Here is a 93,473-nt window from a genome sequence, read left to right as displayed (position 1 = left end):
GCACGGTCTGCGGTTTGATGTCGCGGTGCAGCACCCCGGCGGTGTGGGCGGCCTCCAGCGCGTCGAGCACGGCCAGCCCGATCCGGGCCGCTGGAGCCGTCCCGCGCGGCCCGGCGCGCGCCCTCCGACGTCGGTAACCTCCGGGAAGGCAACGAGCGAACGTGAAGCTGCGACGCCGCCAGCGGGAGCGGCTGTCCCTCGGGCTCCAGTACCTGGTCTTCATCGCCATCATCGCCACGGTGCTCGTCGCCGCGGACTGGGACCGGCTGGCCGACGCGTTCTTCCGCGTCGACATCATCAAGTCGATGTTCCCGACGATCATCACCGTCGCGCTGCGCAACACCATCCTCTACACGCTCGGCGCGTTCGCCTTCGGCCTCGTGTTCGGCACCGTCCTGGCGCTGATGCGCCTGTCCCGGGTGGCGCCGTACCGCTGGGTGGCGACGGCGTACATCGAGCTGTTCCGGGGTCTGCCCGCGCTGCTGGTGCTCTTCCTCGTCGGGTACGGCATCCCGATCGCCTTCCCGGAGCGCGAGATTCCGGGCGGGGTGTTCGGTTCGATCGCGATCGGCCTCGGGTTGACCGCCGCCGCGTACATGGCGGAGACGATCCGGGCCGGCATCCAGGCCGTGCCGAAGGGGCAGATGGAGGCGGCGCGAACCCTCGGCATGTCCCACTTCACCGCCATGCGCACGATCGTCATCCCGCAGGCGTTCCGGATCGTGATCCCGCCGCTGACGAACGAGCTGATCCTGCTCACGAAGGACTCGTCGCTGGCCTACGTGCTCGGGGTGACGGCACAGACGATCGAGATCACCAAGTTCGGTCGGGACATGCTCAACGACCGGGTGAACGCGACCCCGCTACTGGTGGCCGGCCTCGCCTACCTGGTGATCACCCTGCCGCTGTCGCAGGTGGTACGACGCCTCGAACTCCGCTACGCCAAGGCTCGGTGACCCCGATGACGATCGTCTCCTCCCGCCCCGCCGTGGAGATCCGCGACCTGCACAAGTCCTTCGGGCCGCTCAAGGTGCTCAAGGGCATCGACTTCGAGGTCGGCCAGGGCGAGGTGGTCTGCGTCATCGGGCCGTCCGGCTCCGGCAAGTCGACACTGCTGCGCTGCGTCGACCTGCTGGAGGAGCCGACCGCCGGCAAGATCTGGGTGAACGGGGTCGAGATGACCGACCCGGACGTCGAGATCGACGCGGTCCGCCGCGGCATCGGCATGGTGTTCCAGTCGTTCAACCTGTTTCCGCACCTGACCGTTCTGAACAACCTCACCATCGCCCAGCGCCGGGTGCTCCGGCGAGGTCGGGTCGAGGCCGAGAGGGTCGCCCGGGACAACCTGGAGCGCGTCGGGCTGACCGACAAGGCCGACGCCTTCCCGGCGCAGCTCTCCGGCGGGCAGCAGCAGCGGGCGGCGATCGCCCGGTCGTTGTCGATGGAGCCGAAGCTGATGCTCTTCGACGAGCCGACCTCCGCGCTCGACCCGGAACTCGTCGGCGATGTGCTCACCGTCATGCGCAAACTGGCCGAGGACGGCATGACGATGATGGTGGTCACCCACGAGATGGCGTTCGCCCGCGACGTTGCCGACCGGGTCGTCTTCATGGACGGTGGCGTGGTGGTCGAGCAGGGGCCGCCGCAGGAGGTGCTGGGCGCGCCGAAGCACGAACGGACCCGCGCGTTCCTCTCCCGGGTCCTCGACCCGACCCATGTCGCACAGCTCGGTGGGCCCGACCGGACGGGCCCGCAGTCGGCCGACTGACCACGGCCACGATCTCTGACCACAGCTTCCGCACGTCTGCCCGCCGGGCTGCCGCATTGACGGCAGCCCGGCGTCTGCTTGTGTGTCAGCTCTATGTCAATCGACGGACGTCGTGATGTCAAGGTAATCTTTTTGCAATCAGAGCTGTACTTTCATCGATGGATTACATAAGTTGCTGTCATCCATAGAAAGCTTTGAGTCTTCCGAGCAAAGATCGCGACGAGCCTCACCCTCAGTCGTGCCACCGCCCCCGTGCTCGGGTCGATGCACCCTGCCCTCGTCGCGTCTTCGCCCGGTTGGGAACGGAGACCCATGGACGATCACGCTGGTGGCCCTCACCGCCACCTGTCCCGCAGATCGCTGATCGCCACCGGCGCGCTGGCCGCCGGGGCGTTGGGCGCGTCCGCCCCAACCATCGGCACCGCGTTCGGCGGCAGCCCCGCCCGGGCCGCCGCCGGTGTCACCAAGAAGATCACCATCTACGCCGAGCAGTTGCCCGGCAACCTGTTCGGGTACGGCCTGGCACCCGGCCAGGCCACCGTTCCGGGCCCGGTCCTGGAGATGTACGAGGGTGACACCCTGGAGATCACCCTGGTCAACACCACCACCCAGCGGCTTTCCATCCATCCGCACGGGGTGGACTACAGCACCGAATCCGACGGCAGCCCGTTCAACGCCTCGTTCAACAACCCGGGCGAGACACGGACGTACGTCTGGCGCTCGCACGAGATGGTGGCGGCGGCGGGCCGACGGTACATGCCGGGCAGCGCCGGCTACTGGCACTACCACGATCACGCGATGGGCACCGACCACGGCACCGGCGGTGTCGCGAAGGGACTGTACGGGGCGCTGATCGTCAGACGGCGTGGCGACATCCTGCCGTCGAAGCAGTTCACCGCGGTGTTCCACGACATGATGATCAACAACAAGATGGCCCCGGCGACCCCGATGTTCGAGGCGAACCTGGGCGAGCGCGTCGAGTGGATCGCCATCGGCCACGGCAACCTGTTCCACACCTTCCACCTGCACGCGCACCGCTGGGCGGACAACCGCACCGGAATGTTGGAGGGGCCGAGCGACCCGAGCCTGGTGGTCGACAACAAGGACCTCAATCCCGGCAGCTCGTTCGGTTTCCAGGTGCTGGCCGGGGAGGGCGTCGGACCGGGCGCGTGGATGTACCACTGCCACGTGCAGACGCACTCCGACGGCGGCATGGCCGGGATCTTCCTGGTGCGCAACGCCGACGGCAGCATGCCGCCGGGCGCCGAGGAGGCGATCCACCGGTTCCAGGGCCACACCCACACGCACGGAAGCTGACCGAACCGAAAGTGGGGACGGGCATGACCAGAAAACTACGACGAACCCTCGCCGCGGTAGCGGCCTTGGCGACACTGCTCCCGGCGACGACGGCCGCCGCTGCCGCACCACGAACGGCGGCCGCCCCGCAGGCGGCGCAGCCGCAGCAGACAGCGGTCCTGGTGTTCCACGGCCCGGTGGCCGAGCAACAGGACCCGGTTTCTCGCGCGGTCGACACCATCAAACAACTCGCTGCCGGTCATGACATCGATGTCACGGCCACCACGGACCCGGGCGCCTTCACGGCGGCCGGGCTGTCCGCGTACCGCAGCGTTGTCTTTCTCTCCGCGACGGGCGCCGCGCTGAACCGCGACCAGGAGTCGGCGCTCCAGAACTACGTCAAGGCCGGCGGCGGTTTCGTCGGCATCGCCGACGCCGCCCGAGCCCAGGTCGACTCCACCTGGTTCACCGGGCTGATCGGCACCCGCCCAGCCGGCGCCATCCCGGTCGCCGAGCCGGTGACCCGGGTGACCGCCAGCGGCGAGAACCCGCCCAACGAGACCAAGGAGAAGCTGACCGACGGCGACGCCAACACGAAGTGGCTGGTCCGCACCCCGACCGGCTGGGTGGCGTACGAGTTGAGCGCACCGAAGAAGATCACCGGGTACGCGCTCACGTCGGCCAACGACTCCTCCGGTCGGGACCCGAAGGACTGGACACTGCAGGGCTCCACCGACGGTCAGAGCTGGACCGACCTGGACCGCCGCACCGGGCAGACCTTCCCGGACCGGTACCAGACCCGGCGGTTCGACATCGCCGCGCCGCAGGAGTTCACGCGCTACCGGCTGAACGTCACAGCGAACAGCGGTGAACCGCTGGTTCAACTCGCCGACCTGCGTCTGTTCACCGGCAGCACCACCACCCCGGAGCCGCCCGCTGTGAGCCGCGCGGTGGTGAACATCCTGGACCGCAAGCACCCGGCCACCGCGTCGCTGCCGCTGACCCTCACCCGGTCCGACCGCTGGGAGAACTGGGACCCGAACCCGATCGGCACCGTGCACACCCTCGCCCAGGTCGAGGAGCGGCACTACAACCCGGGGGCGGCCGCCAACGGCGCCTTCCACCCGGTGTCCTGGTGCCGGGACTACGACGGCGGCCGGTCGTTCTACACCGGCATGGGCCACACCGAGGGCAGCTACGGCGAGGAGGCGTTCCGCACGCACCTCGCCGGCGCTCTCAACTGGACCACCGGTCGGGTACGCGGCGACTGCCAGGCCACCATCGCGTCGAACTACAAGGTGGAGCGACTCACCGCCGCGAACCAGACCGGGCAACTGGACCAGATGGGCGAGCCGCACGGGCTCACCATCGCGCCGGACGGCACTGTCTTCTACGTCGGCAAGGCGGCCTGCCCGAGCGGCCCGATCGCTGACTGGAACAACCCGAAGGTCGGCCTGGGCTGCGGCACGATCCACTCCTGGGACCCGCGTACCAAGCAGGTCAAGCTGCTCACCACCCTGGAGGTGATGGGCAACCGGGGCAGCGGCTCCGAGTTGGTCAAGAACGAGGAGGGCCTCCTCGGCATCGTGCCCGACCCGAAGTTCGCCGAGAACGGCTGGCTCTACGTCTACTGGATGCCGCACGACTCCGTCGACCGGGTGAAGCGGGTCGGTCAGCGGACCGTCTCGCGGTTCACCTACGACCGGCAGGCGCAGACCATCGACCAGGCCACCCGCAAGGACCTGTTGCAGTTCCCGGTGCAGATCCACAGCTGCTGCCACGCCGGTGGCGGCATGGCGTTCGACGCCAAGGGCAACCTCTACGTCGGCTCCGGCGACAACAACTCCTCGGAGGGGTCGCAGGGCTACGCCGGCAACAACTGGACCCAGGAGTACCAGGGCATCTCGTTCCAGGACGCCCGCCGCACGTCGGGTAACACCAACGACCTCGCCGGCAAGATCATCCGGATCCATCCGGAGGCCGACGGGACGTACACCATCCCGGAGGGCAACCTGTTCCCCCCGGGCACCGAGAAGACCCGGCCGGAGATCTACGTGATGGGCGTACGCAACATCGCCCGCCTCCAGATCGACCCGGTGCACCAGTGGCTGACCGCCGGTTGGGTCGGCCCGGACGCCTCGTCGCCCAGCCCCACCCTGGGCCCGGCCAAGTACGAGACGGCCACCATCATCACCTCCGCCGGTAACCAGGGCTGGCCGTACTGCATGGGCAACCGGCAGCCGTACCGCGACCGCAGCAACACCGACGCCACAGTGCTCACCGGCTGGTACGACTGCGACAACCTGAAGAACACCTCGCCGCGCAACACCGGGCTGGAGGACATCCCGGCGGCCCGGGACAACATGATCTGGTATTCGCCGGACGGCGGCGGCCCGGTGTTCCCGAAGCGGACCGACGGCAGCGGCCTGCCCACCTACGTGGCGGCCGACGCCACCTACACGCAGCCGTACCTGCGCGGCGGCGGGCAGGCAATCATGTCCGGCCCGACCTACCACCGCAGCCTCGTCGACACCACCAGTGGCGTGGCGTGGCCGGAGCACTGGGACGGCAAGTGGTTCATCGGCGACCAGTCGAACGCGTCCAACCGGGTCGCTGTCACAGTCGACCCGGCCGGCGTGCCGCAGGCCGCCCCACCGGTGTACGCCGAGTCGCTGCGGGCCATCATCCCCGGTGGCAACGGCGACAACCGGTTGCAGAGCTGGATGGACGCGAAGTTCGGTCCGGACGGCGCGCTCTACCTGCTCGACTACGGCGGCGGGTTCTTCAGCCTGCACGCGAACCAGAAGCTGATCCGGATCACCTACACCGGCGGGGCGCCCACCCCGGCGCCGGCGGCGACATCGGTCGCCGTGCAGAACAAGCCACTGACCATCGCCTTCACCGGTTCCCGCTCGGGCGGCGTCAGCCACCGCTGGGAGTTCGGCGACGGTGCCACGTCGACCGAGGCGGACCCCCGGCACACGTACGCCACTGTCGGCACCTACACCGCGAAGCTCACCGTCACCTACGCCGACGGTCAGACCGCGACGGTGCAGACCACTGTGACGGTGGGCTGCGCGGTGCCCGACGACCGGTCGACGGTGTGGCTCGGCGACACCGACACCGGGGTGCCCAGTCGCACTGTCGGGCAGGGCTGCACGGCCAATGACCTGATCGACGACGAGAGCACCTGGGCCGACCACGACGGTTTCGTCCGGCACGTCAAGGCGGTGGCCCAGGCGTTGCAGGACGACGACCTGCTCAGCGCCCGGGAGGCCGGCACCCTCACCCGCCTGGCCGCCGCGTCGGAGATCGGCCGGGACGGCCACACCGGGTACGAGCCGCTCTTCGACGGCACCGCCGAGTCGCTGCGCGGTTGGCAGCAGGCGCCGACCGGATCGTTCGCGATCCAGCCGGACGGTTCGCTGCGGCCCAGCGGAGGTCTGGGCATGCTCTGGCACACCAGGGAACTCGGCGACTTCTCGCTGCGGCTTCAGTTCAAGGACATCGCACCGGGCACCGGCCGGGCCAACACCGGCGTCTTCACCCGGTTCCCCGACCTGCGAACCCCCCTGGAGCAGCGACCACCGGGCAGTTGCGGAACCGTCGGCTCGGCCCGGACCTCGACCGCGTGGATGGCGATCTACTGCGGACACGAGATCCAGATCTACGACGGTGACACCGGTGAGCCGCAGAAGACCGGCTCGGTCTACAACTTCGACCCGGTGCCGCTGGCCCAGGCCGGCATCACCCCGAAGAACGAGTGGAACGACTACGAGATCCGCGTCGTCGGGCAGCACTACACGATGATCCGCAACGGCGTGGTGATCAACGAGTTCGACAACACACCCGGCAAGCAGTCGTCGCGTGCCGGCGACCCGCCGACCGACCTGCGGCAGTTCCTGCGTGGCTTCATCGGTCTGCAGAACCACGGTGACAACGACCTGGCCGAGTTCCGCAACGTCCGCGTACGGGAACTCTAGGAGAGACGATGACCCGACGACTGAAGGCCGCGCTGGCGGCGCTCCTGCTCACGGTGATCCCGTTGGCCGCAGTGCCCGCCTCCGCCGCCCCACGCGTCGCCGCCGACCAGGTGTTGACCTGGACCGCCGACGACAGCATCACCCGATACAAGTCCGCGCCCACCACGGCGGTGGCCGGAGCGACCACGATCATCTGGGAGAACAGCGCAGCAACCGGAAACACCACCGGGATGCCGCACACCCTGACCTTCGACACCAGCACCGAGGGCTACAACCACGACGTCACACTCAACATCCTGGCCAGCCCGTTCGACGCCAACGACGGCCGCCATCAGGCGACAGTGACGCTGACCCCGGGCCGGTACCGGTACTTCTGCTCGATTCCCGGCCACAGCTCGATGGTCGGTGAGCTGGTGGTCACCGAGGGCGGTGGCGGTGGCGACACCACCGCGCCGACAGTGACCGCCGTGGTCTCCGGTGACCAGGACCAGGACGGCAACTACCTCGGCGCGGCCACTGTGACAGTGACGGCCACCGACGCCGACTCCGGGGTCCAGACCGTCGAGTACCAGGTCGACGACACGAGCTTCCTGGCGTACACCGAGCCGGTGCGGGTGACAGCGATCGGCGACCACGCGGTGCAGTTCCGCGCCACCGACCAGGCCGGCAACACCAGCGCCGTCGGCTCGGTGGCCTTCCGGATCGTCGAGCCGGGGGAGGAGGACACCACCGCGCCGGTGGTCACTGCCGCACTGGCCGGCGACCGCGACGGCGACGGCAACTACATCGGTACGGCCACCGCCACGTTGACCGCCACCGACAGCGGATCCGGCGTCGCCACCATCGAGTACTCGTTGGACGGGGCGGCCTTCACCGCGTACACGAACCCGATCGTGGTCAACGCGGCCGGGATGCACATGCTGCACTACCAGGCCACCGACGTCGCCGGGAACACGTCGGCGGAGCAGATGGAACATTTCACGGTGGTCGAACCGCAGGCCGAGGACACGACTCCACCCACTGTCGCCGCCACCGTGGCCGGTGACCGGAACGACGACGGCGGATACGTAGGCGGCGCGACGGTCACCGTCACGGCCACCGACGCCGAATCCGGCGTGGCGAAGATCGAGTACGCGCTCGACGCCGGGGGCTGGACGGCGTACACCGCTCCGGTCGCCGTCCGCGCACCCGGCGCGCACACAGTGAAGTACCGGGCGACCGACACGGCGGGGAACTCCTCCACCGAGCAGTCGACGTCGTTCACAGTGGTGGTCGACGACGCCGACCGCTGCCCCGACTCGGACACCCGGGCCACCGTGATCATCGACGGCGGTGACACCGGTGTGGCCAACGTTGACACCGGCGACGGCTGCACCATCAACGATCTGATCGACGAACACGCCGACTACCCCGGCCACGCCGAGTTCGTCCGCCACGTCGAAGCGGTCACCGCCGCGCTCGTGACCGGCGGCACGCTCGACCGGCGGCAGCAGGGCGCCATCGTCCGGGCCGCGGCCCGATCGGACGTCGGCGCATGAGTCCTCGAACCTCACCGAAAGGGAGTACCCCGATGCCCGGACGTACCGTCGCCAAGCTCGCCACAGTGAGCGCCTTCATCGCGGCCTCGGTGCTGGCCGTGGCACCCACCGCGCACGCCGACCTGGTCACCCACTGCATCGGCACCGGCGGCGCGGTGACCGTGCCCAACGACCTGCTCGTCCCCGCCGGCGAATCCTGCGCGCTCACCGGCACCACGATCACCGGCAACGTCACCGTCGCAGCCGGGGGCAACCTGGTGGTGACCGGTGGCCGGGTCAGCGGTGAGGTACGCGTCGCCGCCGACGGGTACCTCGACGCCACCGACACGACAGTCGACGGCCAGGTGGTGCTCGCGGCCGGGGGGTACGGCATCTTCCTCTCCGACGCCCGGACCGGCACCGTGACAGTGCGGCCGAAGGGCAGCGCGACGATCGACAGCTTCCTGTTCGCCGAGGGGGCGACCGTCGCCGGGAACGTCACTGTCGGTGCCGGTGAGGTCCGGCTCGACGGGGGCACCCAGGTGGAGCGCAACGTCAGCAGCACCGGCACCTACTACACCGACCTGCACGACTCGTTCGTGGACGGCACGCTGTCGGTGCTCAACAGCGCCACCGGCAGTGTCGTGTGCGGCAGTGCGGTGCGCGGCAAGGCCACGTTCGCCGGCAACCTCGGCGGCGTGCAGGTCGGCCCGAACGGCGGGCTCGACAGCTGCGCCTCCGGTGGCTACTGGGGTGCTGACGTCAGCATCACCAGCACCACCGGTGGTGTCACGGTGGACGACAACATCATCAACGGCCAGTTGACTGTCACCGGCAACGACCCGGTCGCCCAGGTGGCCGCCAACAACCGGATCCGCGGTGGCGTGACCGGTGACCAGGCGGCGTCGACCACCAACCGGGCGGCGCGGGTGGCCGCTCCGGACCGTGAAGAGGCCGGCGACCAGCGGGCCGAGGTCCGCCGTACCTCGGCGGTACAGGAGGCCACCGAGGCGGGCGCCGCCCGGCTTTAGCTGATCGACGCGACGGTGGCCGGTCACCCCTCGGGGTGACCGGCCACCGCCGTCGGATCGGGCCGGACCGTCGCGAGCCGCGCTTGCCTGGCGGTGTGGCCCATCGACGCGGAGGTGGCCAGCCAGACGGCTAGCCGCAGATGTGCGCGGACCGTCTCAGACGGAGCCCCCAGAGCTTGTCGAGCGACCGGTCGCGGTGGCGGCGGTTGACTCGGCGGAGGGATCTACTCGGCGACGAAGACGCCAACGCCGGGAAGTGTTTCGGTCATCCCTTTGATCCGTAGTATCTGCATGGCGCGGTCGATCACTGGCTCGGTGACCCCGTAGTGCTCGATCAACTCTCGCCGGCTGGGCAGCTTGGAGCCGGGCTGAAACTCGCCGGACTTGATGCGTTCGGCGAGGTCGTCGGCGATCTGCTCGTAGCGGTAACGCGGTGGCACGTGGCTCTCCTCGGTTGGCAACACGAGTAGACCACCTACGTCAGCCCCTTGACTACCCAACGGTACCTATGGGAAGTTGCCAAGGAGGTCGATTCCCTCGGTTGGCGCTGTGGGCCGTCCTCGCTGGCGTGGATGTTCGGCGCGTCCCCCGCGTTCGGGCATCCACGCCCCCCAGATTGCTCCGGCACAAGGAGACGGACGTGCTCCCTTCGACATGGGCAGGGCTGGCCCTGGTGCGAGCCGGCGAGGCGAGCCGGTGAAGCGAGTTTCGTACGACGAGTACGTGCTGGCGGTGGCGCTGACTCTGGCTCGCCGGCACCGGCCCGTCTGGTCCTGGCGACACTGGCGGCGCATCTGCCGTTGCGGAGTCGATCTGCCATGCCGAAGCCGCCACCGCATCCCGATCAACCGCGGCCACTGGCCCAGCCAGGAGGGGCCGCAATGACCAGTCACCACCCGATCAAGCCGGCCTGGACGTGCGGTGGCTGCGCGGGGGAGTGGCCATGTCAGACCCGGCGCCAAGAGCTGCGAGCCGAGTACGACCGCGCCCCGGTGTCACTGGCCCTCTACCTGGCCGCCCAGCTCGTCGACGCCACCCAGGACCTGGCCCACTTTCCCGCCGGCCACCTGCACTACCGATTCCTCGGCTGGACCCGATGAGCATCCTGCGGCCTGGTGACGAGAAGTTCCACTACAGCGACGGCTCCCACAAGTGGATCCCACCGGACCCGGACTACGACCAGGAGGTCTGGACCGAGCAGGTCCGCCAACACAAGCAAGGACACCTCAGGAACGAGCGCCCGAGGGTGCGGATCCAGCGCCTCGTCTGACGCCAGGAATACAGCAGCCGGCGACGGACAGGGTCATGAGGGTCTTGGCTGCTCCGTAGCGCTGATCACGGTTCGTGTCCGAGGGCTGGACGGCAGGTGGAGTGGCTGCCGGACGACGTGGGCGCGGCTCGCGGTGGCCGTCCTCATGCCGGCGCCATGCCGGCACCGAGTTGGTATGGGTCAGCCCGACCGGGTCTGACCTGGCGCTACCGATGCGTCGGCGCTACAGCCTCAAGATCGTCGATGCTGCCGGACATGATCGTGCGCATGTGCTCAGTGATGTCCTGACGTGGCCAGTCCCACCAGGCAAGTGCCAGAAGGCGTACGACGTCTTCCTCGCTGTAGCGGCGGCGGATGAGCCTGGCTGGGTTGCCGCCGACGATGCCGTAGTCGGGGACGTCGTCGACGACGACGGACCCGGAAGCGATGACCGCTCCGCTGCCGATCCGGACTCCGGGCATCACCATGGCTCGGTACCCGAACCAGACGTCGTTGCCAACCACGGTGTCACCCCGTCCGGGCAGGTTGGTGATGAGATCGAAGTGTTCGACCCAGGAACCACCCATGATCGGGAAAGGGAAGGTCGACGGGCCGTCCAGGCGGTGGTTGGCCCCGTTCATGATGAACCGCACGCCCTCGCCCAGCGCGCAGAACTTCCCGATGACCAGCTTCTCTGGCCCATAGTGGTACAGCACGTTGCGGGTTTCGAAGGCGGTTGGATCATCCGGGTCGTCATAGTAGGTGAACTCCCCAACCTCGATCAGCGGCGAGGTGACCAGCGGCTTCAGTAGCACCACGCGCGGCTGTTCGGGCATCGGATGCAGCACGCCCGGATCGGCCGGAACACCTGCCATCGTGAATCTCCTCATAGGCCGCGGATGACGTAACCCAAGATCGCTTAGACCCGCCGCACGCTACCACCGCACCCGTCTACACGGACCGTATTGCCTCGATGCCGTATCCGGTCCAAGAGCACTGCGCGGATCCCGGTTTATGAGGACGACTTCAGCCAAATGACGTTGGAGTACTAAGCAGATAGTCAGTCGGCTGGCGCGAGGTCTCCGGCATCGAGTGGCCCGGTCGATGAACCCGTCCACCGGAGACCTCGCTGGGCGTCGTCGCCGAGCGGCGACGACGCGCGGGCCACGTCAGCTCAGAAGTTGCCGGCCGAGTTGCACTTCACGCCCTGGTCGAGGCAGTTGCGTACCCGTGCGGCGAGCGCCTCGTCCTTCCACGCGTTGAAGAAGTCCGCGTGCATCGAGAACGACGTGCCGGACGCGAGGGTGATGCCGTCGGTGTTCGCGCTCAACGGGTACGAGATCACGAAGGACACCGACGGGACGGGCACCGGGTGGCTCCTGGGGCACGCCCCGGTGTGGTCCCCGTTGGCCATGTGCGCCTTGTGGTCGGGGCTGTCCAGGTGCTTGCCGTCCCAGCAGTCCGGGAAGGTGATCTGCCGGACGATGTTCGCGGTCTTGGCGCAGACCGGGAACGTCTTGTCGGCGCTGCGGCCGATCTCGCCGCCGATGCCGGCGCACCAGAAGTGGTTGCCCTGCTTGTCCGGGGTGTCGACCTGGTTCTTGGCGTTACCGGTGATCATTCGCAGGCCGAACGGGAAGGGCTGGGTCCGGCTCGGGTCCTTCAGGCGGGAACCGTAGTAGACGGTCACCTCCTTCGGGTCCACGACCTTGCCGTTCTGGTACATCGTCGGCACCCAGTAGGCGGACTGGTCGTCCGGCGAGTTGCAGGTGGTCGCCTTGGACGCCCGCAGCGATTCGGCTGTCGAGTTGGCGTCGGTCGACCTGTTGCCCCAGAACGTGTGGTTGTGTGAGCCGCCCACCAGCTTCGGCAGCACGATCGGATCGTCGCTGTTGTGGTGGCTGGTCGTACAGCCGACGTTGAATTCGGGCACCTTGACGGGGTTGCCGGTCACCGGCTTGGGCTTGCGCGCGAAGAACGCCTTCGTCGCGGCGGCCTGCGCGGCGGCGTCGATGGTGATCCAGCCGCCGGCCGAGGTGGGCGGGGCGGCGCTGGACGCCGGGCTTGGCTTGCCCGGCTGGGACGGGGTGGCCGAGATGCCCGGGGCGCTCGGCGTGGCCGACGGGTCGCCCGGGGCGGTAGCCGTCGGCGGCTGCGGGTCGGACGAGCCGATGCCGGTGTCGCTGGACGGGCCGGACGCGCCGGGCGTGCCCGGCGCCTCCTTGCATCCGCCGGCGAGCGCCACGCTCAGCAGCAGCAGGGCGCTGACGGAACGACGGTGTCGAGGGGTGGATCGGAGATTTATCAACGGGGGCGCACCTTTCTTCCGAGCACGCAGAATACGAGTCGGCCCCCTGCTCGTTTCCAGGTGAAACGATTAATTCTCCCTTAAATAGCGCTCAGCGATTGCCTGGTCAGCTCTGCGGAGCCGCCGTGATGTCGACTCAATCTCAATTCCTTGATTTATCTCCAAAAACCGTAATCGGCGGCTGCGGCACCACTCTGCTTACTTGAGTGGTCGGCCGTGTCGGCTCAGCAGCGGTCGCGTGCCTTGCGCAGGAAGGTCTCCCGCGACACGACCTTCGTCGAGTTGCTTCCGCGCGGCACCAACACCTGGTCCGGGCCGATCCGTGGCAGGTCCGCGAGGGTGAAGTCCACCGAGAGGGCCTCGCGGCGGCTTGACCCGTCGAGGGTGTAGGTGACCCCGGCCCGAAATTCGGTGAGCAGCTCGACGTCCACCTCGGTCCCAGGGCTGTCGACAGTGTCGGCGACCTCCCAGCCCTCCGGCGGCTGGCCCAACAGGGTGACCTCCACGACCTCGCTCGCGGGCGGGCCGCCGATGCTCCACCTGATCAGAGACCGTTTGCCCGGGTCATCCTGATGGCCGTTCTCGAACACGCGGATATTGGCGTCACGGTCGTAGCAGGTCAGCAGCACGCCGACCGGCCGGCCGTCCTGCACGGCGAGAGCGACAATCGGCTGCTCCGCTGGCGAGCAGGCGGTCAGGAGGAGGAGGGGCAGCGGTAGCAGAATCCATTGACGTCGTCTTCTGCGCATGTCGGCCAGCATTCCACGGCGGCATCACGCTTCGATGCCCCGAGGATCACGAAAGGGAAGCGCAATCGACGGACCCCGACCGCGTGCTGCGCCCGAACGTTCCCACCTTCGTTGCGTGATTTCCGGAAACAGCGCAGGGTGCCGTCGACGCGGAGAGAATTGCCGCCACGGAACACGCGGAAGCCGGGGGGCGTTCGATGGGTTTACGAAGGCGTATGGCGCTCGTGGCGGTGACCGTCGCGGCGACACCGCTGGTCCTCGGTGGGTGCACCACCGAGCGGAAGGCCGCCGTGCGTCCCGCCGAGCGGGTGGTGCCATCGCCCGAACTGACCCTCACGCCCGCCGATCTCTCCCGGAACGTGCCGCTCAGCGCCGAGGTGGTTCCGCTCGTCACGGGCGGAAAGATCACCGCCGTGCGCATCGTCGACGACACTGGCACGCTGGTCCGGGCGGAGCCGCGCGAGGACGGCTCGGCCTGGGTGCCGACCGCTCCGTTGCGGCCGCAGCGCACCTACACCGCGGCGGTGACCGCCACCGCCGACTCCGGGCGCACCACCACCCGCACCACCACCTTCACCACCGCGGCCGCGTCGACGAAGCCGCAGGTGACCAGCACCCTGTACTTCGCCGACGAGCAGACGTACGGCACTGCCATGCCGGTGACCATCGGTTTCGATCCGCCCATCGCCAGGGCAGCCCGCGCCGACGTGCAGCGTCGGTTGTTCGTCACCACGACGCCGGCCCAACCGGGCGCCTGGTCCTGGGTGGACGACGGCAGCCAGGTCTACTACCGGGCTCCCGACTTCTGGCGGCCCGGCACGACCATCAGTGTCCGGGCCGGCCTGGAGGGCCTGCCGATCGGCGAGGACCAGGTCGGCGACGCCGACCGCACCGCGACGTCCCGGATCGGACGGCAGGTGGCGCTCGAAGTCGACAACGCCAGCAAGCAGATGCGCGTGCTGCGCGACGGCAGGCTGATCCGCAGGATCCCGGTCAGCCTCGGCAAGCGCAGCACGCCCACGTCCAGCGGCAAGATGGTGATCATGGAGAAGCACCAGAACACCACGTTCGACACGCGGGGCGAGCCGAATGGCGGCTACGTGGTGAACGTCAAGGACGCGCAACGGCTCACCTGGGGCGGCGAGTTCATCCACGGGGCACCCTGGTCGGTGTCGGATCAGGGACACCGCAACGTCTCGCACGGCTGCACGAACATCTCGGCGGCCAACGCCGACTGGTTGATGGGCGTCACCCAGGTCGGTGACCTGGTCACCGTCACCGGCACCGAGGTCCGGCTCCAGTCGGGCAACGGCTGGACGGCCTGGAACACCAGTTGGGGCCAGTTCGTCAAGGGCAGCGCACTGCCCGTACCCGCGGATCTGCGACCGGCCCCGGCCCCGGCGCCGCCCGCGCGTGCGGTCGCCGGTGGCGTGCCGGTGCCGGGGCCGTCCGCCTCCGGAGGGTGAACCACCGGGCACCCGGCGGGCTCCCGCCGCTTGCCCGGCAGCCCTACCCTCCGGGCCATGACGTACGAGCCGATGATGGTTCCCGATCCGAGGCCCAACCGGACGCTACGTACGGTCCTGATCGTCGTCGGCGTCCTACTGGCGGTGTGCTGCGTCATCGGCACCTGCGTCGGCCTCTGGCTCTACCGCTCGATCAAGGACTCCGTCGAGCCGGCCGGGGCGGCCGCGACGGCGTTCGTCGACGACGTGCAGGCCGGCAACTACCCGGGCGCGTACGGGCGGCTGTGCGACCGGGTGCGCGACGGTATGACGCAGGAGGAGTTCGCCCGGGTTCAGGCCGCCCAGTTGAAGATCAGCAGTTACGAGATCACCAACGTGAACGTCAACAACGTCAACGGGCGGCTGACCGCGACCGCCACCGTCGAGGCGGTCCAGGAGGCCACCGGTGCGAGGCTCACCCAGGGGCTGGCGCTGGTCAAGGAGGACGGCGAGTGGCGGGTCTGCCGCTGAGTCACCGCGCCGTCGCCGCAGCGGGTTCCAGTCGAATGCCGCTGGTCAGGCTCTCCGCGTTCCACCAGTTGTCCGGCGAAGTGTCGGCCGATGCCGCGGTTGGTGCCGGTGACTGGAGCGGTGGAACCGGAGATCGCATGATTGCCTCCGGGCAGGTTCGGGAACGAGCGGTACGCGAGCTACGCTAAAACCTGACGTGCACGTGAGGGAAAGGCTGTGTGGCTGGCGTCACCGGCCGGGGGAGGGGTCCATGCGGATCGGGGAACTCGCCGCAGAAACCGGGGTGTCGGTACGAGCCCTGCGCTACTACGAGGAGCAGGGCCTGCTGACTGCCGCACGAAGCGGTGGCGGCCAGCGCCACTACCTCGACGACGCGATCGACCGGGTGCACCTGATCCAGATGCTGTACGCCGCCGGCCTGTCCAGCCGAACCATCCTGGACCTGCTGCCCTGCGTCGACGCGAAGGTCAACACACCGCAGTCGCGGGCCATGCTCCGCGCCGAACGCGACCGCATCGATCGGCAGATCACTCAACTCCGGCAGGCGCGCAAGCGGCTCGACGAGGTCATCGCGCTCAGCGAGAGCCCGGCCAGCGGTTGCACCCGAACGGACACCGCCGCCCCGGTGGCGTAGCGACTCGGCCGGTCGGGGATCAGATCGGGGCCAGCTCCGGGATGCCGTAGTGCTGGTCGAGGACCTGCATGGCGGCACCCGCGGCGATCACGTCCGCGCCGAGGCTGGACAGGGCCACCCTGGTGCTCAGCCAGTCCGCGCGCCGGGCGTCCGCCCCCACCGCCTCGGTGACCGCCGCGAGATAGGTCTGCGGGTGTCGGAGGAGGTCCGCGCCCGCCAGCACCACGTGGGCGAGGTCGAGGGTCTGGAGCAGGTTGACGACGCCGACGGCCAGCACGCGGGCAGCGTGTGCGACGTCTCCGGCCTCGGCGGCGTGCTGGTGCACGATCTCCAGGCATCCGTGCCGGCCACAGACGCAGCGGGGTCCGGTCAGGTCGACAACAGTGTGGCCGAACTCGCCCGCGTTGGTGTGCGCCCCCCGGTGGGCCGCGCCGCCCAGCCAGAAGCCACCGCCGATGCCGGACTCGACCATGATGAGGGCGGCGTCGCCGAACGTCGCGCCGTGCCGCCAGGCCTCGGCCGTGATCCCCGCTGTGACGTCCTTGTCCAGGTGGACGGGGAGGCAGAGGCGTTTCTCGGCGATCTCGCGCAGCGGTACGTCGTGCCAGTGCCGCAGGCCGTGGGCGTCTCGGACCAGGCCGTTGGCGTGGTCGAGTGGGCCGATCATGCCGATGCCCAGCCCGGTGAGCCGGCTCCGCAGGTCGCCGATGCCGGCCAGCGTGTCGATGCCGGCCAGCGTGTCGATGCCGGTGCTCAGGGCGTCGAGGAGCTGCTCCGGGGTGAAGTCGCGGGGCAGCGGGCTGACCGCCGAGTGGTGCACAGTGCCGGCCAGGTCGACCAGGACGAGCCGCAGCGTGCGTCGGGCCACGTGGGCGCCGATCGCGTACCGGCTGTCCGGGACGAGTTCGTAGACGACGGCGGGCTTGCCGATGCCGGGACGCCGGCGGCCGGCGGGACGGATCAGGCCGTCAGCGGTCAGCCGGGCGATGACCTTGGAGACCGCCTGTGGTGTCAGGCCGGTGGCCTCGACCACTGTCGAGCGCTCGAACGTGCGAGCCGTGCGCCCCACCGCCATGACCAGTGCCTGGTTGTAGTCGCGTAGGAAGGTGACGTCGGCAGTGACGCGAGTCATCTCACCACCCTATTACGCAACGCTGTTGCTAAATTTTTTCGGTGATCGAGTTGAGTAGAGGTCGGCGGTTGGCGGCGCTGGGCGCTCTGGCACTGGGCGGCGTCGCTGTCGGCCTGACCGAGTTCGTGGCGATGGGGCTGCTGCCCGACATCGCCCGCGGTCTGCTTCCGCACGAGTACGCGCAGTCGTCGTCGGACGCGGTCGCCCGAGCAGGCTGGATGATCACCGCGTACGCGCTCGGAGTGGTCGTCGGCGCGCCACTGATCGCCGCGTTGAGCGCGCGCCTGCCCCGCAAGAAGCTCGTCCTCGGGCTGCTCGTGCTGTTCGCCGTCGGCACTGTCGCGTCCGCGCTCGCCCCCACCTTCGACCTGGTGCTGGTGGCCCGGTTCGCGGCGGCGCTGCCGCACGGCGCGTACTTCGGTGCGGCCGGTCTGCTCGCGGCGACCCTGATGGGCCCCGGTAACGAGGCCCGTGGTTTCGCCACGGTGCTCGGCGGTCTGACAGTGAGCAACCTGGTCGGCGTACCCCTCATCACGCGGCTCGGGCAGGCGGCCGACTGGCGGGTCGCGTACCTGGTCATCGCCGGTTTCTTCGTACTCACCCTGCTGGCGGTGCTGGCGGTCGTGCCGGAGGTCGCGGCCGCGGTCGACGGCTCGCCGGCCGCCGAGTTGCGGGCGCTGCGGACCTCGCAGGTCTGGCTGGTCGCCGCGACCGGCGCGGTCGGCTTCGCCGGCTTCTTCGCTGTGAACACATACATCGCGCCGGTCACCACCGACGTCACCGGCCTCTCCGCCGCGACGGTGCCGTGGACGTTGGTCGCGGTGGGTCTGGGGATGACCGTCGGCAACGCCCTGGGCGGCTGGCTGGCGGACCGCGACCTCCAGCGGAGCATGGTCATCGGGTTCGTGGCGATGATCGTGAGCATCGCCGTGTTCAGCCTCGTGGCGTCGACCCGCGTCGGTCTGTTCGTGGGCGCGTTCCTGGTCGGTGCGACAAGCCTGTATCTCGGTCCGGTCCTGCAGGCGCGCCTGATCACCGTCGCCCCGGGAGCGCAACTGATGGGCGCGGCGGTCAACCAGTCGGCAATGAACATCGCGAACAGCCTGGGCGCCGCGCTGGGCAGCGTCGCCATCGCCGCCGGGTTCGGTTACCTCGCGCCGGCCCGGGTGGGCGTCGTCCTGGCGGTCGCCGGGTTGATCCTGGGGCTGGTCAGCTTCGCCGTCGGGCGACGCGTGCGCGAGCGGGTCCCGGCCACCGTCTGACGAGAGCGGGTCCCGGCCACCGTCTCGACCTGAGGTGGCCGGGCCGTCCGCGGGACGCGGTCAGAAGTCGTCCACGCTGACCGTCACCCGGTCGGTGCTCGATCTCCAGTTGGGCACGTTGATCACGTCGTGTCCGCCGCCGCGTTGGCCCACTGTGATCTGGACCAGGCCGAAGTGTGCCGGCGTCGCCGGGATGAAGACGTCCATGCCGGTGATGAAGGTCTGGCTGAAGAACGCCGGCAACGGGGCCGTCAGGTCGGTGACGCCGTCGCTGCCGTCGTCGAAGGCGAAGATGCCGATCGTCCGCTTGGCGCGCGGCGTGTTCGTCGCGTTCAGGACATCCCTGCCGTTGATCCAGAGGCGGTCGCCGGCGTCGCCCTGGTCGCCCCACCACTCCTTCTGCCGTTGGATCGTGAGCGCCGTGTGCCGGTCGCTGGTCTCGACCAGGCCGCTGAGGCCCTCGCCCGGCTCGCTGGTCGCCAGGCGCAGGAACGAATCCGAGCGGAGGAACGGCTGGAAGTAGAAGTGGTGCGTCGCGGCGCCCGGGCGCACGATGGCGAACTCGTAGCGGGCCGTGGCCAGCACGGGGAGAGGGCCGAACGAGCCGTCGCCGCCGAGTGACAGCCGATGTGCGGGCCGGTGTGACAGCCGGCCGCCGGTCAGCGGGCTGACCGGGTAGACCTCGAGGGTCGCGCCGGTGACACCGACGTTGCTCGGAAAGAGCACGGCGCGGCCGGAGACCCGGGCGGTGCCGAAGAGTTGCGGCACGATCCGCGTCGTGTGCGGCGCGCGGCCCCGGAGGAAGCCGAAGATCTCGGTGAACGACTCCGCCGACGACACGGTCTGGGTGTGCGACTGGTCCGGCAGGTGCACGTTTGTCGCGCCGACGACGGCGCGGGCCGGGTCACCCTCGCCCCAGATGGCGAGTGTGGGCACACCACCGGGCGGGGAGGTCGCGGTGCGCCCGTCCAGGTTGACGTAGTGCGCGACCCGGGCGGCACGCTCCGGCGAGCTGTTGAGATAGCCCTGCGAGACGAAGGTGCCCAGCGAGTGCGCGACGAGGTCGACCCGGTCCGCGCCGGTGGCCGCCAGCAGGCGGGAGATCCGTGCGTCGAGTCCCGCGTACACCTGGGGCAGGATCGTCGCGACGTTCGGGGAGTCGTACTCGTGGGCTTCGACGATGTCGATCGGGTACCCGTTGCTGGCCAGCCGTTTGGCCTGGGTCTCGAACTGCGCCGCAGATCCGGCGCTGCCGTGCACGAAGATCACTGGACGGTACGTCGGTGTGGCGGCGGCTTCGGCGGCGCGTGGAACGGCGACTGCGGACAGGCTGGCCGCGAGGGCGACCCCGGCCACCACGGAGAGCAGGCTCCGGCGAGATGTGTGCATCGATCCTCCACCAGGACGGACGAAGTATTTGCACTACTAGCGCAAGTATCGTGTCAGGGTGGGGCGCGATGGTCCACACCTTCCAGTCAGTTGACCTTCGTGGCGAGCAGGTCGCCGACGGCGGCGCGGACCGGGTCGGGGTTCGACCAGCTCCAGTTGGGGTGCGCCCGGTTGGTGAGCAGCGCCAGGACGAGTTTGCGGTCGGGCGCGACCAGGAGCGAAGGGCCGGCGAATCCGGTGTGGCCGAAGGTCCGGGCCGAGGCGAGCTTCCCCATGAACCAGCTCTGGTCGAGGACGACGCCGAGGCCGTGCGCCGAGGTCCGGTTGGGGCGCTCGGGGTCGATGGCGGGTTTGCCGGCGTTGTGGTTGGTGAGCATCCGGCGCACCGTCGCCGCGGCGAGGATCCGCTTGCCCTGGTGGGTGCCCTCGTTGAGGAGCAGCTGACCAATGGCCGCGAGATCGGTCGCGGAGGCGAAGATGCCGGCGTGACCGGCGATGCCGCCAAGGTGGTTGGCGACGTCGTCGTGGACGACGCCACGGAGCAGCCCTCTGGACGAGCGGGCGTCGGTGGCGACCAGTCGGCTGGCCTTCGCGGCGGCTGACAGCCAGCTGTTCGGGTTGAAGCCGGTGTCGCGCAGGCCGAGCGGGCCGGTCAGGTTGGTCTTGAGCGCCTGGTCGAGCCGCTGGCCGGTGACCTTCTCGACGATCTTGCCGGCGACCATGAGCCCGACGCTGGAATAACGGAACGTCTTCCCCGGCACGGCGCCGGAGACCAGCGGCGTGCCGAGCACGGCGTTCCAGCGGGCCGCGTTGTCGGGCAGGCCGGTGACTGTGGCGCCGACGGGAAGACCGCTGGTGTGGGTGAGCAGCATCTCGACGGTGATCCGCTCCTTGCCCGCGCCGGTGAAGGCGGGCAGGTAGTCGCGCACCGGAGCGCCGAGGTCGACACGGCCCTTGTCGACCTGCTGCAACAGCAGAATGGCCGTGTACACCTTGGTCACCGAGGCGAGGTCGAAGATGGAGTCCCGGCGCATCGCGACGCGGTGGTTCGCCGCGAGCAGCTTCGGGCCCGCCGCATAACGCAGCGCCTCACCGACCGCTGTGTGCACGGTCACCTTTCCGCCCACCACGACGAGAGCGACCGCACCGGGAAAACCCTTGTGTTGCACGGTCTGCGGGGTCGCGGGCAGGTGTCGGCGGAGCAGGGCGGTCACGTCCTGCGCGTAGCCGGCCTGACGGACTGGTGGGTTGCCGCCGACCGGTGCGTCCGGTGCCCTGAGCGGCGGCCCGGCGTCTCCCGCCGTACCAAATCCGGCCCGGCTGCCGGTGGCGCCCGTCCCGGTCGTCGCGTCGCCAGGGCCGGCCGAACCGGGGTTCGGCGTGCCGGTAGCACCGCAACCGGTGAAGGCGGTGGTCGCGGCGGCCAGGCCGGCCCCGAGCAGAGTTCGACGTGCAACGGGCATGCCGGAGATCGTGACAGCCGGCCAGAGGACGCGCCACCTGACCGGTCCGAACGTCGGACGCGTCCGGCCCATCGGTCAACAGGTGGTCATCTGGCAGACACAGCAGGTTGCCATTCAGATGATTGTGCGACGATCGGCGGGCAAAACGTCGAACCACCGTCCACCGGTCTGTCCGCGCACGGTCGCGCACAGTGACCGGGGAGGGCACACACCCCGTTACCCCCTTGGAGAGCACGATGTCCCTCTCCCCGTCCCGGGTCTTCGCAGAGCTGAATGCGGCTCGACCCCCTGACCAGCCGTCCCCGACGATGGGCACAGCCGTCGTGGTGGGCGGCAGTGTCGCCGGTCTCCTGGCCGCCCGGGTGCTGTCCGACCATGCCGACACCGTCGTCATCATCGACCGGGACGACCCGCAGGTCACCGGCGCGCGGCCCGGCGTACCCCAGGGGACGCAGCTGCACGCGCTGCTGCCCGGCGGCCTCTTCCAGCTGGAGCGCCTGTTTCCCGGATTCCGCGACGAGGCACTGAAACGCGGAGCGGTCGAGGCGCCGCCCACGGCCCGGCGCAACTACCTCGACGGGCGTCTGAAGGTCGTCGTCCCCGACGACGCCGACAGTCTGGCGGGCAGTCGGCCGCTGCTGGAAGGCCTGATCCGCCAGCAGGTGCTCCGACTGCCCAACGTCAAGACGATCACCGCCCGCGCCACCGGCCTCGTGTTCGACGGCACCGCTGTCACCGGGGTCCGCTGTGAGGTCGGTGGGGTGCCCGGTGTCGAACGCGCTGACCTCGTGGTGGACGCCATGGGGCGGTCCAGCCGACTCTCGGACTGGCTGGAGCAGGCCGACTGGGACCGACCGGTCACCCGGCGGATGACAGTGCACCTCAACTACGCGACCGCCCTGTTCCGCCGCCCGGAGGTCACCCCGGCCTCGACCGTCGTACTGGCCCTGAACACGCCGAGGACGGCGATGGACGTGGCCGGCGCCGCGTTCTTCGCCATCGAGGACGGTCGGTGGATGGCGATGATGGCCGGTTACGGCAACGACCGTCCGGGGCGAACCGCTGATGACTTCGTCCGCCGCCTGCGCGAGCAGTTCCCGCCGGAGTTCGGCGAGGTCGCCGACCAGGAGATGATCGGCGACGTCCAGACCTACCACCATGCCGACAGTCGACGACGGGACTTCCACGCGCTCAAGCGCTTCCCGGCCGGCCTGATCAGCGTCGGTGACGCCGTCGCGTCGTTCAACCCGGTGTACGGGCAGGGCATGACGGCGTCGGCCCTGCACGCGGCCTGCCTGTCGACGTACCTCCGGTCCGGCCCGGACCTGCGGGCGCCCGCGCGCCACTACCTGGCGCTCCAGAAGGTGGTGGTCGACGCCGCCTGGTCGCTCTCCACCTCGGCGGACCTGGCGTTGCCCCACGTCGACGGGCCCTACCCACGCGGCTACCGGTTCTCCCGCTGGGCCAGCAGCCAGGTCATCGCCGCGACCATCACGGACGTGGCGACCGCGCGGCGGTTCAACGACGTCGTCTCCATGCGCGAGCACCCGCACTCGCTGGCCCGCCCCGGCGTGCTCCTGGGCGCCCTGCGCGCCAACCGGCGCGCACGCTGAGCGAGTGACCCGGCGGCCTCGCCTGCGGGGCCGCCGGGAACGCTCTATCGGGAAAGCTTGCGGAGGATGTCGACCACGAAATGGTGATCGTCCAGCTGCGGCAGCCCGGAGACACCGACCCAGCCCACCACACCGGTGCCGCGAACCCGCAGGGGTACCGCGCCCCCGGCCGCCGCGTACCGCGAGGCCGGCAGGCCGAACCGCTCGGCCAGCGTCACCTGCTTGTCCTGGCACAGCCGGGCCATGTAGAGCGAGGAGTGCTCGAACCGCATCACCACACGCCCCTTGCGGCGCAGCCACGCGTCGTTGTCCGCCGTCGACCCCGGCAGGCCACAGTGGAACAGCTGCCGCCCGGCCCGCCACACACCCACCGAGACCGGCAGCCGCTGCTCGGTCGCGGCGGTGACGGCGAGCATCCCCAGCTCGTACGCGTCGGTCTCGGACAGGCCCGCGAGCTCCAGCTCGTTCTCCTCGCGCAGCAGCTCGTCCAGCGTCGGCCACGACTCACGGTCAGCTGACATGTCTCTTCTCCTCATCGTGCAAAGGCGACCATCGGTGCGATCACCAGGCGCAGGGCGCGTAGTCCTTCAGGAAACAGCCGTACAGATCCTCGCCCTGCTCGCCCCGGACGATCGGGTCGTACACGCGGGCCGCGCCGTCGACCAGGTCCAGCGGGGCGTGGAAGCCCTCGTCGGCCAGCCGCATCTTCGTCGGGTGGGGACGTTCGTCGGTGATCCAGCCGGTGTCGACGCTGGTCATCAGGATGCCGTCGGTCAACATCTCCTCGGCACTGGTGCGGGTCAGCATGTTCAGTGCCGCCTTCGCCATGTTGGTGTGCGGGTGCCCCGGCCCCTTGTACCCCCGGCCGAACTGGCCTTCCATCGCCGACACGTTCACCACGTACTTGCGGCGGGCCGACGCGGCGGCCATCACCGGGCGCAGCCGGCTGACCAGGACAAACGGCGCTGTGACGTTGCACAGCTGCACTTCGAGCAGCTCGACCGGGTCCACCTCCTGGACCCGTTGGACCCAGCTGTTCACCGAGTCGAGGTCGGGCACGAGCCCGCCGGCGTCGATGGCGGTGGACGCCGCGATCCGTTGCGGCGAGGCCGACCCGCTGGTCAGTGCCAGCGCGGTGAGCGCGTGCGGGGTGAGCGCTGTCGACTGTGGCCCGGCGGTCAGGCTGCCCACCGGGCCGCCCTGCCCGTCCGGCTTGGCGAACGTGATCAGCTCCGGTAGCGGGCCGTCCGGCAGGGCCGCGGCCTCCGCGGCGATGAGCTGCGCGTACGCCCCGGGGGACCGGCGGACGGTCTGCGCCGCGTTGTTGATCAGGATGTCGAGGGGGCCCTGGCTGCTGACGTCGTCAGCCAGAGCGATCACCTGGGCGGGGTCGCGCAGGTCGATCCCGACGATGCGCAGCCGGTGCAGCCAGTCCGCGCTGTCGGGCATCGCGGCGAAGCGGCGGATCGCGTCGTGCGGGAACCGGGTCGTCACCGTCGTGTGCGCGCCGTCGCGCAGCAGCCGCAGCGCGATGTACATGCCGATCTTGGCCCGGCCGCCGGTGAGCAGCGCACGCCGGCCGGTCAGGTCGGTGCGGGCGTCGCGGCGCTCCCGGTTCAACGCGGCGCAGGACGGGCAGAGCTGGTGGTAGAAGGCGTCCACCTCGCGGTAGCGCTGCTTGCAGACGTAGCAGCCGCGGGGATTGTGCAGGAAGCCGGCAGTCTCGCCGGCGACGGAGGACGCGAGCGGAATACCCTGCGTCTCGTCGTCGATCCGCCCCGGAGCGCCGGTGGCGGTGGCCTCCGTCACCGCGCGGTCGGCGGCGAGGATGGCATCCCGTCGCTCCTCCCGCCGCCGCTGCTTGATCACCTTGTAGAGCCGGGCGGTGGCCCGCTGCACCTGCACCACGTCGGGATGGTCGGAGGGCAGCGCCTCCAACGCCTCGAAGACGCTGAGGCAGGCCTCCAGCCGGCTTCGGTCAATGCCCTCTTGACCGTTTTCGGTAATGTTGTCCACCGTCATGCGTCGTTGTCTCGTCCCGTATCCCGTGCCGGCTCCAGCCGGTCCGCCCCAAGTCCGACCCGAAACGGTACGCGCCTCACCGCCTCCGACGCACCTCACGGCCGTCCGGCGTGGTGCGCCTCGCGGCGCTGTCAGTCGGCGTCGGCGCGACCGAGACGCCAGTAGCCCATGAAGGCCACCGCCCGCCGGTCCAGGCCCCGCTCGGCGACCAGGTGCCGGCGCAGGGTACGGATGACGCCGGCCTCCCCGGCCAGCCACGCGGAGAGCGGTGCCGAGGCCGCCTGCTCGGGCACCTCCCACAGGAGTTCGGTGTCCACGTCGACGTCCGGCACTGGCTGGGCGGCCGTCGACGTGCCGGGGGCCAGCAGTTCCCCGGCGGCCGCGACGACGGCGGGCACCAGCCTGCTGCCGTACCCGTCGGCGCCCCGGGCCAGCCAGCGGACCTCGACGCCGGGCGGCGCGAGCAGCGGCAGCACGTCGGCGGCGTCGGGCACCTCCAGCACGACAGTGCCCCGGGCGTCGAGGGGGAGCCGCTCGCAGATGCTGCTGATCGCCGGCACGGCGGTCTCGTCCCCGGCCAGCAACAACGCGCCGCCGGTGGACTGTCGAAACTCGACCCCGCCGTGGTTGCCGTCGAAGCCGGCATCCGGCCCGACCAGCGCGATCTCGTCACCGACGCTGGCCCGCCGAGCCCAGCGCGTCGCCGGACCACTGTCGCCGTGCAACACCAGGTCGACGTCCACCTCGGCCAGGTGCGGGCGGACCGCCCGCACGGTGTAGGTGCGGATCGGGTTACGCAGGTGCGCGGGCAGGGCCCGCCACGTCGCGTACCAGTCCGGGCCGTCCGGCAGGGTCGCCCGGTCCTGACCGGGCAGCGGCAGCGCCAGCTTGATCCGCTGGTCGTAGCCGTTGTCGGCGAAGCGGTCCAGGTTCGCCCCGGTGAAGGTCACCCGGGTGAAGGACGGGCTCAGGCGGCGTACCGCGCGGACGGTGACGGCGAACACGCGCCACGGGGCGATGGGCAGGGTCTCGGTCATGGTGCCTCTCTCGACTCGGACGGCTCTACCGGGTGGTGCTCGCCACGGCGCGGGAGCGCCACAGCAGCCAGACGAAGTACGGGGTGCCGATCATGGCGGTGACCAGGCCGGCGGGGATCTGGGCCGGCGCGATGATCGTCCGGCCGAAGGTGTCGGCGATGCTGACCAGCGCCGCGCCGAGCAGGGCGGCCACCGGGAGCACCCGGGAGTGCCGGCCGCCGACGAGCGCCCGCGCGGCGTGCGGGGCGACCAGACCGACGAACCCGATGACCCCGACGGCCGAGACGGCGGTGGAGGTGAGCAGCGCCGCCGCGCCGAGCGCGATCAACCGGGTGCGTTCCAGCCGGACACCCAGCACGCGGGGGGTGTCGTCGTCCAGCGCCATCAGGTCGAGCTCCCGGCGGGCGGCGACAACGGCCGGGGTGAGCACCAGCAGGGCGATCAGCACCGGCAGCACCTGGGTGGGCGTCCGACCGTAGGTGGAGCCGGACAGCCAGGTCAACGCCTTCCCGGTGTTCCACGGGTCGAAGGCCACCACCAGGTAGGTGATGACCGCCATGCCGCCCTGCCAGGCCCCGAAACCGATCAGTACCAGTCGGTCGGAGCTCAGTCCGCCGCGCCAGGCCAGGCCGTAGACCAGGGCGAACGCCAGCATCGCGCCGAGTCCGGCGACGCCGGAGACGGCCCACACTCCGGCGAGCGGCACGAAGGTGAGCAGGGAGACCGCCCCGAGCCCGGCGCCCGCTGTGATGCCGAGGATGCCGGGTTCGGCCAGCGGATTGCGGCAGACCGCCTGCACTGTGGTGCCGGCGACCGCGAGCGCCGCGCCGGCCAGGACCGCCGCGGCGACGCGCGGCCACCGCTGGTCCAGCACAAAGGTGTACGCGGGCCCGGTGGTGCCGTTGACCCAGTTGACGACGTCACCGAGCAGCACCCAGGTGTCACCGGCGAGCATGCCGACAGTCACGGCGCAGACGGTCAGGACGGCGGTGACGGCGACGACGACGCGGTGGAAGGCTGCGGAACGGACGGCCGCGTGCCCGCCCGGCGGACGGCGGGTGGGGCCGGCGTCGCGGTGCCGGCGGGCCAGCCAGATGAGGATCGCCGCGCCGAACACGGTGGTGACCACGCCGGTGGGGATGTCGACCCCGGCCTGCCCGCCCATCACGGCTCGCAGCAGCACGTCGGAGCCGAGCACGATGATGACCCCGGCGATGCCGGACAACGGCAGCAGGACGCGGTGCCGGTGCACCCCCGGCACCACCGGGGCGAGCAGCCGGACGATCACCGGTGCGCACAGGCCGACGAAGCCGACCGGGCCGGTGAGGGTGACTGCCGCGGCGGAGAGCAGCACGGCCAGCACCATGACGGTGAGCCGGGTGCGCCGCACGTCGAGGCCGAGCACTGTGGCGGTGTCGTCGCCGAGGGCGAGGATGTCGAGGCGGTGCCCGAGCAGCACGAGCACGACGACGGCGCCGACGATCACCGGGGCGAGTTGGGTGAGCGCGGTCAGGTCGCTCTGCACCAGCGAGCCGTTCCCCCAGGCGAACAGCCCGATGGTGGCCTGCTCGAACAGGAGCAGCAGCAGGGTGGTCACCGACCCGAGCGCCAGCGCGGTCGCCGAGCCGGCGAGGATCAGCCGGGTGGTGCCGGCCTGCCCACCCGAGGACATCGCCATCACCAGGCCGGCGGCGGCCAGCCCGCCGCAGAAGGCCAGGCCGCCGGCGGGCAGCGCGGGCAGTGCGAGGCCGAACGCGGCGACGGCGACGATCGCCAGGTGGGCGCCCGCGTTGACCGCGAGGGTGTCGGGGGACGCGAGCGGGTTGCGGGCGATCGACTGCAACGCCGCCCCTGCGAACCCGAGCGCCACGCCGATGGTGAGCCCGGCGAGCAGCCGGGGCAGCCGGGACGCGATCAGGACGCGGGCCGCCTCGTCGTCGGCGCCGGTCGTGAGGCGCAGCAGGTCGAGGGCGCCGACGTTCGAGGTGCCCTGGGTGAGGTGGACCGTGCCGACCACCAGCAGCAGCAGGATCGCGGCGACGAAGACGACGGCGACGCCGGGCACGGCCGGGCGTCCGCCCGGAGCCGGCCGGGTGGCCGGCTCCGGACGCGGGGGCGCGTTCAGCACGCTCACACCGTGTACGTCTTGACGAGTTCGTCGATGTACTGCTTGCCGGAGAGCGGACCGCCGAAGGTCCAGATGCCGTTGGGCATCTTGTGCAGGTTGCCCTTCCGCACGAAGGGCAGCGACGTCCAGATGGCGTTGCCGGCGAGGCCGTCGGCGAACACGTCGTCGCCGTCGGAGGCGTTGTAGAAGAGGTGCATGTTCGGGTCCTTCAGGACCGTCATGCCCTCGACGTCGGTCTGACCCAGGCCCCACACCTCGTCTGTCTTGCCGGTCCAGGCGTTGGTGAGGCCGAGTTGGATGCCGATCTGGGAGACCAGTGCGCCAGCGCCGAACATCCGGATGCTGACGGTGCTGCCCTCCTTCCAGCCGTCGGCGATGGCGAACGGACGGCCGGCGGCACCCGCGTCGGTGATCTTCTTCTTGCCGTCGGCGATGGCCGCGTCGAAGTCGGCGAGTAGCTTCTCCGCCTCGGTCGTCTTGCCGACCGCCTTCGCGATCATGTTGAGGTCGGTGCGCATCCGTCCGAGGTTGTCGGTGGCGTCACTGCCCTTGGCGACCACCACTGGCACGAACTTCTCCAGTTGACTGACGATGGCGCCGCCCCGGTCGTCCTCCATCACGACGAGATCGGGCTGGAGGGCGACGATCGCGTCGACGCTGGGCTCCCCGCGGACCCCGACGTCCTTGACGCCCGGATCGAGCTTCGCGGAGGTGACCCAGGTGCCGTAGCCCTTGGGATCGGCGACACCGACGGGCATGACGCCGAGGCTGACCAGCAGTTCGACCTCGCCCCACTCAAGCCCGACCACCTTGGTCGCCGGCGTCTTGAGGGTGATCTCCTTGCCCCGGCTGTCGGTGACGGTGACCGGACCGCCGGACGCCGAGGCGGAGGTGTCGGGGGCCGCGGCGTTCTCGGTGGTGCCGCAGGCGCCGAGCGTCAGCGCGGCCACGACGGCGATGAGGGCTGTGAAACGGGTACGGGTCATGACGGTCTTTCTCTGCTGTGGATGGGGGTGTTCAGACCAGGGCGCGGATCTGGTGCCGCCCGACCGGGCGGGTGGTGACCAGTCCGTTGACCGGATCGGTGGTCACCTCGATGCGGATCCCGTAGGTCTCGGTGAGGGCGTTCTCGGTGAACACCGTCGCCGGGGTGCCGGTGGCGCGGACCCGGCCCTGCTGCAACAGGACCACCTCGTCCGCCACGGCGGCTGCCTGGTTGAGGTCGTGCAGCACGACGCCGACGGCGACGCCGTGATCGTCCGCGAGGTCACGGACCAGGTCGAGGATCTCCACCTGGTAGCGCAGGTCGAGAAACGTGGTGGGTTCGTCGAGGAGCAGAACCGGGGTGTCCTGGGCGAGGCAGGTGGCCAACCAGACCCGCTGCAACTCGCCTCCGGAGAGTTCGTCCACGGGACGGTCGGCCATCGCGGCGACGCCGGTGACGTCCATGGCGCGTGCGATGGCGGCGGGACCGTCCGGGTCCTCGGTGCGCCAGCGCCCGCGGTAGGGGTGGCGGCCGTAGCCGACGACGTCGCGAACTGTGACGCCGCTGGGCACCGGCCGGCTCTGGGCGAGCAGGGTGACCCGCCGGGCGAACTCCCGGGCCGCGAGGCTGGCGGCCGTGACGCCGTCGGCGAGGTGCACGATTCCGGCCTCGATCGGGTGCAGCCGGGCCAGGGCCCGCAGCAGGGTGGACTTGCCGCTGCCGTTGGGCCCCACCAGTGCGGTGACGGCACCCGCGCGCAGGTTGATCACTGCACCGTGCACCACCGGCACACCGTGATAGCCCAGATGGAGGTCGACGCCGGACAGGCTGCGCTCCCCGTTGACCGACGCCAACTCGTTCTGCATGAGGTTAGGCTAACCTAACTGAATGCCGGCTTGTCAAGCCGGTCGCAGGGCCGTGACAGGCCTGGCGTACCGGTGGTCGTCAGGTCCGTGCGCGCGTGGGGGATGCTGGGTCCGTGCACATCGCGACCCTCGGCCCCCTAGCCGTCGACGGCCAGCCCGTTCGGGGTGAACGGCTCGCGGCGGTGCTCCGCGCGCTCGTCGACGCGCGCGGGCGGGCGGTCTCCGTGAGCCTGCTCGTGGACGCCGTCTGGGACGGCGCGCCACCGGACGACGCGACCGGCGCCGTCCAGGCGCTCGTGTCCCGGGTGCGCCGTCTCGGGCTGCCAGTGGTCGCGGTGCCGGGCGGATACCGCCTGCCCACCGAGCAGATCACCGTCGACGCGGTCGAGGCGCGCACGCTCGTCGATCAGGCCGGCACCATGCTCCGGTGCGGTGACGTCAGTGCCGCCCGCGGCCTGGCCGACCAGGCGCGGGCCCTGTTCCCCGAGGTGCCGGAGTTGGTCAGCGCCGAGGACACCCGTCTGTTCGCGGAGGTCGCCGCGCTGCGCGCGCAGGCGGCACTCGCCGGCGTGGGCCCGTTCGACGAGGTCGACCTGGGCCGACTCGTCGCGCGGACACCGCCGGACGAGCCGTCCGCCGCCCTGCTCGTCCGGGTGCTTGCCGCGCAGGGACGGGAGGCCGAGGCGTTGGAGGTCGTCGAGCGGCTGCGCGCCGACCTGGCCGACCGCTACGGCACCGACCCGTCGCCCGTGATCACGAGCGTCCACCTGGCGTTGCTGCGCGGTGAACTCACCGCACCACCCGTCGCGGCGCCGCCCCGGCAACAGGCGCGGATCACGCTGCCCGCCGCGTGGCGCCGCCCCATGGCCGCCCTCGTGGGGCGGGAGCGGGACGTCAAGGCCGTCACCGACGCGCTCGCCGAGACACCCGTCGTGACGGTCGTGGCGACCGGCGGGGCGGGCAAGACCCGGCTCGCCGCCGAGGTGGCCAGGCGTACGGCGGCGGGTGGTCAGGCGGTCCGCGTGATCGAATTCGCCGGCCTGCGCTCGCCCGACGAGGTGCTGCCCACTGTGCTCGCCGCGCTCGGCGGTGCGGACACCACGGCGACCGGCGGCAACCTGGGCCTGGAGCGGCGGGTCCTCAGCCCCGAGGAGCGGCTGCGCGCCGTGGCGCCGGACCTCGACGGGCTTGTGGTGCTGGACAACTGCGAGCACGTGCTCGACGCGGTGGCAGTCGTCGTCGCGGACCTGGTCGCGGCGGCCTCGCCGGAGGTCGCGGTGCTCGCGACGAGCCGTGCCCCACTGGGCCTGGTCGGCGAGCTGGTGCACCGGCTGACCGCGTTGCCGGACGCCGACGCGCTCGCGCTGGTCGAGTCCCGGGCGCGGGCCGGTGGCGCCGTGCCGACCTGGGACACCGAGCGGGCGCTCGCCCTGTGCCACCGGCTCGACAACCTGCCGTTGGCCCTCGAACTGGCTGCCGCGCGACTGCGGCACATGCCGATCGACGACGTGCTGGCCGGGCTGACCGACCGGTTCGCGCTGCTCGACGACGCACTGCGCGGCCTGCCCGAGCGGCACGCGAGCCTGTGGGCGCTCGTCGACTGGAGCAGGGAACTGCTCGCCGAAGCCGACCGTGACCTGCTCCAGCGGGTCGCTGTCATCCCCGCGCCGTTCACAGCGGACCTCGCCGCCGCCGTCGCGCAGGCCCCGGACGTCCGTCGCGGCCTGGCGACCCTCGTCGAACAGTCCCTGTTGACCCTGGTGGAGGGGGACGGTCCGCCGCGCTACCGGATGCTCGAAACGGTCCGCGAGTACGGCGAGGCCCGGCTGGAGGCGGCGGGTAACCGGGATCAGGCCATGGCCGGCCTCGTCAGGTGGGCGCGGGAACAGGCCGTCGCGCTGGCCGGCCGCTTCATCGGCCCCGGCCAGGTCGAGGCGCTGCACCGCTGCGCCGCCGAGCAGGACAACCTGGTCGCCGGCCTGCGGTGGGCAATGGGAGCGGACGACGAGCCCGCCGCCGTCGACGTCGCCACAGCGCTGTTCCACCTCTGGTCGGTGCGGGGCCTGCACCTGGAGGTCCTCGCCTGGGCGCGCGGGCTGCTGCAGATCGACGACCCGCAGCGGCGGCTGCGGTCGGCGATCCTGCGCGGCGCGGCCAGCGGCCGGCCACTGCCCAACGCCGACCGGCTGGCCTGGATGTGCGTGGTGATCAGCGTGAACGCCGGCGTCAGCGCCGATCTGCGACCCGCCGTGCTCGCCCGGCGGGCGCTGCGGACGCTCCAGACCGAACGCCCCGGCGAGGTGTCGTCCCGGATGACCGCCCTCGCGTCGGCGCTGCCCGGCTTCGACGCGTCCGACCTGGAGCAGAGCCTGAAGAGCGCCACCGAGATGGTCGTGCACCCGGACCCGTACGTGCAGGGGCTGGGGCTGTTCGCGCGCGCGGCGGTACGGGAGAACGGTGGCCTGCCGGAAGCGTCGATCAGCGACGCCGAGGAGGCTTACCACCGCTTCGAGGCCGCCGGCGACCACTGGGGTATGGCGATGGCGGCGGGTGCGGTCGGGCAGTTCCTGGTCCCGGGCGGGGATGCCCGGTCGGCCGAATGGCTGACCCGCAGCGTCCGGCACATGGAGCTGGTCGGCGCCACGCAGGACGCGCGGTCGATCCGGGTACGGCTGGACGTGCAGCTCGCCCTGACCGGCGACGCGGAGGCGGAGCGGCGGCTGGGCGAGACGGCCGCGCTGGGCCAGGCCGAGCAGATCGACGCCGCGCAGGCGCTGCTCGGCCTGGCGCACCTCGCCTGGCAGCGTGAGCGCTACGACGAGGCGCTCGCCCACGCTGACGAGGTGACGCGTGTCCTTGCCGGCTGGGTCGGGCCGCAGCCACAGCCGCGCGTGATGCTCCGCGCCACGGCGGCGATCATCTACCTGCGGGTGGCCCAGGTTGGGCGGGTGTCGGGCAACGATGCCACCGTCCAGGCGGCCGCGATGCTGTCACTCGCCCGCGACGACGCGCTGACCTCACGGGACCTGCCGGTGATCGGGGCGTGGGCGTCGGGCGGCGCGGAGTTCGCGGCGTACCGCGGCGACGTCGACGCCGCCCGCGAACTGGCGGTGCTCGCGAAGCGGATCGGCACCCAGATCGAGATGTTCTTCCCCTTTGAGAACGGCGAACGGCTCAACGCCATCCTCGGGAGCGAGGAGCAGCGTGAGCCGTTGCTGGCCGCGTGGCGCGAGCGGCCACCCGCCGCGGCCGTCAGCCGGGTCCGCGAGCTGATGGACGACCTGCTCGCGTAGGTCAGATCTTCTTGCGGTACGCCCGCAGGGCCAGCGGCATGAACACCGCGACGAAGCCGGCGCACCAGGCGAGCGTCCACCACACGTGGTTGCCCAGTGGGGTGCCGAGGAACAGTCCGCGGACCGAGGCCACCAGGTGGGTCATCGGGTTGACGTCCACAAATGCCTGCATCCAGCCCGGCAGGGTGTCGGCGCCGACGAACACGTTGGACGCGAAGCTCAGCGGCATGATCAACGCGAACATCACACCCTGCACGGCACCCGCGGTCCGCACCTTCATCGACACCAGCACCGGCAGCCAGCTCAGGCAGAGCGCGAACAGCACCGCCAGCAGACACCCGGCGATCGCCCGGAACGGGTCGGTGTCGATTCGGAAACCCATCACGTAGCCGATCACGAGGGTCGACACGGTGACGATGACGTACCTGACGACGTCGCCGAGGACCGCGCCGACAAGTGGTGCGGAGCGGGGGATCGGCAACGATCGGAACCGGTCGAAGATGCCCTTGGCGATGTCGGTGTTGAGGTTGACGCCGATCGCGATGGCACCGGTCGCGATCGTCTGCGCCAGGATGCCAGGCAGCAGGAACTGCAGGTAGTCGTGGGTGGAGCCGGCGACGGCGCCGCCGAAGACGTACACGAAGATGATGAGGAACAGCACCGGTTGCAGTGTGACGTCGATGAGCGCCTCGGGCGTACGCCAGGTCTTGATGAGGCTGCGCTTGGCGAGCGCCAACGAGTGCCGGACCAGTCGGAACGGCCGAGGGTTCGGCGTGGTTGTCGAGAGTGCGCGGCTTCGCGTGGGCGCGGTGTCGGTCAGAGTGCTCATGCCGCGACCTCCGTGGGGCGGATGGTGGTGTCGTCTTCGGACGCCGTACGCCCGGTGAGGGTGAAGAACACCTCGTCGAGGCTCGGCAGGTGCAGGGAGAGTTCGGTGACCGCGATGCCGGCCGTGGCGAACCGCGCGACGCTCTCGGTGAGGGCCGCGTCGTCGGTGACCGGCACCGCGAGCACGCCCTTGCGGATCTCGTCGGCCTGCGCCCCGGACCCGACCTGGGTCAGGATCTCCGCGGTGCGGGGCAGCTGAGCCGGATCCGACGGCCGGACCTCCAGAGTCTGCCCGCCGACCACCCGCTTGAGCCCTTCGGGCGTGTCGTGCGCGATGACCCGGCCATGGTCGATCACCGTGATCGCGTCGGCGAGCGCGTCGGCCTCCTCCAGGTACTGGGTGGTGAGCAGCACCGTCGAACCGTTGTTGACAAGCGAACGGACGACGTCCCACATGTCCTCGCGCTTGGCCGGGTCGAGCCCGGTCGTCGGCTCGTCCAGGAAGATCACGTCGGGCGAGCCGACGAGGCTGGCGGCCAGGTCCAGCCGTCGCCGCATGCCGCCGGAGTAGGTCTTGGCCGGACGGTTCGCGGCATCGGTCAGGTCGAACCAGTCGAGCAGTTCGGCGGCCCGCCGCCGGGCACCGGCGCGCCCCAGCTCCAGCAGGGTGCCGAACAGCTCCAGGTTCTGCCGCCCGGTCAGGTCCTCGTCGACCGAGGCGTACTGGCCGGTGAGGCCGATGCTCTGCCGAACGCGCTCGGCGTCCCGTACCACGTCGTAACCGCTGATTCGGGCGGTCCCGCCGTCCGGGGTGAGCAGGGTGGAGAGGATGCGCACGGCGGTGGTCTTGCCGGCGCCGTTGGGCCCGAGCACCCCGAGCACCGTCCCACGGGGTACGGCGAGGTCCACGCCCTGCAGCGCCCTCGTCTTCCCAAACGTCTTCACGAGGCCCTCGGCCTCGATCACCAGGTCAGCTGTCATGCGCCGAGTCTGCGCGGGCCCGCTGACACCACCCTGACACGCCACCGACACGGGCTGACACGGGCTGACACCGGGGCCGAGAGTCAGGGCGGTCAGATGCACACCGACGGTCGGCGTCACGATATGCTGGCCACGGCAGAGCGCCTGCCAGCGCCCGATGTGGTGGCCCACGCCTGACCGCATGCCTGGGGCCAAGAGTCTCCGACTCCGCGCCGATGTGTCGACTTCCGGCGTGCCGGTCACGTCGCCCGTTCGGTGGAGTGCGTGGGGCTGCACCGGAGGCGTCATGTCTGATTCCATCCCCCGACGGACCCCGGCCCCGGGACGCGCCCGCAAGCGTGCCATCCGGGAGCATGCAGCGCGGGCCGGCGTTGCCTACTCGGAGGCGGCCCGGCAACTCGAGTCGGTCGGCCTCCGACCCGGCGAAACCCTTTCCCGGTACGGGCGGACGATCTATCCGATCGGGTTCGACCCGCATCGCCAACTGCTCGTCGAACGCCGTGAGCGGCGGTCGTTCGAGGAGCGGGTGTCGGACACCAGGCGGGCCGCTGCCCTGCCTCATGGCCGCGCCCAGCACCTCGTCGAGCGGTTCCCGCCCAGCCGTGGGCGTACCGGCAGCGGGGTGGGCCCGCTGTATCACGGCCAGGGCCGCGAGGAACTGCTCGCGATGTTGTACATCGTGATCGTGGCCGATTCGCCAGGGTTGCTGCCCGAGGTGGGGGACCTCGCCTGGATCGCGGAACTCGGCGAGGACACAGCGCTCGACACGGCCTGCGCCGAAGTCGACCGCGAGGCCCGCCGCCTGCTCGACCAGGAGCCACTGGCCCTCTGGTCGAGCATCCAGAAGGCGCTGACCGTGGCCGAACGCAGCGTGGACGGGCAGGTTCGCCAGGAGGCGATCCGGCAGACCGCGCTGCTGAGCACGATGATGACGCCGCGTCTGGGATACGCGGGCGAGCCGTGGGTTCCGGGGTTGCCCGTCGCCGGGGTCCGGCAGATCCTCGACGCGCTGCTCATCGTCGCCGACGACGGACACGCGCCAGGCACCCGGGTACGCCTGCTCACGCAGCCGCACGACGCGCGGTCGGCCACGATCGTCGGTGCCCGGTGGGGTTCCTCCGGTCCGCCGGTGGGCTATCTCGTGTGGCTCGACGGAGCGTCAGCGCCGCTGTCGGCCCGCCCGGACGACCTGATTGTCCTGGCCGACCAGGAGACCATTCCGCGCTGAGCCACGATCCTCGACCATCGGTCCGAACCAGCACCCCCCTCATCGATCATGAAGTTGTGGTGGGCAACAAAAGCCGTTAAAGGTGCTAATTCAGGCACCACAAATCCATGATCCACGAGTCCAGCCCGCCCACGAGCCGCGATCTTGCGCTTTCTGTCCCGACATAGGGACCATTCCACGCGTATCGGCGACCGAAAGTGCAAGATCGGCGGGCGCGGGCGCGGGCGCGGGCGCGGGCGCGGGCGCGGGCGCGGACATGGGCGCGGACATGGGCCGGCCGGGCTCCCTCGCGAGGGAGCCCGGCCGGTGCGATCGACGCCGTCGTAGAGCTGTCCGGAGCGCAGCGGGGGGGAGGTGCTGCGGCGGGAGAGGTACGGGCGGCGTGACCGCGCTCCGCGCGGTGGTCCACCTGCTCAGCTCGGTAGGCGGCCCCGCGTGGAGACGAAGTGGTACGACATGACGGCGAATCCGGGGTCACCGAGCAGCCGCCGGAAGGCGTGCAGTTGCTGGGACGACAGCCCGGCCGCCAGCAGGTCCGGCTCCAACTGGCGGGAGTTGGTCTCGTAGAGCGACGTTCCGGTGGACCCGCCGGCCCAGCTCTGCGAGTGCGTGATGGTGTCCAGGTCGGTCAGACCGGCGAGAGCCATCTCGGTGTGTACGTCCTGCGCCCAGCCCAGGTCGGCGCCGTGGTCCTCCAGGACACCCATCATGGCGTCCATGACCTGCGCGAAGAGCTTCGCGGCGTCGTCGCTGGGCGCGGTCAGCACCCGCTGCGGCGCTGTGCAGTCGAACTCCTCGACCACCAGCCACCCGCCGGGCCTGAGCGCGCCGGTGAGCGTGCGCAGGACCCGTCGTCGATCGGGGAGGTGCAACAGCACCAGCCGGGCGTGGATCAGGTCGAACGCGTCCCCGGGTGGTGGTTCGGTGCGCACGTCGTGCTGGCGTACGTGCAGGTTGCCCTCGGCCACGAGGTGGGTGGGGTCGATGTCGGTGGCCAGCACGTGGCCGTCGTCGCCGACAGCGCGGGCCATCCGCCGGGCCATCGAGCCGCCACCGGCCCCGACCTCCCAGCAGGTGGCGCCCGGTTGCAGCACCGGGCGGGCCAGCCGACGCGTCGTGATCGGATCCAGGAAGGACTCCAGCGCGTGCATCTGGGGCACGGCGTCGGGTGCGCCGTTGTCGAACGTGTACGTGTCATCGCTCGTAGCGGTTGTCATCGGTGTCTACCTCTCCGTGAAGGGTCGGGTGACTACGGGGTGTCGGCCCAGAGCCGAGGGGTCGGTCGGTTGGCCGGGGGCGCAACGGCGGCGACGCTCAACATCGCCGCCAGTGGGGCCGGATCGCGGCGGGCCTCCGCTGTCGGCCGGTCGTACACCACCCGGCCGTACTCCAGCACCGCCACCCGGTCCGCGAGCTCGATGGCGTGCTGGAGTTGCTGCTCCACGAGCAGCACGGTCAGGCCGTCGGCGGCGAGACCGTTGACGAGTTCGCGGACCCGCGCCGCCAGATCGGGCGAGAGGCCCTCACATGGTTCGTCGAGCAGCAGCACCCGGGGTTGGCCGAGCAGCGCACGGGCTATCGCCAGCATCTGCTGCTCACCGCCGGAGAGTTCGCAGCCGCGGTGTCGCAGCCGCACCGCCAGCCTCGGCAGCAGTTCCAGGGTCCGGGCCACCGTCCAGCCCTCGCCGCCGGAGGTGGGGGCCCGCCACGGCGCGGCCGCCAGGTGCAGGTGCTCGGCCACCGTCAACCGGGAGAAGACCCGTCGGCCCTGCGGGACGAGACCGACGCCGGACTGGGCGATGCGATGCGGTTGCCGGCCGGCGACGTGCACACCGCCGATCTCGACGCGACCGCTGGACGCCCGCACCAGCCCGGCGATGGTGTGCACGAGTGTGCTCTTGCCCGCCCCGTTGCGGCCCACCACGGCCTGGATGCTGCCCGGGCGTACCCGCAGGCTGACCTCGTGCAGGACGATTCCCCCGCCGTAGCCGGCGCAGAGACGATCCACAGTGAGCATCAGGCCACCCCGTCGGCGTAGGCCTGCCGCACCAGCGGCGAGGTACGGATCTCGTCAGGTGTGCCGGCGGCCAACGTCTGACCGTCGCGCAGCACGGTGACGGTGTCGGAGAGGGCGTACACCAGGTCCAGTCGGTGTTCGACCAGTAACACGGCGACGGCCCGGGGCAGCGCCTGGAGCAACTCGACCAGCCGGCCGACCTCGACGGCGGACAGCCCGGCCGCCGGTTCGTCGAGGAGCAGTAGGCGGGGGCGACCGGCAAGGGCCATCGCGATCTCCAACTGGCGTCGTTGCCCGTGCGCGAGGTGCCCGGCGGGCACCGCCGCGACGGCGGTGAGCCCCATCTGATCCAGCAGCGGACCGGCCAGGCGTTGTGCGGCGCGTCGGCGTCCGCCCGGCCACCACCGGCGGCGCGGGATGATCCGTGGCAGCGCGGCCACCACGACGTTCTCCGTCGCGGTGAGCGTCGGAAAGACCGCGGGTCGTTGGTGGATGCGGTTGATGCCCCGCCGGGCCCGGGCTGCCGGGCCGAGTCGACCGACGTCCCGTCCGTCGAACCGCACCGTGCCGCGTTGCGGCCTGGTGGACCCGCCGAGCACGTTGAGCAGGGTCGTCTTGCCGGCCCCGTTCGGGCCGATCAACGCGTGCCGCTGGCCGTCGTGGATGCACAGGTCCACACCGTCGAGCGCGGCGAGCGAGCCGTACCGCACGCTGATCTGCTGGGCTTCCAACAGGCCGGTCATCGGTGCAGCTCCGCAACGGTGGCCTGATCAGGGGCGGCTGGCTGGTCCGGCAGCAGCGTCGGGACGCCCGGCGGGCGCAGCCGACCCCGGGCCCGGTCGACGCCGGTGGGCAGCAGGTAGACAGTCGCCACGAACAGCGCGCCCAGCACCAGTGGCGCGTGGCCGGGCAGCACCCCGAACAGCCAGTCCCGGACGGCGATGACCAACGCCGCACCCACCAGGGCGCCACCCACCGAGGCGGTGCCACCGATGACGACACCGAGCAGCAGCAGCGCGGACGTGTCGAAGCCGAAGTCGGCGGGGGAGATGTACTGCTGGGCGACGACCAGGAGCGAGCCGGCGGCACCGGCGATCGCCCCGGCGGCGATGTGCGCGCCGGACAGGTGCAGCGCCACCCGGTGTCCGCTGGCCCGCAGCCGCGTCTCGTCGTCGCGGCCGGCACGCAGCACCAGCCCGGCCCGGGTACGCAGCAGCACCAGCACCGCGCCGACCAGCGTGGCCACGACGGCCAGGGCGTACAGGTAGCGGGCCTGATCGTTGGCCAGGGCCGGGAGCCCCCAGAACGGGCGGACCGCGGGGATGCCGGCCAGCCCGTCCGTGCCACCGGTCACCGACCGCCACCGCCCCAGGACGATGACGACGAGTTCACCGATGGCCAGGGTGATCATCAGGACGATCACCCCTCGGGCGTGCACGACGAGCGGGACTGTGAGCGCGGCCAGCAGCGCCCCTGCGGCCGCCGCGACGACGAGCTGCACGACGCCGACGTCGGAGACCCGGCTGCCGACCACGGCGCACGCGTAGGCGCCGGCCGCGTACGGTGCGGTCTGGCCGAGGGTGGGCATGCCGGCGACGCCGGTGAGCAGGGCCACGCTCACCCCGACCAGTGCCAGCGCCAGCGTCCGGGCGAGGATCGCCGTGGTGTAGTCGTCGACCATCCAGGGCGCCACGACCAGGCCGACCAGGACCAGCGCCGCGATGCCGCCCCGAACCCGCCGGATCACCTCGCCTCTCATGCCGTCCTCCACCTGCCGGCCAGGCCGCGCGCCCGCACGGCCAGCACGGCCGCCATGGCGGCGAACAGCAGAAACGGCGCGGCGGACGGCAGCAGCGCCACTCCCAGCGTCTGGATCTCACCGATCGCGAGCGCGGCCAGCAGGGTGCCCGCCATCGACCCGAGACCACCGAGGACGACCACCACCAGGGAGAGCAGCAGCACCGTGTCGGCGGTGCCGGTGCCGGGGCCGATGATGGGCGCGCCCAGGACCCCGGCCGCGCCGGCCAGCGCACCGGCGGCGGCGAGCACTCCGGCCCGGATCCGTGCCGGACTCACGCCCAGACAGGCGACCATCTCCGGGTCGTCGACGGCCGCCCGGACCAGCATTCCGGCCCTGGTGCGTCGCACCACCAGGTAGAGGGCGACGGCGAGCACGGCGGCGACGACGATGAACACCAATCGGTACGCGGCGTAGCGGTGACCGGCGACCGTCACCGAACCCTCCAGGGCCGCGGGCACCTGGACCTGCGGGTTGTCGGGCCCGAAGCCGGCGACGAGCAGGCTGCCGCCGGCCAGCGCCACCCCGAACGTCAACAGCGCCTGACTCAGGTGATTGCCGGCGGCGACCGGTGTGAGCAGGCCGGCCAGGAGCACCCCCGTCGCGGCGGCGGCCAGCACACCGACGGCGAGGGCCAACGCCAGGCTCGCCCAGCCGCCGTCGAGCAGCGCCGCGGCGGTGTACCCGCCGATCGCGTAGAGCAGGCCGTGCGCCAGGTTGAGGATGTTGGCGACGCCGAAACAGAAGACCAGGCCCGACGCGGCGACGAAGACCAGCAGCCCGTAGGCGACTCCGTCCAACGCCGGGATCAGGTACGGGTCGATCCGGTTCGTGCCGGCCGCCACAGCTATCACCGGCCGACGGTCGCGAGGTCACCCACGACGGTGTTGGACAGCGCCCGGCCGTCCTGGCGGACCTGCCGCAGGTACCACTTCTGCACCGGGGAGTGCGTGGTGGTGGAGAACTGCCAGGTGCCGCGCGGGCTGGCGATCTGGCCGAGTTGGCCGATGGCGGTGTTGATGGCCTCGGGGGTCGGGTCGCTTCCGGCGGCGCCGATCGCCCGGTCCAGCACCGCCGCCGCGTCGTACGAGGCCAGCGCGTAGGTCGTCGGGGAACCGTCGTGCTTCGCCTTCCACGCGGCCACGAAGGCGCGGTTCTCCGCGTTGTCCAGGTCGGGCGAGTAGTTGAGCACCGAGTAGATGTCGCGGGCGGCCTCGCCCTGCGCGTTGAGCACGCCGCCCTCGGTGAGGAACCCGGCCGCGTACAACGGGATGTCCTTGATCTCGGACTGCGCGTACTGCTTCACGAAGTCGACAGCGGCGCTACCGGCGTAGAAGGTGTAGACGGCCGCCGCGCCGGAGGCCTTGATGCGGGCGAAGTACGGGAGGAAGTTGGTGGTGGCCGGGAACGGCGTGAAGGTCGTCTTCCCGTCGGCGTTCGCGAGCTTCCCACCGATCTTGCCGAACGCGTCGGTGAAGCCGCGCAGCTCGTCCCAACCGCCCTGGTAGTCCGGGCCGATCGCGTACACCGAGCCCTTCACGTTGTCGCGGACGTGCTGGGCGATCGCCGCCCCGGGCTCGTCGGAGAGGTACGAGGTGTGCCAGACCCGGGAGACGTCCTTGAGTTCCGGCCTGCCGTTGGAGCCGACCAGCGGCACCTTGGTCTCGTTGAGCACCGGTGTGACTCCGGCGACCGAGCCGCCACCGACGATGCCGGTGAGTGCGGACACCCGGTCCTGCTTGAGCAGCTTGGTCGCGGCCGGGACAGCGGTCTGCGCGCCGTTGCCCTCGTCCGCGACGACGAGGTCCACCTGCCGGCCGCCCAACTTGCCGTCGTGGGTGTCCAGGTAGAGCTGGAAGCCGTCGCGGATCTCCGTGCCGACCGCCTGGTACGTCCCGGACAGCGACGCGAGCAGGCCGATCTTTATCGAGCCGCCGGCGCTCGTGCCCGGAGCGTCGTCGCCGCAGGCCGTGCTGGTGGTCAGCACGGCGGCGAGCAGCGCGGCGGTGAGGGCACGGCTGCGCCAAGGCGTGGTGAGAGGCATGTCTAACTCCAGAGGAAGGGGGAAGGGGTCTCCGGCGTGGGGGCGCCGGGGTGGTCAGCGGCTGCGGGCGAGCGCCGCCCGGGCAGCGGGGGTCAGCGCGTCCCCGATGCGGTTGGCCAGCTCGGTCATCTCGTAGGAGACCTTGCCCACGTCGCACTCGGGCGCGGCGAGCACCAGCAGCGATGCGCCGTCGTTGAAGGCCATGGAGAACATGAACCCGCCCTCGAGCTGGGTGACGTTGGAGATCACCGCGCCGGCGTCGAAGAAGGCCGCCGCCCCCCGCAGCAGGCTGACCAGCCCGCTACCCGTGGCGGCCAACTGGTCGGCCCGGTCCGGTGGCAGGTCGCGGGTGGCGGCCACCATCAGGCCGTCGCTGGAAATGGCGATCGCGTGGCTGACCTCGGTCGCGCGCGCGGCGAAGTTGTCCAGCAGCCAGCCGAGATCCTGTTGGTCGGTCACGTGCTCTCCTGTCGCGTCATTTGTTACCGAGGTTGATCGGGGTGCGCCGTCGGTTCGCCACGCCCCGCGCGTACGCGGCCATCGCCGTCGCCACCTGGGCCGGGTCGCGGTACTCGGACCGTTGCTGCTGCTGGGGCACTGTCACGCCGCCGGGCACGAGGTGCCGTTGCGGCTGCCGTTTGGGCAGGCCGGAGTTCGTGGTCGTGGCGACCTCGGGGGTGTGCGCCTGGGCAGCGGTGCGCCAGGCGTCGTCGGCGGGGCTGGACCACTGCTGGCCGTTCTGGCCGTCGACGACGTCGTTCTGGAACCAGTGGTTGACCTGTTCGAAGATGAGCAGCTCCTCGGTGGGCGCGTCACCCCGGTCAGGGGGTGGGGGAGCCGGTCGGAAGACCGGTGCGGCCGGCAGGGTCCGTTCGGTCGGCTGGCGACCGGCGGTGGGCTCGGGGCGCGGCTGGTACGGCGGCGGGCTGGGCGTCCGCGCTGCCCGCCGCGACAGCCTGCCGGGCGCGAGCAGGTACTCCTCCGGTGGCAGCGACCGGATGATCGCCGCGGGCAGTGTCGCCTCGGCGAGGATGCCGCGTCGGGGGCCGCGCCGCAGTTGGACTGTGGCGCCCAGCCGGGCCGCGAGCTGACCCACGACGACCAGGCCCATCGCCCGTACGGCGGCCACGTCGATGGCCGGTGGGTGGGCCAGCAGTTCGTTGAGCTGCTGCATCCGTTGCGTGGACAGCCCCACACCCTCGTCGCTGATCTGGACGATGACGCGGTCTCCCAGGCTCCGGCCGCTCACCCAGGTCTCGCTGCCCGGCGGCGAGTACGTGGTGGCGTTGTCCATGAGTTCGGCGAGCAGGTGCACGACCTCGTCGACGGTCTTGGCGGCCACCGCGACGTCCCCGTCGATCATGCCGAGTCGGACCCGTGCGTAGTGCTCGATTTGGGACAGCGCTGCCTGGAGCACCTGTTGCAGCGGAACGTCGCGCTGGCGTACGCGACCCACGCCGACACCGCCGAGCACCAGCAGGCTGGCGTTGATCCGGCCCATCCGGGTCGCCAGGTTGTCGAGTGTGTACAGCTGGTCGAGCCGGTCGGGGTCGGTTTCGTCCCGCTCGACCAGGTCGACCTGGGCCAGGACCGCGTCGACCAGTCGCTGTTCGCGGCGGCTCAGGTGGATGAAGATGTCGGCGGTGTTGGCGCGCATGACCGCCTGTTCGGCGGCGGTCCGCACGGCGGCCTGGTGCACGGCGCTGAACGCCTGCCCCAGCTCGCCTATCTCGTCGTCGCTGGACGGTTCGAGGGCGGCGCTGGACTGCTGTTGGGCAAGCTTCTGTGGGTCGACGGCCGCGCTGCCGGGCTGTTGGAGTTGGGCCACCACGGCGGGAAGCTGTTCGAAGGCAACGGCGTTGGCCGCGTCCCGTAGCCGGCGCAGCCGTCGGGTGATCTGCCGTGCGACGGCCCAGGTCACCAACGCGGTCAGGATCAGGGCCAGGAGGACGCTGGCCGCCTCGGCCACGGCCCTGCGGCGCTGGTCGGCGTGCGCGGCCCGAACGTCGTCGCGGACCGCGTCGTCGACCCGGGCGCGCAGGTCGGCCAGCCGGGCGGCGCGCGTCTGGGTGGTGGACACCCAGGCGTCGGTCTCCAGTTTCAGCTGCGATCCCGGCTGTGCCCGGGACACCTCGTCCTGCATCCGTTGCAGGGTCAGCGCCTCCTTGCCGGTGCCGGCCTGCTCCCACCAGATGCCCCACTCGGCCGGGGCAAGGGCCAGGAACGACAGGCTCGACTCGGTGTAGCTGGTGCGGGCCGCTGTGATGTCCTGCTGCATCGCCGGGGTCAGCTCGCCGCCCGCTACGGCGCGTAGCACGGCCACCTGCTGCTGGCCGATGGCCTCGGCAGTCTTCGACAGCGCCGCGGAGGCCCGGATCCCGTCGGCGAGTGGGGCGTCCACCACGCCGTGTGAGACGTTCTCCCGAAAGTTGATGAGGTCGGCGATCGCGATGCGGTAGCTGAAGGTCATCGCCGACACCGACGCGTGCGTGGCGGTGCGCACCTGGGTGCGCAGCGGGGCGAGGCCGTTCAGAGCCGCGTCGATGCGCCGCAGGAGCGCCGAGCCGGCGCCGTTGTCGGTGGACAGTCGGTCACGCTGCCCGCGGTAGCGGGCGACGGCGTCATCGGTGGCGGCCATCTCCGCGCCGAAGGCGTCCTGCTGCTCCGGCCGGGCATAGGTGAGCAGGTCGGCGGCGGCGATGCGTTCGCGTTGCAGGCGGTAGGCCAGGTCGCCGGCCTCGGCACCGACCTGCGCCAGGATCTGCAGGTCGCTGGCGCGGGCGGTCTGGCGTGCGCTCTCGGTCAGCGCGAGACCGGCGAAGCCGATCACGGCGACGAGTGGGGCCACGACGATGAGGCGCATCCGGCCGGCTATCTTCCAGCCGCGTCGCCGGGTCGGGTAGGGTCTGGCCGCGTGGGACCGGGTGCTCGACGCCAAGATTGACTCCCACGACTCGTCGATGACGGTCTATCCGCACGTTGCCGAATGCAAGTCCCATTCGGCCGGAAGCCGCGCTCGTAGACCAGACCTGGCCGTGGTACAAACTGCCCGTACCAGCATCTGTACCCAACGTCAGCGACCGGTGACGCCGTGCGGTCGAGCTGGATTCGCCGGGTCAGCGCTGGTTGTCGAGGGGTTCCACCGACGGGTGCCGCCGCTCCGGTTGATCCGGTTCGGGTTGACCGTTGAGCACCTGGCCGATCAACTCGCGCAGCTCGTCGATCGCGTCCACCACGGCGCCCGGGTCGCGCGCGTCCCGCCGTCCACGCTGTCGCGGCACCTGCCGATCCAGTGGAGCTGGTTCCGCCGCGCGGGGGCCTCGGCGACCGTCGGCCGCCAACTGCTCGGCCGCGACCCGTGGCCACAGCGCGGCCAGCCGGCCGCCGGTGCCGAGCACGTCATCGCAGCGCAGTGCGAACTCGTGACTGCCGAACCGGCGACCTGACTCGACCGCCGCGACCGTCTCCCGGCTGAACCGCACCAGGTCCGCCAGGGCTCGTTGGGTCAGACCCCGTTGGACGCGGCAGTCGCGCAACTCCCGTCGGAACCGCTGACTGGCGGCAGAGTGAGCCGAGCTCGACGGGGACGTGTGCTCCATGCGCTCACCTTCGTGGAACGGACATTCAGCGGCGGACGCCAGATCGAGATTGGCCGATGAGTTGAACATTCACAGAGGGCAATTCTTAACCCAGGACGTGATGGGTGTGAAGACGTTCACCGGCATGGATCGTCGGCGAAAGCGGGAAAGGTCCTCGCCGGACCCGGTGCCGGCGCTGAGGCGCGCCGGGTGGGGACCTGTCGAGGCCGGCCCACCCACAGTCGACCCGTCAGCAGGTCAGCACCGCTGGCACCCGTGCCCACTCAGGCCGCGTGCACTTCGGCCGTCGCCCCGTCGCGTGCCGCCGGCACGTCTGCGGGCGCCGTGACGTCGATTATCGCGAGCAGCGTGCGGTGCGCACGAAACGCGACATTGGGTTTGTACGAGCGGTGTTGCTCCGGTGCCAACCTCAGCCCGGGAATGGCTTCGGCGAGCCGGCTGAGGGCGATTCCGGCCTCAAGTCGCGCCAATCCCGCACCGATGCAGAAATGGGGACCGTGACCGAACGACAGGTGATTGCCCACATCGGCCCGGTGCGGGTCGAACCGGTCCGGGTCATGGAACGCCGCCGGGTCCCGGTTCGCCGCACCGATCAACAGCAGGCAACGCGCCCCGGCGGGGATCGTCGCCGCCCCCACTGTGACATCACGGGTGGTCACGCGCAGCCAGCCGTCGATGGCGGGCGCGAACCGGAGCGTCTCGCTCACGAAGGCGGGGAGGAGCCCCGGGTTCGCGGTGATCGCCGACCAGCGTTGGGGAGCGGACAGGGCCTGGTCGAGGGCGTGCGCGAGCAACCCGGCGGTGGTCTCGTGGCCCGCGACCAGGAGGTTGAAGGCAAGGCTCGCCACCTCGGGCACCGTGAGCACGCTGTCGTCGTCGTCCCGGTAGTCCAGGGACCGGCTGATGAAGTCCTCGCCCCGGTGTCCACTGTCCACCCGCTGGCGGACCAGGTCCTCGCAGTAGTGCCAGAACTCCAGCAGGCCCTGCGCCAGGCGTACCTGCTCGGCCGGGTCCGGCTGCCCCCAGACGAGGGCGATCTGACCGTCCGCCCAACTCCGGATCCGTCCGATGTCGGCGTCGGGCACCCCGAGGATGTCCAGGACCACCAGCAGAGGAAGTTCGGTCGCGAGCTCCGGGATCAGGTCGACCTGATCGCCCTGACGGGTGGCGAGACGGGACACCAACTGGTCGACCCGGCGTCGGATGATCGCCCCGTACTCGGCCTCGACCCGCTCGGCGGTGTTCGCGAAGGTCGCCCGCAGGGCCCGCCGGGTGCGCGGGTGCGTCGGTGGATCGGCGGCGGCCGTCGTGGGTGGCGCGTCGATCTGCATGATGACGTTCAGTGCCGGTGGGCACACCTCGTAGACCGGGGCGAGGGTGAGGGCGTTGGCGAATGTCGTAGCGTCGGCGAGGGCCCGCCGGACATCTGCGTGCCGGCTGATCAACCACAGGCCCAGATCCTCGGCGTAGTGCGCCCCGTCGGGATGGTCGAGAATGCGCCGCCACATGCTTGCCGGATCGGTGAGATAGACTCCGGCGAACGGATTCAACCGCATGAAAGCCTCCTGATGCGCCCGGCGCGGAACCGGCAGCGCCCACATTTGGCGATCCACTTCAGCCGGGCCGATAATGGCGTGCATCTGCCTCTGGCTTTTTACGGTGCGCTGACCGGCCGTACAAGTCAAGATTGATTCTTGTCTATTTATTGGTCGGCATAATTGCGTGTTGCAACAGCCGAGCGAACCTGGCCGTATGCAAGTTGCGGCTCGGTCCTTGCCGTGAAGTCGACCCGGCCGAACTGTGCAATCAACGCGCCGCTCTCGCTCATGACCGGGGAAACGACCCCCGAGGCGACGAGTGACGCCGGAGTCCGGTCATCGACCGCGACGGAAGGCGTCAGCGCCGACTGGGAGGGGCCGAGCCCCGGGCGGGCGGAGTCGGCCCGCGACACCGTCCACGCGTCGCAGGGGTTCCGGCCACACCGGAACCCCCGCGCTTCTTCTTGTCCTGACGGTGCGCTCAGGGCTCAGCGCACAGCGGTCACGGTGCCCACGGGGCGGCGATGCTCCAGGTGCTGTCGGCCGTCCACGACGTCGGCGTGTTGTACGCGTCTCCGCCGGCGCCGTTGCTGAGCCAGACCTCCGCGTTGTAGTGCCGCAGGTACCTACCTCTGAAGTTGTACGACTCCAGCGACACGCCGGTGCCGGTCAGCCCGGTGCGGGCGCACCAGGTGGCGTCGGCGCGCAGCAGCGCGGAGCCGTCGTCTGGCGAGTTGCGGACCCGGGAGTTCTGGTGGCGCAGGTACTGCCCGGGAAAGTTGACAGACTCGAACGAGTAGCAACCGGCACCGGCCAGGCCCGGCCGGATCACGTACGTGGCGTCGGCCTTGAGCAGGCTGGAACTCGCGGCGTCGACCACCTCCGTGTAGGCCAGGCTCTCCTGGTGGCGTAGGTAGCGGTTGGTGAAGCCGGGCGTGGTCACCCGCAACGACCGGCGGGTGTTGACCGGCAGGGCGACGGGTGCCGAGCTGCCGATGGCCTTCGACGCGTTGATCAGGGCGGTGTTGGCGGCGCGTACCCGCGCCTGGTCCATCTTGATCACCTGTCGGTCGTAGGTGAGGAACCCGTTCAGCTCACCTTCCAGGTCGGTGATCTCGGTGTAGATCGAGGCGCTGAGCCCCTTGCCGAGCATCAGGTTCTGGGTGCCCTGCACCAGCCCCACGTACCGGTCGGTTAGGGCGTTCGAACTGGACTGCCACTCGTACGCGAAGAAGCTGCCGTTCGGGCTGTACTCGTGGCCCGGGGTGTGCAGGCCCAGGCCGCCGAACTCACCGAGCACCGCGATCCGGCTGCTCGACGGTACGGGCGAGTCCGGGCCGAGGTAGACATGCCAGTCGTCGATGTCGCCGTTGCCGGGGTTGCCGAGCGACTGGCAGCAGTTGTGGCCGCTGTGCGGGTTGACCAGACGTGTCGGGTCCTGGTTCTTGATGTTCTGTGCGACCCGCCGGGTGTCGGCGAGGGACCGCTCGCCCCAGCCCTCGTTGTAGGGCGTGTACGCGATCACGGCGGGTGAGCTGCGGTGCTCGTCGACGATCTCGCGTGCCTCGGCCTCGAACTGCGCCTGCTGGGCATCGGTGGGGTCGACGTCCTGTGCGGTCAGCGACGGGATGTCCTGCCAGACCAGCAGGCCGAGCCGGTCGGCGTGGTAGAACCAGCGCTGCGGCTCGACCTTGATGTGCTTGCGCACCATGTTGAAGCCCAGGTCCTTGTGTTTCTGCAGGTCGAAGGCGAGGGCGGCGTCGGTGGGCGCGGTGTAGAGCCCGTCCGGCCAGTAGCCCTGGTCGAGGGTGCCGACCTGGAACACGAACTGGCCGTTGAGCTTGGGGCGCAGCACCCCGTCGACCAGGCCGGTGGTGATCTCCCGCATGCCGAAGTAGTGCGTGGTCCGGTCCGCTGTGGCGCCGGTGGCGCCGCGCAGCGTCACCCGGAGGTTGTAGAGGAACGGGTCGTCGGGTGACCAGCGGCGGGCGTTGGGCACCGGCACGCTGAAGTCGGTGAAGCCGCCAGTGGCCGAGCCCACCACTGTGGTGCCGTTCAGCGTCTCGGCGAGCACGCTGTGGCCGCTCACGTCGCCCCTGGTGAAGACCCGGACCCGCACTGTGTTGTTGCTCAGGTTCGGGTAGACGTCCACGCTGCTGATCGACGCGGCGGGCACCGGTTCCATCCACACCGTCTGCCAGATGCCGGAGCTGGGGGTGTAGAAGATCCCGCCAGGTGTCTTGGTCTGCTTGCCGATGGCGGGCAGGCTGCCGTTCTGCCGGGTGTCGGTGGGATCCCAGACCTTGACGACGATCTCGTTCGTCCCGGTGGTGAGCTGGGGCGTCACGTCGAATGTGAAGGCGTCGTAGCCGCCGGTGTGCGCGCCGACGCGGACACCGTTGACCCAGACGGTGCTCTGCCAGTCGACGGCGCCGAAGTGCAGCAGGGTGCGCCGACCCGACCAGTTCGCCGGGATGGTGACGGTCCGTCGATAGAACAGGTAGTTGCGGTTGTCGTTGGCGGCCCGTTGGATGCCGGACAGGGCGCTCTCCACCGGGAAGGGCACGTTGACCCGCTCGGGCAGGTTGGTGCCGAACTGCGGGGCGTCGTCGGTCGTCGACTGGCGTAGTTGCCACTCGCCGTTGAGGTTGAGCCAGTCCGGCCGTGTCATCTGGGGTCGCGGGTACTCGGGCAGCGGTGTGCCGGTCAGCGCCTGGCTGGTCCAGGGGGTGCTCAGTGGCGGCGTCTTGGCCGGTGCGGCGTACGCCGGTGAGGCGGGCGCGGCGAGAACGCCGGCGACCAGGGCGATGGCGAGCAGCAGAGGTAGGGCGGGGCGGATGGGGACGTGACGTGTCATGCCGTCTCCGGGGGGACGAGTCGCCGCGGGCGGTGCAGCCAGGCCCGAAGCGCGCGGGTGGTGGGCATCGGGTGGTCATTGACGGGGGACGGGCGTCAGCGACGGATGTCGGTGGGATCTCCACGCGCCAACGGTGACCGGCATATTGACATCCATCATCACCTGTATAACGTTATAGAGCCGCGCCGACCCTCCCGTCAATGCTTGTTCATCAATGCCCGGTCGACCCGCCGGTCGAATTCCCGAAAGGCTGGGGATGGTCGTCAACCTGAAGGACATCGCCCAGCGCGCCGGTGTCTCGCTGGCCACCGTCTCGAACGTGGTGAACGGGTACCGGCCGGTGGGGGAGCGGACCCGACAACGGGTGCAGCAGGCGATCGACGAACTCGGTTACAGCCCCAACCTCGGCGCCCGGCACCTCCGCCGGGGCCGTACCGGCCTGATCGCCCTGGCCATCCCGGAACTGACCAACCCGTACTTCGCCGAGCTCGCCGAGATCGCCATCTCCGAGGCCGCCGCGCTCGGCTACACGCTGGTCATGGAGAACACCGCCGCGGACCGGGAGGCGGAGCTGGCGCTCCTCGACGGCTCCCGACAGCGCATCATCGACGGCCTGATCCTCAGCCCGGTGCGCATCGGCCGGGAGGAGGTGCTGGCCCGGACGGCCGGCAGCCCGCTCGTGTTGATCGGCGAGGGGGTCTACGACGTGCCACACGACCACATCGCGATCGACAACGTGGCCGCCAGTCACGTGGCGATCCAACATCTCGTGGCGATCGGCCGTCGCCGGATAGCGTTCATCGGCGCCACCCCGGGAGGTGACCGGCAGTCGGCCCACCTGCGGGTCCGGGGTTACCGGGAGGCCCTGGCTGCCGCCGGCCTGCCGTACCGACCACTGCTGGTCGCCGGCACCGAGGCGTTCGGCCGGCTCGACGGCATGCGCGCCATGCGTGACCTGCTCGCCCTCGGTGACCCGCCGGACGCGGTGTTCGGTTACAACGACCTGGTCGCCATCGGCGCGCTGCGGGCGCTGGCCGAGGCTGGTCACCGGGTGCCCGAGGACATCGCGGTGGTCGGGATCGACGACATCGAGGAGGGGCGGTTCACTGCCCCGACCCTCACCACCATCGCCCCGGACAAGAGGGAGATCGGCCGTGTCGCGGTGCGTCGCCTCGTCGCGCGCATCGAGGGCATGGAGGTCGCGGGGCCGCTGACCGTGCAGACCCCGTTCCGGCTTCTCCGCCGGGAGAGCACCGGCACGCCGGACGCCTGACCGCCGGTCGCCCACGCGCCGCGCGAGATCCATACCGCCGGTGGTACGACCCAGAGAGGATGACCCACTAGATCCATAATCCTCAATATGATGACCGCTATCTCGACTGCGGTGCGCTCACGAGGCGCGCCACCCTGATGCGGAGGAATGCATGGTTCGCTGGCGTACCCTCACTGGCCTGCTGGCCACCGCGTTGGCTGCGGTGACCGCGGCCAGCCTGACCCTCACCGCGCCGGCCGCCGCGGCCGACAGTCCCATCACGCCGAACGTCGTCGGTGGCACCCGCGCCGCTCAGGGCGAGTTCCCCTTCATGGTGCGTCTCTCGATGGGCTGCGGTGGGGCGCTCTACAGCCCCCGGCTGGTGCTCACCGCGGCACACTGCGTCGGTGCGACCGGCACCAACACCAGCATCACCGCGACGCTCGGGTCGGTCGACCTCCAGTCGTCCAGCCGGATCACCGTCCGGTCCAACTACGTCTACCGTGCGCCCGGCTACAACGGCGCCGGCCGGGACTGGGCGCTGATCCGGTTGGCCAGCCCCGTCACCGGCCTGAGCACGCTGCCGATCGCCAGCACCACCGCGTACGACAGCGGCACCTTCACGGTGGCTGGTTGGGGCGCCGCGCGGGAGGGTGGCGGCCAGCAGCGCTACCTGCTCAAGGCGAACGTGCCGTTCGTCAGCGACTCCACCTGCAACGCCAACTACGGCGGGGATCTCATCCCCGCGCAGGAGATCTGCGCCGGCTATGCCAGCGGCGGCACCGACACCTGCCAGGGTGACTCGGGCGGCCCGATGTTCCGCCGCGACGCCTCCAACGCCTGGATCCAGGTCGGCATCGTCAGCTGGGGCAACGGCTGCGCCCGGCCCAACTACCCGGGTGTCTACACCCAGGTGAGCTACTTCGCCTCATCGATCGCCTCGGCCGCGGCGAGCCTCGGCGGCTGACCGTACGACGGGGACGGCCACCCAGCGCGTCGGTCGCCCCGCCACCGCTCGGGCGGCCCGGACGACACGGTCCGGGCCGCCCGTCAGTGCCGTCCGCCGCCTGGGCGACGAGTGGGCCACCCGACAGATTCGGCGGGCCGTCGCCGCGCCGCCGGCCGTAGCGGCGATGATGGGCCGGTGAAGATCCTGTCCATCCAGTCGTCGGTCGCCTACGGTCACGTCGGCAACTCGGCTGCGGCCTTTTCGCTGCAACGCCTCGGGCACGAGGTCTGGCCGGTCCTGACTGTGCACTTCTCCAACCACACCGGGTACGGCGCGTGGCGGGGCCCGATGCTCCCGGCGGCGGACGTGGCGGAGGTGATCGCCGGAATCGAGGACCGCGGGGTCCTCGGCAGTGCCGACGCGGTGCTCTCCGGCTACCAGGGCGACCCCGCCATGGGCGCGGTGATCCTGGACGCGGTGGCGACGGTGAAGGCGACCAACCCGGCCGCGGTGTACTGCTGCGACCCGGTGATGGGCGACGCCGGCCGGGGCATGTTCGTCCGGCCGGGGATTCCGGAGTACCTACGGGACACCGTCGTGCCTCGTGCGGACATCATCACGCCGAACCACTTCGAGCTGGACTTCCTCGCCGGTCGCACCACGAACTCGCTGGCCGAGGTGCTGGACGCGGTCGACGTCGTGCGCGCGACCGGGCCTCGGCACGTCCTGGTGACCAGCGTGCTCCACGGCGACCTGCCGCCGGACTCGCTGGAGGTGGTGGCGGTCTCCGACGAGGGCGCCTGGGCGGTGACCACGCCGCTGCTGCCGATCAACCCGAACGGTGGGGGCGACGTCACAGCGGCGCTGTACCTCGCCCACCTGTGGACTACCGGCTCACCAGCTACCGCGCTGGAACGCACAATCGCCTCTGTCTACGCCGTGCTCGAGGCCACTCTCGCGGCGGGCACGCGGGAGATCCAGCTGATCGCGGCGCAGGACGTGATCGCCGACCCGCCGGCCCGGTTCGCCGCCCGCCAGCTGCGCTGACGGCGGGTAGCGAACGGCGGACCGGCTGCGTCGACGGACCGCTGACCGGTGGCGCTCAGCGACCCTCGGGAACGGCCATCTCGCCGAGCAACGACCAATCCTCCTGCGGCACCGTGGCGTTCACGATCCGCGGCGTTTCGGCCAGGTACTGCGGCAGGGTCTCCTGAGCCGTGCGGAAGTGCGCGGACTGGACGTGGGCTCCGCCGGCCTGGTCGTCGCGGAACGCCTCGACCAGCACGTACTCGGTGGGATCGTCCACGCTGCGGGACCAGTCGAACCACAGGCAGCCCGGCTCGGCCCGGGTCGCCTCGGTGAACTCGGCGGCGATCTGCGGCCACCGGTCGGCGTGCTCGGCCAGGATCCGGAACTTGGCGGTAATGAAGATCATGACCCCAGGCTACCCAGCCGGGCGGGCGCGGGCGACAACCTCCTCGGGGGTCAACGGCGCTTTCGGGTGGTGCGTCAGGCACAGCGGGGTTCGGACCTTCACGAACGAGAACCCCTCCCCGGCGGCGTAGAACTCGCCGCTGTTGAGCAGGCCGATGTCCGGCAGCCGCCCGCCCTTGGCCTCGGCGAGCTGCCGGGCCGCGTCGATCTGTGCCGGCGCGTTGAGCAGCCCGAAGAACTGCGTCGTCGCGTTGCCGGAGATCTGGTTGTGCAGACCCTTTGGCGCCTGGGTGGCGAAGACCAGCCCGAGCCCGTACTTGCGGGCCTGCGAGGCCAACGCGATCGAGCTGGCCGTGCAGGCGGTGGTGCCGGTCGACGGCGCGAGCGTCTGCGCCTCGTCCATCACGAACAACCCGCCCAGCGGTCGGTCACCGGCGGGGTGCCGCTTGATCCAGGCGAAGAGCGCCATCTGCAACTGGTTGACGAAGCTCTGTCGCTCCTGGTCGGAGGTGAGGCCGACGAAACTGATCACCGACACCCGGGCCCGCCGCCCCGCCGACGGCGTCAGCAGCAGCCCTGGGTCGGCGGGCGCGCCGACCCCACCGAAGAGCGGATCGGTGACCATCGCCGCCTTGAGCGCCTCGGCCAACTCCTCGGCGAGCTTCCCGGCGCGGGCCAGCCGACTGACCCCCTCGGGCAGATCGGTGAGGAACTCGGTGAAGCCGGGCAGGCCGACCATCCCACTGCGCGCGTACGCCTGGAGGGCCTCGGTGAGGACGGCCTTGCCCTGCTGGGCGAGCCGGCTGGAGCGGTCCACGCCCGCCCGTGGCGCGAGCGCCTCCACGGCGGAGCGGACGGCCTGGTCGAACTCGTCGGGCCAGTCCCGCAGTGAGGTGAAGTCGGGCAGTGGTTGGAAGCTCAACGGCCGACCGGCGGTGACCCGGGGCGTCCACACCACCACCTCGGTGTGCGCGAGGTAGTCGGCGGCGCGTTCGGCGTCGCCGGGCCCCCAGCCGCCCGGCGGGTCGGGCCACGGGTCGCCGAGCCGGGCGAGGTCGTTGTTGGGGTCGAGCACGATCGCGGAGACCCCCTCGCGGGCGCACTCCTCGACCAGCCGGCGGATCAGCACGGTCTTGCCCGAGCCGGACCCGGCGAACACGACGGCGTGGCGGCGCAGCGACTCCAGGGCAACCGTGAAGGGGTGACCGCCGTCGACGGTCCGTCCCAGCCCGACGGCCCGACCGCCCCCGCCGACCGTGGGGTCGGCCGGATCAGCGGGTACGGGCTCGGCTGCCGCACCGGTCGACACGTCGGCGGGGACGTCGGCGGCCGGCGCGTTCGTCGGGTCGGATTCGCTGCCGCCCGACGGTGGCTCGTCGTCGGGCGTCGGCGGCTGGTCACCGCCGCGGGTGCCGTCGGGCCCGGGCAGGACCGCGCGGAACAGCTCGGTGCCGCTGGCCGGACGCCGGGCCACCAGCCACTCCTGCAAGGCGGTGGACGGTTCGGCCGCCATCACCCGCAGCGCCGCGAAGACCCGCAGGTCCGCCTCCGGCACGGCACACCGCAGGCCGCCGGCCGCGTCGAAGCCTGTCAACACCTCGGTCGTACGCTTACCGGTGGGCCACGGACCGTTGCGCAGCAGGATCAGCCGCCGTTGTGGCAGGTCCCGGTCCAATCCCGCGAGGGTGCAGGCGGCCTTGACCCGGGCGGTGACGGCGACGGCATTGGGGTGCGCGACGGCCCGGAAGCACCAGTGCGCCTCGTTCTCGGTGGCCTCGTCGAGCACCTCGATGAGCCGCCCGTGCAGCGCCGGCTTGCGGCCGGGCGGCGGATCGTACTTGTAGGTGGCGCCGGTCGGCGCCTGCTCGGCGATCCAGGCGGCCAGGCCGGCTGCGAGCAGCGGCGGCATGTGCTCGTCCTCGCTCTTCGGGTCGACTGCGGCCGACACGTCGGCGGCCTCGACCAGTTCGGCGAACCGTGCGTCCAACTCGTGCAGGCGGCGCTCGTCAGTCGTCGGATCGGCGGCGGCGCCCCGGGCGGTGCTGACGGTCGGCGTCGAGTCGGCGCCGTCGATCAGCCGATCCAGCTCGATCACGTCGTCGCGGTCACGGCACCAGGCGATGTGGCGGTCCACCCGGCGGAGCAGGGCGCGTGGCGTCAGGGTGGGTGCGTCGGCGAAGGCGGCGGGGGCGATCGGCCAGGTGGGGTGCGGTGGCCCGAAGAACATGCCCGCGAACGCGGCGGAGAGGCGCTTCGCCACGATCGCCTGCCCGATCTCCGGGGTGGGGATCCGGTCCGGCAGGGTCGCCGTACGGAAGCGGTCAGCGACCGGGGTGGGCGCGCTGCGGCTCATCAGCACCCAGGTGTCCGGCAGGCACGAGACGACGACAAGCGTGCGGCGGGTGATGTCGCGCAGCTTGAGCAGGCCGTCGGCGATCGGGCCGAGCACCCTGGCCTGGCCGTCCTCCAGACCCTGATGCTGGTTGAGCAGTGAGGTGCTGGTCTGGGCGAACAGCGTGTCGAGCTGGTCCACGGCGATGACAGTGGGGTCCAGGGTCAGGGCCATCAGCCGGGAGATGTCCTGCACGACCTGCTGGGGGGTGCGGATCGCGGCGCTCAACCCCCACGCCGCCCGTGCGGCCGGGTCACCGGCTTCGGAGATCAGGTGGGCGTAACCGACGTCCTGTGCCTCGAAGTCGATGGCGCCGTGCAGGACGAGCGCCCGGGCGGTGTCCTGGGCATCCCGCCCGACCTCCCGATCGCGCTCGCGCAGCGCCCAGATGAAGGTGTCGAGCTGCGCACGGGTCACCGGTCGGGTGCCGGCGACCGCGTCGCGAACCTCCACCGGCAGACCGAGCTGCGGGGTGAGTCGACGCAGGAACGTCTTCAACTGGGTGCCCCAGCCGACGTGGGGGCGGCCCATCCCCTCCACCAGGGCCAGGGCCACGCTCTCCCAGAACGTCTTGCCACTGACCATGTCGACGAGGAAGAAGTAGCCGCCGTCGCCCTGGATCCGTTCGCGGACCGCCCCGAGCAGGTGCGTCTTGCCGGCGCCCGCGCGGCCCTGCATGGCCACGCCGAGCGGCATGCTCGTGTCGTCGGTGCGGGCCCGCGCCACCCCGCGCAGAATCTCCGCGGCCACCTTCTCGTGCAGCTCCGGCACGTTGTGCGGGCTGGGTCGCCAGACGTCGTCCGGGGTGACCGCCGGGTTGAGACTGACCGCTTCCAGCGCGGCCCGCTGGTCCTCCGAGATCATGCCGGGCCGATCGCCAGGGCGTGGTTGTCCTCGTTCCCGATGCGGACGGCCGCAGCCCGGTCCCGTGCGGTCAGTGACTTGGTGTTCGCCACCGGGATGATGCGGACGTCCTCTCGGCCGACCATCGCCCGCAACGCCGCGTCGAGGGCGGCCCGGTCGGTGTCGGCGAGCCGGTCGCGGACGTCGGCGAGGCCGACCCATGCGCCCGGCGCGGTGGCCAGATCCCGGTACGCCGAGCGAACCAGCGCCTCCACCTCCACCGCTGACACCGGTGCCGCCGCCGGTGCCCCCGTCGTCGCTGTCGCAGTGGGTGCCGGCGCTTCGTGTCCCGGCTCTCTGGTCGCCGGGGCCGTTGCCTCGGTCTGCTTGAAGAAATCGCCGTGGCTGACCCGGAGCCGGTCCAGCGAACGGTGCAGGTTGGACAGGACGACGAACAGGGACCGGGTCGTCGAGCCGCCCTGCTTCGGTGGCGCGGCGGTGTGCAACTGACGTGCCACCCGCCAGCCCTCGTCGGTCAGCTCGTGGGCGAAGGGCCGGTGCGTCCGATCGGTGTCCACCAGGCCCAGGTCGACGAGTTTCGTGTTGTCCTTGCCGGTCAGCGTGAAACCGGCCAGCTCTTTCAGCTCGACGTTTGTGAGTCGGCGTGCCTCGACCATCAGCACCACGAGGGCGTTGATCTGGTTCGGCGTCAGGTGCGGGACGTCCGCCGGGCTCGTCATGATGTCTCATCTCCGTGGGGGTGCGTGCCGCCCGTACGTCGCCGGGCCAGCAGCCGACGGATCCCGTCGACCACCGCCGGCGCGTCGGTGAGCACCTGCTCGTTGGTGAAGCGGAGCACGTCCAGCCCGAGGAGTTGCAGCTGGACGTCTCTCCGCCGATCGTTGGCGAAAGCGATTCGCCCACGATGCTCCGGGCCGTCCACCTCGACCGCAAGACCCTCCGTGGGCCAAAACAGATCCAGACGGTACGCCGTGGCCAGGACGTGCCACTCGTAGGTCTGGTTCCACCGCCGGCCGCGCGCCCAGTCGTGCGGCGCGAGCGCGCGTTCCAGGGCCTGCTCGGCGGCGCTGTCCGAGCGGGGCACGCCAGCGATCGGCGGCCAGGCCAGCACCGTCGACTCCGGCTCGGCGGCGATGGCCGCAATCCGATCGGTCGGGCCGGCCAGCTCGGCGAATCGCGCCGGCACCGGCATCGGCACCGAGCGCACCCGGTCGGCGTGGCGCAACGGTCCGCCGGTCAACCACACAGTGAAGCCACCGTGCCGCACCAGCCACTCGGCGGCGGCCACCAGCGTCCGCTCGGCGTCGGCGTCCAGGTCGGGCAGAGCCACGACGAGTACGCAACCTTCCCGGTCGTACGCGTCGGCGATCACCCGGGCGAGCCCGGCGGCGCGTACCCCCGGGGCGAAGCGGGACCGGCCGCCGGGGCGGTGCGGGCCGCGCAGCCCCCGCTCGGCGAGGTCGGCCAGGAACGGGCCGAAGTGCCGGGAGCGGGCGGCGGTACGGGCCGCGAGTGCCCGAACCGCCGCCACGCCGAGCGTGCCCTCGCCGTCGACATGGTCGGCCCCCGTCAGCCAGCTGGGGAACATCGCCAGGGCCGCGGTGTCCAGTTGGTCGAGCAGGGTGTCCACGAGGTCACCGAGGGGGAGTGCCACGGTGGGCCGGTAGTGCACGATCGCGGGCGCTGCCGGTGGTAACGGGTCGAGTGCGACCCGCAGCAGCTCCGGGTCGATGCCCGGCAGGTGACTCACTCGCCCCGTCGGCGGGGCAGCCCACCAGGCCCTGCTGGCGTCGCCGTTGGCCCGGACGGGGTGCGCCATGGCGGCACCCTACGACACTGACGGGCGCGACCGGGGACCCCTCGGTGGCGAGGCGGTGCGCTCGCCGCTCAGCGCAGCCGGCGGATGTCGCCGTACGCGCGGTAGTAACCACCGCGGCTGGACTCGCGCACCTCGGTCACCAGGTAGCGGGCACCCGGCTCGCGAATCCCCTTGGGGAACTGCACCGACCAGTCGCGCCGGTAGCCGTCGGAGAGCACCTGAACCCGCAACCGCCCCCGATCGTCCAGGCACTGCACGACCACGCCCGCGCCCGCGTCGCTGGTCACCTCGACGATCGTCGGTTGCGCCTGCTGGGGCGCCTGGCGGGGGGCCTTGATGTCGCGTACCTGGGGCACGTTCCCGGCCTGCGCCGCGCGGATCGCCGGCTCGCTCGCGTCGATGCAGGCCAGATGGCCGCCGGTGGTCACCACGTAGAGCCGGTCGTCGTGGTACTGCATGGAGTACGCCGAGCCGCAGCCGGTGCCGAGCTTCCACAGCCGGGTGCCCGCCGCGTCGAAGCAGTAGATCGAGGACTGGCTGTCGCCGGCGAAGACGTACTCGCCGCCCTCGGCGGTGGCGCAGGAGAAGACCGGGGCGTCGCACAGGTAGGTGCGTTCGGGGTGGCCCGACTTGGACAGCCGCACCACCTGGCGGCTGCTGGTGCCGGCGAACACACTGCCGTGCTCCTGCCAGCCGAAGAGCACCGAACCGGTGGTGGTGTGCCACAGTTCGCTGCCGGTACGCCACTCGTAGCCGGTCACTCCCTGCGAGTGGCCGTGGTAGATGGCGTCGTCGTCGCACCGCACCATCCAGGCCGAACGCCCCCGCCCGGGGCGACGCCACAGGAACTCGTCCTCGTGGTCGACGGCGGTGATCCCGCCGTCGGCGTCGGAGACGCCGAGGACGCCGTCGTGGATGTCCAGCCAGTAGATGTCGATCTCCGGCGCGATGGCGTACGCCACCCGGGGCACCTTGCCGGACAGGTCGTAGACGTTGCCGTCGTCGCAGCCGGCGTAGATCCAGGCGTCGTCGGCGACTATGCACTTCACCCCGTCGGGAAGGCGGACCTGGCTGCGCACCTGGGCGTCGTGGTCGAGCGTGGTGATGACTCCGTGCTCGTTGCCGACCATGCAGTGCCGCCCGTCGACGAAGATGCCGAAGGCGGGGGCGCCGGAGTCGTAGCGCCAGAGCACCGGGGCGGTGTGGGCGGTGGAGCGGGTGCTCACGATCTGCCGCCGCGACACGGTGCGCTTCTGGCGGACGCCGGGGACCGCCGGCGCGTAGCCCTTGCGGACCTTCTCCCCGATCTTCTTCGCCGCGGCGGCCCGGGCCCGGGTGTTGTCCGGATAGGCACTGGCCTTGACCTGCCCCTGGTCGCCGATCCGGCCGTAGCGCACAGTCAGCGTGGCGTTGTCGACGATGACCTCGTAGAATTTGTGCGCACCGTCCACTTCGGACAGTTCGAGGTAGGTCGTCTCCTGGGACATGGGGGGCCTCCGAGGGGTCAGCGAGCGGCGCGATCCGGCCGGCGCGGCGACAGTGAGCACACGCTAACGGTGCCCCCCGACAGAATCGGCGTCCGGCCAGCGCAGGGCGTCGTCACGGAGCACCGCGTGCGCGCCGACGCTCTGGTTGACGATCTGCGTCACCCGCACGTCGACGGCGATGCTGGCCAGCGCCACCGCGTCCGAGCGGCTGAGGCCGTGCAGCCGCTGCATCAGTGTCAGCATCGAGTCCAGCGCGGTGAACGTGGCGTCGTCGAGCGAGGCGCCGACGCCCAGGGTCAACCATGCGTCGTGGGTACGGGCCACCGGGCCGGTGATCGGAAAGTCGTCGCGCACGTCGAAGGTCAACGTCACCTCGTCCATCGGACACTCGATCGCGGTGCCGCCGACCTCGCCGTCACCCTGCGCGGCGTGCCCGTCCCCGACCGAGAACAGCGCGTCGTCCACGGGGATCGGCAGCAGGAGGGTGCTGCCGGCGGTGAGGTCCCGACAGTCCAGGTTGCCGCCCCAGGGGCGCGGTGGGGTCGTCGAGTGAAGCCCGGGCTCCGCGGGTGGCATGCCGAGCACTCCCATGAAGGGCCGCAGCGCGATCGTGTGGCCGTGCTGGTTGCGGCCGGTCATCGTCACCGGGTCCAGCGCCCAGGCGTGCACCACCTGTTGATCCTGTACGCCGTAGTGCTTGTTGAACCCACTCGGCCAGCCGCCGGCCACCGTGGTTCCCCAGCTCGCCGGGACGACCTCGTCGATGCGTACCGCGAGGGTCTGGCCGGCGCGCGCACCGCGGACCGCGACCGGACCGATCAACGCGTGTCCGTGGTCGGGCCGGTGCTGTGCGACCCGGGGCCGGTCCCGGTTCGGCCCGCCCGGGTACGGGCCGGCGGACCACCAGCAGTCCAGGGTGCGATAGGTGACGGTGTCGCCGGGGTCGATGGTGAGCACCGGCGGGAAGTCGGGGGAGAAGTGACCGTGCAGGCTGTCGTCCCCGGGCGTGAGGGTGTGTCGCATCAGTGCAGGCTAGTGGCTGCTGGTCCGCGCGCCGGGTCGCCAGGGTGCGCGGTGGGTGCCGGGCGCACCCACCGCGCACGACTCAACCTGGGCGATGTCAACCCGAGGTGCAGGAGCGAATCTGTGGGCGGGCGCTGCTGTTTCCGTTGGTCATCGTGGTGAAGCCGAAGGTGTTGCCGCTGCCGTTGGACCGCATTGTCATGACGGTGCCGCTGCTGTCCCAGGTGGCGGTGCCGTTCCAGATGGTGCTGACCCGTTGCGGCGAGGTGATGGCCACGACCACGGTCCATGTGCTGGCGCCGCTGACCGTCACCGACGTGTTGTACCGGTCGCCCCAGACGTTGGGGGTCGTGGCGGTCGCGGTGCAGGTGCCACCGGAGGGCGGCGGGCTGGTCGGCGGGCTGGTCGGCGGCGGGGTGGTGCCGTCGGGCGCGACAGCGCGGCCGGTGGACGACGAGATCATGCCGGGGCACAGGTTGCGGCTGGTCAGGTTGGCCATGATCTGGGGGATGGCGTCGCGGGTGTTCTGGATCCCGTCGTGCATCAGGATGACCTGACCGGCCTGGAGTCGGCTCGCGTTGGCCACGATCTGGCTGACGCTGGCGCCGTTCCAGTCCTGGGAGTCCACGTCCCAGATCACCTGGCGCATGCCCAGTGACGACGCGACGGACTGCAACGTGGAGTTGGTCTCGCCGTACGGCGGTCGGAACAGCACCGGCCGGCTGCCGGTGGCCGACTGGATCGCCGAGCTGGTCTGGGAGAGGTCCGACTGCATCTGAGCCTGACTCATCGAGGTCATGTGGGCGTGGTTCCAGCTGTGGTTGGCCACCCACATGCCGGCGGCCACCTGTGCCTGCGCCGCCGACCGGTTGTTCTGGACGTTCTGCCCGACGTTGAACATGGTGGCCCGTACGCCGTTGTTGCGCAGCACGTTCAGCAGTGCGCTGGTGCTGCCGGTCGGACCGTCGTCGAAGGTGAGCCCGACGTAGCCGTTGCAGGTGGCGGCGCTCGACGGGGTGGAGGTGGCGGCGAGGACGACGCCGCACATGGCGACGGCGGTGGCGAGGACGGCGAGCGCCGCGCGCAACCGCCTGGACCACAGGGCCGTGCGGGGGAAGAGCCTGCTCATCTGGTGCCCCTTCGCGCAGGCCCGGACGTGCCCCTGCGTGCGGGCAGCGCAGTCCGGACAGGTGTGGACAAGTGGGTAGGTGGAGCGGAAACCGCAACGAAGCCGATCGCATTGACCCCAATGGATCGAAGTATTGCAGCGAGAATTCCAACGCGTCAACAAGTTCCGGAAAATCCCCGGAACAGCGCGGCGGGCTGTTCGGGTGCTGGCCAGGCGTGGCCCGGCTGAATCGAAGATTGGTCGAACGAATCGGTTGGCCCGCACGCGACATGATCCGGAAAGCGGCCGGAAATATCGACAGTGGGCCGCCGGCTCCGCCCGTCGCGCCGGCCACGGTCCGTCGCCCTGGCTGCAGGGAATAGTAAAGGTTGTGAACAGAAGATGTTACAGTCACTCCTGTCGATATCCATCAGGGTTTCGGCCAGTGAGGTCCCAGGAAGGAGTGATCACATGACGAGACTGCGCGCGCTGGTCGCGCTGGCGGCACTGATCGTCACCGGCGGGCTGGTGGCGGTCATCCCGGCCACTGCCGCGTCGGCGGCGGCTTGCTCGGCATCGTGGCAGGCCTCGGCCGTCTACTGGGGAGACGCCCAGGTCTCCCACAACGGCCGCAACTACCGGGCGAAGTGGTGGACCCAGAACGAGGCGCCGCCGGGCACGACCGGTGTCTGGGAAGATCTCGGCGCGTGCGGCGGGGGCACCACGCCGCCCACCGGAGGGACCTGCTCCTACCCGAACTGGACCGCCGGGACCTGGTACGCCGCCGGGGCGATCGTGCGCTACACCAACGGTTCGTACTACATCGCCGAGCACGACAATCCGGGGTACGACCCCGTCGTCAGCACCTGGTACTGGGAGCCCTACACCTGTGGGGGTCAGCCACCGACGACTCCGCCGCCCACCAACCCCGGCGGCTTCGTGGTCACCGAGGCCCAGTTCAACCAGATGTTCCCGGGTCGCAACTCGTTCTACACGTACTCCGGGCTCGTCGCCGCGCTCAGCGCCTACCCGGCGTTCGCGCGCACCGGCAGTGCCACTGTCCAGCGCCAGGAGGCCGCCGCCTTCCTGGCCAACGTCTACCACGAGACCGGCGGGCTCGTGCACATCGTCGAACAGAACACCGCGAACTACCCGCACTACTGCGACCCCGGCCAGTCGTACGGCTGCCCCGCCGGGCAGGCCGCCTACTACGGGCGGGGGCCGATCCAGCTCAGTTGGAACTTCAACTACAACGCCGCTGGCAACGCCCTCAACCTGCCGCTGTTGACCAACCCGTGGCTGGTGCAGACCGACGCCGCGGTGGCCTGGAAGACCGGTATCTGGTACTGGATGACCCAGAACGGGCCGGGCACCATGACCGCCCACAATGCGATGGTCAACGGCGCCGGGTTCGGTCAGACGATCCGCAGCATCAACGGCTCGATCGAGTGCAACGGCGGAAACCCCGCCCAGGTGCAGAGTCGCGTCACCAGGTACCAGCAGTTCGTCGGCATCCTCGGGGTGTCCGCCGGAGCCAACCTCTACTGCTGATCCGTGGCCGGGCCTCGGCGTACGTCGTCGGACGGCGTCGAGGCTCGGCGCATCGACCGCCGTGGCCCGGTGCGGGCGGCGGCCGTTCGGCGCGATCAACCCGTTGACACGGCAGTGCCGCGCCCGGAACTATCAGCGGCAGTCCACAGGCCCGGCTCCCGTTGCTCATGAAGTCTCATGACAACGATGTCAGGGCTTGACCCACCACCTGCTCCACACTGCCCAGACGTTCGACGTACTCGACCCGGTTCGAGTCGAAAGGCTCCGTCCCTCATGTCGCACACCCCCCTTGCGCGTTCCCTCTCACCCCGCCTGATCGCGGCGACGACAGCCGCCCTGCTACCGCTGGGCCTGCTCGTCGCCGCGCCCCTGGCGAACGCCGCCCCCACCTCCGCCCCGCCGGGCAACTTCACCTCCTCGTTCGAGTCCGCCGACCCGCAGCCCGCCACCAGCACAGTGGAGGTCGGCCCGAACGGAAAGCCGCTCCAGGCCAACCTGAGCGGCACCGTCGCCACCCTGCCCGGCAGCCTGCTCGGCCAGGTCAGCGCCGTGACCGCGAGCGACGAGAACCAGCCGCGAGAGATCGCCGCGAACCTCAGTGACGACGATCCGTCGACCAAGTGGCTCGCGTTCGCGTCCAGCGGCTGGGTGACCTACCAGCTCGCCAAGCCGGCGACTGTGGTGCGCTACTCGCTGACCGCGGCCGACGACGCGCCGACCCGCGATCCCAGGGACTTCGTCGTCCAGGGGTCGAACGACGGCAGCACCTGGACCGACCTGGACAAGCGTGCCGGCGAGAAGTTCAGCGGGCGCTTCGCCACCAGGACGTACAGCTTCACCAACCCGAACGCCTACGGCTTCTACCGGCTCAACGTCACCGCGAACTCCGGTGACTCGCTCCTGCAGCTCGCCGACTGGAACATCAGCGACGGCTCGGGCGTCCGCCCGCCGGCCACCCCCATGGTCAGCGAGGCGACCTCCGGCCCGAACGGCGGCTACACCACGAAGCCGGACGTCGGCTTCACCGGACTGGCCGCGCTGCGCTATGCCGGCGGCGCCGAGAGCAACGGCCGGTCGTACGCGACGAACAAGCTCTTCGACGTCAGCATCCCGGTCGGGCCGAAGACCCGACTGTCGTACAAGATCTTCCCCGAGTTCACCGGCGGGGACGGCCGGTACCCGTCCACCTACACCGCCGTCGACCTGCACTTCACCGACGGCAGTTACCTGAGTAATCGCTCGGCAACCGACCAGCACGGCTACCCGCTCACGGGCGCTGGTCAGGGTGCGGCGAAGGTGCTCTTCGCCGACCAGTGGAACTTGGTGCAGGCCGACCTTGGCGCCGTCGCGCGTGGCAAGACCATCGACCGCATCCTGCTCGCCTACGACAATCCGCAGGCCACCGGGGAGACCCGGTTCCAGGGTTGGCTCGACGACATCGAGCTGACTGCCGCGCCGACGTCGATCGACGGCTCGAAGCTGACCAACTACGTCGACACCCGACGGGGCACCAACTCGACGGGCGGCTTCTCGCGCGGCAACAACCTGCCGATCACCGCCGTGCCGAACGGGTTCAACTTCTTCACCCCGGTGACCGACGCGACCTCCGACTCGTGGGAGTACGAGTACCACCGGATCAACAACGAGGCCAACCTGCCCATGCTCCAGGGCCTCGCGATCTCCCACGAGCCCAGCCCCTGGATGGGCGACCGCAACCAGATGTCGGTCATGCCGGTCGTCGGTGGCGGGCCGCTCACCGGTCAGCCCGCCGGACGTGCGCTCGCCTTCAGCCACGACGACGAGACGGCGCAGCCGGACCTCTACCGGGTCACGCTCCAGAACGGCCTGGTCGCGGAGATGTCGCCCACCGACCACGCCGGGATCATGCGGTTCACCTTCCCCACCGGGCAGCCGACCGGAAGCCTCGTCTTCCACAACGGCACGTTCACCATCGGCACTGACGGCACGTTCACCGGTTGGGTCGACAACGGCAGCGGCCTGTCCGCCGGTCGCAGCCGGATGTTCGTCTCCGGCGCCTTCGACCGGGCGCCGACGGCGTCCGCCGCGACCTCGGCCACCTTCGACATCTCCGGGTCGCGGGAGGTGACGATGCGTCTCGCCACGTCGTTCCTCTCCGTCGACCAGGCGCGCCGCAACCTCGATCTGGAGGTCACCGGCAAGAGCTTCGACCAGATCCACGCCGCCGCGACGGCCGCGTGGAAGGATCGGCTCGGCCGGGTCGAGCTGCGAGGCGCCTCCGAGTCGCAGCTTGTCACCATGTACTCGAACCTGTACCGGCTGAACCTCTACCCGAACTCGCAGTCGGAGAACACCGGCACCGCCGCCACGCCGCGCTGGCAGTACGCGAGCCCGGTCTCGGCGCCGACCGGCGCGTCGAGCCCCACCCGGACCGGCGCGAAGATCGTCGACGGGCAGATCTACGTCAACAACGGTTTCTGGGACACCTACCGCACCGTGTGGCCCGCCTACGCGCTGCTGTACCCGGACGTCGCCGCCAAGATCTCCGACGGGTTCGTCCAGCACTACCGCGACGGTGGCTGGATCGCCCGCTGGTCGTCCCCCGGCTACGCCGACCTGATGACCGGCACCAGCGCGAACGTGGCGCTGGCCCAGGCGTACCTCACCGGGGTCAAGCTGCCCGACCCGCTCGCGGCCTACGACGCGGCGGTCAAGGACGCGACAGTCGCGTCCGGGCGCAGCGCGGTCGGACGCAAGGGCATCGAGAGCTCCCTGTTCCTCGGCTACACGCCGGCGTCCACAGGGGAGTCGGTGTCCTGGGCGTTGGAGGGCTACATCAACGACTTCGGCATCGGCAACATGGGTGCGGCGCTCGCCAAGGACCCGGCCACGCCGAAGTCGGAGCGCGCCCGACTCACCGAGGAGTCGCGGTACTTCCTGGAGCGGGCCCGCAACTACGTCCACCTCTTCGACCCGAAGACGAAGCTCTTCCAGGGCCGCGACGCCGCCGGCAACTTCCTCGCCGGTGACCCGTTGGACTGGGGTGGCGTCTACACCGAGACCAACGGGTGGAACTTCGCGTTCACCGCCCAGCAGGACGGCCAGGGCCTGATCAACCTGTACGGCGGGCAGAAGGCGCTGCGGGACAAGCTCGACGCGTTCTTCACCACCCCGGAGAACGCCGACCGCCCCGGTGGGTACGGCGGCGTCATCCACGAGATGCTCGAAGCGCGCGCGGTCCGGATGGGTCAGCTCGGCATGAGCAACCAGCCGTCGCACCACATCCCGTACATGTACAACGTCGCGGGCGCGCCGGCCAAGACGCAGGAGACGGTACGGGAGATCCTTCGCCGTCTCTACGTCGGCAGTGAGATCGGCCAGGGCTACCTGGGCGACGAGGACAACGGCGAGATGTCGTCGTGGTACATCCTCAGCTCGCTGGGCCTCTACCCGTTGCAGGCCGGGTCGTCCGAGTGGGCGATCGGCTCGCCGCAGTTCACCAGGATGACAGTGCACCGCAGCAGCGGCGACATCGTCGTCAACGCGCCGAACAACAGCGCGGCGAACGTCTACGTGCAGGGCGTGACGGTAAACGGCAAGAAGCAGCGCGGCCTGTCAGTGGATGTCGCGAAGCTCGCCAAGGGCGGCACCATCGACTTCCAGATGGGCCCCAAGCCGTCGTCGTGGGGCAGCGGCCGGAACGACGCGCCGCCGTCGCTGACCACTGGTGACGAGGCGCCGAAGCCGTTGCAGGACGTCACCGGTCCCGGTCTCGGCACCGCGAGCGCGACCGGCGGTCAGGACGCGTCGAAGCTGTTCGACGACTCGTCGACCACGCAGTTGACCTTCACCTCGGCGACCCCGCAGATCACCTGGGCCTTCCGTGGTGGCAAGCAGAAGCCGAAGTACTACACGGTCACGTCCGGGTCCGGTGCCGGCGATCCGGCGGACTGGCGCCTGCAAGGCTCCAACGACGGCCTGACCTGGACCACTGTGGACTCCCGCACCGGCCAGGTGTTCCCGTGGCGCAACCAGACCCGCCCGTACTCGATCGACAAGCCGGGACGGTTCGCCCAGTTCCGCCTCGCCGTCACGAAGGCCGTCGGCGCCGCGCAGACCAACCTGGCCGAGGTCGAGTTGCTCGCCGGAGGTGACCTCGACCTCGGCGGCGGCGACATCACCGTCACCGCTGCGGACGGCGTACACGCGATGACCGGCGTACCCGTCTCGGTGCCGTTGGCCACCGTCACCGGTGGGGACGCCAACGGCTACCAGGCCACCATCGACTGGGGTGACGGCACGCCGGTCACCGCGGGCACCGTGACGTTGAGCTCGCGGGCCGTCTATCGCATCGCCGGGTCGCACACCTACACCACTCCCGGCTACCACCAGGCGAACGTCACGGTGACCGACGGCGAGAGCCAGAGCTCCGCGACGGTCGGCGTCGAGGTGGCGTACGCCCCGGCCTCCGGTCTCACCGCCGCGTTCGACAGCGTCTGCGTCGGCGACGAAGGGGCCCTCGCGGCGGACTGCGACGCCAAGTCGTGGGCGTACTCGCGGGCCGCCCTGGCGGCCGGCGGTGTCACCCAGGGCCAGTCGCAGCAGGTTCCCGGGACCGGGCTGCGGTTCACAGTGCCGGTGATCCCGGCCGGGCAGCCGGACAACGCCACCGGCAACGGGGCGACGGTCGTCCTCAACCTCCCGGCGGACGCGAAGAGCATCTCGTTCATCGGCGCCGGAACGCAGGGCAACCAGAGCACCACCGGCACTGCGACGTTCAGCGACGGCAGCACGGCCAGCATCCCGATCCAGATGAGCGACTGGACGCTGGGCGGCAACGCCAACGGCACCCCGTCCTACGGCAACATCATCGTCGCCCGGACGGCGTACCGGTTGCAGGGCACCAGCCGCGACGGCGCCCAGCCGTTCCTCTTCGCCACCGCCCCGTACCAGATCCCGGCGGGTAAGACGCTGGTGTCGGTGACCCTGCCGACGCAGACCGGTGACCCTCGCTCGGCGGGCCGCATCCACGTGTTCGCCGTGGCCAACGACGGCACGCCCGCCCCGGCGCTGGCGACCGTCGCCCCGAAGAACCAGACGGCCACCGCCGGGCAGGTCCTCGCGGCGAACCTCGGTGCGGTGACCGGCGGCGTTCCCGGTACGACGGGCTACCGCGCCCGCGTCCAGTGGGGTGACGGCACGGTTCCGGACGACGTGACGATCGGCGAGTCCGGCGCGATGAGCGGCCGGCACACCTACCCACGGGAGGGCACCTACACGGTGCGCGTCACCGCGTGGGACACGCTGTCGAGCAGCACCGGGTCCTTCACGGTGACTGTGGCTCGGGGCGGATCGCAGCCGGCGATCGCGCTGTCCGCGTCCGATGCCGTCACCACCGGTGACGCGATCACCGTCAACGGCAGCGGCTTCGCGGCCGGCGAGCAGGTGACAGTCAGCGTCGGCACCGACCCGGGCCGGACCATGAAGGTCGCCGCCTCGGCGACGGGAACGGTCCGCGCCTCGGTGCCGACCTCCGGTGACGCGCAACCCGGCCGGTACGCCGTCACCGCGACGGGCGCGTCCTCGCGTACCCCGGCCACGGCCACCGTCCAGGTGACCGGAGAGCCGGAGGCACGGACCTACCGGCCGCGGGTGGCGCTGTTGACCACCTCGGGCCCGCGTGGCACGTCGATCATGGTCGATGGTTCCGGGTTCGCGCCGAACGAGGTGGTCACGATCGCCTTCGGGACCGGACTGGCGGTCAGCACCGTGCGCGCGAACGGTGACGGCGTCATCTCCGGCGCGACGGTCAGCGTCCCGGGGGCGGCGAAGGCGGGCGCGACCAGCGTCACGCTGAACGGCGCCACGTCGGCGACGAAGGTGTCCCGACCGTTCACCGTCACCGGCTAGCACCGAGCCGGGGACAACGCAGCAGCGTGGGGGGGGGGGGGCCGGGGGGGCCCGGGCGCCCGCCGGCGCGGCCCGCGCCCCCCCCACGGGGGGCGCCCGCCGCCCGCCCACCCCCGCGCGGGGCACACCCCCGCGGCGGGGGGGGGCCCGTCACCCCGCCCCGCCCCACGCGCGTGTCGCGCAACCCACTGTTAGCGTCGTCTGCCATGGCCGATCACGCGCTGCTCGCCTCGGGGCGCGACGCCGACGTCTACGCGCTCGACGGGTCGCGGGTGCTGCGCCGCTACCGCCAGGGCGGGGACAGCACGCCAGAGGCGGCGTTGATGGCGTACGTCGCGGCGGCCGGCTACCCGGTGCCCGTGGTGTACGACGCCCAGGGGCCCGACCTGGTGCTCGAACGACTCGACGGCGAGACTCTCCTGGCGTCGATGCTCGCCGGGCGCACCGGCATCGGCGCGGCGGCCGACCTCCTTGTGGGCCTGCACGACCGCCTCCACACGGTGCCGGCCCGGTTCAGCGCCGACCCCACGGTCCGTGTCCTGCACCTCGACCTGCATCCACAGAACGTCATGGTGACCTCGCGCGGGCCGGTGGTCATCGATTGGCGTAACGCGACCGAGGGGCCGGCGGACCTGGACGTGGCCATGACCGCTCTCATCCTCGCCGAGGTGGCGGTCAGCCCGGCCCCGCAGCTCGCCGATCTTGCCCGGAACGGCCTCGATGCCTTTCAGCGGCGTGCCGAGCCGCCCCGGACCAGCCAACTACGGCATGCCGTGGGTCTGCGCCGGGTCGATCCCGCGCTGTCCGCCGTCGAGAAGTCCGCATTGGGGCGCGCCGCCGCCCTGGTCCACACCCGTGGCGGCTGACCGGCCGCGGTGGCGCTGACAGCCCCGAGCGGCGTGCTCCGGGTTTCGGGGTCGGCCCACGGCCGGGCTCAAGAAGGCGGCAGCAGCGCGTCGACCAGGTCGCGCAGCGGCCCGACCAGGTCCTGTTCGGTGGCGGAACTCAGCGGTTCCAGCCGGATGGACGATCGCAGCACCGCGACTCCGATACCGGCGGCGAGGGCCATCTGGGCGCGGAGCAGGAGTTGTTCGCTGCCCGGTTCGCCGGGACGCCATCCGCGAGCCGCCGCCAGTTGTTCGCTGGAACGGACCAGCACGGCGTGTCGGATCTCGTCGGCGCCCGCGTCCCCGGATGATCGCAGCAGCAGCGACAGCTGGCTCGACAGGCCGGCCGCGCCGAGGTCGGCGATGTGCCGGGCGATGGCCTCGGGCACCCGGTCGGCAGGCGTCTGACCTGTCGTTCGGCGAAGTTCGTCGCCCGCGGCGCGCAGGCACGCCTCGAACAGGCCCTCCTTCGAGGTGAAGTAGCGGCTGATGAGCGCCACGTTGACGCCCGCGTCGTCGGCGATGTCCCGGACGGTGGTGGCCGCGTAGCCGTCCCTGGCGAAGCGCTGGCGGGCGGCGTCAAGCAGCAGTTGCCGCGTCTCGGCCGCGTCCCGACGGCGACGGTGGGCCGGTTCGCCGTCGGTGTTACCGGTCGCGGGGACAGGCGGTTCGGCTGTCACGACGCGTCCTTTCCTCGCTCTGGCGCGTTGGCGGTGGGTGTCGGCGCTCGGGCCGGCGGCCAGGCCGTGCTCCCAGGCCCTAAGTAAACATATGTTGACTTGTCGGCGGACGCAAGCTCCAGCACGGCCGGGGGTGACGTAAACGACTGTTGACATGTTCCTCGGGCTGCGCATACTGGCTAAGTCAGCAAACGTTTACATCTAGTTCGGGGATTTCATGACCCACACCATCGAGGAGCCGACAGACCTCGGCTCCGCGTCCGGCGCCGCCCCGCGCGCCAACAGCAGCCTCCTGGTGCTGTACCTGTCGCTGGGCGGCCTGGCGTTCGCGGTGCTCCAGTCGCTGGTGGCGCCCGCGCTGTCGACCATCGGAAGGGACCTGGGCGTCTCGACCGGAGACATCAGTTGGGTGCTCACCGCGTACCTGTTGGCGGCCTCGGTGTTGACGCCCATTCTCGGACGTCTCGGTGACATGGTCGGCAAGCGTCGGGTCCTCATCGGCGTCCTCGCGGCCCTCGCCGCTGGCACACTCCTCGCCGCCCTGGCCCCGAACCTGACCGTGCTGATCGTCGCGCGGGCGCTACAGGGAGCCGCCGGAGCGATCCTGCCGCTGTCGATCGGCATCGTCCGCGACCAACTGCCGCGGGAGAAGGTCGGCGTCACAGTCGGCCTGCTGTCGGCGATCTTCGGGGTCGGCGCCGGCGTCGGGATCGTGGCCGCGGGCCCGATCGTGGAGCACCTGTCGTGGCACTGGCTGTTCTGGCTGCCGCTGGTCCTCGTCGTCGTCGCGCTGCTCGGGACCATCTTCGGGATGCCCGAGTCGCGGGTCCGCACGCCCGGGCGGCTCGACATGCTCGGCGCGGCCATCCTGTCGGTATCGCTGGTCTCGTTGCTGCTGGCCGTGAGCAAGGGGCAGGGCTGGGGCTGGACCGAGCCGAAGACCATCGGCCTGTTCCTGCTCGGCGCGGTCGCGATGGTGGTGTTCGTCCGGGTCGAGCTACGGGTACGCGAGCCGCTCATCGACATGCGCCTGATGCGAATTCGCGGTGTCTGGGCCACCGACCTCGTCGCCCTGATCCTCGGTTTCGCGATGTTCGGGACATTCGTACTGGTACCGACCCTGCTGCAACTGCCCGCCGCCACCGGGTACGGGTTCGGCAAGACGGTGTCCCAGGCGGGCCTGTTCCTGCTGCCCACCGTCCTGATGATGGTGGTCTTCGGTCCCCTCGCGGGCCTGCTGGACCGTCGCTTCGGTCCCAAGGTTCCGATGTTCCTCGGCACTGTCGCTGTCGTCGTCGCATTCGCGCTGCCGGCGTTCGCGCACGGCGCGACCTGGCAGGTGCTGCTCTCCGGGGTGCTCACCGGCGCCGGCATCGGCCTGGCGTTCGCGGCGATGTCCAACGCCATCATCGAGAGCGTCCCGGCCGGGCAGACCGGAGAGGCGAGCAGCGTCAACACCATCGCCCGCACCATCGGCAGCAGCATCGGCGCGGCGGTCGTGGCGGCGGTCATCACGTCGAACAGCACTCCCACGGGGCTGCCCACCGACGCGGCGTTCACCGCCGGGTTCTGGGTGTGCGCGGGTGTGGCGGTCCTGGCCGTCTTCGCGGCACTCGCCCTGCCCTCGGCGCGTCGCCGTCACGAACAGGCGGTCGCCGCCGGCGTTGACGACCTTCCGCCCGAGCCGGTCGAGCTGCACCTGCCCCACCGGCACCACTGAGCAGGCGGCTGACAGTCGCCGAGCGAGCGCAGGCCGTGTCCACTCTGGTGGGTGCGGCCTGCGCCGTCTGGTGCGACCTCAAGCTGCGCGCGGCGCACCGAGCCGGAGCTGCCAGCGCGTGCCCTGGCTGGTGAGCCGGACGACAGCCAACGGCTCCACGTCCACCTGCCGGTACGTCGCCATCGGAAGTCCGAGGGCGTGCACCACAGCGACCCGGATCACCAGCGGGTGGGTGACAGCGATGACTCGTCCACCGGCTGCGTGCTGCCCGTCCAGCCAGCTGCCGACCCGATCCCGCACGGCCGTGACGGACTCACCGCCGTGCGGGGCGGAGTCCGGGGCGGACAGCCAGTCGTGCAGGGCCTGCGGCTGCGATTCAGCGATCTCCTCAAGCGACCGTCCGGACCAGTCCCCGTAGTCACAGTCGGCCAACGCGGTCTCGATCGTCGGCGCCAGGCCGAAGGCGTCGGCGGTCTGTCGGGCGGCCACCGCGGGGCTGGCCATGCAGGTGGCGTTCACGCCGAGGGGCCCGCGCCGGTCTGCATCCGCGCGGCCCTGGGCGAGTGCGGCGCGCAGGCCACCCTCGTCCAGGCCGACGTCGGCGCCGCCGAAGCGGGCGCGGCGCAGCGCGGCGGTGTGACCGTGGGCGACCAGCCGAAGGCTGGTGCCGGTCACGTGCTCGGCAGTGCGGTGCCGGCCCGGCGACGCCGCTCGTGGTGCATCAGGGCCGCGAACAGTAGGCCGATGCCGGTCCAGAGCACGACCTGGGTGCCGAGCGAGGCCAGTCGGAAATTCCACAGCAGGGTCGCCGGGAAGTCCGCCGGAACCTCCTGGAAGGACGGCATCACCACGTACGACACTGCCGTCACCAGCAGGAATCCGCCCACTGCCGCAGCGGCACGCAGCCACGTCGGTGCCTGGGCGCCGACCGACCGGTAGCCCAGCGAACCGGCCCACACGGCCACCAGCCCGAGCACCACCATCAACAGGTAGGTGACTGTCCGTTGGTTGATGGTGGCCGGGTCGCCGACCGCCGGCGGGTTCGCCGGGTACTTGAGGAACGGCACGATCACCGCGCCGAGCAGCGCCGCGCCGGCCAGCAGCAGACCCGACCGCCCGTCGTCGTCACCGCGCCGCCGCCGGGACAGCAGGACGTACGCCGTGGCCAGCAGGCCACCCATCGCGGCCCCGAACAGGCCGGTGGCCAGGAACAGACCGCCGCGCTGACCCGTCCGGCTGACCAGGGCGTCCTCGTGGTCGTGCGCGCCAGCGGCGGGCTCGGCGTGCGTCGACGCCTCCTCGATGGCGATGGCCGCCTCGACGTGCCGTTCGCCAGCGACGTACGCGAACACTCCGGCGAGCAGGCCGGCGATCAGGCCGGCCAGCAGCCCGCGAACGAGGACGGCGACGAACGGGGGAGTGGTGGTGGTGGTGGTCAGTGGCACGGGACGCCCAGCAGGTGCCTGCCGTCGTGCATCAGCTCGTGCAGGTACATCCCGCTGCGCGAGACCGCCCCCTGGTCGAAGGCGACGAGGTACGCCAGCAGGGTGAGCACGGCAACGGTCGCGAAAACCGTCCACAGCAGACGAGCACTGCCAACGGGGTGCACCACCGGCTGGCTGGAAGCGGAGCTAGACATGAATACACGAACCTCCCCAGGGATGACGCGTCCCCATCGCAAGGCTGCGGACGACCGAGCGTCCTGGCTCGCGGCCCCCGGTTAGGTGGGGACCGCTCACAGTGGCGCGACCGCGCCGGAATCACACCGGCTTCCCTCGCGTCGCCGCAGATAGTGGGTCGACGGTATCGGTGCCGCCGCAGCCGGTCAACCCGAACTTCGCTCGCCCGTCCGGCGTCCGCATACCGGGACGTCAGCGAGGCGGACCAGCCGCAGTTGCCGGTGGATTCGTCAGACCAAAAGGCGACACTGCGGCAAGGCGGTGGTGGCGCGCGTTCCGGTACTCAACAACAGTCTGTTACCGCTAACATGGTCAACCTGCCAGATCGACTCTGTGGCTCCGGGCTGACCCGGAGGGCTCGATCAGCGGCTGGGCGGGGTGTGGGGTGGACGAGAACGCGCCAGGGCGAGTCCGGTGACGACCGGCGAGGTCGCGCGCCGACCGGGCATCGTCGACGCGCATCACCACCTCTGGGTCCGGGCGCGGCACCCACAGCCCTGGGTCGATCCGTACACAATGGCCGCGATCGACGACGACTTCACGCCGGTCGAGCTCGCCCCGGCGGCCCAGGCCGCCGGTGTCACCCAGACCGTTGTCGTCCAGTCCGTCGCCGTTCGGTCCGAGACGCCCGAGCTGCTCGGCATCGCGGCCGACGACCCTCTCGTCGGCGGGGTCGTCGGTTGGGTCGACCTCACCGCCGCCGACGTGGACCGCCGCCTGGCCCGACTACGGAGGGCGCGCGGCGGCGAACGGCTGGTCGGCATCCGGCACCTGGTCCAGTCCGAACCCGACCCGACCTATCTCGACCGCCCCGACGTGCGGCACGGCATCGCCGCGGTCGGTGCGGCCGGCCTCGCCTTCGACCTTCTGGTGGGCCATCGTCAACTGCCGGCGGCGGCCCGGCTCGTCCGCGACCTGCCCGAGGTGCGGTTCGTCCTGGACCACCTCGGCAAGCCCCCGCTCGGGCGCGCCGATCTCGGTGACTGGCAGCGCGACCTGCGGGCGCTCGCGGCCGAGCCCAACACGACGGCGAAGCTCTCCGGTCTGGTGACCGAGGTGGACGGCGGGTCCTGGACGACGGCTGACCTGCGGCCCGCGGTCGAGCACGCCCTCGACGTGTTCGGGCCGGATCGGCTGATGTTCGGCTCGGACTGGCCGGTGTGCCTGCTCGCCACCTCGTACACAGGCTGGGTCGCCGCCCTGGGTGACCTGCTGGATGCGCTGTCCGACGACGAGCGGGCCGCGATCTGGCGTGGGACCGCCGGCCGGGTCTACCGGCTGGCCCCATCCTGAGACGGCAGCGCCGTCCGAGCTGGGGACATAGCATGTTATCGATAACATGCTTGCGGTAGCAGTCGATGTCGATTTGGTCGGACGTATGCCTTCGGTGGTGCAGGTAACGATGGCAAAACATGCCGGCAAGACCTTGGCAACATACGTGAATGCGTGGCAAGGTAACGCCTGATCGTGGGAAACATCCGACCTATCTCCAGTGGATGCGCGGGCACCTAACCGCACCGCCGTCCAGACGGGATCGGTCGCTCACAGGCGTTCGGCTCGTCGGCGGGTCCCCGCCGGACGCCGACGCCACGCTTGGGGAGGTCAGGTCCGACGATGAGTAGCGCCGAGGCAACCGCCGGCACGCAGCGCGGCGAACTCAGCGACTGGTTCCGGGAACGGATCTCCCACGCCGTCTCCGAGTTCACCGCCGCGACCGCACTGGTCGTCCTGTTCATCGCCCTGACCTTCGCGAGTCCCTACTTCCTGACAGCGGACAACCTCTTCAACATCGGGGCCCAGACGGCGGTGATCGCCATCATCGCCACGGCCCAGACGATGGTCATCATCACGAAGGGCATCGACCTGTCAGTGGGGTCGGTCGCCGCGCTCGCCGGCGTGCTGGGCGCGATGGTCGTGCGCGACCTCGGCTTCTCGCTCTGGGCGGCGACGGCGGTCGCGATCGGCGTCGGCGCGCTGGCCGGGCTGTTGAACGGGCTGCTGGTCACTGTGGCCCGGATTCCGCCGTTCATCGCGACGTTGGGGACGATGTCAGTGGGCCGCGGCCTGGTCTTCATCATCACCGGAGCGGTCGGCGTCTACGGCCTGCCCCGGTCCTTCCAACTGCTCGGCAACGGGCAGATCCTCGGCATTCCGTTCGCCGTGGTGATCACCGTCCTGGTCGCCGTCGGGGTCGCCTTCCTGCTCTCCCAGACCCGCGTCGGTCAGTACACCTACGCGATGGGCTCCAATCTGGAGGCGGCCCGCCGCTCCGGCATCCGGGTCGGGCGACACCTGACCGGGGTGTACGTGCTGGCCGGCGTGCTGGTCGGGCTGGGCGGCATGATCGCGGCCTCCCGGGTCAACTCCGGCCAGCCCAACTACGGGATCTCGCTGGAACTCGACGTCATCGCCGCCGCCGTCATCGGCGGGGCCAGCCTCTTCGGCGGGCAGGGCCGGATCGTCGGAACCATCATCGGCGCGTTCCTCATCGCCCTGGTCCGCAACGGCGCCGTCCTGCTCGACATCAGCATCCACTACCAGCAGGTGATCGTTGGCGTGATCATCTGGGCCGCCGTCTACTTCGACCAGTACCGCCGCCGGCGGCTGGAATCACGGGGTTGACATGCCATTCCGAGAGTCCGAACGAGGAAGGACACACACCATGGCACACACCACCACCAGCCGGCGGACGCGAGGACGACTCCTGCGTGCGCAGGCGATCCTGGCCGCGGCCGCGGCGACCGCCCTGCTCAGCGCCTGCGGCGGGGTCGAGGTCCGTGACGGCGGCGACGGCGCGACCAAGGACGCGAGCGGCCCGTTGAAGCTCGCCGTCGTACCCAAGGCGGTCGGGGCCGACTACTGGAACACGGTGAAGGCGGGCGCCGAATGCGCCGCGCAGCGCGCGGGGGACGTCACCGTCCAGTGGGACGGGGTGACCACCGAGACCGACGTCGAGGGCCAGGTCAACCTGATCCAGAACTTCGTCACCAAGAAGGTCGACGGCATCGTCTACGCGGCGACCGACTCCAGCGCGCTGGCACCGGCCACCGACAAGGCGCTCAGCGCCAACATCCCGGTCGCCATGATCGACTCTGGCACGAGCCCGCAGCCGTCGAACGTGCCCCTCTTCGCCACCGACAACCGCGCGTCGGCGACCGAGGCGGCGAAGCTGCTCGCCACCGAACTCGGCCCCGGCAACCACGAGGTGGCGCTCGTCGAGTTCCAGCCCGGATCGCAGACCAACACCGAGCGGGTCGACGGCTTCAAGGCCGGCCTCGCCCAGTACCCCAACCTGAAGCTGGTCGGCCAGCAGCCGAGCCGCAGTGACGTCAACGAGGCCCGACGGGTCACCGAGAACATCCTCACCGCCAACCCCAAGCTCGCCGGCGTCTTCGCGGCCAACGAGCCGAGCGTGCTCGGTGCCGCGCAGGCCATCCAGGCCGCCGGCAAGTCCGGCAAGGTGGTCATCATCGGCTGGGACGCCGCACCGGACGAGATCGCCGGGGTACGCAACGGCCAGATCTCGGCGCTGGTAGTGCAGAACCCGTTCAAGATGGGCTACTTCGGCGTCGACAAGATGGTCAAGCACCTTCGGGACAAGGCGCCGCTGGCATCGGCCGACACCGGCGTCACGTTCGTCACCAAGGAGAACATCGACTCGGCGGAGATCAAGGCGGTGCTCGAGCCCAGCTGCGCCAACCCGCCGGTGCAGTGATGGGCGCGATCCCCACGGCCACCGCGGACAGCGATCAGCAACCCACCGACGCGGAACCGCCGGTCCTCGAAGCCCGCGGCGTCGTCAAGCGGTTCGGGCACGTCGAGGCGTTGCGTGGCGCCGACTTCACGGTCCGCCGAGGCGAGGTCGTCGCGCTGATCGGTGACAACGGCGCCGGCAAGAGCACGCTGATCAAGACCCTGTCGGGTGTGCACCCGCCCGACGAGGGCGAGATCCGGGTGGGCGGCCGCCCGGTCCAGTTCTCCACTCCGGTCGATGCCCGACGGGCCGGGGTGGAGACGGTCTACCAGGACCTCGCCGTCGCCGACGACCTCAGCGTGGCCGCCAACCTGTATCTCGGCCGGGAGATCCTCCGCTCCGGGCCACTCGGCCGGCTCGGGTTGTTGGACAAGCGCGCCATGCGCCAGGGCGCCGCCGCCGCCCTCGACGAACTCGGCGTACGGATCCCCCGGGTCACCACCCCCATCGCGATGCTCTCCGGTGGGCAGCGGCAGTGCGTGGCGGTGGCCCGCGCCATCATCTGGGCGACCAACGTGGTCATCCTCGACGAGCCCACAGCAGCCCTGGGGGTGGTCCAGACCGGGCGGGTGCTCGACGTCGTTCGGCGGGCCCGTGACGCCGGCATGTCGGTGGTGCTGGTGAGCCACAACATGCCGCAGGTGCTCGAGATCGCCGACCGGGTCGAGGTCCTGCGCCTCGGTCGGCGCGCTGCCCAACTCCGCGCCGACGAGGTCACCACCGACGATCTGGTCGCGGCGATGACCGGCAGCACCAACGTGGATCGGGACGAGCGGTGACCGCTGTCGTCCAGCGGGGTGCGCGCGACCCCGCCCGTTCGGCGGTCCGCAGCGGCGGTGGGCCGCCGCTGCGGCTGAGCCCACTGGGCTTCGGCGCCTCCCAGGGCGGCAATCTCTACCGGGCGACGTCGGAGGAGCAGTTCGCCGCCGCCGTGGACACCGCGTGGGCAGGCGGCATCCGATACTTCGACACGGCACCGCACTACGGGCTGGGCCTGTCCGAACGGCGCCTGGGCGCGGCCCTGCGCTCCCGTCCGCGCGACGAGTTCGTGGTGTCGACGAAGGTCGGCCGGCTGCTCGTGCCATCACCGGAGACGGCGCACCGGCGGGATCCGGAGGGGTTCGACGTTCCGGCCGATCATCGCCGGGTCTGGGACTTCAGCCGCGACGGCGTACGCCGTTCGCTGGAGGCGAGCCTTCGGCGCACCGGCCTGGACCGGATCGACGTGGTGTATCTGCATGATCCGGACGAGCATTGGGAGCAGGCCGCGCGCGAGGCGATCCCGGCGTTGGTGGAGCTGCGGGAGCAGGGCGTGATCGGTGCCGTCGGGGCGGGGATGAACCAGTCCGCGATGCTGGCCCGCTTCGTGGCCGAGACCGACGTGGACGTGGTGATGTGCGCCGGCCGGTACACACTGCTGGAGCAGGGCGCGCTGACCGACCTGCTCCCCGTCGCGCAGGCCCGCCACGTCGGTGTGGTGGTCGCCGGTGTCTACAACTCCGGGCTGCTGGCCCGGGACGTTCCGCCGCCCGACGCCGTCTACGACTACCAGCAGGCGCCGGCGGAGGTGATCGATCAGGCCCGCCGGATAGCGCGGGTCTGCCAGATGTACGGCGTCACGCTGCCCCAGGCGGCGTTGGCGTTCGTCCGTCGTCACCCGGCCGTGGTCTCGACGGTCGTCGGCATGCGTGACGAGGCCCAGGTGACCGAGACCCTGCGTCGAACTGGTGTCGACGTCCCGGATCAGCTCTGGACGGCGTTGTACGACGAGGGGCTGCTCGACGTGCAGTCGTGAGGGTCGGCTGTCACGACCGGGCCGTCTCGACGCTGGCGTCAGCGTCGTCGGGTAACCCCTGCAACGACTCCTCCACGCCGATCAGGTGGTTCGCCATCCGGGTGCGCGCCCGCTCCGGGTCGCGCGCCACGAGGGCCTTCAGGATCGCCACGTGTTCGTGATGGGTGCGCAGGTCCGCGCCCTCCTCGTGCAGACTCCGCCAGAGCCGGCCCCGGATGGTGCGCCCGGCGAAGGCTTCGATCAGACCGACGAGCACCGGGTTCTCGGCGTGCACCGCGATGATCCGGTGGAAGGCGATGTCGATCTCCATGATCCGCTCGTGGTCCGGCGGTGACTGGCCTATCAACCGGGCTGCCTCTTCGAGCAGGTCACCCGCCTGGGCCAGGGCCTCGTCGGTGATCCTGGTCGCCGCCAGGCAGGCGGCCTCGCACTCCAGCAGCCGGCGAACGGTGTGGATGTGCCGGGGGTCGCCCTGGCCCTGGAAGTCCACGACGAAACCCATCGGTGCCAGCAGTTGTGGCGCGTCGAGGTTGGTGACGTAGGTGCCGTCGCCCTGGCGGATGTTGACGATGCCCAGGATCGACAGGGCCGACATCCCCTCGCGCAGGGACCCCCGCGAGACTCCGAGCTGCTCGGCGAGGTCCTTCTCGATGGGCAACCGGTCCCCGGGCCTGAACTGCCCTTCGAGGATCATCCGCTTGATGCCGTTGACCACTTCGTCAGTGCGAGACATGATCCCCCTAGCGGCCGGTGAGGGTGGCCTTCCCACCCGCGATCACGTACGCCGCCTCCGGAGATGACACGGTAGTCGGGTCTGTCGTCGCCCAGTAGTGGCCGTCGGGAAAGCGGTAGAGCGCTACCGACTCCTGACGCATCCGGGTGGAGTAGCCGGGCTGGCTGGGCAGGACGTATCCGCTGCCCGTGCCGGTGTCCCGGATGATGCAGGGATCGGTGAAGTGCTCGTGCAGGTGGTCGACGAACTCGGTGACCCGGTTGGTGAGGTCCCCCGAGATCGCGACGTAGTCGAGCACCGACACGTGCTGGACCATCTCGCACAGCCCGACACCGCCGGCGTGCGGGCACACCGGGACGTCGAACTTCGCGGCGAGCAGCAGCACGGCGACGATCTCGTTGATGCTGGCCAACCGGCCGGTGTCCAGTTGGCAGAAGTCGATGGCCTCGGCCTGGAACAGCTGCTTGAACATCACCCGGTTGTGGCAGTGCTCGCCGGTGGCGACGCCGATCGGAGCGACGGCGCGGCGGACGGCCGCGTGGCCCAGGATGTCGTCGGGGCTGGTCGGCTCCTCGATCCACAGTGGCTTGAACTGGGCGAGGGCGGTGACCCAGTCGATGGCCTGACCGACGTCCCACACCTGGTTGGCGTCGATCATCAGGTTGCGATCCGGCCCGAGGATCTCCCGCGCGATCGCGCATCGCCTGATGTCGTCGTCGAGGTTGGCGCCCACCTTGAGCTTGACGTAGCCGTAGCCGGTGTCCACCGCCTCCTGGCACAGCCGGCGCAGCTTGTCGTCGCCGTAGCCGAGCCAACCCGCCGAGGTGGTGTAGGCGGGGTAGCCGGTCCGGTCGAGCTCGGCGAGGCGGGCCGCCTTCGTGGACTCCTTGGCCCGCAGGATGGCCAGTGCCTCGTCCCGGGTCAGCGCGTCGGACAGGTAGCGCAGGTCCGCGATGTCGACGAGTTGCTCGGGGGACATGTCGACGAGTAGCCGCCACAGCGGCTTGTCGGCGACCCGGGCGACCAGGTCCCACGACGCGTTCAACACGGCCGCCAGGGACAGGTGGACGACACCCTTCTCCGGCCCGAGCCAACGCAGTTGCGAGTCGGAGGTGAGGAGGCGGTAGACGGCGCCCATGTCCGCTGCCATCGTCGCCACGTCCAGGCCCACCAGAAGCTGTGCCTGGTGGACTGCCGCCGCCGCGACGATGTCGTTGCCTCGACCGATGGTGAAGGTCAGGCCGTGCCCCGCGAGTGGCGCGCCCACGCCGTCGACGCCGTCGGTGTGCAGGACGACGTAGGCCGCCGAGTAGTCGCCGTCCTTGTTCATGGCGTCTGACCCGTCAGCGGTCAGGGAGGTGGGGAAGCGGACGTCTTCGACGGTGACGGCAGTGATCTGCGGCATGCGTTCCTCGCCCGGCTAGGCTAAAGATCAGATGATCACAGGGAGTATACGGAGCGCCGCTCCAGCCCGTCAACGATGTCGATCACCGTGGGCCCACAGACGTATGATGTTTGCCTCGCTGGGTCGATCCGCCTCACCGTCCATCGTGCCCGTTGACGGGCGAAGGTGGCAGGGTGGCGAGCCCGTGGAGATCGGGTGTTCAACCCCACCTCAAGGCATAGACAGTGACATATGGGTGCGGTCTGCGGCACCGTGGCCTCGATACGCCACATCCCTGTCGACTGTCGACACCAGCGCGCAGGGCCCCGTCTCCGGTGCCTGGCGTCGGTCGACGGGGTGTTGTCGGCCGGGGTGGTGACGGTGGTCACCGAGTCGGCCGCCGACACGCCCGAGACCGACATGTGGGGTGTGACAACGGCTGCGTCCCTATATATGGTGTCGAGCGCAGCTGGTTCGGCCGCTCATCCGGGGCGGTCGAGGCAACAGGGAACCCGGTGGAAATCCGGGACTGTCCCGCAGCGGTGAGTGGGAACGACCGCCGTCATCAGCACTGGGCCATCAATCGGCCTGGGAAGCGACGGCCAGTAGGAGACCGGCGAGCCCGGTCGTGCCCGCGAGTCCGAAGACCTGCCAGCGCGCCGCGTACCCGCATCCGGGTGGCGCGGCGGTCCGAGGCCGCGTGGGACGGCTGACGCCACCTGACCCACGCCGGGCTGGCGTGGCGTCCGTCGGTGTCTGTCTCCTCGCGTCCGGGCCACCAGGTCTCGAACTCCGAGGAGCGAGTGGTGACAGTCACCGAGGTAGTCCCGGCCAGCGGCGACGCGACAGCGCGACGGACGCCGATGCAGGTCCGCAAGCGCGACGGCGGCACCGAACCCGTGGACGTGAACAAGATCGTCCGAGCGATCGAGCGGTGGGCCGACGACCTGACCGACGTCGACCCGATGCGGGTGGCCACCCGCACCATAAGCGGGCTCTACGACGGCGCGACCACCGCCGAACTTGACCGGCTGTCCATCCAGACCGCCGCCGAGATGATCGGTGAGGAGCCGCAGTACTCGCGCCTCGCCGCGCGATTGCTGGCCGGCTACGTCGACAAGGAGGTGCGTCGACAGGGCATCACCTCGTTCAGCGCGGCGATCCGGGTCGGCCACGCCGAGGGTCTGATCGGTGACGACACCGCCGCGTTCGTCGCCGCACACGCCGCGACGCTCGACCACGCCATCGACCCGGACGGCGACCGCCGGTTCGAGTACTTCGGCCTGCGCACCGTGTACGACCGCTACCTGCTGCGCCACCCCATCAGCCGACTGGTGCTGGAGACCCCGCAGTACTGGCTGCTGCGGGTGGCCTGCGGCCTGTCCCGGACGGCGGACGAGGCTGTCGACTTCTACCGGCTGATGTCCAGCCTGGCCTACCTGCCCAGCTCACCGACCCTGTTCAACTCCGGCACCCGGCACACCCAGATGTCCTCCTGCTACCTGGTCGACTCCCCGCTCGACGAGCTGGACTCGATCTACCAGCGGTACGCCCAGGTCGCCAACCTGTCCAAGTTCGCCGGTGGCATCGGCATCGCGTACTCCCGGGTCCGCTCCCGGGGAGCGCTGATCCGGGGCACGAACGGGCAGTCCAACGGCATCGTGCCGTGGCTGCGCACGCTCGACGCGAGCGTCGCCGCTGTGAACCAGGGTGGCCGACGCAAGGGCGCGGCCTGCGTCTATCTGGAGCCGTGGCACCCGGACATCGAGGAGTTCCTGCAACTGCGGGACAACACCGGCGAGGACGCCCGACGCACCCACAACCTCAACCTGGCCAACTGGATCCCGGACGAGTTCATGCGGCGGGTCGAGGCCGACGAGCCGTGGTCGCTGTTCGACCCGCACGAGGTGCCCGAGCTGCCCGACCTGTGGGGCGAGCGGTTCGACGCCGCGTACCGCCAGGCCGAGGCGCAGGGTCTCTACGTGCGGCAGGTCCCGGCACGGGAGCTGTACGGGAAGATGATGCGGACCCTCGCCCAGACCGGCAACGGCTGGATGACCTTCAAGGACGCCGCCAACCGGCTCTGCAACCAGACCGCCGAGCCGGGCAACGTGGTGCACCTGTCGAACCTCTGCACCGAGATCGTCGAGGTGTCCAGTGACACCGAGACCGCCGTGTGCAACCTCGGCTCGGTGAACCTCGCCGCCCACCTCACCGCCGACGGCATCGACTGGGAGCGGCTGCGCGCCACGGTGCGGACCGCGGTGACCTTCCTCGACCGGGTCATCGACATCAACTACTACCCGACCGCGCAGGCGGCGGCGAGCAACCCCCGCTGGCGGCCGGTCGGACTCGGGCTGATGGGCCTACAGGACGTCTTCTTCGCGCTGCGGCTGCCGTTCGACGCGCCGGCCGCCCGGGAGCTGTCCACCCGGATCAGCGAGGAGCTGTACCTGACCGCGCTGGAGACCTCGGCCGACCTGGCGCGCGACTTCGGCGCGCATCCGGCGTACCCGCAGACCCGGGCCGCGCGGGGCCAGCTCCAGCCCGACCTGTGGGGTGTCGAGGGTACGCAGACCGCCCGGTGGGACGCGCTGCGCGAGCGGGTCGAGGCGTACGGGCTGCGCAACTCGCTGCTGGTGGCGGTCGCGCCGACGGCCACCATCGCCTCGATCGCCGGGTGTTACGAGTGCATCGAGCCGCAGGTGTCCAACCTGTTCAAGCGCGAGACCTTGTCGGGGGAGTTCCTCCAGGTCAACACCGCTCTGGTACGCGAGCTGAAGGCCCGCGGTCTGTGGACCGAGCGGATCCGTTCGGCGATCAAGCGGGCGGAGGGGTCGGTGCAGGAGATCGCCGAGCTGCCGGCCGGCGTACGGGAGCTGTTCCGCACCGCGTGGGAGCTGCCGCAGCGGGCGCTGATCGACCTGGCCGCCGCCCGCGCCCCGTTCATCGACCAGTCCCAGTCGCTGAACCTGTTCCTGGCCGCGCCGACCATCGGCAAGCTCTCCTCGATGTACCTGTACGCCTGGAAGGCCGGGCTGAAGACCACCTACTACCTGCGCTCGCGCCCCGCGACGCGGATCCAGCAGGCCACCGTCAGCGCTGTCGCGCCAGTCGTCGTCGACGCGGAGGCGCTGGCCTGCTCGCTGGAGAACCCCGAGTCGTGCGAGGCCTGCCAGTGACCCACGCCGAAACCGCCACCACCGACGCCAGCACCACCGACACAAGGACCACGCACATGCTGCTCGACCCCGGGATGGACCTGACTCTCCGCCCGATGCGCTACCCGCACTTCTTCGACAGGTTCCGCGACGCGATCCGCAACACCTGGACGGTCGAGGAGGTCGACCTGCACGCCGACCTCGCCGACCTGGACAAGCTGTCGCCGGCCGAACGGCACCTGGTCAGCCGCCTGGTGGCGTTCTTCGCCACCGGTGACACGATCGTCGCCAACAACCTGGTGCTCAACCTCTACCAGCACGTCAACAGCCCGGAGGGTCGCCTCTACCTGTCCCGGCAGCTGTTCGAGGAGGCCGTGCACGTCCAGTTCTATCTCAACCTGCTCGACACGTACGTGCCCGACGAGACCGAGCGCTTCGAGGCCTTCGCCGCCATCGAGAACATCCCCTCGATCCGTCGCAAGGCCGAGTTCTGCTTCCGGTGGATCGACTCCCTCAACGACCTGCGCGAGCTGCGCTCCCGCGAGGACCGGCGCACGTTCCTGCTCAACCTGATCTGCTTCGCCGCCTGCATCGAGGGGCTGTTCTTCTACGGGGCCTTCGCATACGTCTACTTCCTGCGTTCCCGCGGCCTGCTGCACGGCCTCGCCTCGGGCACCAACTGGGTGTTCCGCGACGAGTCCATGCACATGGCGTTCGCGTTCGACGTCGTCGACACCGTTCGCGCCGAGGAGCCGGACCTGTTCGACGACGACCTCGCCGACCAGGTTCGCCGGATGCTCACCGAGGCGGTCGAGTGTGAGGTGCAGTTCGCCGAGGACCTGGTGGGCCATGGTGTGCCCGGTCTGACGTTGGCCGACATGCGGGAGTACCTCCAGCACGTCGCCGACCGCCGACTCGCCCAGCTCGGCATCGCGGCGCACTACGGGTCGAGCAACCCGTTCGGCTTCATGGAGTTGCAGGACGTGCAGGAGCTGTCCAACTTCTTCGAGCGGCGGGTGTCGGCGTACCAGGTCGGGGTGACCGGCACCGTCGCCTTCGACGACGACTTCTAGGCCGCAACCGATCCGGGGGCCTGGCGTCGCTTCGTGAGCCACCGCATCACGTGCAGGGGGTGCGACGCCGGGTCCGGGATCGGGTGGAAGACGTGTTCGACAGCGCCGTCGGCGACGATCAGGGTCAGCCGCTCGTAGAGCGTCATGTCGCCGGCGGTGCGGGTCGGCAGCCGCAGCGCGTCGGCCAGGGTCAGCCTCGGGTCGGGGATCAGCGGGTAGGGCAGCCGCAACCGGTGGGCGAGTTCCCGCTGGTAACCGGTCGACTGCGCGGACAGGCCGTAGACCCGTGCGGCACCGGCCGCACGGAGTTCCGCGTGGTGGTCGCGGAACCAGGCGGCCTGCTCGGTGCTGCCGCGCGCGCCGTGGATCTCCAGCAGCCCGTTGGGCAGGTCGACGCCCGGTCGTCCGGTCAGTGGGTAGACGAAGATGACGCTGCGCCCGGCGCCGAGCGCGCCGAGATCGACCGGGCGGCCGTCGGTGCCGTAGAAGGACAGCGGTGGCAACCGGACGCCGACCAGCGCGGTGGGGTCGGCGCCTTCGGCGGGACTGCCGGGTACGACCTGGGTCGCGGCGGCGTCCAGGCGGGCGTCCAGCGCGTCCCGCTGGGCGGTCAACTTGCCGATCCGTTCCTGCAGGTTGCCGATGGTGCTGCGGTACGTGGCCACCGCCGCCGCGCACACGTCGGTGTCGTCGGCGCCACCGGCGATCGACTCGACGAACGGGCGGGTCTCCTCGACGGTGAGGCCGAGCGCCATCAGCTCGCGGATCTGGGCCACCAGCCGCACCGCGATCGGGTCGTACTCGCGGTAGCCGTTGCTCAGCCGCCGGGGCACGACCAGCCCGGCCGACTCGTAGTACCGCAGTGCCCGGACCGTGGTTCCGGTCCGTCGTGCCAACTCACCCACCCGCATCCCGCGACCCTAAACCCGCACCCCGGGGTACGGGTCAACGTGTCCATCGTCGCGGTGTCAGGGCCGCCGTTTCCTGCCAGTCTGGCTGCGAACAGGCAGCTTGAGCAGGGAGTGTGTGATGACGGCAATCAGCCGCGTGCGTGGTCGGCAGATCCTCGACAGCCGGGGCAACCCGACGGTGGAGGCCGACGTGGTCCTCACCGACGGGTCGACCGGGCGGGCGGCAGTGCCGTCCGGCGCGTCGACGGGAGCGAACGAGGCGGTCGAGCTGCGTGACGGGGACCTGACGCGTTTTCACGGCAAGGGGGTCAGCACTGCCGTCGCCGCGGTCAACGGCGAGATCGCCGACGCGGTGCTCGGGCTCGACGCGGAGGACCAGGCCCTGATCGACGAGACGATGATCGCTCTCGACGGTTCGAAGGACAAGGGTCGACTGGGTGCCAACGCGATCCTGGCGGTGTCTCTGGCGACCGCGAAGGCGGCGGCGTTGGCCCACCGGCAGCCGCTCTACCGCTATGTCGGTGGTGTCGGCGCCCGCCTGCTGCCGGTGCCGATGATGAACATCATCAACGGCGGCGCGCACGCCGACAATCCGCTCGACTTCCAGGAGTTCATGATCGCCCCGGTCGGAGCGCAGACCTTCGCCGAGGCGGTCCGGATGGGTTCGGAGGTCTTCCACACCCTCAAGGCGTCCCTGGCCGCCGCCGGGCACAACACCAACGTCGGCGACGAGGGTGGCTTCGCGCCACACTTCAAGGGCGCGGACGAGGCGCTGCGGTTCGTGTCGCGGGCCATCGAGGAGAGCGGCTACCAGCCCGGCGCCGACGTGCTGATCTGCCTCGACCCCGCGAGTTCGGAGTTCTTCCACGACGGCGTCTACGACTACGTCGGCGAGGGCCGTCAGCGGACCGTCGATGAGCACATCGACTACCTGCTCGACCTTGTCTCCCGGTACCCGATCAGCTCGATCGAGGACCCGATGGCTGAGGACGACATCGCCGGCTGGAAGCGGCTGACGGCGGCGGCGGGGGAGCGCGTGCAGCTGGTCGGCGACGACGTCTTCTGCACCGATGTCGACCGGCTGCGCGACGGGATCGACGGCGGTTACGCCAACGCGATCCTGGTCAAGGTCAACCAGATCGGCACGCTCACCGAGACCCTGGCGACGGTGGACGCCGCCCACAAGGCCGGGTACCGGGTGGTGATGTCGCACCGGTCCGGGGAGACCGAGGACACCACCATCGCCGACCTGGCCGTGGGCGTCGGCTGCGGGCAGATCAAGACCGGCTCGCTGTCGCGCTCCGACCGTACGGCCAAGTACAACCAGCTCATCCGCATCGAGGAGGAACTCGGCGACGGCGCTGTCTACGCCGGTGCCCGCTGAGGCCCCGGCCCATCAAGGAGGCGGAGCGTTCAGCTCTCAACCTCTGCGACGTAGACACCTTTACCTGGTTGGCCCTCGACCAGCTCGCGATCCTTCAGGATCGTCATGACCCGGTTGATGGTGGAGATGTGTACGCCGTACTGCTCGGCCAGCTCACGGGTGGACGGTAGCTTCTCGCCCGGAGCAAGCTCACCAGACTTGATCTTTCCCGCGATCTCGTTGGCGATGCGCCGGTAGTCCACTCGTTCAGTCGGCATGGGTCGAGCTCCATCGGGTTTCCTGGTTTCGGCAGTCCAATCTGATCACGAGTCGACCTGTTCCAACAAGTTCCATGAGATAGGTTGCCCTGCTCCTACAAGTTGGAATAGGTTGCAGTTGGTCGGTTTCCCTGGTTTCGGCAAACTCCCGGGTCCTCGGCCGCACACCCACCTGGGGAGCACGACACGTGGTCTCTGCCCCCAGGTGGGGCCAACAGTCGTGATCGCGGGAGGGTGTCGCCGTGCCGATCGATGAACCGGTGAGTCGTGCAGGCGAGCTGTTCGCCGCGATGAGAACCCTTGATGCTCACTGGACTCGGGCACTTGACCGGCCGTGGCGTTCGGGCGGCTGCCTTGAGTGCGCGAGTCAGGGCACGTGCCGTCAGCTTGATTGGTCGTTGGGTGTCGTGGCGGAGGCCGCTTCGATCATGTTGCAGAAGTGAAGACGTTGGTTCCTCGAGAAGGACTACCTGGCGACAATTTCCAGGCCGAGTCGTCGATGGCCCAGGAGACCGAGGATCACCGTTGGCGTCCTTCGGTGGGGTTCAGTTCGGTGAGGAGCTTCTCCACCCGGTCCCGGATCTCGTCACGGATCGGGCGGACGGCGTCGACGCCCTGGCCGGCCGGGTCGTCGAGCTTCCAGTCCTCGTAGCGTTTGCCGGGGAAGACCGGGCAGGTGTCGCCGCAGCCCATGGTCACGATGACGTCGGAGGACTGCGCTGTCGCGTACTCCAGAAGTTTGGGGGTCTGGTCGGTGATGTCGATGCCGACCTCGCGCATGGCCTGCACGGCGGCGGGGTTGATCGTCTCGGCCGGCGCGGAGCCGGCCGAGCGGACCTCGACGGCGTCGCCGGCGAGGTGGCGCAGCCAGCCGGCGGCCATCTGGGAACGGCCGGCGTTGTGGACGCAGACGAACAGGACGCTGGGTCTGTCGCTCATGTCGGGGTTGCCTTCCGGTTACGTGGTCGCGGATCGCGGGGGAGTGAAGAAGCGGCGGCGGGCCCACAGGGAGACGTAGACGAGCCCGACCAGGACGGGCACCTCGATCAACGGGCCGACGACCCCGGCGAGGGCTTGGCCGGAGGTGACGCCGAAGGTGCCGATCGCGACGGCGATGGCGAGTTCGAAGTTGTTGCCGGCGGCGGTGAAGGCGAGGGTGGTGGTGCGTTGGTAGCCGAGACCGATGGCCCGGCCGAGGGCGTAGGAGCCGGCCCACATGAGCGCGAAGTACACCAGCAGGGGCAGGGCGATGCGGACGACGTCCAGAGGCCGGCTGGTGATGGCGTCGCCTTGCAGGGCGAACAGGATCACGATCGTGAACAGCAGCCCGTAGAGGGCGGCCGGGCCGATCCTGGGCAGGAAGCGGGCCTCGTACCAGGCGCGGCCCCTGGCGCGCTCGCCGAGGCGTCGGCTGAGGTAGCCGGCGAGCAGCGGGATGCCGAGGAAGACGAGCACGTTGGCGGCGATGTCCCAGGCCGAGATCGTCAACTCGGTGCCGGGAAGCCCCAGCCACTGGGGGAGCACGGAGAGGTAGAACCAGCCGAGTACACCGAAGGCGACGACCTGGAAGACGGAGTTGAGGGCGACCAGGACGGCGGCGGCCTCCCGATCACCACAGGCGAGGTCGTTCCAGATGATGACCATGGCGATGCACCGGGCCAGGCCGACGATGACCAGGCCGGTGCGGTACGCGGGCTGGTCGGCCAGGAAGATCCACGCCAGGGCGAACATCACGGCGGGGCCGACCAGCCAGTTGAGGACCAGCGAGGAGATCAGCAGCCGGCGGTCGCCGGTGACGGTGTCGAGCCGGTCGTAGCGGACCTTCGCCAGGACCGGGTACATCATGATCAGCAGGCCGATCGCGATCGGTAGCGAGATCCCGCCGATCTGCACCGCGTCCAGGACGCTGTCCAACCCGGGTATCAGCCGACCGAGGAGCAGGCCGGCGGCCATCGCCAGACCGATCCACACGGGCAGGAACCGGTCGAGTCGGGAGAGTCGGCCGACGACGGCGCTCTCGCCCGGCTCGCTCCGCAGGGTCGTTGTCATGTCGCCGGCGCCACGGTGAGCAGTGCGGCGAGCTGGCGCAGGATGCCCGACCGAGCGCGGTAGTAGACCCAGGTGCCCCGGCGTTCGGCGTCGACCAGCCCCGCCTCGCGCAGTGTCCTGAGGTGGTGCGAGATGGTCGGACCGGTCAGGTCGAACGCGGGGGTCAGGTCGCAGACGCAGATCTCCCCGGTCTCGGCGGAGGCGATCATCGACAGCAGTTGCAGCCGCACCGGGTCGCCGAGGGCCTTGAACGCGGGCGCGAGCACCGCAGCGGCCTCGGCCGGTACGCGTTGCTCGGCCAGCGGGGCGCAGCACGACACGTCAGCGGCCGGACCTGCTTGATTCGACATTGCTCTAGGTTGACACTTCTCTAATCAGTGTGCAACTGTCTGATTCGATGGACGTCGAGACAGTCCTCTGATTCTCTTTCGGAAGGGAACCCCGCTGATGGTCGACATCGCCGTGCGGCCCATGACCGACGCCCATGCCGACCGGGTCCTGGCGATCTACCAGGCCGGTCTGGACGCCGGCAATGCCAGCTTCGAGATCACCGCCCCGACCTGGGCGGCGTTCGACGCCGCGCGCCTGGCCGCGCACCGCTTCGTGGCCGTCGACAGCGACGGGGTGGTGCTCGGCTGGATCGCCGTCTCACCGACCTCGACCCGCGCTGTCTACGCCGGAGTGGTCGAACACTCCGTCTACGTGGACCCGGCTGCCCAGGGGCGGGGCATCGCCCGACTGCTGCTGAGCGCGCTGATCGCCTCCACCGAGGCCGCCGGCATCTGGACCATCCAGTCCGGAGTCTTCCCGGAGAACACCGCCAGCCTCACAGTCCACCAACGAGCCGGCTTCCGGGTCATCGGCGTACGCGAGCGGGTCGGTCGCCATCACGACCGCTGGCGCGACGTCGTCCTGCTGGAACGCCGCAGCCCCACCATCACCTGACCAGCCGTGGCCCTCGACCCGGGCCACCACACCGAGGAGCCACTGATGACCGCTCTGGACGACCTTCCCACCATCGTCATCGGCGCCGGTCCGACCGGTCTCGCCGCCGCCGCGCACCTGCACGAACGCGGACTGCCCTTCACCGTCCTCGAAGCCGGCGACACCCCGGGCGCCGCGGTACGCCAGTGGGGGCACGTGCGGGTCTTCTCGCCGTGGCGTTACAACATCGACCAGGCCGCCCGTCGGCTCCTCGACGAGGCCGGTTGGGTCGCCCCCGACCCGGGGACACTGCCCACCGGCGCGGAGCTGGTCGACGACTACCTCCGGCCCCTCGCGCAGCTGCCGCAACTGAAGCCACACGTGCGGTACGGGGCACGGGTCGAGGCGATCAGCCGGCTCGGCCTCGACCGGCTGCGTACCGCCGGGCGCGACACCGCACCGTTCCTGCTCCGCCTCGCCGACGGCGGCGAGCTTGTCGCCCGCGCCGTCATCGACGCCTCCGGCACCTGGAGCACGCCGAACGTCCTCGGCGCGTCCGGTCTGCGCGCGCGAGGGGAGGCGGAGGCGGCGGCGTACCTGGAGCACGCGCTGCCGGACGTCCTCGGCGCCGACCGGGGCCGGTTCGTCGGCCGGCACACACTGGTGGTCGGCGCCGGTCACTCGGCCGCGAACACCCTGCTGTCCCTGGCGGAGCTGGCCGCC

76 protein-coding genes and 2 riboswitches (1 of these 78 running past the window's edge) are annotated in these 93,473 nt (G+C 70.6%); of the genes, 32 read left to right on the top strand and 44 right to left on the bottom strand.

Translation table 11 applies throughout. The features are described 5' to 3' along the window. Positions 1–161 precede the first annotated feature (161 nt). The 6 genes from AB0B98_RS26250 (at position 162) to AB0B98_RS26225 (ending at position 9,595) form a co-directional block, all read left to right on the top strand. Positions 162–956: an amino acid ABC transporter permease gene (locus AB0B98_RS26250; RefSeq protein ID WP_238668494.1), complete on the top strand. Its 795-nt coding sequence runs from the start codon at positions 162–164 to the stop codon at positions 954–956. A gap of 5 nt (positions 957–961) precedes the next feature. Then, positions 962–1,768, top strand: coding sequence for an amino acid ABC transporter ATP-binding protein (locus AB0B98_RS26245; protein WP_357366064.1), 807 nt, complete (start codon positions 962–964; stop codon positions 1,766–1,768). A 312-nt stretch (positions 1,769–2,080) separates the two neighbouring features. Next, complete coding sequence (locus tag AB0B98_RS26240; protein ID WP_238668492.1) at positions 2,081–3,085, top strand: multicopper oxidase domain-containing protein; 1,005 nt, start codon at positions 2,081–2,083, stop codon at positions 3,083–3,085. Between the two features lie 23 nt (positions 3,086–3,108). Beyond that, positions 3,109–7,047, top strand: a complete 3,939-nt coding sequence (locus tag AB0B98_RS26235; protein WP_357366061.1) for a ThuA domain-containing protein — start codon at positions 3,109–3,111, stop codon at positions 7,045–7,047. 8 nt (positions 7,048–7,055) lie between these two features. Further along, positions 7,056–8,585 (top strand): plastocyanin/azurin family copper-binding protein, encoded by a 1,530-nt coding sequence (locus AB0B98_RS26230; protein ID WP_357366059.1) that lies wholly within the window; start codon positions 7,056–7,058, stop codon positions 8,583–8,585. Between the two features lie 32 nt (positions 8,586–8,617). Further along, positions 8,618–9,595 carry a hypothetical protein gene (locus tag AB0B98_RS26225; RefSeq protein WP_357366057.1) on the top strand — a complete coding sequence of 326 codons (978 nt, stop codon included), beginning with the start codon at positions 8,618–8,620 and terminating at the stop codon, positions 9,593–9,595. A gap of 224 nt (positions 9,596–9,819) precedes the next feature. Here the strand turns inward: AB0B98_RS26225 and AB0B98_RS26220 are convergent, their stop codons facing one another. Next, on the bottom strand, positions 9,820–10,035 hold the full coding sequence (locus AB0B98_RS26220; protein WP_357366055.1) for a winged helix-turn-helix domain-containing protein: 216 nt from the start codon (positions 10,033–10,035) through the stop codon (positions 9,820–9,822). 441 nt (positions 10,036–10,476) lie between these two features. Here AB0B98_RS26220 and AB0B98_RS26215 point away from each other — a divergent pair, with 441 nt between their 5' ends. Together AB0B98_RS26215 and AB0B98_RS26210 are read left to right on the top strand one after the other, a co-directional pair. After that, positions 10,477–10,695: a flavin reductase gene (locus AB0B98_RS26215; RefSeq protein WP_357366053.1), complete on the top strand. Its 219-nt coding sequence runs from the start codon at positions 10,477–10,479 to the stop codon at positions 10,693–10,695. Continuing rightward, positions 10,692–10,865, top strand: a complete 174-nt coding sequence (locus tag AB0B98_RS26210) for a hypothetical protein (RefSeq protein ID WP_357366051.1) — start codon at positions 10,692–10,694, stop codon at positions 10,863–10,865. Before AB0B98_RS26215 ends, AB0B98_RS26210 begins: the two co-directional genes overlap by 4 nt. Before the next feature lie 206 nt (positions 10,866–11,071). Here the strand turns inward: AB0B98_RS26210 and AB0B98_RS26205 are convergent, their stop codons facing one another. From AB0B98_RS26205 to AB0B98_RS26195, 3 genes are all read right to left on the bottom strand, one after another. Continuing rightward, positions 11,072–11,719, bottom strand: coding sequence for a CatB-related O-acetyltransferase (locus AB0B98_RS26205; RefSeq protein WP_357366049.1), 648 nt, complete (start codon positions 11,717–11,719; stop codon positions 11,072–11,074). Positions 11,720–12,018: 299 nt separating this feature from the next. Then, entirely contained in the window at positions 12,019–13,152 is a 1,134-nt protein-coding gene (locus AB0B98_RS26200; RefSeq protein ID WP_357366047.1) for a DUF1996 domain-containing protein, read from the bottom strand. Between the two features lie 224 nt (positions 13,153–13,376). Continuing rightward, entirely contained in the window at positions 13,377–13,901 is a 525-nt protein-coding gene (locus AB0B98_RS26195; RefSeq protein WP_357366045.1) for a hypothetical protein, read from the bottom strand. Positions 13,902–14,116: 215 nt separating this feature from the next. Between AB0B98_RS26195 and AB0B98_RS26190 the strand changes: the two genes are divergently transcribed. From AB0B98_RS26190 to AB0B98_RS26180, 3 genes are all read left to right on the top strand, one after another. Further along, positions 14,117–15,367, top strand: a complete 1,251-nt coding sequence (locus AB0B98_RS26190; RefSeq protein ID WP_357366044.1) for an Ig-like domain-containing protein — start codon at positions 14,117–14,119, stop codon at positions 15,365–15,367. Between the two features lie 57 nt (positions 15,368–15,424). Beyond that, complete coding sequence (locus tag AB0B98_RS26185) at positions 15,425–15,877, top strand: DUF4878 domain-containing protein (protein ID WP_357366042.1); 453 nt, start codon at positions 15,425–15,427, stop codon at positions 15,875–15,877. Between the two features lie 250 nt (positions 15,878–16,127). Further along, on the top strand, positions 16,128–16,511 hold the full coding sequence (locus tag AB0B98_RS26180; RefSeq protein WP_357366040.1) for a MerR family transcriptional regulator: 384 nt from the start codon (positions 16,128–16,130) through the stop codon (positions 16,509–16,511). 19 nt (positions 16,512–16,530) lie between these two features. Here the strand turns inward: AB0B98_RS26180 and AB0B98_RS26175 are convergent, their stop codons facing one another. Then, on the bottom strand, positions 16,531–17,643 hold the full coding sequence (locus AB0B98_RS26175) for an ROK family protein (protein ID WP_357366038.1): 1,113 nt from the start codon (positions 17,641–17,643) through the stop codon (positions 16,531–16,533). A gap of 41 nt (positions 17,644–17,684) precedes the next feature. On the opposite strand from AB0B98_RS26175, the gene AB0B98_RS26170 reads away from it, so the two are divergent. Beyond that, entirely contained in the window at positions 17,685–18,905 is a 1,221-nt protein-coding gene (locus tag AB0B98_RS26170) for an MFS transporter (RefSeq protein ID WP_357366036.1), read from the top strand. Between the two features lie 60 nt (positions 18,906–18,965). Here the strand turns inward: AB0B98_RS26170 and AB0B98_RS26165 are convergent, their stop codons facing one another. Continuing rightward, positions 18,966–20,294, bottom strand: coding sequence for an alpha/beta hydrolase (locus AB0B98_RS26165; RefSeq protein WP_357366035.1), 1,329 nt, complete (start codon positions 20,292–20,294; stop codon positions 18,966–18,968). A gap of 86 nt (positions 20,295–20,380) precedes the next feature. Then, a complete protein-coding gene (locus tag AB0B98_RS26160; RefSeq protein ID WP_357366033.1) occupies positions 20,381–21,757 on the bottom strand; it encodes a serine hydrolase domain-containing protein in 1,377 nt (458 codons plus the stop codon). A 236-nt stretch (positions 21,758–21,993) separates the two neighbouring features. Between AB0B98_RS26160 and AB0B98_RS26155 the strand changes: the two genes are divergently transcribed. Then, positions 21,994–23,370 (top strand): FAD-dependent oxidoreductase, encoded by a 1,377-nt coding sequence (locus AB0B98_RS26155; protein ID WP_357366032.1) that lies wholly within the window; start codon positions 21,994–21,996, stop codon positions 23,368–23,370. Between the two features lie 44 nt (positions 23,371–23,414). Here AB0B98_RS26155 and AB0B98_RS26150 read toward each other — a convergent pair whose 3' ends face one another. The 6 genes from AB0B98_RS26150 to AB0B98_RS26125 all read right to left on the bottom strand — a co-directional run bounded on the left by AB0B98_RS26150 (position 23,415) and on the right by AB0B98_RS26125 (position 30,408). Further along, positions 23,415–23,891: a heme-degrading domain-containing protein gene (locus AB0B98_RS26150; RefSeq protein ID WP_357366030.1), complete on the bottom strand. Its 477-nt coding sequence runs from the start codon at positions 23,889–23,891 to the stop codon at positions 23,415–23,417. 40 nt (positions 23,892–23,931) lie between these two features. Then, a complete protein-coding gene (locus AB0B98_RS26145) occupies positions 23,932–25,392 on the bottom strand; it encodes an SDR family NAD(P)-dependent oxidoreductase (RefSeq protein ID WP_357366028.1) in 1,461 nt (486 codons plus the stop codon). A gap of 131 nt (positions 25,393–25,523) precedes the next feature. Next, complete coding sequence (locus tag AB0B98_RS26140; RefSeq protein ID WP_357366026.1) at positions 25,524–26,429, bottom strand: siderophore-interacting protein; 906 nt, start codon at positions 26,427–26,429, stop codon at positions 25,524–25,526. A 25-nt stretch (positions 26,430–26,454) separates the two neighbouring features. After that, a complete protein-coding gene (locus tag AB0B98_RS26135) occupies positions 26,455–28,554 on the bottom strand; it encodes an iron ABC transporter permease (protein ID WP_357366072.1) in 2,100 nt (699 codons plus the stop codon). A gap of 5 nt (positions 28,555–28,559) precedes the next feature. Then, entirely contained in the window at positions 28,560–29,543 is a 984-nt protein-coding gene (locus AB0B98_RS26130; protein ID WP_357366025.1) for an iron-siderophore ABC transporter substrate-binding protein, read from the bottom strand. A 31-nt stretch (positions 29,544–29,574) separates the two neighbouring features. After that, positions 29,575–30,408, bottom strand: a complete 834-nt coding sequence (locus AB0B98_RS26125; protein ID WP_357366023.1) for an ABC transporter ATP-binding protein — start codon at positions 30,406–30,408, stop codon at positions 29,575–29,577. Between the two features lie 113 nt (positions 30,409–30,521). Here AB0B98_RS26125 and AB0B98_RS26120 point away from each other — a divergent pair, with 113 nt between their 5' ends. Then, entirely contained in the window at positions 30,522–33,701 is a 3,180-nt protein-coding gene (locus AB0B98_RS26120; protein ID WP_357366021.1) for a BTAD domain-containing putative transcriptional regulator, read from the top strand. 1 nt (position 33,702) lies between these two features. On the opposite strand, the gene AB0B98_RS26115 is transcribed toward AB0B98_RS26120, so the two are convergent. Both AB0B98_RS26115 and AB0B98_RS26110 read right to left on the bottom strand, forming a co-directional pair. Next, positions 33,703–34,530: an ABC transporter permease gene (locus AB0B98_RS26115; protein WP_357366019.1), complete on the bottom strand. Its 828-nt coding sequence runs from the start codon at positions 34,528–34,530 to the stop codon at positions 33,703–33,705. Then, positions 34,527–35,510, bottom strand: coding sequence for an ATP-binding cassette domain-containing protein (locus AB0B98_RS26110; RefSeq protein WP_357366017.1), 984 nt, complete (start codon positions 35,508–35,510; stop codon positions 34,527–34,529). The genes AB0B98_RS26115 and AB0B98_RS26110 overlap by 4 nt, the downstream gene beginning before the upstream one ends. Before the next feature lie 286 nt (positions 35,511–35,796). Here AB0B98_RS26110 and AB0B98_RS26105 point away from each other — a divergent pair, with 286 nt between their 5' ends. Further along, entirely contained in the window at positions 35,797–36,738 is a 942-nt protein-coding gene (locus AB0B98_RS26105; protein WP_357366015.1) for a hypothetical protein, read from the top strand. A 413-nt stretch (positions 36,739–37,151) separates the two neighbouring features. Here the strand turns inward: AB0B98_RS26105 and AB0B98_RS26100 are convergent, their stop codons facing one another. From AB0B98_RS26100 to AB0B98_RS26050, 11 genes are all read right to left on the bottom strand, one after another. Continuing rightward, positions 37,152–37,955 (bottom strand): methyltransferase domain-containing protein, encoded by an 804-nt coding sequence (locus tag AB0B98_RS26100; RefSeq protein ID WP_357366013.1) that lies wholly within the window; start codon positions 37,953–37,955, stop codon positions 37,152–37,154. 32 nt (positions 37,956–37,987) lie between these two features. Beyond that, positions 37,988–38,755 (bottom strand): ABC transporter ATP-binding protein, encoded by a 768-nt coding sequence (locus AB0B98_RS26095; protein ID WP_357366011.1) that lies wholly within the window; start codon positions 38,753–38,755, stop codon positions 37,988–37,990. Next, entirely contained in the window at positions 38,755–39,498 is a 744-nt protein-coding gene (locus tag AB0B98_RS26090; protein WP_238668460.1) for an ABC transporter ATP-binding protein, read from the bottom strand. The genes AB0B98_RS26095 and AB0B98_RS26090 overlap by 1 nt, the downstream gene beginning before the upstream one ends. Continuing rightward, positions 39,495–40,514 carry a branched-chain amino acid ABC transporter permease gene (locus AB0B98_RS26085; RefSeq protein ID WP_357366009.1) on the bottom strand — a complete coding sequence of 340 codons (1,020 nt, stop codon included), beginning with the start codon at positions 40,512–40,514 and terminating at the stop codon, positions 39,495–39,497. Before AB0B98_RS26085 ends, AB0B98_RS26090 begins: the two co-directional genes overlap by 4 nt. After that, entirely contained in the window at positions 40,511–41,407 is an 897-nt protein-coding gene (locus tag AB0B98_RS26080; protein ID WP_357366007.1) for a branched-chain amino acid ABC transporter permease, read from the bottom strand. Before AB0B98_RS26080 ends, AB0B98_RS26085 begins: the two co-directional genes overlap by 4 nt. Continuing rightward, positions 41,404–42,597: an ABC transporter substrate-binding protein gene (locus tag AB0B98_RS26075; RefSeq protein ID WP_238668457.1), complete on the bottom strand. Its 1,194-nt coding sequence runs from the start codon at positions 42,595–42,597 to the stop codon at positions 41,404–41,406. Before AB0B98_RS26075 ends, AB0B98_RS26080 begins: the two co-directional genes overlap by 4 nt. Positions 42,598–42,651: 54 nt before the next feature. Beyond that, the gene (locus AB0B98_RS26070) at positions 42,652–43,056 is read right to left on the bottom strand and encodes a roadblock/LC7 domain-containing protein (protein ID WP_030490280.1); all 405 of its coding nucleotides are present in this window, start codon (positions 43,054–43,056) and stop codon (positions 42,652–42,654) included. Between the two features lie 16 nt (positions 43,057–43,072). Continuing rightward, complete coding sequence (locus AB0B98_RS26065; RefSeq protein WP_357366004.1) at positions 43,073–45,460, bottom strand: nitrate- and nitrite sensing domain-containing protein; 2,388 nt, start codon at positions 45,458–45,460, stop codon at positions 43,073–43,075. A gap of 253 nt (positions 45,461–45,713) precedes the next feature. Further along, entirely contained in the window at positions 45,714–46,196 is a 483-nt protein-coding gene (locus AB0B98_RS26060; RefSeq protein ID WP_238668454.1) for a helix-turn-helix transcriptional regulator, read from the bottom strand. A gap of 263 nt (positions 46,197–46,459) precedes the next feature. Further along, positions 46,460–47,752, bottom strand: a complete 1,293-nt coding sequence (locus tag AB0B98_RS26055) for a cytochrome P450 (RefSeq protein ID WP_357366001.1) — start codon at positions 47,750–47,752, stop codon at positions 46,460–46,462. 484 nt (positions 47,753–48,236) lie between these two features. Next, positions 48,237–50,591, bottom strand: a complete 2,355-nt coding sequence (locus AB0B98_RS26050) for an AbfB domain-containing protein (RefSeq protein WP_357365999.1) — start codon at positions 50,589–50,591, stop codon at positions 48,237–48,239. A gap of 256 nt (positions 50,592–50,847) precedes the next feature. Here AB0B98_RS26050 and AB0B98_RS26045 point away from each other — a divergent pair, with 256 nt between their 5' ends. From AB0B98_RS26045 to pdxY, 3 genes are all read left to right on the top strand, one after another. Beyond that, positions 50,848–51,864 carry a LacI family DNA-binding transcriptional regulator gene (locus AB0B98_RS26045; protein WP_357365996.1) on the top strand — a complete coding sequence of 339 codons (1,017 nt, stop codon included), beginning with the start codon at positions 50,848–50,850 and terminating at the stop codon, positions 51,862–51,864. A gap of 151 nt (positions 51,865–52,015) precedes the next feature. Continuing rightward, positions 52,016–52,810: a serine protease gene (locus AB0B98_RS26040; RefSeq protein ID WP_357365995.1), complete on the top strand. Its 795-nt coding sequence runs from the start codon at positions 52,016–52,018 to the stop codon at positions 52,808–52,810. A gap of 177 nt (positions 52,811–52,987) precedes the next feature. Then, entirely contained in the window at positions 52,988–53,839 is an 852-nt protein-coding gene (gene pdxY / locus AB0B98_RS26035) for a pyridoxal kinase PdxY (protein WP_357365993.1), read from the top strand. A 55-nt stretch (positions 53,840–53,894) separates the two neighbouring features. On the opposite strand, the gene AB0B98_RS26030 is transcribed toward pdxY, so the two are convergent. From AB0B98_RS26030 to AB0B98_RS26000, 7 genes are all read right to left on the bottom strand, one after another. Next, the gene (locus AB0B98_RS26030; RefSeq protein WP_238668449.1) at positions 53,895–54,227 is read right to left on the bottom strand and encodes a putative quinol monooxygenase; all 333 of its coding nucleotides are present in this window, start codon (positions 54,225–54,227) and stop codon (positions 53,895–53,897) included. A gap of 9 nt (positions 54,228–54,236) precedes the next feature. Continuing rightward, positions 54,237–57,482 carry a DUF87 domain-containing protein gene (locus AB0B98_RS26025; RefSeq protein WP_357365991.1) on the bottom strand — a complete coding sequence of 1,082 codons (3,246 nt, stop codon included), beginning with the start codon at positions 57,480–57,482 and terminating at the stop codon, positions 54,237–54,239. After that, the gene (locus tag AB0B98_RS26020; protein WP_357365989.1) at positions 57,479–58,201 is read right to left on the bottom strand and encodes a hypothetical protein; all 723 of its coding nucleotides are present in this window, start codon (positions 58,199–58,201) and stop codon (positions 57,479–57,481) included. The genes AB0B98_RS26025 and AB0B98_RS26020 overlap by 4 nt, the downstream gene beginning before the upstream one ends. Then, the gene (locus tag AB0B98_RS26015) at positions 58,198–59,301 is read right to left on the bottom strand and encodes a DUF559 domain-containing protein (RefSeq protein ID WP_357365987.1); all 1,104 of its coding nucleotides are present in this window, start codon (positions 59,299–59,301) and stop codon (positions 58,198–58,200) included. Before AB0B98_RS26015 ends, AB0B98_RS26020 begins: the two co-directional genes overlap by 4 nt. Positions 59,302–59,369: 68 nt before the next feature. After that, positions 59,370–60,788, bottom strand: coding sequence for a PQQ-binding-like beta-propeller repeat protein (locus AB0B98_RS26010; RefSeq protein ID WP_357365985.1), 1,419 nt, complete (start codon positions 60,786–60,788; stop codon positions 59,370–59,372). Between the two features lie 63 nt (positions 60,789–60,851). Continuing rightward, on the bottom strand, positions 60,852–61,811 hold the full coding sequence (locus AB0B98_RS26005; protein ID WP_357365983.1) for an acetamidase/formamidase family protein: 960 nt from the start codon (positions 61,809–61,811) through the stop codon (positions 60,852–60,854). 97 nt (positions 61,812–61,908) lie between these two features. After that, positions 61,909–62,940: a polysaccharide deacetylase family protein gene (locus AB0B98_RS26000; RefSeq protein ID WP_357365982.1), complete on the bottom strand. Its 1,032-nt coding sequence runs from the start codon at positions 62,938–62,940 to the stop codon at positions 61,909–61,911. 450 nt (positions 62,941–63,390) lie between these two features. Here AB0B98_RS26000 and AB0B98_RS25995 point away from each other — a divergent pair, with 450 nt between their 5' ends. The 3 genes from AB0B98_RS25995 to AB0B98_RS25985 all read left to right on the top strand — a co-directional run bounded on the left by AB0B98_RS25995 (position 63,391) and on the right by AB0B98_RS25985 (position 71,225). Further along, positions 63,391–64,470 carry a glycoside hydrolase family 19 protein gene (locus AB0B98_RS25995; protein WP_357276333.1) on the top strand — a complete coding sequence of 360 codons (1,080 nt, stop codon included), beginning with the start codon at positions 63,391–63,393 and terminating at the stop codon, positions 64,468–64,470. 273 nt (positions 64,471–64,743) lie between these two features. Continuing rightward, the gene (locus AB0B98_RS25990) at positions 64,744–70,359 is read left to right on the top strand and encodes a GH92 family glycosyl hydrolase (protein WP_357365980.1); all 5,616 of its coding nucleotides are present in this window, start codon (positions 64,744–64,746) and stop codon (positions 70,357–70,359) included. Positions 70,360–70,565: 206 nt separating this feature from the next. After that, a complete protein-coding gene (locus AB0B98_RS25985; RefSeq protein ID WP_357365978.1) occupies positions 70,566–71,225 on the top strand; it encodes a phosphotransferase in 660 nt (219 codons plus the stop codon). Positions 71,226–71,293: 68 nt separating this feature from the next. On the opposite strand, the gene AB0B98_RS25980 is transcribed toward AB0B98_RS25985, so the two are convergent. Beyond that, positions 71,294–71,926 carry a TetR family transcriptional regulator gene (locus AB0B98_RS25980; RefSeq protein ID WP_357365976.1) on the bottom strand — a complete coding sequence of 211 codons (633 nt, stop codon included), beginning with the start codon at positions 71,924–71,926 and terminating at the stop codon, positions 71,294–71,296. 217 nt (positions 71,927–72,143) lie between these two features. On the opposite strand from AB0B98_RS25980, the gene AB0B98_RS25975 reads away from it, so the two are divergent. Then, on the top strand, positions 72,144–73,646 hold the full coding sequence (locus AB0B98_RS25975) for an MFS transporter (RefSeq protein ID WP_357365974.1): 1,503 nt from the start codon (positions 72,144–72,146) through the stop codon (positions 73,644–73,646). Positions 73,647–73,724: 78 nt separating this feature from the next. On the opposite strand, the gene AB0B98_RS25970 is transcribed toward AB0B98_RS25975, so the two are convergent. Genes AB0B98_RS25970 through AB0B98_RS25960 form a run of 3 tightly spaced genes read right to left on the bottom strand, consistent with a single transcriptional unit; the run spans position 73,725 to position 75,285 of the window. After that, on the bottom strand, positions 73,725–74,321 hold the full coding sequence (locus AB0B98_RS25970) for a histidine phosphatase family protein (protein WP_357365972.1): 597 nt from the start codon (positions 74,319–74,321) through the stop codon (positions 73,725–73,727). After that, a complete protein-coding gene (locus tag AB0B98_RS25965) occupies positions 74,318–75,091 on the bottom strand; it encodes a CbtA family protein (protein ID WP_357365970.1) in 774 nt (257 codons plus the stop codon). The genes AB0B98_RS25970 and AB0B98_RS25965 overlap by 4 nt, the downstream gene beginning before the upstream one ends. Continuing rightward, positions 75,082–75,285 (bottom strand): CbtB domain-containing protein, encoded by a 204-nt coding sequence (locus AB0B98_RS25960; RefSeq protein ID WP_357365968.1) that lies wholly within the window; start codon positions 75,283–75,285, stop codon positions 75,082–75,084. Before AB0B98_RS25960 ends, AB0B98_RS25965 begins: the two co-directional genes overlap by 10 nt. 58 nt (positions 75,286–75,343) lie before the next feature. After that, positions 75,344–75,420, bottom strand: a riboswitch (cobalamin riboswitch). A gap of 319 nt (positions 75,421–75,739) precedes the next feature. Here AB0B98_RS25960 and AB0B98_RS25955 point away from each other — a divergent pair. The 5 genes from AB0B98_RS25955 to AB0B98_RS25935 all read left to right on the top strand — a co-directional run bounded on the left by AB0B98_RS25955 (position 75,740) and on the right by AB0B98_RS25935 (position 80,874). After that, entirely contained in the window at positions 75,740–76,618 is an 879-nt protein-coding gene (locus tag AB0B98_RS25955) for an amidohydrolase family protein (protein ID WP_357365966.1), read from the top strand. Positions 76,619–76,939: 321 nt separating this feature from the next. Then, a complete protein-coding gene (locus tag AB0B98_RS25950; RefSeq protein ID WP_357365964.1) occupies positions 76,940–77,947 on the top strand; it encodes an ABC transporter permease in 1,008 nt (335 codons plus the stop codon). A 40-nt stretch (positions 77,948–77,987) separates the two neighbouring features. Then, on the top strand, positions 77,988–79,040 hold the full coding sequence (locus AB0B98_RS25945) for an ABC transporter substrate-binding protein (protein WP_091406812.1): 1,053 nt from the start codon (positions 77,988–77,990) through the stop codon (positions 79,038–79,040). Beyond that, positions 79,040–79,858 (top strand): ATP-binding cassette domain-containing protein, encoded by an 819-nt coding sequence (locus AB0B98_RS25940; RefSeq protein ID WP_238668433.1) that lies wholly within the window; start codon positions 79,040–79,042, stop codon positions 79,856–79,858. Before AB0B98_RS25945 ends, AB0B98_RS25940 begins: the two co-directional genes overlap by 1 nt. Beyond that, complete coding sequence (locus AB0B98_RS25935) at positions 79,855–80,874, top strand: aldo/keto reductase (RefSeq protein WP_357365961.1); 1,020 nt, start codon at positions 79,855–79,857, stop codon at positions 80,872–80,874. The genes AB0B98_RS25940 and AB0B98_RS25935 overlap by 4 nt, the downstream gene beginning before the upstream one ends. Positions 80,875–80,884: 10 nt before the next feature. Here the strand turns inward: AB0B98_RS25935 and AB0B98_RS25930 are convergent, their stop codons facing one another. Continuing rightward, on the bottom strand, positions 80,885–81,607 hold the full coding sequence (locus AB0B98_RS25930; RefSeq protein WP_238668431.1) for a FadR/GntR family transcriptional regulator: 723 nt from the start codon (positions 81,605–81,607) through the stop codon (positions 80,885–80,887). A 7-nt stretch (positions 81,608–81,614) separates the two neighbouring features. After that, positions 81,615–83,012: an enolase C-terminal domain-like protein gene (locus tag AB0B98_RS25925; RefSeq protein WP_357365958.1), complete on the bottom strand. Its 1,398-nt coding sequence runs from the start codon at positions 83,010–83,012 to the stop codon at positions 81,615–81,617. 432 nt (positions 83,013–83,444) lie between these two features. Beyond that, positions 83,445–83,662: riboswitch (cobalamin riboswitch) on the top strand. Between the two features lie 192 nt (positions 83,663–83,854). Here AB0B98_RS25925 and AB0B98_RS25920 point away from each other — a divergent pair. Further along, on the top strand, positions 83,855–86,173 hold the full coding sequence (locus tag AB0B98_RS25920) for a ribonucleoside-diphosphate reductase subunit alpha (protein WP_357366070.1): 2,319 nt from the start codon (positions 83,855–83,857) through the stop codon (positions 86,171–86,173). A 56-nt stretch (positions 86,174–86,229) separates the two neighbouring features. Continuing rightward, positions 86,230–87,225, top strand: a complete 996-nt coding sequence (locus AB0B98_RS25915) for a ribonucleotide-diphosphate reductase subunit beta (protein ID WP_357366068.1) — start codon at positions 86,230–86,232, stop codon at positions 87,223–87,225. Here the strand turns inward: AB0B98_RS25915 and AB0B98_RS25910 are convergent. Further along, positions 87,222–88,136, bottom strand: a complete 915-nt coding sequence (locus AB0B98_RS25910; RefSeq protein ID WP_357365956.1) for a MerR family transcriptional regulator — start codon at positions 88,134–88,136, stop codon at positions 87,222–87,224. The genes AB0B98_RS25915 and AB0B98_RS25910 overlap by 4 nt on opposite strands. A 118-nt stretch (positions 88,137–88,254) precedes the next feature. Between AB0B98_RS25910 and eno the strand changes: the two genes are divergently transcribed. Continuing rightward, positions 88,255–89,520, top strand: a complete 1,266-nt coding sequence (gene eno / locus AB0B98_RS25905; protein WP_357365954.1) for a phosphopyruvate hydratase — start codon at positions 88,255–88,257, stop codon at positions 89,518–89,520. 29 nt (positions 89,521–89,549) lie between these two features. Here the strand turns inward: eno and AB0B98_RS25900 are convergent, their stop codons facing one another. The 4 genes from AB0B98_RS25900 to AB0B98_RS25885 all read right to left on the bottom strand — a co-directional run bounded on the left by AB0B98_RS25900 (position 89,550) and on the right by AB0B98_RS25885 (position 92,176). After that, positions 89,550–89,777 carry a winged helix-turn-helix domain-containing protein gene (locus AB0B98_RS25900; RefSeq protein ID WP_357365952.1) on the bottom strand — a complete coding sequence of 76 codons (228 nt, stop codon included), beginning with the start codon at positions 89,775–89,777 and terminating at the stop codon, positions 89,550–89,552. Between the two features lie 519 nt (positions 89,778–90,296). Then, on the bottom strand, positions 90,297–90,716 hold the full coding sequence (locus AB0B98_RS25895) for an arsenate reductase ArsC (RefSeq protein WP_357365949.1): 420 nt from the start codon (positions 90,714–90,716) through the stop codon (positions 90,297–90,299). An 18-nt stretch (positions 90,717–90,734) separates the two neighbouring features. Continuing rightward, positions 90,735–91,826, bottom strand: coding sequence for an ACR3 family arsenite efflux transporter (gene arsB / locus AB0B98_RS25890; protein ID WP_357365947.1), 1,092 nt, complete (start codon positions 91,824–91,826; stop codon positions 90,735–90,737). Next, a complete protein-coding gene (locus AB0B98_RS25885) occupies positions 91,823–92,176 on the bottom strand; it encodes a metalloregulator ArsR/SmtB family transcription factor (RefSeq protein WP_357365945.1) in 354 nt (117 codons plus the stop codon). The genes arsB and AB0B98_RS25885 overlap by 4 nt, the downstream gene beginning before the upstream one ends. Before the next feature lie 97 nt (positions 92,177–92,273). On the opposite strand from AB0B98_RS25885, the gene AB0B98_RS25880 reads away from it, so the two are divergent. Together AB0B98_RS25880 and AB0B98_RS25875 are read left to right on the top strand one after the other, a co-directional pair. Continuing rightward, a complete protein-coding gene (locus AB0B98_RS25880; protein ID WP_357365943.1) occupies positions 92,274–92,771 on the top strand; it encodes an N-acetyltransferase family protein in 498 nt (165 codons plus the stop codon). Between the two features lie 45 nt (positions 92,772–92,816). Further along, positions 92,817–93,473 carry the start of an FAD-dependent oxidoreductase gene (locus AB0B98_RS25875; protein WP_357365941.1) on the top strand. It continues 735 nt past the right edge of the window, so 657 of the gene's 1,392 nt are visible here — the first part of the coding sequence; it begins with the start codon at positions 92,817–92,819; its stop codon lies beyond the right edge, outside the window.

The organism is Micromonospora sp. NPDC048947, from assembly GCF_040649495.1.
Classification (GTDB): Bacteria; Actinomycetota; Actinomycetes; order Mycobacteriales; family Micromonosporaceae; genus Micromonospora; species Micromonospora alfalfae.
This window is presented reverse-complemented; position numbering and strand designations above follow the sequence as displayed.

Excerpts from the sequence above, each read along its gene's own strand:
- AB0B98_RS26245 (WP_357366064.1), top strand. The coding sequence starts at position 962 with ATGACGATCGTCTCCTCCCGCCCCGCCGTGGAGATCCGCGACCTGCAC.
- AB0B98_RS26240 (WP_238668492.1), top strand. The coding sequence starts at position 2,081 with ATGGACGATCACGCTGGTGGCCCTCACCGCCACCTGTCCCGCAGATCG.
- AB0B98_RS26235 (WP_357366061.1), top strand. The coding sequence starts at position 3,109 with ATGACCAGAAAACTACGACGAACCCTCGCCGCGGTAGCGGCCTTGGCG.
- AB0B98_RS26230 (WP_357366059.1), top strand. The coding sequence starts at position 7,056 with ATGACCCGACGACTGAAGGCCGCGCTGGCGGCGCTCCTGCTCACGGTG.
- AB0B98_RS26225 (WP_357366057.1), top strand. The coding sequence starts at position 8,618 with ATGCCCGGACGTACCGTCGCCAAGCTCGCCACAGTGAGCGCCTTCATC.
- AB0B98_RS26215 (WP_357366053.1), top strand. The coding sequence starts at position 10,477 with ATGACCAGTCACCACCCGATCAAGCCGGCCTGGACGTGCGGTGGCTGC.
- AB0B98_RS26210 (WP_357366051.1), top strand. The coding sequence starts at position 10,692 with ATGAGCATCCTGCGGCCTGGTGACGAGAAGTTCCACTACAGCGACGGC.
- AB0B98_RS26205 (WP_357366049.1), bottom strand. The coding sequence starts at position 11,719 with ATGGCAGGTGTTCCGGCCGATCCGGGCGTGCTGCATCCGATGCCCGAA.
- AB0B98_RS26195 (WP_357366045.1), bottom strand. The coding sequence starts at position 13,901 with ATGCGCAGAAGACGACGTCAATGGATTCTGCTACCGCTGCCCCTCCTC.
- AB0B98_RS26190 (WP_357366044.1), top strand. The coding sequence starts at position 14,117 with ATGGCGCTCGTGGCGGTGACCGTCGCGGCGACACCGCTGGTCCTCGGT.
- AB0B98_RS26185 (WP_357366042.1), top strand. The coding sequence starts at position 15,425 with ATGACGTACGAGCCGATGATGGTTCCCGATCCGAGGCCCAACCGGACG.
- AB0B98_RS26180 (WP_357366040.1), top strand. The coding sequence starts at position 16,128 with ATGCGGATCGGGGAACTCGCCGCAGAAACCGGGGTGTCGGTACGAGCC.
- AB0B98_RS26175 (WP_357366038.1), bottom strand. The coding sequence starts at position 17,643 with ATGACTCGCGTCACTGCCGACGTCACCTTCCTACGCGACTACAACCAG.
- AB0B98_RS26165 (WP_357366035.1), bottom strand. The coding sequence starts at position 20,294 with ATGCACACATCTCGCCGGAGCCTGCTCTCCGTGGTGGCCGGGGTCGCC.
- AB0B98_RS26160 (WP_357366033.1), bottom strand. The coding sequence starts at position 21,757 with ATGCCCGTTGCACGTCGAACTCTGCTCGGGGCCGGCCTGGCCGCCGCG.
- AB0B98_RS26155 (WP_357366032.1), top strand. The coding sequence starts at position 21,994 with ATGTCCCTCTCCCCGTCCCGGGTCTTCGCAGAGCTGAATGCGGCTCGA.
- AB0B98_RS26150 (WP_357366030.1), bottom strand. The coding sequence starts at position 23,891 with ATGTCAGCTGACCGTGAGTCGTGGCCGACGCTGGACGAGCTGCTGCGC.
- AB0B98_RS26145 (WP_357366028.1), bottom strand. The coding sequence starts at position 25,392 with ATGACGGTGGACAACATTACCGAAAACGGTCAAGAGGGCATTGACCGA.
- AB0B98_RS26140 (WP_357366026.1), bottom strand. The coding sequence starts at position 26,429 with ATGACCGAGACCCTGCCCATCGCCCCGTGGCGCGTGTTCGCCGTCACC.
- AB0B98_RS26130 (WP_357366025.1), bottom strand. The coding sequence starts at position 29,543 with ATGACCCGTACCCGTTTCACAGCCCTCATCGCCGTCGTGGCCGCGCTG.
- AB0B98_RS26125 (WP_357366023.1), bottom strand. The coding sequence starts at position 30,408 with ATGCAGAACGAGTTGGCGTCGGTCAACGGGGAGCGCAGCCTGTCCGGC.
- AB0B98_RS26115 (WP_357366019.1), bottom strand. The coding sequence starts at position 34,530 with ATGAGCACTCTGACCGACACCGCGCCCACGCGAAGCCGCGCACTCTCG.
- AB0B98_RS26110 (WP_357366017.1), bottom strand. The coding sequence starts at position 35,510 with ATGACAGCTGACCTGGTGATCGAGGCCGAGGGCCTCGTGAAGACGTTT.
- AB0B98_RS26105 (WP_357366015.1), top strand. The coding sequence starts at position 35,797 with ATGTCTGATTCCATCCCCCGACGGACCCCGGCCCCGGGACGCGCCCGC.
- AB0B98_RS26100 (WP_357366013.1), bottom strand. The coding sequence starts at position 37,955 with ATGACAACCGCTACGAGCGATGACACGTACACGTTCGACAACGGCGCA.
- AB0B98_RS26095 (WP_357366011.1), bottom strand. The coding sequence starts at position 38,755 with ATGCTCACTGTGGATCGTCTCTGCGCCGGCTACGGCGGGGGAATCGTC.
- AB0B98_RS26090 (WP_238668460.1), bottom strand. The coding sequence starts at position 39,498 with ATGACCGGCCTGTTGGAAGCCCAGCAGATCAGCGTGCGGTACGGCTCG.
- AB0B98_RS26085 (WP_357366009.1), bottom strand. The coding sequence starts at position 40,514 with ATGAGAGGCGAGGTGATCCGGCGGGTTCGGGGCGGCATCGCGGCGCTG.
- AB0B98_RS26075 (WP_238668457.1), bottom strand. The coding sequence starts at position 42,597 with ATGCCTCTCACCACGCCTTGGCGCAGCCGTGCCCTCACCGCCGCGCTG.
- AB0B98_RS26065 (WP_357366004.1), bottom strand. The coding sequence starts at position 45,460 with ATGCGCCTCATCGTCGTGGCCCCACTCGTCGCCGTGATCGGCTTCGCC.
- AB0B98_RS26060 (WP_238668454.1), bottom strand. The coding sequence starts at position 46,196 with ATGGAGCACACGTCCCCGTCGAGCTCGGCTCACTCTGCCGCCAGTCAG.
- AB0B98_RS26055 (WP_357366001.1), bottom strand. The coding sequence starts at position 47,752 with ATGCGGTTGAATCCGTTCGCCGGAGTCTATCTCACCGATCCGGCAAGC.
- AB0B98_RS26050 (WP_357365999.1), bottom strand. The coding sequence starts at position 50,591 with ATGACACGTCACGTCCCCATCCGCCCCGCCCTACCTCTGCTGCTCGCC.
- AB0B98_RS26045 (WP_357365996.1), top strand. The coding sequence starts at position 50,848 with ATGGTCGTCAACCTGAAGGACATCGCCCAGCGCGCCGGTGTCTCGCTG.
- AB0B98_RS26040 (WP_357365995.1), top strand. The coding sequence starts at position 52,016 with ATGGTTCGCTGGCGTACCCTCACTGGCCTGCTGGCCACCGCGTTGGCT.
- AB0B98_RS26030 (WP_238668449.1), bottom strand. The coding sequence starts at position 54,227 with ATGATCTTCATTACCGCCAAGTTCCGGATCCTGGCCGAGCACGCCGAC.
- AB0B98_RS26025 (WP_357365991.1), bottom strand. The coding sequence starts at position 57,482 with ATGATCTCGGAGGACCAGCGGGCCGCGCTGGAAGCGGTCAGTCTCAAC.
- AB0B98_RS26020 (WP_357365989.1), bottom strand. The coding sequence starts at position 58,201 with ATGACGAGCCCGGCGGACGTCCCGCACCTGACGCCGAACCAGATCAAC.
- AB0B98_RS26015 (WP_357365987.1), bottom strand. The coding sequence starts at position 59,301 with ATGGCGCACCCCGTCCGGGCCAACGGCGACGCCAGCAGGGCCTGGTGG.
- AB0B98_RS26010 (WP_357365985.1), bottom strand. The coding sequence starts at position 60,788 with ATGTCCCAGGAGACGACCTACCTCGAACTGTCCGAAGTGGACGGTGCG.
- AB0B98_RS26005 (WP_357365983.1), bottom strand. The coding sequence starts at position 61,811 with ATGCGACACACCCTCACGCCCGGGGACGACAGCCTGCACGGTCACTTC.
- AB0B98_RS26000 (WP_357365982.1), bottom strand. The coding sequence starts at position 62,940 with ATGAGCAGGCTCTTCCCCCGCACGGCCCTGTGGTCCAGGCGGTTGCGC.
- AB0B98_RS25995 (WP_357276333.1), top strand. The coding sequence starts at position 63,391 with ATGACGAGACTGCGCGCGCTGGTCGCGCTGGCGGCACTGATCGTCACC.
- AB0B98_RS25990 (WP_357365980.1), top strand. The coding sequence starts at position 64,744 with ATGTCGCACACCCCCCTTGCGCGTTCCCTCTCACCCCGCCTGATCGCG.
- AB0B98_RS25985 (WP_357365978.1), top strand. The coding sequence starts at position 70,566 with ATGGCCGATCACGCGCTGCTCGCCTCGGGGCGCGACGCCGACGTCTAC.
- AB0B98_RS25975 (WP_357365974.1), top strand. The coding sequence starts at position 72,144 with ATGACCCACACCATCGAGGAGCCGACAGACCTCGGCTCCGCGTCCGGC.
- AB0B98_RS25960 (WP_357365968.1), bottom strand. The coding sequence starts at position 75,285 with ATGTCTAGCTCCGCTTCCAGCCAGCCGGTGGTGCACCCCGTTGGCAGT.
- AB0B98_RS25950 (WP_357365964.1), top strand. The coding sequence starts at position 76,940 with ATGAGTAGCGCCGAGGCAACCGCCGGCACGCAGCGCGGCGAACTCAGC.
- AB0B98_RS25945 (WP_091406812.1), top strand. The coding sequence starts at position 77,988 with ATGGCACACACCACCACCAGCCGGCGGACGCGAGGACGACTCCTGCGT.
- AB0B98_RS25940 (WP_238668433.1), top strand. The coding sequence starts at position 79,040 with ATGGGCGCGATCCCCACGGCCACCGCGGACAGCGATCAGCAACCCACC.
- AB0B98_RS25930 (WP_238668431.1), bottom strand. The coding sequence starts at position 81,607 with ATGTCTCGCACTGACGAAGTGGTCAACGGCATCAAGCGGATGATCCTC.
- AB0B98_RS25925 (WP_357365958.1), bottom strand. The coding sequence starts at position 83,012 with ATGCCGCAGATCACTGCCGTCACCGTCGAAGACGTCCGCTTCCCCACC.
- AB0B98_RS25920 (WP_357366070.1), top strand. The coding sequence starts at position 83,855 with ATGCAGGTCCGCAAGCGCGACGGCGGCACCGAACCCGTGGACGTGAAC.
- AB0B98_RS25915 (WP_357366068.1), top strand. The coding sequence starts at position 86,230 with ATGCTGCTCGACCCCGGGATGGACCTGACTCTCCGCCCGATGCGCTAC.
- AB0B98_RS25910 (WP_357365956.1), bottom strand. The coding sequence starts at position 88,136 with ATGCGGGTGGGTGAGTTGGCACGACGGACCGGAACCACGGTCCGGGCA.
- eno (WP_357365954.1), top strand. The coding sequence starts at position 88,255 with ATGACGGCAATCAGCCGCGTGCGTGGTCGGCAGATCCTCGACAGCCGG.
- AB0B98_RS25900 (WP_357365952.1), bottom strand. The coding sequence starts at position 89,777 with ATGCCGACTGAACGAGTGGACTACCGGCGCATCGCCAACGAGATCGCG.
- AB0B98_RS25895 (WP_357365949.1), bottom strand. The coding sequence starts at position 90,716 with ATGAGCGACAGACCCAGCGTCCTGTTCGTCTGCGTCCACAACGCCGGC.
- arsB (WP_357365947.1), bottom strand. The coding sequence starts at position 91,826 with ATGACAACGACCCTGCGGAGCGAGCCGGGCGAGAGCGCCGTCGTCGGC.
- AB0B98_RS25885 (WP_357365945.1), bottom strand. The coding sequence starts at position 92,176 with ATGTCGAATCAAGCAGGTCCGGCCGCTGACGTGTCGTGCTGCGCCCCG.
- AB0B98_RS25880 (WP_357365943.1), top strand. The coding sequence starts at position 92,274 with ATGGTCGACATCGCCGTGCGGCCCATGACCGACGCCCATGCCGACCGG.